General features: G+C 62.4%; 111 protein-coding genes and 1 tRNA gene. 59 read left to right on the forward strand and 53 right to left on the reverse strand.

The features are described 5' to 3' along the window. Positions 1-106: 106 nt before the first annotated feature. Positions 107-2,752, reverse strand: coding sequence for an aminopeptidase N (gene pepN, locus NKJ04_RS22615; protein WP_352677428.1), 2,646 nt, complete (start codon positions 2,750-2,752; stop codon positions 107-109). 156 nt (positions 2,753-2,908) lie between these two features. Here pepN and NKJ04_RS22620 point away from each other — a divergent pair, with 156 nt between their 5' ends. Further along, positions 2,909-5,215, forward strand: a complete 2,307-nt coding sequence (locus NKJ04_RS22620; RefSeq protein ID WP_352630798.1) for a xanthine dehydrogenase family protein molybdopterin-binding subunit — start codon at positions 2,909-2,911, stop codon at positions 5,213-5,215. After that, positions 5,212-6,189, forward strand: coding sequence for a DMT family transporter (locus NKJ04_RS22625; RefSeq protein WP_352677429.1), 978 nt, complete (start codon positions 5,212-5,214; stop codon positions 6,187-6,189). The genes NKJ04_RS22620 and NKJ04_RS22625 overlap by 4 nt, the downstream gene beginning before the upstream one ends. Here the strand turns inward: NKJ04_RS22625 and NKJ04_RS22630 are convergent, their stop codons facing one another. Both NKJ04_RS22630 and NKJ04_RS22635 read right to left on the reverse strand, forming a co-directional pair. Further along, positions 6,190-7,002: a helix-turn-helix domain-containing protein gene (locus tag NKJ04_RS22630; protein WP_352677430.1), complete on the reverse strand. Its 813-nt coding sequence runs from the start codon at positions 7,000-7,002 to the stop codon at positions 6,190-6,192. It abuts the gene before it with no gap. A gap of 54 nt (positions 7,003-7,056) precedes the next feature. After that, positions 7,057-7,926 carry a uracil-DNA glycosylase gene (locus NKJ04_RS22635; protein ID WP_128303011.1) on the reverse strand — a complete coding sequence of 290 codons (870 nt, stop codon included), beginning with the start codon at positions 7,924-7,926 and terminating at the stop codon, positions 7,057-7,059. A gap of 352 nt (positions 7,927-8,278) precedes the next feature. On the opposite strand from NKJ04_RS22635, the gene NKJ04_RS22640 reads away from it, so the two are divergent. Then, on the forward strand, positions 8,279-8,656 hold the full coding sequence (locus NKJ04_RS22640) for a hypothetical protein (protein ID WP_023812829.1): 378 nt from the start codon (positions 8,279-8,281) through the stop codon (positions 8,654-8,656). Between the two features lie 35 nt (positions 8,657-8,691). Next, positions 8,692-8,853 (forward strand): hypothetical protein, encoded by a 162-nt coding sequence (locus NKJ04_RS22645; RefSeq protein ID WP_155930594.1) that lies wholly within the window; start codon positions 8,692-8,694, stop codon positions 8,851-8,853. Between the two features lie 187 nt (positions 8,854-9,040). On the opposite strand, the gene NKJ04_RS22650 is transcribed toward NKJ04_RS22645, so the two are convergent. Then, positions 9,041-9,685 (reverse strand): hypothetical protein, encoded by a 645-nt coding sequence (locus tag NKJ04_RS22650; RefSeq protein WP_023812832.1) that lies wholly within the window; start codon positions 9,683-9,685, stop codon positions 9,041-9,043. Between the two features lie 10 nt (positions 9,686-9,695). On the opposite strand from NKJ04_RS22650, the gene NKJ04_RS22655 reads away from it, so the two are divergent. The 3 genes from NKJ04_RS22655 to NKJ04_RS22665 all read left to right on the forward strand — a co-directional run bounded on the left by NKJ04_RS22655 (position 9,696) and on the right by NKJ04_RS22665 (position 12,314). After that, positions 9,696-9,842, forward strand: a complete 147-nt coding sequence (locus NKJ04_RS22655) for a hypothetical protein (RefSeq protein ID WP_155930595.1) — start codon at positions 9,696-9,698, stop codon at positions 9,840-9,842. A gap of 63 nt (positions 9,843-9,905) precedes the next feature. After that, entirely contained in the window at positions 9,906-11,585 is a 1,680-nt protein-coding gene (locus tag NKJ04_RS22660) for an electron transfer flavoprotein-ubiquinone oxidoreductase (RefSeq protein WP_023812833.1), read from the forward strand. A gap of 129 nt (positions 11,586-11,714) precedes the next feature. Continuing rightward, positions 11,715-12,314 (forward strand): DUF922 domain-containing protein, encoded by a 600-nt coding sequence (locus NKJ04_RS22665; protein WP_352677431.1) that lies wholly within the window; start codon positions 11,715-11,717, stop codon positions 12,312-12,314. Between the two features lie 4 nt (positions 12,315-12,318). On the opposite strand, the gene NKJ04_RS22670 is transcribed toward NKJ04_RS22665, so the two are convergent. The 5 genes from NKJ04_RS22670 to NKJ04_RS22690 form a co-directional block, all read right to left on the reverse strand. Continuing rightward, positions 12,319-13,365 (reverse strand): endonuclease/exonuclease/phosphatase family protein, encoded by a 1,047-nt coding sequence (locus NKJ04_RS22670; RefSeq protein WP_352550640.1) that lies wholly within the window; start codon positions 13,363-13,365, stop codon positions 12,319-12,321. Between the two features lie 70 nt (positions 13,366-13,435). After that, a complete protein-coding gene (locus tag NKJ04_RS22675) occupies positions 13,436-14,899 on the reverse strand; it encodes an AMP nucleosidase (RefSeq protein WP_245486076.1) in 1,464 nt (487 codons plus the stop codon). A gap of 116 nt (positions 14,900-15,015) precedes the next feature. Then, a complete protein-coding gene (locus NKJ04_RS22680) occupies positions 15,016-15,210 on the reverse strand; it encodes a hypothetical protein (protein ID WP_127292634.1) in 195 nt (64 codons plus the stop codon). Next, complete coding sequence (locus tag NKJ04_RS22685; RefSeq protein WP_352677432.1) at positions 15,207-15,407, reverse strand: hypothetical protein; 201 nt, start codon at positions 15,405-15,407, stop codon at positions 15,207-15,209. Before NKJ04_RS22685 ends, NKJ04_RS22680 begins: the two co-directional genes overlap by 4 nt. A gap of 225 nt (positions 15,408-15,632) precedes the next feature. After that, the gene (locus NKJ04_RS22690) at positions 15,633-15,974 is read right to left on the reverse strand and encodes a DUF2147 domain-containing protein (protein WP_352550637.1); all 342 of its coding nucleotides are present in this window, start codon (positions 15,972-15,974) and stop codon (positions 15,633-15,635) included. 449 nt (positions 15,975-16,423) lie between these two features. Between NKJ04_RS22690 and NKJ04_RS22695 the strand changes: the two genes are divergently transcribed. Together NKJ04_RS22695 and NKJ04_RS22700 are read left to right on the forward strand one after the other, a co-directional pair. Continuing rightward, on the forward strand, positions 16,424-16,690 hold the full coding sequence (locus tag NKJ04_RS22695) for an SEL1-like repeat protein (RefSeq protein WP_352550635.1): 267 nt from the start codon (positions 16,424-16,426) through the stop codon (positions 16,688-16,690). 390 nt (positions 16,691-17,080) lie between these two features. Continuing rightward, on the forward strand, positions 17,081-18,202 hold the full coding sequence (locus NKJ04_RS22700; RefSeq protein WP_352677433.1) for an ABC transporter substrate-binding protein: 1,122 nt from the start codon (positions 17,081-17,083) through the stop codon (positions 18,200-18,202). A 90-nt stretch (positions 18,203-18,292) separates the two neighbouring features. On the opposite strand, the gene NKJ04_RS22705 is transcribed toward NKJ04_RS22700, so the two are convergent. From NKJ04_RS22705 to NKJ04_RS22730, 6 genes are all read right to left on the reverse strand, one after another. Beyond that, a complete protein-coding gene (locus NKJ04_RS22705; protein WP_352677434.1) occupies positions 18,293-20,275 on the reverse strand; it encodes an acetyl/propionyl/methylcrotonyl-CoA carboxylase subunit alpha in 1,983 nt (660 codons plus the stop codon). 280 nt (positions 20,276-20,555) lie between these two features. Beyond that, positions 20,556-20,924 carry a hypothetical protein gene (locus tag NKJ04_RS22710; RefSeq protein ID WP_128303017.1) on the reverse strand — a complete coding sequence of 123 codons (369 nt, stop codon included), beginning with the start codon at positions 20,922-20,924 and terminating at the stop codon, positions 20,556-20,558. Between the two features lie 195 nt (positions 20,925-21,119). Beyond that, the gene (locus NKJ04_RS22715) at positions 21,120-22,727 is read right to left on the reverse strand and encodes a carboxyl transferase domain-containing protein (protein ID WP_352677435.1); all 1,608 of its coding nucleotides are present in this window, start codon (positions 22,725-22,727) and stop codon (positions 21,120-21,122) included. A 1-nt stretch (position 22,728) separates the two neighbouring features. Further along, complete coding sequence (locus tag NKJ04_RS22720) at positions 22,729-23,892, reverse strand: isovaleryl-CoA dehydrogenase (RefSeq protein ID WP_352677436.1); 1,164 nt, start codon at positions 23,890-23,892, stop codon at positions 22,729-22,731. Between the two features lie 61 nt (positions 23,893-23,953). Continuing rightward, positions 23,954-24,604, reverse strand: coding sequence for a TetR/AcrR family transcriptional regulator (locus NKJ04_RS22725; protein WP_352677437.1), 651 nt, complete (start codon positions 24,602-24,604; stop codon positions 23,954-23,956). 71 nt (positions 24,605-24,675) lie between these two features. Beyond that, positions 24,676-24,960, reverse strand: coding sequence for an acylphosphatase (locus NKJ04_RS22730; RefSeq protein WP_352677438.1), 285 nt, complete (start codon positions 24,958-24,960; stop codon positions 24,676-24,678). A 166-nt stretch (positions 24,961-25,126) separates the two neighbouring features. On the opposite strand from NKJ04_RS22730, the gene NKJ04_RS22735 reads away from it, so the two are divergent. Continuing rightward, on the forward strand, positions 25,127-26,119 hold the full coding sequence (locus NKJ04_RS22735; RefSeq protein ID WP_352677439.1) for a bifunctional helix-turn-helix transcriptional regulator/GNAT family N-acetyltransferase: 993 nt from the start codon (positions 25,127-25,129) through the stop codon (positions 26,117-26,119). A 36-nt stretch (positions 26,120-26,155) separates the two neighbouring features. Here NKJ04_RS22735 and NKJ04_RS22740 read toward each other — a convergent pair whose 3' ends face one another. After that, positions 26,156-27,268, reverse strand: a complete 1,113-nt coding sequence (locus NKJ04_RS22740; protein ID WP_352677440.1) for a pyridoxal phosphate-dependent aminotransferase — start codon at positions 27,266-27,268, stop codon at positions 26,156-26,158. A gap of 117 nt (positions 27,269-27,385) precedes the next feature. On the opposite strand from NKJ04_RS22740, the gene NKJ04_RS22745 reads away from it, so the two are divergent. After that, entirely contained in the window at positions 27,386-29,053 is a 1,668-nt protein-coding gene (locus tag NKJ04_RS22745; protein WP_352677441.1) for a tetratricopeptide repeat-containing sulfotransferase family protein, read from the forward strand. A gap of 159 nt (positions 29,054-29,212) precedes the next feature. Here NKJ04_RS22745 and NKJ04_RS22750 read toward each other — a convergent pair whose 3' ends face one another. The 3 genes from NKJ04_RS22750 to NKJ04_RS22760 form a co-directional block, all read right to left on the reverse strand. After that, positions 29,213-30,400, reverse strand: a complete 1,188-nt coding sequence (locus tag NKJ04_RS22750) for a porin (protein ID WP_023812850.1) — start codon at positions 30,398-30,400, stop codon at positions 29,213-29,215. A gap of 123 nt (positions 30,401-30,523) precedes the next feature. Next, positions 30,524-30,766: a GIY-YIG nuclease family protein gene (locus NKJ04_RS22755; protein ID WP_023812851.1), complete on the reverse strand. Its 243-nt coding sequence runs from the start codon at positions 30,764-30,766 to the stop codon at positions 30,524-30,526. 232 nt (positions 30,767-30,998) lie between these two features. Next, positions 30,999-31,089, reverse strand: a tRNA-Ser gene (locus NKJ04_RS22760). Positions 31,090-31,560: 471 nt separating this feature from the next. Between NKJ04_RS22760 and NKJ04_RS22765 the strand changes: the two genes are divergently transcribed. Beyond that, positions 31,561-32,736 carry a porin gene (locus tag NKJ04_RS22765; protein ID WP_352550625.1) on the forward strand — a complete coding sequence of 392 codons (1,176 nt, stop codon included), beginning with the start codon at positions 31,561-31,563 and terminating at the stop codon, positions 32,734-32,736. A gap of 236 nt (positions 32,737-32,972) precedes the next feature. Beyond that, the gene (locus NKJ04_RS22770) at positions 32,973-34,067 is read left to right on the forward strand and encodes a tyrosine-type recombinase/integrase (RefSeq protein ID WP_352677442.1); all 1,095 of its coding nucleotides are present in this window, start codon (positions 32,973-32,975) and stop codon (positions 34,065-34,067) included. A gap of 59 nt (positions 34,068-34,126) precedes the next feature. Here the strand turns inward: NKJ04_RS22770 and NKJ04_RS22775 are convergent, their stop codons facing one another. Further along, on the reverse strand, positions 34,127-35,026 hold the full coding sequence (locus NKJ04_RS22775) for an alpha/beta fold hydrolase (protein ID WP_352677443.1): 900 nt from the start codon (positions 35,024-35,026) through the stop codon (positions 34,127-34,129). 110 nt (positions 35,027-35,136) lie between these two features. Then, positions 35,137-37,188, reverse strand: a complete 2,052-nt coding sequence (locus NKJ04_RS22780) for a lytic transglycosylase domain-containing protein (protein ID WP_352677444.1) — start codon at positions 37,186-37,188, stop codon at positions 35,137-35,139. 348 nt (positions 37,189-37,536) lie between these two features. Here NKJ04_RS22780 and dapA point away from each other — a divergent pair, with 348 nt between their 5' ends. The 3 genes from dapA to NKJ04_RS22795 are packed head-to-tail and all read left to right on the forward strand — an operon-like array spanning position 37,537 to position 39,646. Continuing rightward, complete coding sequence (dapA, locus tag NKJ04_RS22785; protein WP_352441273.1) at positions 37,537-38,418, forward strand: 4-hydroxy-tetrahydrodipicolinate synthase; 882 nt, start codon at positions 37,537-37,539, stop codon at positions 38,416-38,418. Between the two features lie 25 nt (positions 38,419-38,443). After that, positions 38,444-38,923, forward strand: a complete 480-nt coding sequence (gene smpB, locus NKJ04_RS22790) for an SsrA-binding protein SmpB (RefSeq protein WP_013532594.1) — start codon at positions 38,444-38,446, stop codon at positions 38,921-38,923. Between the two features lie 15 nt (positions 38,924-38,938). Further along, the gene (locus NKJ04_RS22795) at positions 38,939-39,646 is read left to right on the forward strand and encodes a glycoside hydrolase family 25 protein (protein WP_352677445.1); all 708 of its coding nucleotides are present in this window, start codon (positions 38,939-38,941) and stop codon (positions 39,644-39,646) included. Between the two features lie 55 nt (positions 39,647-39,701). Here NKJ04_RS22795 and NKJ04_RS22800 read toward each other — a convergent pair whose 3' ends face one another. The 4 genes from NKJ04_RS22800 to NKJ04_RS22815 are packed head-to-tail and all read right to left on the reverse strand — an operon-like array spanning position 39,702 to position 41,616. Next, positions 39,702-40,007 (reverse strand): addiction module antidote protein, encoded by a 306-nt coding sequence (locus NKJ04_RS22800; RefSeq protein ID WP_023812859.1) that lies wholly within the window; start codon positions 40,005-40,007, stop codon positions 39,702-39,704. Continuing rightward, positions 39,998-40,324 carry a type II toxin-antitoxin system RelE/ParE family toxin gene (locus NKJ04_RS22805; protein ID WP_352441272.1) on the reverse strand — a complete coding sequence of 109 codons (327 nt, stop codon included), beginning with the start codon at positions 40,322-40,324 and terminating at the stop codon, positions 39,998-40,000. Before NKJ04_RS22805 ends, NKJ04_RS22800 begins: the two co-directional genes overlap by 10 nt. Before the next feature lie 42 nt (positions 40,325-40,366). Continuing rightward, on the reverse strand, positions 40,367-41,023 hold the full coding sequence (locus tag NKJ04_RS22810; RefSeq protein ID WP_128303033.1) for a uracil-DNA glycosylase: 657 nt from the start codon (positions 41,021-41,023) through the stop codon (positions 40,367-40,369). An 11-nt stretch (positions 41,024-41,034) separates the two neighbouring features. Next, complete coding sequence (locus tag NKJ04_RS22815) at positions 41,035-41,616, reverse strand: LabA-like NYN domain-containing protein (protein WP_023812862.1); 582 nt, start codon at positions 41,614-41,616, stop codon at positions 41,035-41,037. 324 nt (positions 41,617-41,940) lie between these two features. On the opposite strand from NKJ04_RS22815, the gene rpoZ reads away from it, so the two are divergent. The 15 genes from rpoZ to NKJ04_RS22890 all read left to right on the forward strand — a co-directional run bounded on the left by rpoZ (position 41,941) and on the right by NKJ04_RS22890 (position 56,614). Continuing rightward, positions 41,941-42,342, forward strand: a complete 402-nt coding sequence (gene rpoZ, locus NKJ04_RS22820) for a DNA-directed RNA polymerase subunit omega (protein ID WP_023812863.1) — start codon at positions 41,941-41,943, stop codon at positions 42,340-42,342. 131 nt (positions 42,343-42,473) lie between these two features. Continuing rightward, positions 42,474-44,702 (forward strand): RelA/SpoT family protein, encoded by a 2,229-nt coding sequence (locus NKJ04_RS22825; protein WP_023812864.1) that lies wholly within the window; start codon positions 42,474-42,476, stop codon positions 44,700-44,702. Positions 44,703-44,752: 50 nt separating this feature from the next. Next, positions 44,753-45,331 (forward strand): orotate phosphoribosyltransferase, encoded by a 579-nt coding sequence (gene pyrE / locus NKJ04_RS22830; RefSeq protein WP_127267157.1) that lies wholly within the window; start codon positions 44,753-44,755, stop codon positions 45,329-45,331. 70 nt (positions 45,332-45,401) lie between these two features. Beyond that, a complete protein-coding gene (locus NKJ04_RS22835) occupies positions 45,402-45,782 on the forward strand; it encodes a VOC family protein (protein WP_352677480.1) in 381 nt (126 codons plus the stop codon). 255 nt (positions 45,783-46,037) lie between these two features. Next, on the forward strand, positions 46,038-46,637 hold the full coding sequence (locus tag NKJ04_RS22840) for a DUF2062 domain-containing protein (protein ID WP_128303036.1): 600 nt from the start codon (positions 46,038-46,040) through the stop codon (positions 46,635-46,637). Next, entirely contained in the window at positions 46,634-47,047 is a 414-nt protein-coding gene (gene acpS, locus NKJ04_RS22845) for a holo-ACP synthase (protein WP_128303037.1), read from the forward strand. Before NKJ04_RS22840 ends, acpS begins: the two co-directional genes overlap by 4 nt. Before the next feature lie 78 nt (positions 47,048-47,125). Continuing rightward, entirely contained in the window at positions 47,126-47,875 is a 750-nt protein-coding gene (lepB, locus tag NKJ04_RS22850; RefSeq protein WP_352677446.1) for a signal peptidase I, read from the forward strand. Next, a complete protein-coding gene (gene rnc, locus NKJ04_RS22855; RefSeq protein ID WP_128303083.1) occupies positions 47,875-48,627 on the forward strand; it encodes a ribonuclease III in 753 nt (250 codons plus the stop codon). The genes lepB and rnc overlap by 1 nt, the downstream gene beginning before the upstream one ends. Further along, positions 48,624-49,550 carry a GTPase Era gene (era, locus tag NKJ04_RS22860; protein ID WP_128303038.1) on the forward strand — a complete coding sequence of 309 codons (927 nt, stop codon included), beginning with the start codon at positions 48,624-48,626 and terminating at the stop codon, positions 49,548-49,550. The genes rnc and era overlap by 4 nt, the downstream gene beginning before the upstream one ends. Before the next feature lie 5 nt (positions 49,551-49,555). After that, entirely contained in the window at positions 49,556-50,449 is an 894-nt protein-coding gene (locus tag NKJ04_RS22865) for an aminoglycoside phosphotransferase family protein (protein WP_352677447.1), read from the forward strand. A 45-nt stretch (positions 50,450-50,494) separates the two neighbouring features. Further along, positions 50,495-50,626 (forward strand): hypothetical protein, encoded by a 132-nt coding sequence (locus NKJ04_RS22870; RefSeq protein ID WP_352677448.1) that lies wholly within the window; start codon positions 50,495-50,497, stop codon positions 50,624-50,626. 550 nt (positions 50,627-51,176) lie between these two features. Beyond that, complete coding sequence (locus NKJ04_RS22875) at positions 51,177-52,334, forward strand: porin (protein WP_352677449.1); 1,158 nt, start codon at positions 51,177-51,179, stop codon at positions 52,332-52,334. A 131-nt stretch (positions 52,335-52,465) separates the two neighbouring features. Further along, the gene (gene recO, locus NKJ04_RS22880) at positions 52,466-53,242 is read left to right on the forward strand and encodes a DNA repair protein RecO (protein WP_352677450.1); all 777 of its coding nucleotides are present in this window, start codon (positions 52,466-52,468) and stop codon (positions 53,240-53,242) included. Continuing rightward, positions 53,239-53,757 carry a PaaI family thioesterase gene (locus NKJ04_RS22885; protein WP_023812876.1) on the forward strand — a complete coding sequence of 173 codons (519 nt, stop codon included), beginning with the start codon at positions 53,239-53,241 and terminating at the stop codon, positions 53,755-53,757. Before recO ends, NKJ04_RS22885 begins: the two co-directional genes overlap by 4 nt. 112 nt (positions 53,758-53,869) lie before the next feature. Beyond that, positions 53,870-56,614 carry a DUF2339 domain-containing protein gene (locus NKJ04_RS22890; RefSeq protein ID WP_352677451.1) on the forward strand — a complete coding sequence of 915 codons (2,745 nt, stop codon included), beginning with the start codon at positions 53,870-53,872 and terminating at the stop codon, positions 56,612-56,614. A gap of 50 nt (positions 56,615-56,664) precedes the next feature. Here NKJ04_RS22890 and NKJ04_RS22895 read toward each other — a convergent pair whose 3' ends face one another. Together NKJ04_RS22895 and NKJ04_RS22900 are read right to left on the reverse strand one after the other, a co-directional pair. Further along, positions 56,665-56,874, reverse strand: coding sequence for a hypothetical protein (locus tag NKJ04_RS22895; protein ID WP_352677452.1), 210 nt, complete (start codon positions 56,872-56,874; stop codon positions 56,665-56,667). A 178-nt stretch (positions 56,875-57,052) separates the two neighbouring features. Further along, a complete protein-coding gene (locus tag NKJ04_RS22900) occupies positions 57,053-57,304 on the reverse strand; it encodes a type II toxin-antitoxin system Phd/YefM family antitoxin (RefSeq protein ID WP_023812878.1) in 252 nt (83 codons plus the stop codon). Positions 57,305-57,523: 219 nt separating this feature from the next. On the opposite strand from NKJ04_RS22900, the gene NKJ04_RS22905 reads away from it, so the two are divergent. The 5 genes from NKJ04_RS22905 (at position 57,524) to NKJ04_RS22925 (ending at position 61,998) form a co-directional block, all read left to right on the forward strand. After that, positions 57,524-58,042 (forward strand): RNA polymerase sigma factor, encoded by a 519-nt coding sequence (locus NKJ04_RS22905; RefSeq protein WP_023812879.1) that lies wholly within the window; start codon positions 57,524-57,526, stop codon positions 58,040-58,042. After that, positions 58,039-58,830 carry an anti-sigma factor family protein gene (locus NKJ04_RS22910; protein ID WP_352677453.1) on the forward strand — a complete coding sequence of 264 codons (792 nt, stop codon included), beginning with the start codon at positions 58,039-58,041 and terminating at the stop codon, positions 58,828-58,830. Before NKJ04_RS22905 ends, NKJ04_RS22910 begins: the two co-directional genes overlap by 4 nt. A 310-nt stretch (positions 58,831-59,140) precedes the next feature. Next, positions 59,141-60,244, forward strand: coding sequence for a peptidase C39 family protein (locus NKJ04_RS22915; RefSeq protein ID WP_127257394.1), 1,104 nt, complete (start codon positions 59,141-59,143; stop codon positions 60,242-60,244). Continuing rightward, positions 60,244-61,707 (forward strand): RimK family ATP-grasp domain-containing protein, encoded by a 1,464-nt coding sequence (locus tag NKJ04_RS22920; protein WP_023812882.1) that lies wholly within the window; start codon positions 60,244-60,246, stop codon positions 61,705-61,707. The genes NKJ04_RS22915 and NKJ04_RS22920 overlap by 1 nt, the downstream gene beginning before the upstream one ends. Positions 61,708-61,725: 18 nt before the next feature. Continuing rightward, a complete protein-coding gene (locus NKJ04_RS22925; RefSeq protein WP_127268533.1) occupies positions 61,726-61,998 on the forward strand; it encodes a DUF3303 domain-containing protein in 273 nt (90 codons plus the stop codon). Positions 61,999-62,016: 18 nt separating this feature from the next. Here NKJ04_RS22925 and NKJ04_RS22930 read toward each other — a convergent pair whose 3' ends face one another. Then, the gene (locus tag NKJ04_RS22930; RefSeq protein ID WP_128303041.1) at positions 62,017-62,928 is read right to left on the reverse strand and encodes a LysR substrate-binding domain-containing protein; all 912 of its coding nucleotides are present in this window, start codon (positions 62,926-62,928) and stop codon (positions 62,017-62,019) included. A gap of 111 nt (positions 62,929-63,039) precedes the next feature. Here NKJ04_RS22930 and NKJ04_RS22935 point away from each other — a divergent pair, with 111 nt between their 5' ends. Continuing rightward, entirely contained in the window at positions 63,040-63,930 is an 891-nt protein-coding gene (locus NKJ04_RS22935) for a fatty acid desaturase family protein (RefSeq protein WP_352443175.1), read from the forward strand. Between the two features lie 12 nt (positions 63,931-63,942). Here NKJ04_RS22935 and NKJ04_RS22940 read toward each other — a convergent pair whose 3' ends face one another. From NKJ04_RS22940 to ygfZ, 3 genes are all read right to left on the reverse strand, one after another. Next, positions 63,943-66,084 carry a putative bifunctional diguanylate cyclase/phosphodiesterase gene (locus NKJ04_RS22940; RefSeq protein ID WP_352677454.1) on the reverse strand — a complete coding sequence of 714 codons (2,142 nt, stop codon included), beginning with the start codon at positions 66,082-66,084 and terminating at the stop codon, positions 63,943-63,945. A 63-nt stretch (positions 66,085-66,147) separates the two neighbouring features. Next, a complete protein-coding gene (locus NKJ04_RS22945; RefSeq protein WP_352550600.1) occupies positions 66,148-66,780 on the reverse strand; it encodes an HD domain-containing protein in 633 nt (210 codons plus the stop codon). After that, positions 66,780-67,640: a CAF17-like 4Fe-4S cluster assembly/insertion protein YgfZ gene (gene ygfZ, locus NKJ04_RS22950; RefSeq protein ID WP_352550598.1), complete on the reverse strand. Its 861-nt coding sequence runs from the start codon at positions 67,638-67,640 to the stop codon at positions 66,780-66,782. Before ygfZ ends, NKJ04_RS22945 begins: the two co-directional genes overlap by 1 nt. A gap of 75 nt (positions 67,641-67,715) precedes the next feature. On the opposite strand from ygfZ, the gene NKJ04_RS22955 reads away from it, so the two are divergent. Next, the gene (locus tag NKJ04_RS22955) at positions 67,716-69,047 is read left to right on the forward strand and encodes a dihydroorotase (protein ID WP_352677455.1); all 1,332 of its coding nucleotides are present in this window, start codon (positions 67,716-67,718) and stop codon (positions 69,045-69,047) included. Between the two features lie 35 nt (positions 69,048-69,082). Here the strand turns inward: NKJ04_RS22955 and NKJ04_RS22960 are convergent, their stop codons facing one another. The 4 genes from NKJ04_RS22960 to NKJ04_RS22975 form a co-directional block, all read right to left on the reverse strand. After that, entirely contained in the window at positions 69,083-69,871 is a 789-nt protein-coding gene (locus tag NKJ04_RS22960) for a hypothetical protein (protein WP_023812890.1), read from the reverse strand. Positions 69,872-69,941: 70 nt separating this feature from the next. Continuing rightward, positions 69,942-70,199 carry a hypothetical protein gene (locus NKJ04_RS22965; protein ID WP_008874920.1) on the reverse strand — a complete coding sequence of 86 codons (258 nt, stop codon included), beginning with the start codon at positions 70,197-70,199 and terminating at the stop codon, positions 69,942-69,944. A gap of 354 nt (positions 70,200-70,553) precedes the next feature. Further along, entirely contained in the window at positions 70,554-70,931 is a 378-nt protein-coding gene (locus NKJ04_RS22970) for a TIGR02301 family protein (protein ID WP_013532565.1), read from the reverse strand. Positions 70,932-71,013: 82 nt separating this feature from the next. Beyond that, positions 71,014-71,448 (reverse strand): NUDIX hydrolase, encoded by a 435-nt coding sequence (locus NKJ04_RS22975; protein ID WP_352677456.1) that lies wholly within the window; start codon positions 71,446-71,448, stop codon positions 71,014-71,016. Between the two features lie 127 nt (positions 71,449-71,575). Here NKJ04_RS22975 and NKJ04_RS22980 point away from each other — a divergent pair, with 127 nt between their 5' ends. Next, a complete protein-coding gene (locus tag NKJ04_RS22980; RefSeq protein WP_352677457.1) occupies positions 71,576-72,337 on the forward strand; it encodes an SOS response-associated peptidase in 762 nt (253 codons plus the stop codon). 71 nt (positions 72,338-72,408) lie between these two features. Here NKJ04_RS22980 and NKJ04_RS22985 read toward each other — a convergent pair whose 3' ends face one another. Next, positions 72,409-72,564, reverse strand: coding sequence for a hypothetical protein (locus tag NKJ04_RS22985; protein WP_081738801.1), 156 nt, complete (start codon positions 72,562-72,564; stop codon positions 72,409-72,411). Positions 72,565-72,955: 391 nt separating this feature from the next. Here NKJ04_RS22985 and cysS point away from each other — a divergent pair, with 391 nt between their 5' ends. From cysS to NKJ04_RS23030, 9 genes are all read left to right on the forward strand, one after another. Continuing rightward, entirely contained in the window at positions 72,956-74,392 is a 1,437-nt protein-coding gene (cysS, locus tag NKJ04_RS22990; RefSeq protein WP_352677458.1) for a cysteine--tRNA ligase, read from the forward strand. Positions 74,393-74,672: 280 nt separating this feature from the next. Continuing rightward, a complete protein-coding gene (locus tag NKJ04_RS22995) occupies positions 74,673-75,080 on the forward strand; it encodes an endonuclease domain-containing protein (protein ID WP_352677459.1) in 408 nt (135 codons plus the stop codon). Further along, the gene (locus NKJ04_RS23000; RefSeq protein ID WP_352677460.1) at positions 75,077-75,463 is read left to right on the forward strand and encodes a VOC family protein; all 387 of its coding nucleotides are present in this window, start codon (positions 75,077-75,079) and stop codon (positions 75,461-75,463) included. The genes NKJ04_RS22995 and NKJ04_RS23000 overlap by 4 nt, the downstream gene beginning before the upstream one ends. A 6-nt stretch (positions 75,464-75,469) precedes the next feature. Next, positions 75,470-75,961: a GFA family protein gene (locus tag NKJ04_RS23005; protein WP_352677461.1), complete on the forward strand. Its 492-nt coding sequence runs from the start codon at positions 75,470-75,472 to the stop codon at positions 75,959-75,961. Beyond that, positions 75,958-76,434 (forward strand): GFA family protein, encoded by a 477-nt coding sequence (locus NKJ04_RS23010; protein ID WP_109662751.1) that lies wholly within the window; start codon positions 75,958-75,960, stop codon positions 76,432-76,434. Before NKJ04_RS23005 ends, NKJ04_RS23010 begins: the two co-directional genes overlap by 4 nt. Then, positions 76,431-77,390 carry a prolyl aminopeptidase gene (pip, locus tag NKJ04_RS23015; RefSeq protein WP_352677462.1) on the forward strand — a complete coding sequence of 320 codons (960 nt, stop codon included), beginning with the start codon at positions 76,431-76,433 and terminating at the stop codon, positions 77,388-77,390. Before NKJ04_RS23010 ends, pip begins: the two co-directional genes overlap by 4 nt. A gap of 197 nt (positions 77,391-77,587) precedes the next feature. After that, complete coding sequence (gene cimA, locus NKJ04_RS23020) at positions 77,588-79,204, forward strand: citramalate synthase (RefSeq protein WP_352677463.1); 1,617 nt, start codon at positions 77,588-77,590, stop codon at positions 79,202-79,204. Between the two features lie 83 nt (positions 79,205-79,287). Beyond that, positions 79,288-80,205, forward strand: a complete 918-nt coding sequence (gene rarD, locus NKJ04_RS23025; protein WP_352677464.1) for an EamA family transporter RarD — start codon at positions 79,288-79,290, stop codon at positions 80,203-80,205. A gap of 21 nt (positions 80,206-80,226) precedes the next feature. Next, positions 80,227-80,913 carry a glutathione S-transferase family protein gene (locus tag NKJ04_RS23030; protein WP_352677465.1) on the forward strand — a complete coding sequence of 229 codons (687 nt, stop codon included), beginning with the start codon at positions 80,227-80,229 and terminating at the stop codon, positions 80,911-80,913. 16 nt (positions 80,914-80,929) lie between these two features. Here the strand turns inward: NKJ04_RS23030 and NKJ04_RS23035 are convergent, their stop codons facing one another. Together NKJ04_RS23035 and NKJ04_RS23040 are read right to left on the reverse strand one after the other, a co-directional pair. Next, positions 80,930-81,928 (reverse strand): transporter, encoded by a 999-nt coding sequence (locus NKJ04_RS23035; RefSeq protein WP_352677466.1) that lies wholly within the window; start codon positions 81,926-81,928, stop codon positions 80,930-80,932. A gap of 179 nt (positions 81,929-82,107) precedes the next feature. After that, a complete protein-coding gene (locus NKJ04_RS23040) occupies positions 82,108-82,398 on the reverse strand; it encodes a muconolactone Delta-isomerase family protein (protein WP_352677467.1) in 291 nt (96 codons plus the stop codon). A gap of 108 nt (positions 82,399-82,506) precedes the next feature. Here NKJ04_RS23040 and NKJ04_RS23045 point away from each other — a divergent pair, with 108 nt between their 5' ends. Continuing rightward, positions 82,507-83,433, forward strand: a complete 927-nt coding sequence (locus NKJ04_RS23045; protein ID WP_352677468.1) for a LysR substrate-binding domain-containing protein — start codon at positions 82,507-82,509, stop codon at positions 83,431-83,433. 56 nt (positions 83,434-83,489) lie between these two features. Here NKJ04_RS23045 and NKJ04_RS23050 read toward each other — a convergent pair whose 3' ends face one another. Next, positions 83,490-84,101 carry an LOG family protein gene (locus NKJ04_RS23050; RefSeq protein WP_127289311.1) on the reverse strand — a complete coding sequence of 204 codons (612 nt, stop codon included), beginning with the start codon at positions 84,099-84,101 and terminating at the stop codon, positions 83,490-83,492. Between the two features lie 143 nt (positions 84,102-84,244). On the opposite strand from NKJ04_RS23050, the gene NKJ04_RS23055 reads away from it, so the two are divergent. Continuing rightward, entirely contained in the window at positions 84,245-85,702 is a 1,458-nt protein-coding gene (locus tag NKJ04_RS23055) for a LysM peptidoglycan-binding domain-containing protein (protein ID WP_352677469.1), read from the forward strand. A gap of 27 nt (positions 85,703-85,729) precedes the next feature. Here NKJ04_RS23055 and NKJ04_RS23060 read toward each other — a convergent pair whose 3' ends face one another. After that, positions 85,730-86,521 (reverse strand): NAD(P)H-dependent oxidoreductase, encoded by a 792-nt coding sequence (locus NKJ04_RS23060; protein ID WP_352677470.1) that lies wholly within the window; start codon positions 86,519-86,521, stop codon positions 85,730-85,732. Between the two features lie 124 nt (positions 86,522-86,645). On the opposite strand from NKJ04_RS23060, the gene NKJ04_RS23065 reads away from it, so the two are divergent. From NKJ04_RS23065 to NKJ04_RS23090, 6 genes are all read left to right on the forward strand, one after another. Continuing rightward, the gene (locus NKJ04_RS23065) at positions 86,646-87,548 is read left to right on the forward strand and encodes a LysR family transcriptional regulator (protein ID WP_352677471.1); all 903 of its coding nucleotides are present in this window, start codon (positions 86,646-86,648) and stop codon (positions 87,546-87,548) included. 67 nt (positions 87,549-87,615) lie between these two features. Further along, positions 87,616-87,948: an ArsR/SmtB family transcription factor gene (locus NKJ04_RS23070; protein ID WP_031213736.1), complete on the forward strand. Its 333-nt coding sequence runs from the start codon at positions 87,616-87,618 to the stop codon at positions 87,946-87,948. A gap of 77 nt (positions 87,949-88,025) precedes the next feature. After that, on the forward strand, positions 88,026-89,906 hold the full coding sequence (locus NKJ04_RS23075) for an ABCB family ABC transporter ATP-binding protein/permease (RefSeq protein WP_352677472.1): 1,881 nt from the start codon (positions 88,026-88,028) through the stop codon (positions 89,904-89,906). A gap of 121 nt (positions 89,907-90,027) precedes the next feature. Next, positions 90,028-90,375 carry an antibiotic biosynthesis monooxygenase family protein gene (locus tag NKJ04_RS23080; protein ID WP_023813733.1) on the forward strand — a complete coding sequence of 116 codons (348 nt, stop codon included), beginning with the start codon at positions 90,028-90,030 and terminating at the stop codon, positions 90,373-90,375. A 283-nt stretch (positions 90,376-90,658) separates the two neighbouring features. Continuing rightward, positions 90,659-91,357, forward strand: coding sequence for a phosphatidylserine decarboxylase (locus NKJ04_RS23085; protein WP_023813734.1), 699 nt, complete (start codon positions 90,659-90,661; stop codon positions 91,355-91,357). 3 nt (positions 91,358-91,360) lie between these two features. Then, the gene (locus NKJ04_RS23090) at positions 91,361-92,179 is read left to right on the forward strand and encodes a CDP-alcohol phosphatidyltransferase family protein (RefSeq protein WP_013532542.1); all 819 of its coding nucleotides are present in this window, start codon (positions 91,361-91,363) and stop codon (positions 92,177-92,179) included. A 27-nt stretch (positions 92,180-92,206) separates the two neighbouring features. Here the strand turns inward: NKJ04_RS23090 and NKJ04_RS23095 are convergent, their stop codons facing one another. Both NKJ04_RS23095 and NKJ04_RS23100 read right to left on the reverse strand, forming a co-directional pair. Then, positions 92,207-94,429, reverse strand: coding sequence for an AMP-binding protein (locus tag NKJ04_RS23095; RefSeq protein WP_352677473.1), 2,223 nt, complete (start codon positions 94,427-94,429; stop codon positions 92,207-92,209). A 123-nt stretch (positions 94,430-94,552) separates the two neighbouring features. Next, on the reverse strand, positions 94,553-94,960 hold the full coding sequence (locus NKJ04_RS23100) for a tautomerase family protein (protein WP_352609784.1): 408 nt from the start codon (positions 94,958-94,960) through the stop codon (positions 94,553-94,555). Positions 94,961-95,073: 113 nt separating this feature from the next. On the opposite strand from NKJ04_RS23100, the gene NKJ04_RS23105 reads away from it, so the two are divergent. Continuing rightward, positions 95,074-95,931 carry a LysR substrate-binding domain-containing protein gene (locus tag NKJ04_RS23105; RefSeq protein ID WP_352677474.1) on the forward strand — a complete coding sequence of 286 codons (858 nt, stop codon included), beginning with the start codon at positions 95,074-95,076 and terminating at the stop codon, positions 95,929-95,931. A 133-nt stretch (positions 95,932-96,064) separates the two neighbouring features. Here NKJ04_RS23105 and NKJ04_RS23110 read toward each other — a convergent pair whose 3' ends face one another. The 3 genes from NKJ04_RS23110 to NKJ04_RS23120 all read right to left on the reverse strand — a co-directional run bounded on the left by NKJ04_RS23110 (position 96,065) and on the right by NKJ04_RS23120 (position 99,635). Continuing rightward, the gene (locus NKJ04_RS23110) at positions 96,065-96,991 is read right to left on the reverse strand and encodes a DMT family transporter (protein WP_352677475.1); all 927 of its coding nucleotides are present in this window, start codon (positions 96,989-96,991) and stop codon (positions 96,065-96,067) included. A 60-nt stretch (positions 96,992-97,051) separates the two neighbouring features. Further along, the gene (locus NKJ04_RS23115; protein WP_128303058.1) at positions 97,052-97,939 is read right to left on the reverse strand and encodes a DMT family transporter; all 888 of its coding nucleotides are present in this window, start codon (positions 97,937-97,939) and stop codon (positions 97,052-97,054) included. Between the two features lie 178 nt (positions 97,940-98,117). After that, positions 98,118-99,635 carry a S10 family peptidase gene (locus tag NKJ04_RS23120; RefSeq protein WP_352677476.1) on the reverse strand — a complete coding sequence of 506 codons (1,518 nt, stop codon included), beginning with the start codon at positions 99,633-99,635 and terminating at the stop codon, positions 98,118-98,120. 153 nt (positions 99,636-99,788) lie between these two features. Here NKJ04_RS23120 and NKJ04_RS23125 point away from each other — a divergent pair, with 153 nt between their 5' ends. Next, the gene (locus NKJ04_RS23125) at positions 99,789-100,490 is read left to right on the forward strand and encodes a helix-turn-helix transcriptional regulator (protein WP_352550562.1); all 702 of its coding nucleotides are present in this window, start codon (positions 99,789-99,791) and stop codon (positions 100,488-100,490) included. Positions 100,491-100,511: 21 nt separating this feature from the next. On the opposite strand, the gene NKJ04_RS23130 is transcribed toward NKJ04_RS23125, so the two are convergent. After that, positions 100,512-101,606 (reverse strand): polyamine ABC transporter substrate-binding protein, encoded by a 1,095-nt coding sequence (locus NKJ04_RS23130; RefSeq protein ID WP_352677477.1) that lies wholly within the window; start codon positions 101,604-101,606, stop codon positions 100,512-100,514. Between the two features lie 44 nt (positions 101,607-101,650). Continuing rightward, the gene (gene aguA, locus NKJ04_RS23135; RefSeq protein ID WP_352677478.1) at positions 101,651-102,757 is read right to left on the reverse strand and encodes an agmatine deiminase; all 1,107 of its coding nucleotides are present in this window, start codon (positions 102,755-102,757) and stop codon (positions 101,651-101,653) included. 202 nt (positions 102,758-102,959) lie between these two features. Here aguA and NKJ04_RS23140 point away from each other — a divergent pair, with 202 nt between their 5' ends. Beyond that, on the forward strand, positions 102,960-103,466 hold the full coding sequence (locus NKJ04_RS23140; RefSeq protein ID WP_183453887.1) for an OsmC family protein: 507 nt from the start codon (positions 102,960-102,962) through the stop codon (positions 103,464-103,466). A 3-nt stretch (positions 103,467-103,469) separates the two neighbouring features. Here the strand turns inward: NKJ04_RS23140 and NKJ04_RS23145 are convergent, their stop codons facing one another. The 6 genes from NKJ04_RS23145 to radA all read right to left on the reverse strand — a co-directional run bounded on the left by NKJ04_RS23145 (position 103,470) and on the right by radA (position 109,064). Then, positions 103,470-103,691 (reverse strand): hypothetical protein, encoded by a 222-nt coding sequence (locus tag NKJ04_RS23145; RefSeq protein WP_013532531.1) that lies wholly within the window; start codon positions 103,689-103,691, stop codon positions 103,470-103,472. A gap of 167 nt (positions 103,692-103,858) precedes the next feature. Further along, a complete protein-coding gene (locus tag NKJ04_RS23150) occupies positions 103,859-104,500 on the reverse strand; it encodes a hypothetical protein (RefSeq protein WP_352550556.1) in 642 nt (213 codons plus the stop codon). A gap of 77 nt (positions 104,501-104,577) precedes the next feature. Then, the gene (locus NKJ04_RS23155) at positions 104,578-105,318 is read right to left on the reverse strand and encodes an SDR family NAD(P)-dependent oxidoreductase (protein ID WP_352550555.1); all 741 of its coding nucleotides are present in this window, start codon (positions 105,316-105,318) and stop codon (positions 104,578-104,580) included. Positions 105,319-105,362: 44 nt separating this feature from the next. Then, positions 105,363-106,832: an amidophosphoribosyltransferase gene (gene purF, locus NKJ04_RS23160; protein WP_013532528.1), complete on the reverse strand. Its 1,470-nt coding sequence runs from the start codon at positions 106,830-106,832 to the stop codon at positions 105,363-105,365. Positions 106,833-106,937: 105 nt separating this feature from the next. Continuing rightward, on the reverse strand, positions 106,938-107,597 hold the full coding sequence (locus NKJ04_RS23165) for a CvpA family protein (RefSeq protein WP_127289277.1): 660 nt from the start codon (positions 107,595-107,597) through the stop codon (positions 106,938-106,940). Between the two features lie 63 nt (positions 107,598-107,660). Next, positions 107,661-109,064 (reverse strand): DNA repair protein RadA, encoded by a 1,404-nt coding sequence (radA, locus tag NKJ04_RS23170; protein WP_352677479.1) that lies wholly within the window; start codon positions 109,062-109,064, stop codon positions 107,661-107,663. Positions 109,065-109,217: the final 153 nt, after the last annotated feature.

Raw genomic sequence — 109,217 nt, forward strand, 5'->3', positions numbered from 1 at the left:
GAACTGACCGCTCGGCTTCGTCGTCATCGCAAGATCCCCGTTTCAAAAACAGGGAATCACATCCACACAATTTTGCAACAGGCCCACAAGGGGGAGATCGCTCTCCCTACGCCAGCGTTCGCTCGACAATATCCCGCAGATCCGCCGACAGGTTTTCGGCGCCGGCGATCGACAGCAGCGCTTCCCTGGCCTTGGCTTGCCGCAAAGGTTCGAGCGAACGCCACGATCTGAGCGCCGTCGCCAGCCTTGCCGCCACTTGCGGGTTGCGCTTTTCAACCTCGAGCACAGTCTGAGCAAAGAACCAGTAGCCTTCGCCGTCAGCACGATGGAAGCCGGTCTGGTTGGCGCTGGAGAAGGTGCCGATCAGCGAGCGAACTCGATTCGGATTGCCCATCGAGAAGGCCGGGTGGTTGGTCAGGGCCTTCACGGTGTCGACGGTTTGCGGCCCCGGAACGCTGGCCTGGATCTGGAACCATTTGTCCATGACCAGCGGGTCGGACCCATAGGTCGTCTCGAAAGCCGCCAGCGCCTCGACCCCCTCGGGCGAACCGTGGTGACGATGCGCGAGCACGGCAAGTGCTGCCGCGCGGTCGGTCATGTTGGTCGCCGACTGGAAATGCCCGGCGGCGAGTGCTGCTCCACCAGGTTGCAGCGACAGACAATCCAGCAAGGTGTTGCGCAAGGCGCGTCGTCCGGCGCTCGCCGCGTCGGGGCTGAACGCTTCTCTGTCGGCAAGGCTGCGGTAGAGGCCCGAAAAAACGTCCCGGTTCGCAGTGCCGATCGCCAACGCCAATGCCTCGCGAGCCGCATAGATGGCATCGGGGTCGATGTTCCTGCCGATGTCGCGGGCGATGTCGGCTTCGCCGGGCAATGCCAGCGCCAGTGCTCGATAGGCCGGCTCCAGCGTCTCGTCACCGGCGATGCTGCCGGCGAGTTCGATCAGCCGCGGTGCAAAGGCCGGCTGCTTGCCGCCGAGGACCTCGCGGAAGGCTGATATCAGTGCATCGGTCAGCAATGTGTTGAAGGCCTGCCAGCGCGAGAAGGCGTCGCTGTCATGGCGGGCGAGAAAGAACTGGTCGTCGGCTTTCTGCTCGACGGACAATGTCACCGGCGCCGAAAAGCCGCGGTTGAGCGACACGGCCGGGCGCTCGGTGACGCCTGAAAACCGCACCATGTGGCGGCGCTTGCGGATATGGATGACGCCGTCCTCGACGCTGGCGCCTTCGACGCCGCTATACGGCACAGGCTTGCCGCCGGCGCCGATCAGGCCGAAAGCCAGCGGGATGTGCATCAGCCGCTTGCGGCTTTCGGACGGTGTCGGCGGCACCGACTGCTCGATTTCGAGCGTGAATTCTTGCGCGGCCGGATTGTGCGTCGAACTGATCGTCAGGTTCGGCGTGCCTGCCTGATGATACCAGAGCGCGAACTGCGACAGGTCGCGGCCGGACGCATCCTCGAACACCTTGATGAAATCCTCGATCGTCGCCGCGTCACCGTCGTGTCGCTCGAAATAGAGGTCCATGCCGGCGCGAAAGACGTCGGCACCGAGAATTGTGCGGATCATGCGCACCACTTCGGAGCCCTTCTCGTAGACCGTCGCCGTGTAGAAATTGTTGATTTCGCGGTAGCGGCGCGGCCGCACCGGATGCGCCAGCGGACCTTGGTCCTCGGGAAACTGGTGGGCGCGCAAGGTGCGCACTTCGGCGATGCGCTTGACCGCGCGCGAACGCTGGTCGGCAGAGAATTCGTGATCGCGGAAAACCGTCAGGCCTTCCTTCAGGCAGAGCTGGAACCAGTCGCGGCAAGTGATTCTGTTGCCTGTCCAATTGTGGAAATACTCATGCGCGATGATCGCCTCGATATTGGCGAAATCGGCGTCCGTCGCGGTCTCCCGGTCGGCCAGCACATATTTGTCGTTGAAGATGTTAAGGCCCTTGTTCTCCATCGCGCCCATGTTGAAGTCGGACACGGCGACGATGTTGAAGACGTCGAGATCGTATTCGCGGCCGAACGCCTCCTCGTCCCATTTCATCGACCGCTTCAGAGCATCCATCGCGTAGCCGGCCAGGTTCTCCTTGCCGGGCTCGACATAGATGCCGAGTTCGATCGTGCGGCCCGATTGCGTGACGAAACTGTCCGCAAGCTGGCCGAGATTGCCGGCCACCAGCGCGAACAAATAGGACGGCTTGGGGAAAGGGTCGTGCCACACTGCATAGTGCCAGCCGTCGCCGAGGTCGCCCCTGTCGACCGGGTTGCCGTTGGACAGGAGCAGCGGCGCTTCGTCACGTATTGCCTCTATGCGCACCGTGTAGACGGACAGGATGTCGGGACGATCGAGGAAATAGGTGATGCGGCGAAAGCCCTCGGCTTCGCATTGCGTGCAGTAGACATGGCTCGAGCGGTAGAGGCCCATCAGGGCTTCGTTGCCGGCCGGCGCCACCTCGGTCTCTATGAGCAACTGGAAGCGACGCGCCGCCGGCGGCTTGAGGATGGTCAGTTGATCGGGCGTCGCCAGCAGATCCGCCGGCTTTACCTTGTTGCCGTCGATCTCTATGCGCTTGAGGGTCAGCCCGTCGCCGTCGAGCACCAGCGGTGCCGACACGGAGACGTCGTCACGACGCTCTATCGTGAGCACGGCGGTGACACGCGTTGCGTCTGGCGAAAGGCGGAAGGTAAGGTCGGTTTTCGGAATGAGGTAGTCGTTGGGGCGATAGTCTTCGAGTTTGAAGACCTGGCCGGTGTCCGTGCGCATTCCGTGGGTTTTCCTGTCGATTGCGTTGGCGGCGGATTGTGTCCGCTGGTCCAAGAAATTTGAAGTCCGCGCTCTTTACACGAAACCGCCCCTCGACAAAACTGAGGCAATGCCTATTTCAGGCGTTCCTTCTCCTGTCATCATCACGAGGCATCCATGACCGTCGTCACACCGAAATTCGGCATGGGCGCATCCGTGCTGCGGCGCGAGGATGCCGCCTTCATCCAGGGCCAGGGCCGCTATACCGACGACATCCAGCCGGCTGGCGTCCTGCATGGCTATGTCCTGCGCTCGCCGGTCGCCAAGGCCAGCTTCACCATCGGTTCGACCGAGGCGGCGAAGGCGGCACCTGGCGTCCATCTGGTGCTGACCGGCAAGGATCTTGCCCATCTCGGCGATCTGAAATCCGGCGTCATGCAGGAACAGCCGGACGGCACCAAGGCTCCGACGCGCGACATCCCGATCCTGTGCCGCGACCGCGTCAACTATGTCGGCGATGCCGTTGCCTTCGTCGTCGCCGACAGCCGAGCCTTGGCGCAGGATGCCGCCGAACTGATCGATGTCGACTATGACGGCGAAGACGCGGCCTCGGGGACGGCAAATGCACTTGCCGAAGGCACGCCGCTGGTCTGGCCGGAGCTTGGTTCCAACCGCGCCTTCAGCTACCACATGGGCGACAAGAAAAAGACCGAAGCGGCTTTCGCCAAGGCCGCCCATGTCACCCGCATCGAGTTCGTCAACAACCGGCTGGTGTGCAACTACATGGAGCCGCGCTCCGCGATCGGCGAATGGAACGTCGAGGAGAAGCGCTTCGTGCTGACCACCGGGTCGCAAGGCGTGCACTCCATGCAGTATATCCTGGCCAGCGTGTTCAAGATCAAGAAAGACCAGCTGCGCGTCATCACGCCTGATGTCGGCGGTGGTTTCGGGCCGAAGAGCTTCGTCTACCGCGAATATCCGCTGGTGCTGGAAGCGGCAAAGCGGCTTGGCCGCCCGGTGAAATGGGCCGGCGACCGCACGGAACACTTCCTGACCGACGCGCAAGGGCGCGACAATTTCGTCACGGCCGAAATGGCGCTGGACAAGGACGGCCGCTTTCTCGGCATGAAGGTGGACCTGCTCGCCAACATCGGCGCCTATATCTCGCAATACGGTCCGTTCATCCCCTATATCGGCGTCACCATGTCGACCGGTGTCTATGATATCCAGGCGCTCGACGTCTCGGTGACCGGCCTCTACACCAACACCTGCCCGGTCGATGCCTATCGCGGTGCCGGCCGACCGGAAGCAGCCTTCCTGCTGGAAAAGCTGGTCGATGCCTGCGCCCACGATCTCGGCCTGCCTGTCGAGGAGATCCGCCGCCGCAACTTCATCCGGCCGGAGCAATTTCCCTACCGGACGCAAACCGGCCGCCTCTACGACACCGGTGAATTCGAAGGCCATATGGAGCGCGCCATCGAGCAATCCGAATGGAAAGCGTTTCCGGAGCGGCTGGCGCAATCGAAGGCCGGCGGAAAAATCCGCGGCCTCGGCATGGCGACCTATATCGAGGCCTGTGCCTTTCCGGGCTCCGAACCAGCCTTCGTTGAACTCAATGGCGATGGCACGGTGACGCTGAAGATCGGCACCCAGACCAACGGGCAGGGACACGCCACCGCCTATGCGCAGTTCCTGTCGGAAAAGCTCAATCTCGACATCGACAAGATTCATGTCCGCCAGGGCGATACCGATGAGCTGAAGGCCGGCGGCGGCACCGGCGGCTCGCGCTCCATTCCGCTGGGAGGTGTATCGGCTTCCCGCGCGGGCGAGGATCTGGCCAACAAGATCAAGCGCATCGCAGCCGACGAACTGGAGGCTTCTGCCGGCGACATCGAATTGTCCGACGGTGTCGCCCGCATCGTCGGCACCGATCGCTCGCTCGATTTTTCCGCTATCGCCAAGGCCGCCAAGACGCCGGACGATCTCAAGGGCTTTGGCGAGTTCGTGCAGGACGAATGCACCTATCCCAACGGCACCCATATCTGCGAGATCGAGATCGATCCCGACACCGGCGCGACCGAGATCGTCCGCTACACCATCGTCGACGATTTCGGCGTCACCGTGAACCCGATCCTGCTCGCCGGCCAGGTGCATGGCGGCGTCGTGCAAGGTATCGGCCAGGCACTGACCGAAGACACTATCTATGGCGAGGATGGACAGCTTTTGACGGCGAGCTTCATGGATTACGCCATGCCGCGCGCCGACAATTTCCCGTTCTTCCATTTCGAGACCCGCAACGTGCCTTCGACCACCAATGCACTCGGCATCAAAGGCGCGGGCGAGGCCGGCACCATCGGCTCGACCCCGGCGGCACTCAATGCGGTGACCGACGCGCTCTGGCGCGCTTATGGCGTCAAGCACATCGACATGCCGGCAACGCCCGCGCGTATCTGGGCGACGATCCGAGAAGCGTCGGGAGCGTGACAGCAGGCCCCGGCAGCCCCCCGGCCACAGCCAGCGATGATGCCGGCGGGCACGACACGCTTACCGGCATCATGCTCAAGATCGTGTCGGTGGCGGTCTTCGTCGGCATGCAGACCTGCATCAAAGCCGCAGGCACGGTTCCGGCCGGCCAGATTGTCTTCTTCCGCTCTTTCTTCGCCATCTTCCCGATCATCGCCTTCCTGGCTTTCAGGAAAGAACTCGGCACTGCCTTCACCACCAGGCGTCCGTTCAACCACATCGCCCGCGGCCTGGTCGGCGTCTGCGCCATGGGGCTCGGCTTTTTTGCGTTGACCCGACTGCCGCTGCCGGAAGCGATCACGCTGAACTACGCGCAGCCGCTGCTGGTGGTGGTGTTCAGCTCCATCTTCCTCGGCGAGGCCATCCGTGTCTATCGCTGGAGTGCGGTCGCGGTCGGCCTGGTCGGCGTGCTGATCATCTCCTGGCCGGAACTGACGCTGCTGAGTTCAGACGAGGCGCTCGACGACCAGGAAGTGCTCGGCGTCATGGCCGCTCTTGTCGCGGCGGCGATCTCGGCCGTCGCCATGCTCTTGGTGCGCAATCTCGTGCAAAGCGAGCGCACAGCGACCATCGTGCTGTGGTTTTCGGTGACGGCGAGCGTCATGTCGCTGCTGTCGCTGCCATTCGGCTGGCAGGCGCTGACGCCGCTCCAGGCAGCTCTCCTTGTTGCCGCCGGCTTCTGCGGCGGCCTCGGCCAGATCCTGATGACGGCGGCCTATCGCCATGCCGAGGCCTCGGTGGTGGCGCCGTTCGAATACACCTCGATGATCCTCGGCGTCGTCGTCGGCTATCTCGTCTTCGGCGACGTCGCCACGCTCCATATGCTTGTCGGCGGCCTGATCGTCGTCGCCGCCGGCATCTTCATCATCTGGCGCGAACGCCAGCTTGGCCTGGAGCGCACCCGCATGCGCAAGGCATCTTTGCCTGAGGGGTGATTACGACAGCTCGGCCCGCTCCTTCGCCAACCGAACCAGCACCGTCCTTGTCTGCTCGTCGGCGGGGAAAAACGATTCGATCGCCAGTTCCGAAAGCGTCACGTCGAGCGGCGTGCCGAACACCGTAATGGTGCTGATGAATGATAGCACTTGATCGCCATGCGCCAGCCTGAGCGGATGCACGATGGCATTCGGCTCGACCGGCGACGGCCGGCTGCCTCTCAGGCCGGACGGATAAGTCCTCAGCTCACGCTCGAGTTCGATCAGCACCGCATCGCCGCTCGCGTCATTCTGGTGTTTCAGGCGCTCGAGCAGATGCGTTCGCCATTCCTGAAGGTTGACGATGCGCGGTGCGATGCCGCCGGGATGCAGGCTGAGGCGAAGCACGTTGACCGGCGGCGTCAGCAGCGAAGCCTCGCTGACATCGGCAAGGAAGGGGGCAATGGCGGCATTGGCCGAGACCAGGTTCCAATGGCGGTCGACGGCGAGTGCCGGGAACGGCTCGTGGCCTTTGAGGACGATCTCGACGGCCGCCATCGCCGGCGCCAGCGTCGTGTCGGTCAGCGAGCGTTCGCCGAAGCTCGGCGCAAAACCGGCGGCGAGCAGCAATTGATTGCGTTGCCTCAGCGGTATCGACAATTGCTCGGCCAGATGCAGCACCATGTCGCGCGAGGGCGCGGCGCGGCCGCTTTCGACGAAGCTCAGATGTCGCTGCGAGATCTCGGCCTCCATCGCGAGGTCGAGCTGCGACATGCGGCGGCGCGTGCGCCACTCGCGAATGAGGCTGCCGGCGGAGGTTTGGGCTGTTGTCATGAGTGAATGACTAGGCCGGAGAGGCGTGCATTTCAATTACCTGCGAGGTTATCGCTAGGTGAGCGCGCGCAGCTTCGCCTTGACTTCGAGGAAATCCCGCCACGCCAGCTTCTTGTGCGACGGGGTTCGCAGGAGATAGGCCGGATGCAGCGTCGGCATGGCCGGGATGGCGATGCCGGACGCCGTCGTGTGGGCGCGCCAGTTGCCGCGCAGCCGCAATATGCCTTCCGAGGTGTTGAGCAAGGTCTTGGCTGACGGGCCGCCAAGGTTGATCAGCACCTTCGGATTGACCAGTTCGATCTGCCGCTCGATGAAGGGCCGGCAGATCTCGGTTTCGTGCGGCGTCGGCGTGCGATTGCCCGGCGGCCGCCAGGGAATGACATTGGCGATATAGACTGAAGTACGGTCGAGCCCGATCGCCGCCAGCATGCGGTCGAGCAGCCGGCCCGATCGGCCGACGAAGGGCAGGCCCTCGATGTCCTCGTCGCGGCCGGGTGCCTCGCCGACCAGCATGACGGCGGCTTCCGGGTTGCCGTCGGCGAACACCAGGTTCTTGGCGGTGGCCTTGAGATTGCAGCCGTCGAACGCCGCCATGTGCTGGCGAAGCTCGTCAAGCGTTGTTGCCGTCGTTGCCAATTGGCGGGCAAGTGCTGCCTGATTTTCGTCGGGAACCGTGGCCGACGGTGCGCGCAAAACAGGTGGCGCATTTGGCCTGTCGCCCCCTTCGGGGCGATTTGTCGAACGCGGCTGTGCGGCGGTGCCGCCCGCAGGCGCCGCGGTCGGCGCGCGCTCCGCCGGCTTTGGCGCAACCTCGGCAAACCGGTTCACCGGCTGGTCTTCAAGCGCCTCGTCGACGCCCGCGCTGGCATAAAAGGCCAGCAGGTCGGCAATATCAGGTCTGTTGTTTGGGGAAGCAGCAGTCATGGATTCACATTCGTCCGCGTGGCGGCAATTTGCAAGGCTGGCCTCTTGCTCCACCCCGTCGGTATGCGCGGATCCTGCACCAGATAGAAGGTCCATCTGGGCGTATAGTCGGTCATCAGGAAGGCGTGCACTTTTATCCCACGTGTCCATGCATCAAGAGTGGACCCGGAATGCGCACCTTCACCGAATGTATGCGTTCCAAACATGAGTCGAACAACGGAATTGTTGGACAGCGGTCAAAGGAAATAGTGCACTCTCACCGCATACTTGGGCGGCGCGCTGGTGGCAGGCTGAGATTCGGAGTAAAAGACAAGTGTGCGGGTGTCTGCACTTACACAGATCGGATATTGTAATGGCAACGGAGAAAATCGACAAACCAGAGGATTTCATAAATTCCTTTTCATTCCACGATGTTAGTTTGGACCGAATAAATATCGATTTCGATAGTCAGACTGCGAAGCTGGTTACACCGGATATGAATTGGAATTACGAAGGCAGCTGTGGATATGTTAAGAGACCGTGCAGCTTAATATTTGGAGGGGCAACCGCGTATTTCATAGACGTTATTGATTTGGAAGGAGTAAGAATAGGAGACATGAGCACAAATCTCATAGGCGAATTGATTTTGGCAAATATTAATCTTAATCTTGGGGGCGGCAGCTCTGGCCGGGGGCGAGGTCGTGGCAGTATTAGTTTTATGTTTAAAACTCTTGAAATAGCCGACATGTAATACCCGCCCCTACCGCCACGGGCGTCTCTCAGCGAATGGATCGGAATCACACCCTCCGGCCCGCGCCTTCCAATGTGCTGGCCACGCGTCTGTCGAGCGGTAGCGCCGAGATCGAGGTGCAGCCGAATTTCGAAGCGGTGTCCTACGTGATCAGCGATCTGACCGTCGTCACGCGGCTGCAGGGGATTCGGGGCTGATCGACCTCAACGCCGCTGACCAACCTGCTTGCCCAGCGTTTCGCCTCGCTTGGCGTTGATCCGGAGACGGCCAACTAGTTGGCGATCACAGTCGAATATTCCCGCAGCGGCGCCCGCATCTTTGCCGCAGCCGGGAGCGCAGGGAGCCACCGTTCGCGTGCCGGCATCGCTTAGATATCGGCATATTTCACCCCGTCGGTATGCGCGGATCCTGCACCAGATAGAAGGTCCAGCGCGGCGTGTAGTCGGTCATCAGGAATTCGAACCTGGCGGTTTTCAACGGGTCGACCTTGCCATTCCGGAACAGCAGCCGGTCATAGGGTTCGAAATCGCGATCGAAATCGGCGAAATTGCTCGACAAAATATTGTCCGGCGTCTTGTTGCGCTGGTCGAAGGAAAGCCCGTCGCCGAACACGCTCGGCCGATTCAGGATCTCCTGCAATTCGAACTGGAATTCGACCCAGGCCTGGCCGCTGTTGTTGAGCACCTCGATGCGCATATACATCATGCCGTTGGCGAATTCGCCGGCCTTGCCGAAGGCCTGGATCGGCTTTGTCGTGCGGATCGTCAGCGTCACCGGCGTTGACGAATTCAGCTCTTCGGTGATGACGAACGGATCGTCCTTCGTCCCGATGCCCGAGGCGCCGGTGATGCGAAAGCCGCCAAGCTCGTCGGAGAAGGAGTAGGCGCCTGCCGCCCAGACCTTCACTTCGTCGGCGGCAGCGTGATGCGGCGCCAGCATCAGAAGGGCCAAAAGGAGCGCCCGGCGGATCCGGCCGGGCGGGAAAAGAAAGCGCGTCGATGAAAAGCCGGCTGGCCCAGGAATGCGCATGGCGTGAAGTATGGCCGATAAGCAAGCCGTCGAACAATTAAAAACGCGCGCTTCGCAGGCAATGCCGGGCGAAAAGCAGTCTTCCAGCCTCGCAATGCGCGACTTTTTGGCCAAAACGGCTTTGTCACGTATGCGCCGGTTTCCTGTCGTCAATTGATGCGCTATGCAGCGCGGGAGCCAGCAAGATACCCGAATGGGATAAGCCAGTGCGGAGGGGTTGATGAGCGACATCGAACGCGAAAGCATGGAATTCGACGTGGTTATCGTCGGCGCCGGACCGGCGGGCCTCGCCGCTGCCATCCGCCTCAAGCAGGTCAATCCCGAGCTTTCGGTCGTCGTCCTGGAGAAGGGCGGTGAGGTCGGCGCCCATATCCTCTCCGGCGCCGTTGTCGATCCGATCGGCATCGACCGGCTCTTGCCGGGCTGGCGCGATGAGGACGGCCATCCCTTCAAGACGCCGGTCACATCAGACCATTTCCTGGTCCTTGGTCCTGCCGGCTCGTTTCGCCTGCCCAACATGCTGATGCCGCCGCTGATGAACAATCACGGCAACTACATCGTCTCGCTCGGCAATGTCTGCCGCTGGCTGGCGACCAAGGCCGAGGCGCTCGGCGTCGAGATCTATCCGGGCTTTGCCGCTGTCGGCCTGCTCTACAATGAGCAAGGCGCCGTCACCGGCGTCGTCACCGGCGACATGGGCATCGAGAAGGACGGAACGCACGGTCCGGGTTTCGCACCCGGCATGGCGCTGATGGGCAAATATGTGCTGATCGGGGAGGGCGCTCGCGGCTCGCTCGCCAAGCAGCTGATCGCCAGATACAAGCTTTCCGATGGCCGCGAACCGGGCAAATATGGCATCGGCCTGAAGGAACTCTGGCAGGTCAAGCCGGAGAACCACCGGCCGGGCTTGGTCCAGCATTCCTTCGGCTGGCCGCTTGACTTGAAGACCGGCGGCGGCTCGTTCCTCTACCACCTCGAGGACAATCAGGTGGCGGTCGGCTTCGTCCTCCACCTCAATTACAAGAACCCCTATCTGTCGCCGTTCGAGGAATTCCAGCGCTTCAAGACCCATCCGGCGATCAGCGGGACTTTCGACGGCGCCAAGCGCCTCGGCTATGGCGCGCGCGCCATCACCGAGGGCGGCTGGCAGTCGGTGCCGAAACTCTCCTTCCCCGGTGGTGCGCTGATGGGATGTGCGGCGGGCTTCGTCAACGTGCCGCGCATCAAGGGTTCGCACAATGCCGTGCTGTCCGGCATGCTGGCGGCCGAGCATGTCGCAGAGGCGATCGGTGCCGGGCGCGCCAACGACGAACTCGCTTCCTACGAGGAAGCCTGGCGCGCGACCGACATCGGCAAGGATTTGAAGAAGGTGCGCAACGTCAAGCCGCTGTGGTCGCGCTTCGGCACCATCGTCGGTGTCGGCCTCGGCGGCCTCGACATGTGGCTGAACACGCTGTTCGGTGTCTCGCCCTTCGGCACGCTGAAGCATGGTAAGGCCGACTATGCGACGCTCGAGCCTGCCGCCCAGCACAAGAAGATCGCCTATCCGAAGCCCGATGGCGTGCTGACCTTCGACAGGCTGTCCTCGGTGTTCCTGTCCAACACCAATCACGAGGAAAACGAGCCGGTCCACCTGCTTGTAGGCGACATGGAACTGCAGAAGCGGTCCGAGCACGATGTCTTTGCGGGCCCCTCGACGCGCTACTGTCCGGCCGGGGTTTACGAGTGGGTCGACAAGGATGGCAATGCCGCCGCCGATCCCACGGCCAAGGATGTGCGCTTCGTCATCAACGCGCAGAACTGCGTCCACTGCAAGACATGCGACATCAAGGACCCGAACCAGAACATCAACTGGGTGCCGCCGCAAGGCGGAGAAGGCCCGGTCTACCAGGGCATGTAGGCCCGCGCCGGCCACAGCGTGCAAAGACCCCGACGACGGCTCGGGGTCTCCCGTGGCATGTGAAACATTAGGACTGTTGAAACTGCCGCACGCTTATGGTTCCATTCCTTGACGATAAGGAGATGGCCAATGCGCCTGGCGGTTCTGGCATGCCTTGTGGCGATCGGTGCGCTGTTCGGTTTGGCTTCGGCGGCCCCGGCCGGCACCAGGGTGGTGGTCAAGACGCGGACCTACGACATCACCGGGAACACGGGGCTGGCGCTGATGCAGGCTATGGACCGCAAGGGGCCGAAGCACGGCTTCATGACGCATGCCATCGCGCTGACCGGCTACGCAGTGGACTGGGACCTTGACACCAGCCAGGACAATGGCGTTTGCCGCTTGCGGCGTGCCAACGGCACGCTCAATCTCTTCTATACGTTTCCGCGTGTCGCCTCGGCCACCACTCCGACGCTCCGGAAGCGCTGGACGCGGTTCTTCGCCGGCGTCCGCGCCCATGAGGAAACCCATGGCCGCATCGCCAGGGAGATGATGCGGGCCACGGAAAGATCGATCTCCGGCCTCAGGATTGCCGACGACCGGTTCTGCTACAAGACACGTCGCGAGGCACAGCGACGTATCAAGGCCACCAATGCCGCATATGAGGCCAAGCAGCTCGCTTTCGATGCGCGCGAGCATCGCGATGGCGGCCATGTCCAGCATCTCGTCATCGCTTTGGTCAGGCCCTGATCCTTCAGCCTGGCGTCTTGCCGGTCTGGCTTATGGCCGCGGTCGCGGTTTCATGTTCGTCGAGCGGCTTTTGCTGGTTCAGCCTGAGTGAGAACTCCACCATGACCGGGAGGTGATCCGACCCCGTGTCCTCCAGCCGTGTCGCGGAATGGATGGTCACGCCGCCCTTGCTGAAAACCTGGTCGATCGGCAGGCCGGCGAAGCGCCGCAGCAAGTCCGGCAGCTTGATGTGGATCCAGGTCGGGCCGGCGGACGGCATCACGGTCAGCCCGCCAAGCGCCGCGACCCGCCGCACGGCGGCACTCCACGGCGCGGCATTGCAGTCGCCCGCCATGATGGCCGTCTCGCCGAGCGCGGAAAGCGGCTCCGTCAACTCGCCGATCTGCCAGTACTGCTCGCGTGGCCACGGCCAACTGAGATGGATCGCGGCGACATCGACGTCGATGCCGCCGAAGTCGACGGTCGCTGTCGCCATGGCGCCGCGCCTTTCGCAACGCGCCTCGGTGTCGGCGGCAAAGGGCCGCCGCGAGAGCAGCGCGACGCCGAATATGCCGTTGGGATAAGGACAGAGGATCCGGTATGGATAGGCGCTGCTGATATAGCCAAGCTCGGTCGCCCACATCGCCGATACCTCGTCCAGGGTGATCACGTCGGGATTGGTCCGGCCGATCAGCGACAGCACCTTCTTCGGCGTCGGATTGTCGTAGCGCAGGTTCATCTGCAGCAGCTTGTAGATCGCGCGGTCTTCGTTCTTGGCTTCATAGGCGGCCTGAACCGGCCACAGGCGGGAGAAGGACAGCGACCCGGAAGTGGTGGCGAAGGCCGCCACGGCAAAAAGCAGTGCCACGGCCGCCTGCAGGCGAAATGTCGTGGCCAGCAGCGGCAGTGCGCAAAGCGCCATCAGCACGGCAAGGTGGACGCGGAAATGCGAGAAGGAATCGAAGGCGGGATGCAGCGTTCCGAAAAACCCGGCCACCAGCGCGATCGAACAGGCCAGCATTGCCAGGAATGCAACCGAAATCAGCAATGTCCCGAAGCTCGCTCTCTCCATGCCGCCTGCTTATCGGCAGAAATGCGGCCCAATCAAGATGAGAAATGCCTACGCGATGCGTGGTATCGGCCTACTGGAACGCCGTTTCCGAAAAACTTCTGAGCTTGCGCGAATGCAACCGCTCCATCGGCATTTCCGCGAGCTTCTCCATCGCCCTGATGCCGATGGTCAGGTGCTGCGCCACCTGGCGCTTGTAGAATTCGGTCGCCATGCCGGGCAGCTTCAACTCGCCATGCAGCGGTTTGTCCGAAACGCACAGCAGCGTGCCGTAGGGAACGCGGAAGCGGAAGCCATTGGCGGCAATCGTCGCCGATTCCATGTCGAGTGCGATGGCGCGAGATTGCGACAGACGCTGGACCGGGCCACGCTGGTCGCGCAGTTCCCAGTTGCGATTGTCGATGGTGGCGACGGTGCCCGTGCGCATGATGCGCTTCAGGTCGTAGCCGGTAAGGCCGGTGACTTCGGCGACGGCTTCCTGCAACGCCACCTGGATCTCGGCCAGCGGGGGGATCGGCACCCAGACCGGAAGATCGTCGTCCAGCACATGGTCCTCGCGCACATAGGCATGCGCCAGCACATAGTCGCCCAGCGCTTGGGTGTTGCGCAGACCGGCACAGTGGCCGAGCATCACCCAGGCATGCGGCCTTAGCACCGCAATATGGTCGGTGATGGTCTTGGCGTTGGAAGGCCCGACGCCGATATTCACCATGGTGATGCCGCCATGTCCCGATTTCTTCAGGTGATAGGCCGGCATCTGCGGCAGGCGCGGCGGTGCAACGCCTTCGCTGGGCGCGCTTTGCCCGCTCTTGGTGATGACATTGCCCGGCTCGACGAACTCCGTGTATCCGCCGCCGCCATTGGCCATCAGGTCGCGGGCGCGGGCGACGAACTCGTCGATATAGAACTGATAATTGGTGAACAGTACGAAGTTCTGGAACTGCTGCGGCGTGGTCGCCGTATAGTGCGACAGCCGGTGCAGCGAATAATCGATGCGCTGCGCCGTGAAGGGCGCCAGAGGCCTCGGCTCGCCAAAGGCGACTTCGAAGGTGCCGTTGGCGATCTGGTCGTCGGTGCCATCGAGATCCGGCACGTCGAACAGGTCGCGGATCGGCCGCTTGATGCGCTCTGCCGTCGCGCCGTCGACATGGGTGCCTTCAAGGAAGGCGAAATGCAGCGGGATGGGTGTGGTCGATTCCGACACCGTGACCGCAACCCCATGATTGCGCATGATCAGGCGCAACTGCTCGACGAGGTAGCTTTCGAACAGGCCCGGCTGGGTGATGGTGGTGGAAAAATGCCCAGGCGTCGGCATATGGCCATAGGCCTGGCGCGAGTCGATCTGGGTGAATGAGTTGGTGGTGACGCCGATCTCCGGATAGAAGGCCCGGTAGCGCTTGCCATTGTCGCCACCTGCTGCCGCCAGCTCTGCGAAGGAGTCGCGCAGGAACTTGGTGTTGCGGTCGTAAAGCGCCTGCAGTGCCTTGACGGCTTTTTCGGCGCTATCAAAGCTTTGCCGGCCAAAAGGCTCCGGCATGACGACAGATTCGATGGCTTGTGGGTAGATTCGCTTTTCCATGGCTCAATATAGAGACTTGGATCGGCACTTGGGAGGGGTGTCGCGACCGAAGGCGGCCAAAGCGCCGTTTTTCTTCAACCGCGCTGCAGGCTGACTAGGAGCACAAAGCCGACGCCGGACTTCTTCAGGGCAGGTGCGTCGATCGTCGAGCCGGCATCGGAGCGCATCATCGGCACGGCCAGAACCGGAGCGGCCAGAACCGCCAGGATAAGCGCCGCCCGCGGCAGAAGCCGAAGGGTCTTGAGAGCGTTGGCGGCGATGCGGTTCATGGTGTTTCAGCTTTTCTTTTCGAGGTCTTGTTTCTTTGTTCAGTTGCGAAGATGGGTGGGCAGGCGAGGCGGCAGGTTCTGGAACTGGCTTCGTCCCAGGCGCGGGCCGGACGGCCCGCTTCGGCGACGAGGATGGCGAAGAACATTCCAAACAGGCTCACCAGCAGGCAGACGATGGTGAAGCGGCGAGCAAGCATTGGGTCGGTCTCCTTCAACACGCCGGAGAATGCCCTGATGCAACTGAACCGGCTCTGATGCCGGCGTTCATCTGCGGTTCAAGATGGTTGACGGGGCTTCGACGGCGCCGGCGTCGGTTTGGATAGCCGCCGGCGGGTATCGAGCATCACCGGCGCAGGATGTGTCGACAAAACGAAAACGGGGCCCGTCGGGGCCCCGTCATCATGTCGTAAGGGTGCGGTCGATCAGAGCTTATGCCAGGTCTGGCTCTTGCAGATCAGTCCGCCCAGCACGCAGCCGCTCATCTTGAGAGAGCTGCCCGACAATGTCGCCTTGCCCGAATAGGTCCTGTCGTTTGCCGGATCGGTGATGTTGCCGGCATATTTGTTGTCGCCCGTCGCCTTGAGCGAGCCGATGGTCTTGCCGGCATATTTCCCGGACCTGAGGGTGATGGAAAACGAGCCGCCGCCGGCGATGGCCGCGGTTTCGCCGGCCTGCGTCTTCCAATTGCCTTCGATCGGATCGGCCCATGCCGCACCCGCCACGATCAATGTGGCCGCAAGGGCCAGGCTCAGTTTTCGAAACATGTCTTCCTCCCTGTGGATGTCCGGCCGGATGCTCCGCCTCGCCGGTCTGCCGCTTACGCAAACGTAAGCTAATCCAGCTCCCGGCAAAACAAAAGCGGTGCCGTAGCGGAAGACTTTGGGATTTTGAAGCCGCCTGAAAGCGCCTCCTCGACGACGAAATGAAACGTTCGGCGCATCGCCTTTGTCTGCCGTGGTTAGCGAAGTCTTGCCTCCGCGTGAGAAAACTCTCGTCAAATTTGACGCAAGCAGGCTGAATTGCTGGGTTTGTATCCTTAACGATTTTCGGCGTTTACCTCTTGTTTTAGCTTTGTTTTCCTCAAATTAAGCACGCCATTTAACGACGGATTCAAGCCTGCACGGCATTCTCGAAAGCATCGGAAGAGCAGCCGGCAAGACGAAAGAAGGCAGCTCTCGGGAGCCTGACAGGGGCCGGAAAACAGGGGATTGAAATGGCACGTTTTGAAATGCTTGAAGCAGGTTTCGGCGCCATGGGAGCAACTGCCCAGGCCGACATCCTTTTCGAACTGGGCATGATGTATGCGACCGGCCGCGATTGCGAGACCGATGTCGTTGCCGCCCACAAATGGTTCAACATCGCCGCAATCAAGGGCTCGGCCCGCGCTGCCGAACTGCGCTCGGAAATGTCGGCCGCCATGTCGAAGGTCGAGATCGCCACGGCGCTGCGCGAAGCCCGCGAATGGATGACCATGCACTGAAATCTGCCGATCGCAGACAGGCTATCAACGACAGGGAAGCTCCGGGATCAAGACCGCACAGACGGCCAGACCCGGCGGAACGAAGGCCGCGCAAGACGGTCACGGTGTCAAGAAAGAGAACGCGGCAGGCCGCAAGGCCCAGTCGTGCGCGACACAGGGAAGCTGAGCGGGATTTTTAGGCGGGGGGCGCCTGGAGATTGCTCGACGGGCAAAAAAGCCACGACCAGCCGGAACAAGGCTGGCGTGGCTTTTTGCGTGGATGACGTCTCGCAGGCCCAATCGAGCGGCGCCAATGCGCCTAGACAGGCCGAATGAAGGATGAAATTGTCCGGCCTCTCTGGAAGAAGCGCGGCCGGGGCGGCCGCGCGTGAGTGGAGGAGTTCTACCATCATGAAAAAATTGAGTATTTTGAACGCAGCCATATTCGGCCTGATGATGAGCACGCCGGTCGCATTCGCCGACGACATCACCTTTGCGGTGATCGGCCCGATGACCGGACAGCTCGCCACAATCGGCGATCAGTTCAAGCAGGGCGCACAGGCCGCTGCCGACGCGATCAACGCCGCTGGCGGCATCAACGGGTCGATGATCAAGCTCGATATCGAAGACGACCAGTGCGACCCCAAACAGGCCGTTTCGGTTGCCAACCGCGTCGTCGCCGATGGCGTCAAGTTCATCGACGGCCATGCCTGCTCGGGTTCGAGCATTCCGGCCTCGGCCGTCTATGCCGAAGCCGGCGCGCTGATGATGAGCCCGGCTTCTTCCAACCCGGTGCTGACCGACGCGGCCGCCAAGGCCGGCTGGCCGACGATCATGCGCCTTTACACGCGTGACGATGCGCAGGGCGCCTTCATCGGCCCATGGATCGCCAAGAAGTTCGCCGGCAAGAATGTCGTCGTCCTGCACGACAAGAGCGCCTACGGACAGGGCGTGGCTGATGCCGTCAGGGCGACGATGAATGCCGGCGGCCTCAAGGAGGTCTACTATGACGGCATCAACGCTGGCGAGAAGGACTATTCGGCTCTCGTCACCAAGCTCAAGGACTTGAAAGCCGACGTCGTCTATTTCGGCGGCTACCATCCTGAAGCTGGCCTGATCCTGCGTCAATCGGCGGAACAGAACCTGAAGTTCCAGCTGATCATGCCGGACTCCATCGCCTCGCCGGAATTCTGGCAGGTTGCTGGCCCGGCTGGCGAGGGCACCATGTTCGTCTTCCCGTCGGATCCACAGGCAAAGCCGGAAGCCAAGGCAGCCGTCGAGAAGATCAAGGCCGGCGGCTTCGTGCCCGAGGGCTTCACGCTGTTCTCTTACGCCACCATCCAGGCTTTCGCCGAAGGCATCAAGCGTGCCGGCAGCGACGACCCGGCCAAGGTTGCCGAAGCGTTGAAGAACGGCACGCCGATCAGCACCGTTGTCGGTGATGTCACCTTCGACGAGAAGGGCGACCTCAAGAATGCCAGCTACGACATCAACCAGTGGCATGACGGCAAATACGCGCCGATCACGCAGTAATCGCCGACTTGGCGACCGAGTAGCGTAGAGAAATAGCCGGGTTCGTCCCGGCCATTTTCTTGTTTGCCCTGTCGTTGGCCTTCCGAACCGTCAGCTCACTGCTGTGGTCGCGGCGTTGTGCTCCTCGACGAACCGCACCAGCACCGTCCCGTCGGTCACCTGCGCGCCCTCGGTGGCGATCTCGGCGATCACGCCGTCATGCGGCGCGGCGATGGTGTGCTCCATCTTCATCGCCTCGAGGATCAGCAGCGGCTGGCCCTTGATCACCGTATCGCCCTTTCCCACGCGCACCAGCTTGACCAGTCCAGGCATCGGCGCACGCAGGCTGCCGGTGCTTGCCGCCGCCTCATCGGCCCGTGCCAACGGGTCCGGCACGGCGAAGGTGTAGCCAACGGCGCCTTCGAACACGGTGATGTGGCCTGGCCAGCGGGCGAGGCGTGGCGCGGCGCGAAAATCATGCGAATTGGTATCGTCATAGGGCTTGTCCAGCGCGACCTGGAAGCGCCCATCCGGCCGCACCGAAACCTTCGCCGCGATATCGTCTTCACCGAACTTCAGCCATGTGCGTCGCGCCACGCTGTGGAAATGGGCATAACCGGCAAGCGCCGCCCACGGGTCGTCGGATAGCGGCGTTGCCCCGGCGCCGGAGGCCGCGACTGCGGCCGCGGCTATGGTTTCTCCGCTTGGCGGCGCGACCTCGGTCAGCGCCGTCTGGTACCTGGCGATCAGGCTGGTGTCGACGTCGCCTGCGGCGAAATCCGGATCGGCGGCGAGAGCGGCAAGAAAGGCGGTGTTGACGGTCGAGCCGGCGATCTCGGTCCGGGATAGCGCCGCGCCAAGCGCTTCCAGAGCCGCCTGGCGGTCCGTGGCGTGGACGACCAGCTTGGCGATCATCGGATCGTAGTACGGCGAGATGGCGTCACCCGCCCGCACGCCGGTCTCGATGCGCATCGTGGCGCCTTGCGGGGCCGCGTCTGGAAATCTCAGATGATGCAGCGTGCCCGTTGCCGGCAGAAAACCTTTTGCCGCGTCCTCGGCATAGATGCGCGCCTCGAAGGCATGGCCGGTAAGCGCGATCTCGCTTTGCGTCTTGGGCAGCTTTTCGCCGCTGGCGACCCGCAACTGCCACTCGACCAGATCGGTGCCGGTCACCATTTCGGTGACCGGATGTTCGACCTGCAGGCGGGTGTTCATCTCCATGAACCAGAAGCGGTCGGCTTTCAGGCCCTGCGAGGCATCGACGATGAACTCGATGGTGCCGGCGCCTGAATAATTGATCTCCTTGGCGGCCTTCACCGCCGCATCCGTCATCGCCTTGCGCAAAGCCTCGGTCATGCCGGGCGCGGGCGATTCCTCGATCACCTTCTGGTGGCGGCGCTGCGCCGAGCAGTCGCGCTCGTAGAGGTGCACGGCGTTGCCGAAATTGTCGCCGAACACCTGCACTTCGATATGGCGCGGCTTGTCGACATATTTTTCGACCAGCACACGGTCGTCGCCGAACGCAGCTTTCGCCTCGCGCCGCGCGCTGGACAACGCCTCGGAAAACTCATCGGGATGCTCGACCCGGCGCATACCCTTGCCGCCGCCGCCAGCGCGTGCCTTGATCAGCACGGGATAGCCGATCTCGCGTGCCTTGGAGGCAAGTAGCACGATCTCCTGCGCCTCGCCATGGTAGCCCGGAACGACCGGAACGCCGGCTTTTTCCATCAGACGCTTGGCCGCGTCCTTCAGCCCCATGGCACGGATCGAGGCCGCCGACGGGCCGATGAAAATGAGCCCCGCCGCCGTCACCTGGTCGACGAAATCGGGATTTTCCGACAGGAAGCCGTAGCCGGGATGAATGGCTTGTGCGCCGGTAGCCAAGGCCGCGGCGATGATCTTGTCACCGCGCAGATAGCTTTCGCCGACGGGCGAGGGGCCGATATGCACCGCCTCGTCGGCCATCTCGACATGCAGGGATCTCGCGTCGGCATCCGAATAGACGGCGACAGTGCGCACACCCAGTTCCCGAGCCGTGCGGATGACACGACAGGCGATCTCGCCGCGATTGGCAATCAGGATCTTGGCAAACATGGAGCCTCCGCATGTAAGGCTCGGAGTCCATGGGAAGCAGGGCGCTTGAACACCCCTCTCTGTCCTGCCGGCCCCCGCAAGGAGGGAGATTGGCAGCTTTGCCCTCGCTGCGAACTTTCAATGTTGGAATTTGGCGAAAGCGATAGCGACAGTCGATCTCCCCCCATGCGGGGGAGATGTCCGGCAGGACAGAGGGGGGTACTGTCCAGCGAGCCATTCCAGCCCTCGGCGTAGACCTCTCCCTTACCAAGGGAGTGCTCTACCTTGCGGTCGGTAGTATCTATTTCGATGACGAAATTGCGCAGCCGCCACTCGCGGTCTTGAGCTTCCACCGTGTCAAGCCGGCCTGGCAATTGCGCAGCGCCGTCTCTTCCGCCGCCTTCTGGGACGGCGCGTTGAGCTTCGTCCCGCAGACAATGTAGAGGTCGACGACACGCGAATAAAAGGTTGTGGCGTAGGCCGAATGGCCGCTCGCCGCGACGTAGCCCTTGTAGGCAACGTTGCATTCGCCCGAACCCAAGGTCGGCGGAAAACGCACGTCTCCCTTGCGTCCCGCGAGCGATTCCGCCGAGCCGATGCCGGTCGATGTTAATATTAGAAATACAGAAAGTATCGAAGCAGCCGTTCCCTGGCAATATTTCAGTTTCATTTCCAGCCCGTCCCCATTGCCCCATGCTGGATAAGCAGTATCGAATATTTTGCCTCGCCGCCAGTTCACTGTTTGAGATTCGAAGCCGCCTATGCTGATGAATCGGTTGGTCCATACAGTTCAGCCTTTTCGCACGGCAGCAACGGCCTGCTGGTATAGTTCCGCCGTTTGTCCGTCGAAGTTGACCGTCCATTCTCACATCCGAAACACGCCGAAGCGCGTGTCCTCGATTTCGGCGTTGAGCGCAGCGGACAGGCTGAGCGCCAGCACGTCGCGGGTCTTCGCAGGGTCGATGATGCCGTCGTCCCAGAGGCGTGCGGACGAATAGAGCGGATGGCCCTCATGCTCGTATTTCATCAGGATCGGCTTCTTGAATTTCGCCTCTTCCTCGGCGCTCCATTCCCCGCCCTTGCGCTCGATGCCTTCGCGCTTGACCATGGCAAGCACCGTTGCTGCTTGCTCGCCGCCCATCACCGAGATGCGGGCGTTCGGCCACATCCACAGGAAGCGCGGCGAATAGGCGCGGCCGCACATGCCGTAATTGCCGGCGCCGAACGAACCGCCGATGATGATCGTCACCTTTGGCACGCGGGCGGTGGCAACGGCCATCACCAGCTTGGCGCCGTCCTTGGCGATGCCGCCTGCTTCATATTTTCGACCGACCATGAAGCCGGTGATGTTTTGCAGGAAGACCAATGGGATCTTGCGCTGGCAGCACAGTTCGATGAAGTGCGCCCCCTTCAGCGCGCTTTCGGAAAACAGCACGCCGTTGTTGGCGATGATGCCGACCGGCATGCCATGGAGATGGGCAAAGCCGGTGATCAGCGTGGTGCCGTAATTCTGCTTGAACTCGTCGAATTCGGAACCGTCGACGATGCGCGCAATCACCTCGCGTGCGTCATAGGGCTGGCGCAGGTCGGTCGGCACGATGCCGTAGAGTTCATCCGCCGGATGAAGCGGCGGAATCGATCTCTGTAAGTTTAGGCTTACAGTCTTGTTCCGATTCAGGTTTTTGACGATGCGGCGGCAGATGGCGAGCGCATGGTCGTCGTCCAGCGCATAGTGGTCGGCAACACCGGAGAGCCTGGTGTGCACATCGGCGCCGCCGAGATCCTCGGCGCTGACATCCTCGCCGGTCGCTGCTTTCACCAGCGGCGGACCGCCGAGGAAGATGGTCGCCTGGTTGCCCACCATGATCGTCTCGTCGGACATCGCCGGCACATAGGCGCCGCCCGCCGTGCAGGAACCCATGACGCAGGCGATCTGCGGAATGCCGGCTGCCGACATGTTGGCCTGGTTGTAGAAGATGCGGCCGAAATGCTCCCGGTCGGGAAACACCTCGTCCTGATTGGGCAGGTTGGCACCGCCGCTGTCGACGAGGTAGATGCAGGGCAGATTGTTTTGCAGTGCGATCTCCTGCACGCGCAGATGCTTCTTTACCGTCAGCGGATAATAGGTGCCGCCCTTCACCGTGGCATCGTTGACGACGACCATCACCTCGGTGCCTTCGACGCGGCCGATGCCGGCGATCATGCCGGCCGAAGAGATCTCCTCGCCATACATCGACCATGCCGCGAACTGGCCGATCTCGAGGAACGGCGAGCCGGTGTCGAGCAATTGCGCCAGGCGCTCCCGCGGCAACAGCTTGCCGCGCGAAACATGCCGCTCACGCGCTTCCTCCGAGCCGCCGCGCTCGACGGTGGCCGCCTTCTCCGCAATGTCGGCGACCAGCGCCCGCATGCGCTCGGCATTGGCATGGAATGCTTCGGAGGAGGGGGATATCTGGGTTTGCAGCGTAGCCATGCTATACCCCTTCCGCCATGATCTCGCGGCCGATCAGCCAGCGGCGGATTTCGCTGGTGCCGGCGCCGATCTCGTAGAGCTTGGCGTCGCGCAGCAGGCGGCCGGTCGGATAGTCGTTGATGTAGCCATTGCCGCCAAGCAGCTGGATGGCGTCGAGCGCCATCAGCGTCGCCTTCTCGGCGGCAAACAGCACGCAGCCGGCGGCATCCTTGCGCGTCGTCTGGCCGCGATCGCAGGCGGCGGCAACGGCATAGACATAGGCGCGCGCGGCATTCATCACCGTGTACATGTCGGCCAGCTTGCCTTGCACCAGCTGGAACTCGCCGATCGCCTGGCCGAACTGCTTGCGCTCGTGCACATAAGGGACTGCCACGTCGAGGCACGCCGCCATCAGGCCGATCGGGCCGCCGGCAAGCACGGTACGTTCATAGTCGAGGCCCGACATCAGCACTTCGACGCCGCGCCCTTCCTCGTGCAGCACATTGTCGAAGGGCACCTCGACATCCCTGAACACCAGTTCGCCGGTGTTGGAGCCGCGCATGCCGAGCTTGTCGAGCTTTTGCGCCACGGAAAACCCGGCAAAAGCCTTCTCGACGATGAAGGCGGTGATGCCGCGCGATTTCAGGTCCGGGTCGGTCTTGGCGTAGACGACCAGGGTCCCGGCGTCAGGCCCGTTGGTGATCCACATCTTGGTGCCGTTGAGCACGTAGCGGTCATTGCGCTTTTCGGCACGCAGCTTGAGCGAGACGACGTCCGAGCCGGCGCCGGGTTCCGACATCGCCAGCGCGCCGACCCGCTCGCCCGAGCACAGTGGCGGCAGGAATTTTTCCTTCTGCGCCGTCGTCGCCCAGCGGTTGATCTGGTTGACGCAGAGATTGGAATGGGCACCGTAGGAGAGGCCGACCGAGGCCGAAGCGCGCGAGATTTCCTCGACGGCGATCACATGCGCAAGATAGCCCATGCCGCTGCCGCCGAAATCGGGATCGGCCGTGATCCCAAGCAGGCCGAGCGCACCGAGTTCACCCCACAGATGCGCCGGGAATTCGTTCGAGCGATCGATGTCGGCGGCGATCGGCGCAATGCGATCCTGGGCGAAGCGCCGCACCATGTCGCGCAGCGCCTCGATCTCCTCGTCATGCCCGAAGCTGAGCGTGTTCGTGTACATGCTTTTCCTCCTGCCGCATGACCCCGAAAATCGACTTCGATTTTCGGGGTCATGCGAGAAATCAAAATGCTACAGCGTCCTTTGCGCGTCCGAAGGGACGCGCGGCGCTGTAGGCGTCGATCTTCGCGCCGACGAGCCGCATTGTCATTGAAAGATATGTCGCCGTGACTTCAGCGATTGATAGCCGCTCGCCCGGCCGAAACCAGACGATGACGCCGGTCATCATCTGGATCAGCGCCATGGCCGTCAGCCCGGTGTCGTCGATGTTGAAGGCGCCCGTCTCGTCGCCGTCGCGCAGGATGGCGCGCAGTTCCTTCTCGTAGGCTGTGCGCATGCGCAGGATCTGTGTCAGCCGTTCGGGCGACAGGCTGCGCAATTCCATGTTCGACACATGCGTGGCGTGCCGTCGCTCGATGTGAAAGGCGATGTGATTGCGCACATAGGCGGAGAGCAGTTGCGCCGAATCTGCGTTCGCCGGGCGGGCTGCCTCCCATGCTGTGGCCAGATCTTCCATGTGCTCGCGCATCAGCGTGAACAGAAGCTCTTCCTTGGTTGGAAAGTAGCGGTAGAGCGCAGCCGCCTGGACGCCGACCTCGGCGGCAAGCTGGCGCATCGACATCGCCTCGTAACCAAGGCGCGCGATGAGGTTGACCGCCGCCCCACGGATGGTCGCTTCGGTCTTTTCGCCATCGGACCCCGTGGTGCGTGCCATGTCAGCTCCTCTGCGGAGCAATAATAAAACGAACGTTCAATTAATTCAAGGCGCCCGATCCAAATTCACCTTCATGCAACGATCCTGAACCCAACAGAGGCGTTTTCTGCCACCAGCTCCTCGATGTCGACCTTGGAAACCGAAGCTCCGGCCGGCCCTTCCCAGAGGCACTTGATCATTGTCGAGACCGCTTCATCGAGGCCTGCAACTTGCGTCGTTACGGACCCATCCGCTTCATTGCAAACCCAGCCCGCAAGACCAAGGCCTGTGGCCTCATCCCGGGCCCATGCTCTGAAGCCGACGCCTTGCACATTGCCGTAGATGCGCGCCTGCACTTTCCTGCGATGACCAGTCATGAATCTCTCCAAGCCTGTCTCGTTAAAATCTGGTGCATGGCTCAGGGAATGCAACATGAGAATTGCGCGCACGACGCAATAGCTGGGCCCTCTGGCTTTGAAATTTAATTGACTTAGTCCATTAAATTTGGAAAATGGAGCTGCCCTATTGGGGAGTTGGCCGCAGATGCTGGACGAGCGCAACGCATTGGTGGCCGATGTCAGGCGCTTCAATCGCTTCTACACGCGCACCGTTGGCCTTCTCGACGAGACGCTGACACAAAGTGCATTCACTTTGACCGAGGCGCGCGTGCTGTTCGAATTGGGTCACCGCAGCAACCCGGCTTCCGCCGAAATCGCCGGCGAGCGAGGTTTCCTGGCTGATGCTTTTCGGCTGGAGAATGGCCCGGCGGCCTCCGAAATATCAAGACAGTTGCGTGTCGATGCCGCCTATCTGACGCGGATCCTGCGCAAGTTCGCGGGCCAGGGGCTGACCGAGGCCAGAACGGACCCGGCTGACCGGCGCCGAAGGGTCCTCTCGCTGACCTCACGAGGCGAGGCAGCGCTTGCCAGACTGCAAGCGGCGGCCGATCGGGACACGGCGCGGCTGATCGAAAGCGTCCCCGACGACAGGTTGCATGAACTGCGCAGCGCCTTGCGCAAGGCGGGGGAATTGCTGGGCGACCCCACCCGTGAAAGCAGCGAGGTGACGTTGCGGCCGCATCGCGTCGGCGATGTCGGCTGGGTCGTGCAGCGCCAGGCCCAACTCTATGCCGAGGAATATGGCTGGACGATCGAGTTCGAGGCCATGCTCGCCGAGATCGGCGCCGATTTCATTCGCAATTTCGTGCCCGGCCGCGATTTCTGCTGGATCGCCGAGCGCGGTGGTCAGCCGGTCGGCGCGGTGTTCCTTGTTCATCAGGACGACAAGGTGGCCAAGCTGAGAATGCTGCATGTCGAGGCGTCGGCGCGCGGCCTCGGCATCGGCAAACGACTGGTCGCGGAATGCGTGAACCGGGCTCGAGCTTGCGGCTACACCAAGCTGGTGCTGTGGACCAACGACATCCTCGTTGCGGCGCGTGCAATCTACGAACGTGCCGGCTTCACGCTGGTCTCGCAGGAGCACCACCACAGCTTCGGCAAGGATCTGACCGGCCAGACCTGGGAAATGGATTTGTAGGCAGCTTTTGCTGCTGGGCTGCTTGCAGACGCGATTCTAGTTCCCCCGCGCCGTTGCCAGCGCGCCAGGCAACTCCTCGGCAAGAATATCGAGCTCGTGATCGAGGCCGACGCTGACGCGGATGCAGCGGTCGAGCCGTGGCACCATAGGCTTGCGGATGAAGACGTCGCGTGACAGCAGACCTTGCAGAACTTTCAGCGCGAAAGCGCCATCGCCGCAGCAATCGATGGTGACGAAATTGGTCGCCGATGCCAGTGGCTTCAACCCGTTCGCTTCGGCAATGCCGGCGATGCGTCGGCGGCCGGCCGCGACCCGCGTGACCACGCTTTGCAGATAGTCCTGATCGGCGAGCGCCTCGACGCCGGCGATCTGCGCCATGCGGCTGACGCCATAATGGTTGCGGATCTTCTCGAAGTCGCGGATCACCTGGGCCTCGGCGATCGCATAGCCGCAACGTATGCCCGCCAGCCCGTAAGCCTTCGAGAAGGTGCGCATGCGGATGACGTTTGGCCTGGAGATATCGATCGGCGGCATCGCCGAGGCCGGCCCGAGTTCGCCATAGGCCTCGTCGAGCACCAGCATGGTGGTTTCCGGCAGCGCCTCGATGAAGCGGATGATCTCGCTCGCCTCCCACCAGCTGCCCATTGGATTGTCGGGGTTGGAGAGATAGACCAGCGGGGCCTTGTCCTTGCGCACCGCCGCCAGCAGGCCATCCAGGCTTTCTTTGTCGTTCTCGTAAGGGACTGTCACCAGCCGCCCGCCGACACCGGCAATGTGGAAGTTGAAGGTCGGATAAGCGCCGAGCGAGGTAACCACCGCGTCACCAGGCGCGACATACATGCGTGCCACCAGGCTGAGCAGGCCATCTATGCCTTCGCCGACAACGACGTTCTCGGCCTTCACGCCGTGATGCGCGGCGACCGCCACCTTCAGATCGTGATTGTCGGGATCGCAATACATCCACATGTCGCCGGCGATCTCGGCCATCCGGGCGGTGACGCGCGGCGAGGGACCAAAGCTGCTCTCATTGGCGCCGATGCGGGCGCGAAAAGCGCGGCCACGCTCGCGCTCCTGCGCTTCGGGGCCGACAAACGGCACCGTCGAGGGAAGCGCTGCGATGAGCGGCATGAGGGGAGGGCGCTGGTGCATGGCGGAAGCTCGCTTGAAAGGGCCTTCTTGCTAGCGCGCCGGATGGGTCGGTGCAAGTTGCCGCTGGGCAGATCAGTAATGCTGGATTCTTTCGGCCGTTTTTGCTAGCGACACGCAATGAACAATCGTCTGCCGCCTGCCTGGTCCAAGCACATCAAGCCCGGTCCCGCGCCGAAACTCAAATTGCCGCAAGCCAATTTGCCGGTGGCAAATTCACCTTCACATGCGCAGGTCGATGAAGCGTTACTGCAACAGGCATACACTTTCCAGCAGGCAAAACGGCTCAACGAGGCTCAAGACCTGTGCCTTCGAGTTCTGTCGCGCACGCCAAATCATCCGCTCGCTCTATATATCCTGGGGACCATTTGCCTCGGCTACGACGATGAGGCGGCTTTGCGATATTTCGCCAGAGCCGTCGGGGAGGAACCGAAAAACCCTTACTACCACCTCAGCCTGGGCGAGGCCTATGTGAAGGTCGGGGAATATTCGTCGGCAATCAAGCATATGCTGCACGCGCTGCAACTGAAGCCGGATCTGGTCGATGCGCTTTGCGCATTGGGGCGCGCTTACAATGAATTTGGCAAACCCGACATGGCTTTGCCGGTCTACGAGAAGGCGCTGAAGATCAACCGCCATCACCCTAAGGTGCTGGTCGGACTGGCCAGCGCGCTAACCAGCCTGGGGCGCATGGACAGCGCCTCCGCCCACTTGAAGGAAACAATCAAGCGTCGCATCGCGGTTCCCGCTGCTTACAACGATCTTGTACAGACACAGAAGTTCACCGAAGAGCCGGTGGAACTCCAATCCATCCTTCTTGAACTCCGCAATCCCAAGCTTGATTCAGATGGCGCTCAGAAGCTTCATTTCGCTGCCGGCAAGGTGCTGAATGACCTCAAGCGCTATGAAGAAGCTTTCGATCATTTCAATGAGGCGAAAAAGGCTTCCGGCTACAAGTTCCACATCGAACTGTACCGTCGCTGGGTCGATTCGATGATTGAGACCTTCACGTCGGATATGTTGGTCGCCAGGGCAGGGTATGGAAACTCTTCGGACGCGCCGGTGTTCGTGGTTGGCATGCCGCGCTCGGGGACAACGCTCACGGAACAGATCTGCGGCAGCCATCCCGATGTTCATGGGGCAGGGGAACTCAGCAAACTTAGGCGGGTTGCAAATGCGATTGGCCTCAAAACGTCATCGGCTGGAGATCTGAGCCGGCCGATCATGTCGATCACGGCGGATATGTCCAGAACACTGGCCGAAGAGCATCTGTCCTATCTGACGGAACGAGCGCCTGCCGCACTTCGGGTGGTGGACAAGACGCCGCATAATTTTGAGCTGATCGGACTTATTGGTCTTCTTTTTCCTGGCGCGCGCATCATTCATTGCCGCCGTGACGCCATCGACAATTGCGTGTCTTGTTTTGTCCAGAACTTCAGCGAGGGACACAGCTACAATAGCGATCTGAGAACACTGGGCCTCTATTATCGCGAATATGACCGCCTGATGCGGCATTGGGATAAGATTTTTCCAGGCAGGATTTTCGAAAACCGCTACGAAACGCTGGTCGAGGATCAGGAGGCGCAGTCACGCCGCCTCATAGAGTACCTTGGGCTGCCCTGGGATGACGCCTGCCTGCGTTTTTTCGACAGGGATGGTTCGGTCAACACGCCCAGCCGCTGGCAGGTTCGCCAACCGATCTACAAATCGTCCGTCAAGCGCTGGAAGAATTATGAAAACGAAATTCAGACGCTGATTGATGCGTTGGGCGATCTAGCGGACAAATAGTCCAATCCGTAATTTGCCGACGAGCTTTGCGGGTGCATGCAATGCGTCCGAGACTTTCGCTGTTAATACCGAATCAGCACCGCATCCGATGGTCGTACAACGTCCTGAAAAAACCCGGCGGTTGCCCGCCAGGTTTCGATTTCGACAAGTCGAAATGTATTAGAACGAGCGCTGGAAGCGGAGCAGGCCGCCGACGCTGTTCTTCTTGTCGGCCGGAGTCCAGGCGACGTTATCCGTGCTGCCCTCATCGAACTTGCCGGCGTGAAGATAGTCAACTTCGGCCGTGACGGTGAAGCCGGGGACGATGTCATAGGCAACGTTCGCTGCGACGCCGACGTTCTTCCAGTCATCAGCAGACGCCTGAAGGTTGAACGAGGTCTTCTCGTTGAACTTGTAGGTGCCACCGCCCCAAACTGCCCAGTTGCCGCCCCACTGCTTGTAGAAGCCTCGACCGCCCGCGGGCTGATCGTAGGTCGGGTCGTTGAGGTTATCGTCGGTGCCATAGCCACCAATGATGAACAACGACAACTCGTTGGAAACGTTCACATCCAAGCGAACCTTGCCAGCGACTTCTTCGTAGTTGCTGTCATACGCAACGACACCGGTGATCGCGCCCCAGCCCTGGGTCCACTTCACGCCGCCGACGACATGGGGAACATAGCTGTCGATCGTGCCAACGCCATACTTGCCGTTGCCGAGATCGTCGACAGAGCCAGCGCCCGAGCCTTCTTCGAGCGAGAGCACGGCCGAGAAACCATTGCCTGCGTCGAAATAGTACTGGACGACGTTGGTGTCGAAGTCGCCGTAGGGAACCAGCGTATCCTGGATGACGTTGCCGGCGTAGCCGATGAACGTATCGAAGGCCGATTCGTCTTTACCGACGCGCAGACCGCCGAGTTGGATCCAGGCGAAGTTCAGCGATACGTCCTTGTTGTGCGCATCGTTCGGGCCAAAGTCGGGATCACCGTTGCTGTTGCCGAAATTGAAGCGGGTCTCGGTGTAGGTCTTCAAGGTACCGAGCTCGGTCTCCTGGCCGGTCCAGGTTTTGAGCGTGAAGCGGGTGTTCTTGTACCAGGCTCCCTGGTTCTTGCCGTCCTGCACGTCGTTGCTGCGAGCACCATCGAACGAGCCGACGTCGCCGGCGCCGATGTCATAACGGACATAGCCGCCGATGCGCAGGCAGGTTTCGGTGCCGGGGATGTAGAAGTAGCCAGCGCCGTAGACGTCGCAGATCTTGACGTATTCAGCGGGTTCCGGCTCGGCGACGACGACGGCGTCGGCGGCGCGCGCACCGGAAACTGCGATCAGGGCCGCAGCGGAGCCGAGGAGAAGGCTCTTGATGTTCATTTTCTGACCTCCAGTCAGAATCGAACGAAACAGCGGAACCGGCAAACCGCTTTTATGCGTTAAGTGATTGAGGCTCCAGGGTTTTTCGAAAATATACTGGATTTTCCGCCGTCGCGCGAACAATCACCAAAGACGTTTGCTGGCGAAAGCGTGTCCGGAGCCGGATTTGAGATAACGTTCGAACGAGGTCGCCTTGGCTCGATTCGAGAAGGCGATATAGGTGACGATCCGCCATGGCATGAACTTGGATGTATGGCTGGATTTTCCGGCGTTATGTTCGGCAAGTCGGCGCTTCAGGTCTGAAGTCACGCCGATGTAGCGCTCACCTTCCGTAGCCTTGCTTTCCAGCAGGTATACGTACCACACGAGCCACCCCCTTAACCAAGCGAGTATCCTGGCTCGGGGAAGGCGGCCCGCCAACCCCTGCTTTTGCTGGGATCGCACAGAGGTCTGGACTTGTCCTGCGAAGCGCACAGTGCAAGCAGAAAACCTTGTTTTTGCTAAGGTTTTAGGCCCTCCTTCGCCGAGGCTTCGGAGGGCATCCTGCTTCGCGCAGAGGTCTGGACTTGTCCTGCGAAGCTCGAAGAGCGAAGCAGGATGGCGGAGAGGATGGGATTCGAACCCACGAGAAGCTTTTGACCTCTACTCCCTTAGCAGGGGAGCGCCTTCGACCACTCGGCCACCTCTCCGTTGCGCCGGTGGATAAAGAAAAGCGCCGGCACAATCAACAAGCCCCAGCCATTATCTCGGAAAAGAAGTCATTATGTGGAAAAATAACAACGCAGCGAACCGCGGCTTTCCACGGATGCGGCGGTTCTGCGGCAGTTTCCTGGCTAGCGACTCGGGGGTTGGCCTTGATTCCGTCGGGCGGTCGCCGGATTCGCCCGCAAACAAAGGGTTGCGGAGGGGCAGATGGTTAACGAGAGCTTTCCGAGTGAGGCCAAATCGTGTCATTTGTGCAACAACGCCAGGGGATAGCATCCGAACAGCCCTTTCGCCGGTACGATCGTGGTTGAACGCCGCCGGCTCATGGGTAATGTCGATTTCGAAGGAGCGGCGCGGTGCGCATCTTTTTCGGTAGTGGGGATGGGGCAGGGAACGCTGTCCTTCAGCAAAGAATACCCAGACCCGTTTTTTAACTTTTGACTGGAGGTCAGAAAATGAACATCAAGAGCCTTCTCCTCGGCTCCGCTGCGGCCCTGATCGCAGTTTCCGGTGCGCGCGCCGCCGACGCCGTCGTCGTCGCCGAGCCGGAACCCGCTGAATACGTCAAGATTTGCGACGTCTATGGCGCTGGCTACTTCTACATCCCCGGCACCGAAACCTGCCTGCGCATCGGCGGCTATGTGCGTTACGACATCAGCGGTGGCGATGTCGGCTCGTTCGATGGTGCGAGGACCCTCGACGTGCAGGATGGCTCCGAGAACGATACCTGGCGCAAGAAGGCCCGCTTCACGCTGAAGACCTGGACCGGCCAGGAGACCGAGCTCGGTACCTTGAAGACCTACACCGAGACCCGCTGGAATTTCGGCAACCGCAACGACTATGCCACCAATGCCACCGACACTGACAATACTGCTGGCAACTCGGGCGTCTCGCTGAACTTCGCCTGGATTCAGCTCGGTGGCCTGCGCGTCGGTAAGGACGAATCGGCCTTCAACACGTTCATCGGCTACGCCGGCAACGTCATCCAGGATACGCTGGTTCCCTACGGCGATTTCGACACCAACGTCGTCCAGTACTACTTCGACGCGGGCAACGGCTTCTCCGCCGTTCTCTCGCTCGAAGAAGGCGCGGGCGGCGGCACAGATGGCTTCTACGGCAAGGGCACGATCGACAGCTACGTTCCGCACGTCGTCGGTGGTGTGAAGTGGACACAGGGCTGGGGCGCGATCACCGGTGTCGTTGCGTATGACAGCAACTACGAAGAAGTCGCTGGCAAAGTTCGCTTGGATGTGAACGTTTCCAATGAGTTGTCGTTGTTCATCATTGGTGGCTATGGTACCGACGACAACCTCAACGACCCGACCTATACCCTTGCGGCTGGCGGTCGCGGCTTCTACAAGCAGTGGGGCGGCAACTGGGCAGTTTGGGGCGGTGGCACCTACAAGTTCAACGAGAAGACCTCGTTCAACGCCCAGATTTCGTATGATGACTGGAAGAATCTCGGCATCGCTGCGAATATCGCCTATGACGTTGTCCCGGGCTTCACCGTGACGGCCGAAGTTGACTACCTCAACGCAGGCAATTTCGATGAGGCCGACTTCTCCAACTGGACCAATGCCGACAAGAAGAGCAACATTGGCGGCATGCTCCGCTTCCAGCGCTCGTTCTAAGGGCTGGTTCCTTACAAATAAAATCCAGCCCGGGCGCACAACGCCCGGGCTGTTTTGTTTCGTGACTGGATCAAGGCAAACGGAAGGATGGGGGTAACGGTAGCTGAATAAATCCGTGGGGTGATTTCGTGGGATCTGCTGATGGGCGGATGAAATCACAACTGCGTGATTAAAATCTCTTGAAAGGACGCTTCCAAGCGGGTAGGGCTGACCTATCCCACTCGGGGGTGTGGCAAATGATGACGAACGAAGCGATTCAAGAGGGCGAGTCCTCCGATCATTTTTCGATGTTTTCTTCTCAAAGTCCGAAGATTCGATATACCTACAACAAGATTAGAGAAGTAAAGTCGCATCGGGTCGGAGATCTTTTTTCAGCGTATCGGGACATATTATGGGATGATGGGCGGCATAAGTATAATGTCAGCTCGTTCATCGGCGAAATAGACGAGATTCTCCTTGGGGAGCGTTTCAGCGCCTTTGACCAAAGTACCCTGGACAACCTTATCGGCACCTTGCGCCAGCGCGGCAACAGCAACGCAACCATCAATCGAAAGATGGCTGCCCTGAGCAAACTGCTGCGCAAGGCTCACAAGATGGGAGATATCCACAGCCTGCCCGAGTTCCGCCGCCAGAAGGAGCGGGCGGGTCGGATTCGCTTCCTCGAAAGGGACGAAGAGGCGCGGCTGTTCGCCGCCATCAAGAGCCGCAGCGAGGATGCCTACAGACTGTCCGTTTTCCTGGTCGACACCGGATGCCGTCTCGGCGAGGCGCTTGGGCTGATCTGGAACGATATCCAGGAGCATCGCGTCAGTTTCTGGATCACCAAATCCGGCCGCAGCCGCACCATTCCAATGACCGAGCGAGTCAAGGAAGTCATCAAGCTGCCTCCCACTGAGGGTCGCCGGCCCAAAGGACCGTTCACCAAGCTCAGCCAGGCACAGTTTCGTGCCATCTGGAACGACGCGAAGGCCGAAGTCGGCCTCGGCGCCGACGATCAGGTGGTGCCGCACATACTGCGCCATACCTGCGCCTCGCGTCTTGTCCAGGGCGGCATCGACATCCGGCGCGTGCAGATGTGGCTCGGCCATCAGACGTTGTCGATGACCATGCGCTACGCGCATCTGGCCACCAACGATCTCGATGGCTGTGTCATCGTGCTGGAAACGCCTCGATCGACTCAGCCGGGCGGCAATCGCGCTGAAGGCTCCATGTTTTCTTCGCCCGTGACGACGCCTTCGTCGCCGACGGCAGGGCGGAAAAAGAGGGACGAGGCAGCCGCCGACGCAAAGGAGTCGCCGAAAGCGGCTCGGAAAAATTCAAAAGCCAAGTAGGCTGAAGAATTCTGCTTATAGTATTGTAGCTATCCCGTGACCTTGTTTGGTCATGGGATTTACGTGGGGATATTCTTCCGCTCGGCTTGGTCGAGAAAAGCGGCTATGTCGCTCGGCAGGCTGCCGGTATCGAGGAATGGCGCATGGCCCTGGCCCTCGACAGTGATCGTCTTCATCATGGAATGGCGCTCTCTCATCTGCTTGAGCGTGTCCATGGACAGCAATCTCGAATTGGCACCACGTATGGCGAGCAACGGGATGGCGGCCAACGCCTCGAATTGAGGCCATAGATCAGGCAGCTTCTGCGTCAGATCGAGGCTCGCCACGGTATCCACCAACTTCGGATCGAAATCCGGCACCAGCTCACCATCCGTTTCGCGGTAGAGAGCCCATGCCATCCGATCCCAATCGGGGCCGGCAAGGGCGGGGAAGTCTTCGCCATGCACGCTGCGCTGGGCGGCGGCCGCCTGTGTGCGGGTTTTCGGTGCCGGGTCGCGCTCGAGATAAGACTGGATATGAGCAAGTCCGGCCGTCTCGATCACCGGTCCGATGTCGTTGAAAACAATGGCTTTCAGGACGGATGGCCGCATCATCCCGAGCACATGGATGATCAGCCCGCCGCGCGAGGTGCCGATGAAGGCCGCTTCTCCGATGTTCAGCGCCGTCAGCCCGGCCAGGAGGTCGCCGGCCTCCACGCCGACATTGTAATTTTTGACGTCGGGATCATAGGCTGACTGCCCGCGCCCACGGTAGTCGAAGGCGATGACCTTTCGCGGAGTTGCCGCATCCGTCGACAGATAGAGCGCCAGCTCGTGAAAATCCCTGGCATTGCGGGTCAGGCCAGGCAGGCAGACAACCGGCCAGGATCCGGTATTGGCCTCACCATAGATGCGCGCATGAAGGCGAAGCCCATCGGGTGCGCTGAAGAAGAAGTCGGAGAAACTTTGCTCGCTTGCCATCGGAATGTTCGATCTCGCTGTACCGATCTGGACAGCTACAGGCGAGGGCAGGGATGGTCAAATGAAAGGCTCTTTTGCCTTCTCCCACAAGGGGAGAAGGACAGAAAGCCTCAACCCCGCCCGTTCACCAGATCCCCGACAATGTCGTATTTACCCGAAATACGCATCTTGTAGACTTCGTAATTCTCCATCACGCGCTGCACGTAACTTCTTGTTTCCGTGTAGGGAATCCGCTCGATCCAGTCGACGACCGCGTCGATGTCCTTGCCGCGCGGGTCGCCATATCTGGCCACCCACTGGCTGGCGCGGTTGGGGCCGGCATTGTAGCCGGCGAAGGTCAGCACGTAGGAGCCGTTGAAGCGGTCGAGCTGTTCGCCGAGGAAGGCCGAACCAAGCGTCGCGTTATAGCCGGCATCAGTGGTCAGCCGTGTTTGCGAAAACTGCAGCCCGGCCTTCTTCGCCAGTTGCCTTGCGGTTCCCGGCATCAGCTGCAGCAGCCCGCGCGCGCCGGCGCTCGATACGGCGCCGATGTTGAATTCGCTTTCCTGGCGGGCGATCGCATAGGCCAGCGCCTTGCCCGAGCCGGAAATGTCGGCCGAATCGGGAATGACGCCGAGCGGATGCGACAATGCGCCGACATCGATGCCGCGCGCCCCGGCGATCTTGCCGACTTTCAGCGCCATGAAATGGTTCCCTTGCTTTTCCGCAAGGACAGCCAGCAGCGCCAGTTCTCCCGGACTGGTCAACTGCCCGGCAAGGTCGCGATAGAGCGTCTCGGCATAGCGGTCGTAGCCCGCCTCCTGCAGCCGCTTGATGGCGCTGACGGCCTCGCGGCCGGCAAAATTCTGCCGGTCGGCTGCAGTTGGCGAGGGATAGACGATGTTCAGCGCCTGCCGGCCCACGCGTTCGGCGGCAAGCTGGCCGTAGAATGTCGTGCCATAGGCAGCGGCGCGCGCAAAATAGTCCTTGGCATTGCCCGGGCCGCCGACTTCCGCGGCACGGCCGAGCCAGTAATAGGCGCGCGACAGCGTCATCGGCCCCTGGGCGAGGTCGGCAATGCGGGCGAAATGCGTTGCCGCGGTTCTTGGGTCGTTGAGGCCGCGCAGCGCATACCAGCCGGCGTGGAATTCGGCGTCTGCCGCATTGGCGGCACTTTCGGCGGCGTGCGTCGCGACGATCCGGTAGGCTGTCTTCATATCGCCCTGGTCGACCAGTTCGCGCGACAGCACCCGGCGCTCGACCCACCAGGCATCCGGATCGACGAGAGCGTCGCGATCGGTCGGCGCCTGCATCACAATGGCGGCGGCCCCGGCAAAATTCTCTTGCTTGCGCAGATATTCGGCCTGCGCGAAGAAGTAGCCGGCCGAACGCTGCGCCGCCGGCACGGCCTTCAGCAGTTTGGCGGCGTTCTTGTCGCCTTTGTCGGCCGCCACCCAGGCCTCGGCGAGCTGCTGGCCACCGGCCAGGCCGGCGACGCGCAAGGCGGAATTCGCGCGGTCGGCATAGAACATGCGCTCCATACGAAAGCGGTGGTCGGTGGCCGGGATCAAGCTGCCGAATTCCTTGATCAGCGCCGCCTCGTCCCTGGCCTCCAGGATCGCGGTGCGCCAGAAGGGCGACAGCACCGAACGTGCCGCCTTGATATTGCCTGACGCCACATAGGCGCGGGCAAGAACCATCACGCCTTCGAACGTCTGCGGCTGGCTGCCATCGAACGCCCTGATAACGATGTCGGGGGCGGGATTTTCGCGATAGAGTGCGCGTTCGCTGTTTTTGCGTAGGACGACGGTGCCCGGCCAATTGGGCAGCATCTTGGCCGCAGCAGTGATATCGCCGCTCGGAATCTTGTCGCCGCCATAAAGCGCAATCGCCCAGGCAAGGATATGCTGGTCGAGCGACTGAGCGGGAAGGCCATCGCGCACACCACGAGCGCGGGGACTATCGCCCGCCGCCAACGCATCCAGCCCGCTTTTCAAGGGGGCGACGTCGGGCAAGGGCGGCTGTGGGGTCCTGCCCTGCAGGTCAGGCAGCGCAATTGCCGCGCCTGGCATCGGAATGGCTGAGGTGACCCGTACGTCCACGCTACCACTGATCGCCATGCCCGGCATCAGCGCGAGCGTGGCGCCAAGCAGCGCGAGAATGTGAGGCCGACCGCCCGGCATGATTCTTAAGTCTTTCCTTGTCTGGCATTCCACAAGCAGGCGAAGATGCCTCGAAGCCTAAACTTAGGTCGTGAAGAGCTCGTAAACAAAGAGTTAGCGAGGCCGTTCGAATTGCGTTTGCTGGCACCATGGCAATGCTTGCCGCGCAACCATGTCGAGACTATGGTGCGCCGCTTCGCTTTCGGCTAGAAGGCGCGCACGATAAACACCGATGCATGTCGCCCAAAAGTGGACACCGGTTTTGGGGCAACGGCATGCATGAACTAAAGATGCATGTCGCCCAAAAGTGGACACCAGTTTTGGGGCAACGGCATGCATGAACAAACAAGTCCCAAGGAGTTGGACGATATGCTGAGAGGCTCGCTTACTGCGCTCGTGACGCCGTTCGAAAAGAGCGGGCGTTTCGACGAGAAAGCCTTTCGCGCGTTCGTCGAATGGCAACTCGCGGAGGGCACGACGGGCCTGGTGCCGGTCGGCACCACCGGCGAGTCGCCGACGCTGTCGCATGACGAGCACCGCCAGGTCGTCAAGGTGTGTATCGAGGTGGCCAAGGGCCGCGTTCCGGTCGTCGCCGGCGCCGGCTCCAACAACACCGAGGAAGCGGTCGGCCTCGTGCAGTATGCCGAGAAGGCCGGTGCGGATGCTGCACTCGTTGTCACGCCCTATTACAACAGGCCGACACAACGCGGCCTGTACGAGCACTTCGCGGCGGTCGCCAGGGCGACCAAGCTGCCGATCATCATCTACAACATCCCGCCGCGCTCGGTGATCGACATGATGCCGGAGACGATGGGGCGGCTTGCGCACGACTTCAAGAACATTGTCGGCGTCAAGGATGCCACCGGCAAGGTCGAACGGGTCTCCGAGCAGCGCGCCACGTGCGGCATGGATTTTATCCAGCTTTCGGGCGAGGATGCTTCGGCGCTTGGATTCAACGCGCATGGCGGCGTCGGCTGCATCTCGGTGACCTCGAATGTCGCGCCGCGGCTGTGCGCGGAATTTCAGGAGGCGACGCTGTCCGGCGACAGCGCCAAGGCACTGGAATTGCAAGATCGTCTGCTGCCGCTGCACAAGGCGATCTTTATCGAACCTGGCGTTTCCGGGGCGAAATATGCGCTGTCGAAGCTGGGCAAGGTCGAAAATGTGCTGCGTTCGCCGCTAATGACGGTCGAACAGTCGACCGCCGACAAGATCGATGCGGCGATGAAGCACGCCGGCTTGATTAATTAGGGATGAGGCGCCACCTCTCCGCATCATGAATCAAGTCAGAAAAGCCGATCCCAACAACAAGACCGTTTCGGAAAACCGCAAGGCGCGGTTTTCCTATGAGGTGCTCGACACGGTCGAGGCCGGTCTGGTGCTGACCGGCACCGAGGTCAAGTCGCTGCGCCAGGGCCAAGCCAACATCCAGGACAGCTATGCCTCGGTCGAAGGCGGCGAGATCTGGCTGATCAACTCTTATCTGCCGGAATATCTGCAGGCCAACCGCTTCAACCATGAGCCGCGCCGGCGCCGCAAGCTGCTGCTCAACAAGCGCGAGATGGCGAAACTGTCGCAGAGTGTCGACCGCGAAGGCATGACGCTGGTGCCGCTGAAAATCTATTTCAACGACCAGGGTCGCGCCAAGCTGTTGCTCGCCGTCGGCCGCGGCAAGAAACTGCACGACAAGCGCGAATCCGAGAAGCAGCGCGACTGGTCGCGCGAGAAGGGCCGGCTCTTAAAAGAGCGTGGGTAGGCTGGGGCCATTCGCTTGACGAACCGGATTGTTCTTTTCGGTCTAGCGAGCCTGGTCTCGGTGTGCCTCATCACGGCAGGCGGCTATCTCTACTTCCGCACATTCTCGCCGGATCGCGATAAATATCCGGTCAGGGGCATCGACGTCTCCCATCATCAGGGCCAGATCGATTGGCGGCGCGTAGCCGCCGACGATGTCGCCTTTGCCGTCATCAAGGCGACCGAAGGCGGCGATCATGTCGATGATGCTTTCGCACGGAATTTGGAAGAGGCCCGGGCCGCCGGTCTCGCCGTCGGCGCCTATCACTTTTTCACCTTTTGCCGGCCGGGTGCGGACCAGGCGAAGAATTTCATCTCGGTGGTGCCGCACGATCAGCCCCTGCTGCCGCCCGTGGTCGATATCGAATTCGGCGGCAACTGCCCGCAGCGGCCGACGCCCGAACAATTGAACGCCGAACTGGCCGCGTTCCTCGCTCCAGTCGAGGCGGCGTTCGGCAAGCCGGCGGTGGTCTATCTGACCGACGACGCAGCGGAAGCGTATGCAGGGCGCATTGCTGCCCGTCCGCTCTGGCTCCGCTCATTGCTCCTGGAGCCGGATCGCGACGACTGGGTCTACTGGCAGTACCACAACAGGGGTCGCGTCGACGGCATCAACGGCGATGTCGACCTGAATGTGCTGCAGGGTGGGCCGAAGAAATTGGCCGAGCTGTTCGCTGCACCTTGATCAGACGAATTCCGCTGGCGAGATAGAGAACCAAATGTCGGCGCGCTGATCCGTGTTACGCAGCGTTCCGTCCTGCCTGCGCGCTCACGAAGGTCAGTTTCAGACCAAGCGCCTCGGCCACTTTCATGATCGTTGCGAATTCGGGATTCCCTTCGCCGCTCAGGGCCTTGTAGAGAGCCTGTCGCGTCATACCGGCTTTCTCGGCAAGTCTCGTCATGTTCTGCGCACGCGCAATGACGCCAAGCGCATGAGCAATCTCCGCTGCGGTGCCATCTTCGCACGTCGCTGCCAGATATGCTTCGATTGCCTCTGGAGTGTCGAGATATTCGGCCCCGTCAAAGGCTGTGACTTTCATTGCCATATTGCCTTGTCCTTCCATTCCTTGGCGAGTTTTTTTGCGGCTGCGATGTCTCTGCTTTGCGTTCCTTTGTCGCCACCGCAAAGGAGCAGCACGCACAAGTTGCCTGCTTGGAGGAAATAGATGCGATAGCCAGGACCATCGTCGATCCGCATTTCGCTTATGCCCTCGCCAACGGGCTTGACGTCTCCCGGATTGCCTACAGTCAGTCGGTCGATGCGCCGAACAATGCGGGCTTTTGCTTGCGCGTCGCGGAGGTCTTCGAGCCAGCGTTTGAATGTATCGGTTTCGAAACCTGCATCATGGTAACTGTAAACCATGGTTGACTATTGTCAAGGGGAGAAGCTGATTGCTTATCGTGCCTACTTGCCCAAGAACGCTGCTATCTGGCTGAAAACGCTGACGAACATTGCCTCGGTCAGCACGCCGGTATTGGTGTTGTAGCGTGAGCAGTGATAGCTCGAAAACAGCGTGACGCCACCGGCCGGCAGCTGCCCGCCATGCTTGAACGGGTAGGCGGCGACGCGCCCACCCAGTGCCCGCACGGTCGACTGGTGCGCGATCGATCCCAGTGCCAGCACGGCGCGCAAATTGGGGAACCGCGCGATCGTCGGCACCAGGAATGTCCGACAGGTGGCAATCTCTGCGCCCACCGGCTTGTTCTCCGGCGGCACGCAGCGCACCGCGTTGGTGATCGCGGTGCCGACAAGCTCCAATCCGTCGTCGGGTCTGGCCTTGAATTCGCCGCGTGCAAAACCGTGCGAAATCAGCGTCGAGTAGAGCAGGTCGCCGGCATAGTCGCCGGTGAACGGGCGGCCCGTTCGGTTTGCACCGCGAAGGCCGGGCGCCAGCCCGACGATCAGCAGTTGGACCGTCGCGTCACCTTCGGGAGGCAAAAAAGTCGGCACCGGCGCATTGAACCAGGACGGCTCGCGCTGCCGCCATTCGGCGATGAAGTCATGCAGCCGCGGGCAGAGCGGGCAATCGCGGCCGGGTTCGGAGGCGGAAAGGGCGGTCAAGGCGACTGGCCTCAGTAATCGTCCTCGTCGACTTCGGCCGGCTCGGGCCGCCGCACCGACCGCTCGGAGGGATCACGGCCGACCTCGTTCTTCAATGTCATCAGGTCGATGAAATGGTCGGCCTGGCGGCGCAGGTCGTCGGAGATCATCGGCGGCTGCGAGGCCATGGTCGAGACGATCGACACCTTGCGGCCACGCCGCTGCAACGCCTCGACCAGCGTGCGGAAGTCGCCGTCGCCGGAAAAGATGACGTAGTGGTCGACGACATCGGCGAGCTGCAGCGCATCGACCGCAAGCTCGATGTCCATATTGCCCTTGATCTTGCGGCGACCGGTCGAGTCGGTGAACTCCTTGGCCGGCTTGGTGACCACCTTGAAGCCATTATAGTCGAGCCAGTCGATCAACGGACGGATCGAGGAGTATTCCTGATCCTCGACCAGCGCCGTGTAATAATAGGCGCGCAACAGATAGCCGCGCTTCTGAAAGCTCGACAGGAGCTTGCGATAGTCGATGTCGAAGCCGAGTGCACGCGACGTCGCGTAAAGATTGGCGCCGTCGATGAATAGGGCGATTTTTTCACGAGGGTCGAACATGGAAAATATTCCTTCTCGAAATAAACGGCCGTCTAAACGAAATGCGATAGCGTTCGGTCAGGCTCATAATAAACCGGCTGACCTCCATGCCATCCGAGATAGCGCCAGTTTCGCGGCAATCCAAGGGTGCGTGCTGTACTGCAAGCAATTGTGATCGGGACACCGAACACATAACCACAGACAGGTTTTGCCAAATCGGGTGTTTGAACCAAGGTTTGGGCGCCATGCAGCCCGGCCATTGCCATGATGCTTGTATTTTGGCGGCGTTCGGGTTATGGACCGCGCCTGTTTTCCATCAAATCCATCGCATGAAAGGGGCAATCCATGGCCCGCGTAACCGTTGAAGATTGCATCGACAAGGTCGACAACCGCTTCGAGCTGGTGCTCTTGGCCGGCCACCGCGCCCGCCAGATCAGCCAGGGCGCGCCGATCACCGTGCCGCGTGACAACGACAAGAACCCGGTCGTGGCGCTGCGCGAGATCGCCGATGAGACGCTTTCGCCCGACGACCTCAAGGAAGATCTGATCCATTCGCTGCAGAAGCATGTCGAGGTCGACGAGCCCGAAGCCGACGGCGAGGCGATTGCCGATCAGACCGGCGCCGCCGTTGCGGCCACCGACGCCGATGACACCGAGGAGAACGTCACCTTCGACCGGATGACCGAGGAAGACCTCCTGGCCGGCATCGAGGGCCTGGTGCCGCCGGAAAAGAGCGACGACTACTAAGCCAGCCACGGTTGCGAAGGTCGCTGGAACAATCTTCCGCACTTCCGCATCGGCAGTTTCGTGGCTATCTATGACATGCGCCGTACAGCCGTGCGGCGCATGATTCATTTCACCGCTGCGAGATCCCGCCCATGATGCGTCAGTATGAGCTTGTCGAGCGCGTCCAGCGCTACAAGCCTGACGTCAACGAGGCGTTGCTCAACAAGGCCTATGTCTATGCCATGCAGAAGCATGGCCACCAGAAGCGCGCTTCCGGCGACCCGTATTTCTCGCACCCGCTCGAAGTCGCCGCCATCCTCACCGAGATGCATATGGACGAGGCGACGATCGCGGTCGCCCTGCTGCACGACACGATCGAGGACACGACCGCCACACGGGCCGAGATCGACGATCTGTTCGGCCCCGAAATGGGCAAGCTGGTCGAGGGCCTGACCAAGCTGAAGAAGCTCGATCTCGTCTCGAAGAAGGCCGAGCAGGCGGAAAACCTGAGAAAGCTTCTGCTGGCGATTTCGGAAGATGTCCGCGTGCTGCTGGTCAAGCTCGCCGACCGTTTGCACAATATGCGCACCCTCGACCATATGCCGGAGGCCAAGCGCCTGCGCATCGCCGAGGAGACGATGGATATCTACGCGCCGCTGGCCGGGCGCATGGGCATGCAAGGCATGCGCGAGGAACTGGAGGAGATCGCCTTCCGCTTCATCAATCCGGAAGCCTATCGCGCCGTCACCGCACGGCTTGCCGAAATCTTCGAGCGCAACAAGGGCGTGCTGACGGACATCGAAAAAGCGCTGTCCACGCTGTTCGAGAAGCATGCGATCAACGCCGGCGTGAAGAGCCGGCAGAAGAAGCCGTGGTCGGTGTTCCGCAAGATGGAGGCCAAGGCGCTGTCCTTCGAGCAGCTGTCCGACATCTTCGGCTTCCGCGTCGTCGTCGACACGGTCGAGGATTGCTATCGCGCGCTTGGCGCCATCCACACCGCGTGGTCGATGGTGCCGGGCCGCTTCAAGGATTACATCTCGACGCCGAAGCAGAACGATTATCGGTCGATCCACACCACCATCGTCGGCCCGTCGCGCCAGCGTGTCGAACTGCAGATCCGCACCCGAGAGATGAACAAGATCGCCGAATACGGCGTCGCTGCCCATTCGATCTACAAGGACACCGGCGGCAAGACGAATGGCGCCGCCCACGCGATTTCGAAGGAAACCAACGCCTATGCCTGGCTGCGGCGCACCATTGAGCAGCTTGCCGAAGGCGACAATCCCGAGGATTTCCTCGAAAATACCAAGCTAGAACTGTTTCAGGACCAGGTGTTCTGCTTCACCCCGAAAGGCATGTTGATTGCGCTGCCGCGCGGCGCGACACCGATCGACTTCGCCTACGCGGTGCACACCGATGTCGGTGACACCTGCGTCGGTGCCAAGGTCAACGGCCGCATCATGCCGCTGATGACGGAGCTGAAGAACGGCGATGAGGTCGAGATCATCCGCTCCAAGGCACAGGTTCCGCCGGCGGCGTGGGAATCGGTCGTCGTCACCGGCAAGGCGCGCTCGGCCATCCGCCGTGCCACCAAGAATGCCATCCGCAAGCAATATTCGGGTCTCGGCATCCGCATCCTGGAACGCGCCTTCGAGCGTGCCGGCAAGACCTTCACCAAGGAGAGCCTGAAGCAGGTGCTGCACAGGCTGGCGCGCAAGGACATCGAGGATGTGCTGGCCTCCGTCGGGCGCGGCGAGCTCGCCTCCACCGACGTCATGAAGGCGGTATTCCCCGACTACAAGGATGAGCGCGTCACCACGGCCGTCCCCAAGCCGCGCGAGGAGGGCTGGTCGAAGATCCGCAATGCCGCCGGCATGCTGTTCCAGATTCCGGGTCGTGCCGCGCGCAAGGACAAGGACCAGCCACGCGATGGCGCCGTGCCGATCCGCGGCGTGCGCGGCGATCTGCCGGTGCGCTTCGCGCCGGAAGGGGCGGTGCCTGGCGATCGCATCGTCGGCATCGTCCAGCCGGGCACCGGCATCACCATCTATCCGATCCAGTCGCCGGCGCTGCAGGCGTTCGACGATCAGCCCGAACGCTGGATCGACGTGCGCTGGGACATCGACGAGCGCACCAAGGAACGCTTTCCGGCGCGCGTATCGGTCACCGCCATCAACGCGCCGGGGTCACTCGCCGATATAGCGCAGGTGGTTGCCTCGAACGACGCCAACATCCATACACTGTCGATGGTGCGCACTGCTCCCGACTTCACCGAAATGCTGATCGATCTCGAAGTCTGGGATCTCAAGCACCTCAACCGGCTGCTGTCGCAGCTCAAGGACAATTCGAGCGTCAGCGACGCAAGACGCGTCAATGGCTAGACCATGCTCCGGTTTCGGACAAAGTCATGGTCAATCAAAAAGAGGCAGACATGAACACCGATGAAGTGCTGGGCATTTTCCGCGAGGCGGGTGCTGTTCTGGAAGGGCATTTCATTTTGACCTCGGGCCTGCGCAGTCCGGTCTTCCTGCAGAAGGCGCGCGTGTTCATGCATGCCGACAAGACCGAGCTTCTGTGCAAGGCGTTGGCCGAGAAGATACGCGCTGGCGTGCCAGGCAAGATTGATTATGTCGTCGGCCCGGCGATCGGAGGGCTGATCCCAGCCTACGAGACCTCGCGTCATCTCCGCGTGCCGGCGATCTGGGTCGAGCGGGAAGGGGGCGAGTTCCGCTTGCGCCGCTTCGAGATCGCCAGGGGCTCGCGTGTCGTCATCGTCGAGGACATCGTCACCACTGGCCTGTCGATCCGTGAGACCATCGAGTGCCTGCGCGATCTTGGCGCCGAGGTGGTGGCCGCAGCCTGCATCATTGATCGTTCGGCTGGCAAGACCGATGTCGGTGTGCCGCTCATCGCGCTTGCCGAGTATGAGGTCCCGGCCTATCCGGCCGACCGGCTGCCGCCGGAGCTTGCCGCCATCCCGGCGATCAAGCCCGGCAGCCGCAACATCTGACGGGGCATTTTTTTCGCCCAACAATGTGCGGCGGTTTTGGGGAAAGCGACATGCGTGAGACAGATTGGAAATGATCGCCGGCATCGATCATTTCGTGCTGACGGTCGCTTCGCTGGAAGTGACCTGTGAGTTTTACCAGCGCGTGCTGGGTTTTGAGCGCATCGACGCGGCGGATCGGCCGACGGCGCTGGCTTTCGGTACCCATAAGATCAATGTGCATGAGGTCGGCCGCACCTTCGAGCCCAAGGCGAAGTCGCTGACATCAGGATCAGGTGATTTCTGCCTGATCACCGACCGGCCACTGGATGAGGTCCGTGCCCGGCTCGCGGCCAATGGTGTGGCGGTGGAACTCGGCCCGGTCGAACGTGTCGGGGCTAGAGGTCCTATGATGTCGGTCTATTTCCGTGACCCAGACGGCAATCTGGTCGAGGTCAGCGAATACCTGCGGTAGCCGCCGGCGACGAAGCGCCTTTCGGCGATGCGACTGCCGGTTCCCTAAATTCGCCGCGATTATCCAATGTTCGAAGCAAGACCTGCCGCCCCGAAGGGCGGCGACAAGCGCGGCGCACAGAAGGTGTTTGGTTGTTCTTGCGCCAGCGCGTCGTTATATAAGGTGGCGATTGCCATAGGGTGATCGTCAAGCGCAAGATGTGGCTGCCACGCCCGGCTGAAGGTGCCGTTGCGGGCGCTGTGGAACGGGAACAGAGTGCTTTTTCGACGCCGCAAGCCTGATGGCCTTTATGAGCGGGTGCGTACCTACCTTTGGCCGCGCCGCTCGTTTTCGCGCTCGCTTCAGTATTTTTCCAAGCGCATCCTGCGGCTGAAGGCCACACCGCATGCGGTTGCGGCCGGTGTTGCGGCCGGTGTCTTCGCTTCATTCTTTCCCGTCGGTTTCCATTTCATCATCGCTGCCCTCCTGTGCTGGGTGATCGCCGGCAATCTGGTGGCGGCCGCTCTCGGCGCGGTTTTTTTCGGCAACCCGCTGACCTTCCCGTTGCTATGGGGCGCGTCGTGGGAAACGGGCAAGCTCATCCTGCATGACCGCCTGCCGACGCATGGGCCGCCGGCACATCTGGGCGAGATGCTGCATAATCTCTCCTTCGCGCAATTGTGGAAACCGGTCCTCGAACCGATGCTGATCGGCGCGGTTCCGCTCGGGCTCGCCTTCGGGCTGCTGTTCTACGCCATCACGCGCTGGGGCATGAACGCTTTCCGCGAACAGCGGCGCAAGCGTCTGGCCGAGCGTGCAAGCCGGCATGCGCAATCGTCCCATCCAGGCGCAAGCATCGGTTCCACTGCGCGATGATCATCGGCATCGGCAGCGACCTGATCGACATCAGACGCATCGAAAAGTCGCTGGAGCGTCACGGCCAGCGCTTCATCCAGAGAATCTACACCGAGATCGAACAGGCCCGCTCCGAAAACCGGCAGGCGCGTGCTGCCTCCTATGCCAAGCGTTTCGCTGCCAAGGAGGCCTGCGCCAAGGCGCTGGGCACCGGTCTGGCGCAGGGCGTGTTCTGGCGCGACATGGGTGTCGTCAACCTGCCCAGTGGCGCGCCGACCATGGCGCTGACCGGAGGAGCGCAGGCCAGGCTGGACAAAATCCTGCCAAAAGACCATCGCGCGGCAATCCACCTCACCATCACGGATGATTTCCCGCTCGCTCAAGCCTTTGTGATCATCGAGGCGCTGCCCGTCGAAGAAGCGCCACATTGATTGCCTCTGACGACCGGCATTGACGTTGCCCAGCGCGCGCCGAGACTCTATACCATCCAACGCACAATCGAGGACGACATGAGCGTGGCTGAAAAATCCGAGAAGAAATCCGGCGGGCTTGGCGAGACCGTCAGCGTCATCGTCCAGGCGCTTTTGCTCGCCCTGGTCATCCGCACGCTGCTGTTCCAGCCTTTTTCGATCCCGTCGGGATCGATGCGGCCGACGCTTTTGGAAGGCGACTATCTGTTCGTCACCAAATGGTCCTATGGCTATTCGCGCTACTCGCTGCCTTTCGGACCCGATATTTTTTCAGGCCGCATCTGGGGCTCCGAGCCGAAGCGCGGCGACGTAGCGGTTTTCAAGTTCCCGCCTGATCCGTCCGTCGACTACATCAAGCGCGTTGTCGGCCTGCCGGGTGACAAGATCCAGGTCAAGGAGGGCCAGCTGTTCATCAACGGCGTCGGCGTGCCCCGCGTGAAAACAGGCCAGATCGACAATCCCGACATCACCGAAGAATCGCGACCGATCGATGTGTATCGTGAGACCTTGCCCAACGGCGTCAGCTACGACACGCTCGACCTGAATTCGAACTCGATCGGCGACAACACCCGCGAATTCGACGTGCCGCCCGGCCACTATTTCATGATGGGCGACAACCGGGACAATTCCGCCGACAGCCGTTTCACCGTCGGCTACGTTCCCGCGGAAAATCTGGTTGGCCGCGCCAATCTTGTTTTCTTCTCGATCGCCGGCAAGGCGAGCCCTCTCGAAATCTGGAAATGGCCGTCGCTGATGCGCGCTTCGCGCCTGTTCCACTTCGTCAATTGATGGCTTTGAAGCGTCCGACAGGCGAAACTCTGGCCGGTTTGGTGAAGGCCAAGACCGGCCACGTCTTCAAGGATGTCCGTTTGCTCGAGACCGCCCTGACGCATTCCAGCGCGGTCAAGGCGGCCACCAACAACCAACGTCTTGAATTTCTTGGCGACCGCGTGCTCGGGCTTGTCGTCGCCGATATGCTTTTCGAGAAATTTCCCGATGCGCCGGAAGGTGAAATCGCGCCGCGCTTCAATGCGCTGGTCGATGCGCGGACATGCTCGGAAATCGGCATCGAAATGCAGCTCGAAGATCTGGTCCGCGCCGATTCTGCCTTGAAGATGCGGTCGCGTGGCTCGGGCGGAAACTATCTGGCGGATGCGGTAGAAGCCCTGATCGCGGCGGTTTACGTCGACGGTGGCATCGAGGCCGCGCGGCGGTTCGTCCTGCGCTACTGGGAACCGCGCTCGCATACGGTGATCGCAAAACCGCTCAATCCGAAATCCGATCTGCAGGAATGGATTGCCAAGGCCAGCGATGCGCGTCCCGAATATGTGATCGAGAAACGCGAAGGCCCGGACCACCAGCCCGTCTTCACCGTGTCCTTGCAGGTCCGCGGCTTTGCGCCGATAAGCGGTACTGGCGGCTCCCGCAGGGTTGCCGAAGAAGCGGCGGCTTCGGCATTTCTTTTGCGCGAAGGCGTCTGGGCCACCACGTCGGCCCAAAAATCGGAGCGCGCGCGCTCAAGTGAAGGGAGTGCGGCATGACCGCCACCGAAGAACCGGCAACGGAAGCTGCCCCCACGCATTCCGGTTTCGTTGCCCTGATCGGCGCGCCCAATGCGGGCAAGTCGACGCTGGTCAACCAATTGGTCGGCGCCAAGGTGTCGATCGTCACCCACAAGGTGCAGACGACCCGCGCCATCGTGCGCGGCATCGCCACGCATGACAATGCGCAGATCGTTTTCGTCGACACGCCCGGCATCTTCAAGCCGAAGCGGAGGCTCGACACGGCGATGGTGACCACCGCCTGGGGCGGGGCCAAGGACGCCGATATCGTGCTGCTTTTGATCGACGCCGAGCGCGGCATCAGGGGCGACGCCGACGCCATCCTCGAACGGCTGAAGGATGTGCGCCAGCCGATGGTGCTGATCCTCAACAAGGTCGACCGCGTCAAGCACGAAGCGCTGCTGGCTCTGTCGGCGGCAGCGAACGAAAGGGTGCCGTTCAAGCGCACCTTCATGGTTTCGGCGCTGACTGGTTCCGGCTGCAAGGACGTGCTCGATTACCTGGCCGAGGCTCTGCCGGTCGGTCCCTGGTACTATCCGGAAGACCAGATCTCGGACCTGCCGATGCGCCAGCTCGCGGCCGAGATCACCCGCGAAAAACTTTATCTCAGGCTGCATCAGGAACTGCCCTATTCCTCGCATATCGAGACCGAGAAATGGGAAGAGAAGCCGGACGGCTCGGTGCGCATCGACCAGACCATCTATGTCGAGCGGGACAGCCAGAAGAAGATCGTTCTCGGCCACAAGGGCGAGACCATCCGCGCCATCGGCCAGGCGGCGCGGATGGAGATAGCAGGCATTCTCGAACAGAAGGTGCATCTGTTCCTGTTCGTCAAGGTGCGCGAGAACTGGGGCGACGACCCCGAGCGCTATCGCGAGATGGGGCTCGAGTTTCCGCGCTAGGCTCGATGGTCAGCAAGCCGAATATCGACATAGCACTTGTCAGCCGATTGATCGCCACGCAATTTCCCAAGTGGAAGGATTTTGCGATCAGGCCGGTTGCATCAGGCGGCTGGGACAACAGGCCCTTTCATCTCGGTGACGAGATGACCGTGCGGCTGCCGAGTGCCGGGGCCTATTCCCTGCAGGTGGAAAAGGAGCATCGTTGGCTGCCGAGACTGGCGCCTCTGTTGCCGCTGCCGATTCCGGTGCCGCTGGCGATGGGAGTTGCGGCCGAAGACTACCCGTGGCACTGGTCCGTCTACCGCTGGATCGAAGGCGAGACGGCAGAGCGCGAGCGGATTGCCAGCCTGCCGCAATTTGCGACCGATCTGGCCGCGTTCCTGGTCACCCTTCAGCGTATCGATGCCACCGGCGGACCGGCGCCGGGACAGCACAATTTCTTTCGCGGCGGAGCACTCAGCGTCTACGATGGCGAGGCCCGGCAAGCGATTGCCGCCCTCGACGGCAAGATCGATACGGACGCCGCCAGTGCGGTGTGGGAGGCAGCACTTGCCGCACAATGGCACGGTGCACCGGTCTGGTTCCACGGTGACGTCAGTTGGGGAAACCTGCTGGTCAGGCAAGGCCGGTTGAGCGCGGTGATCGACTTCGGAACCTCCGGCGTCGGCGATCCCGCCTGCGATCTGGCGATTGCGTGGACGCTGTTGGAAGGCAAAAGCCGGGAGGCGTTTCGTGCCGGCCTTCCGGCCGACGGGGCGATGTGGGCGCGCGGTCGTGGCTGGACGCTTTGGAAGGCGCTGATCACGGTTGCCGGGCAGATCGACGTCAACCCTGTCGAGGTTGAAAGATCCCGTCCTGTGATCGATGAAGTGCTTGCCGATCACGCGCACGGGGCGTGAGGCGCCAAACGTTCAAGCCGCTCTCGCCCACCAGATCCTGATCCTGTGGCCGAATCATCCTCGCATGGCGCGACCAGGGACATTCTGACCGAAACGACGCTTTCCCGGACTTATGGAGTGCCGATCCGCCTGATCGAGGCGGGCGACCACGTCGCCTGCGTCGCCAAGGTCGACTGAGAGGCGTCGCGAAGGAATCGCCTTCAACGGTTGACTGCTGTCACAATCAGCGACGCGACAGCGCTCCAGGGGGTTTCGATCGCTTTGGAAGAGGCAGACAGGCTTGGAGGCGTCATCCCGCTTTTCGCCTCGGTATCAAAGTGGGTTTGGCGGATCGGCGGCATCTGACGATAAAGGGGGCGGCAAGATTCAGGCGATTTCGGCGTAAATCAGGTAGATATTCCGCATTATACGGTCATTTTGGAAATATAGCACGTCAGAATTGTATTTAGCCGCGAAAGTATCGGTATATATATTTAATAAATGACATTGTGCCAGTTGTGCCACTCGTCGGATTCGCAAGTGTTATTTGTGCAACACAGTATTAATCTGTTCAAGGAATTGGCATTATTCGAGAAATCGTCATTGAAGACAGATGATCGATGGGTATGTTCGCCGCTGAAAAGGGCGAGCGATGCGAGCCTTTTTCGCTGTGGGGGTGAGGCGGGAAAACATTGCCGCCAGCCACAAATCCGAAGCCATTTATAACTATGACTGGAGAGGTCAGAAAATGAACATCAAGAGCCTCCTTCTCGGCTCAGCCGCGGCCCTCATCGCGGTCAGCGGCGCGCGCGCCGCCGACGCTGTCGTCGTCGCCGAACCGGAACCAGCCGAATACGTCAAGATCTGCGACGTCTACGGTGCCGGCTACTTCTACATTCCGGGCACCGAGACCTGCCTGCGCATCGGCGGCTACCTCCGCTACGACATGGGCGTCGGCGATTCCGGCACGCTGGATGGTGTCAACAACGTTCCCGATCACATGGACGGCGATAGCCACGACACCTATTACAAGAACATGCGCTTCACGCTGAGGACTTATACCGGTCAGGAAACCGAACTCGGCACGTTGAAAACCTTTACCGAGACCCGCTTTCAATTCGGCAACAGCAGCGGGGACTATGATGGAAGCTCCTCCACTGGCTGGCAGGCCGGCAATAACAAGGCAGATGGAACTAGCAAGACTTCGCTGAATTTCGCCTGGATTCAGCTCGGTGGCCTGCGGGTCGGCAAGGATGAAACGGTATACGACCAGTTCATCGGCTATGCCGGCAATGTCATCCAGGACACGCTCATCCCGTACGGTATCAAGGATACCAACCTCATCAGCTACTACTTCGACGCTGGCAGCGGCTTCACGGGCGTGGTCTCGCTCGAAGAAGGCACAGCCGTCAACACCATCGACAGCTACGTTCCGCATGTTGTCGGCGGTTTGAAGTACAAGGGCGACTGGGGTGCGATCACCGGCGTCGTGGCCTATGACAGCAACTATGAGGAAGTGTCCGGCAAGGTCCGTCTGGACGTCAACGTCAGCAAGGAACTGACGCTGTTCGTCATGGGCGGCTATGGCACCAACGATAACATCAACGACTTCGGCACAGGCCGTACCCAATACAAGCCATGGGGCGGAAACTGGGCGATCTGGGGCGGCGGCACCTACAAGTTCAACGACAAGACCTCGTTCAACGCCCAGGTCTCCTATGACGACTGGAAGAACCTCGGCGTCGCGGCCAACGTTGCCTACACCATCGTCCCCGGTTACACGATCACGGCCGAAGTCGATTACCTCAATGCAGGAAAATTCGACGACTTCGACTTCAACAACTGGACCAAGGCCGACAAGAAGAGCAGCGTCGGCGGCATCGTTCGCTTCCAGCGCAATTTCTAACAGATCGACTGACCTCACCAGCCCGCCCGCAGCACATCGCTGCGGGCGGTTTTTATGCCATTGGCATGAGAGTTACCCAGGGCCAAGCCGATACCTTGATTTCGCCACCCGATCGGTGAAAAGCTCCTGAAATGGAATGGCGCGACGAGGGAATCATTCTCGGCACCCGCAAGCATGGCGAAACCAGCGCCATTCTCGAGGTGTTGACGCGAGCGCATGGCCGTCATCTCGGCCTTGTTCGCGGCGGCCGTTCGCGCAAGCAGCAGCCTGTTCTCCAGCCCGGCAACCGTGTCGACCTGTTGTGGCGAGCGCGCCTTGACGAGCACCTCGGCACGTTCCAGGCCGAAGCGATCGAGATGAACGCGGCCCGGCTGATGGACAGCGCCGTCGCCGTCTACGGCTTGCAGACCATGGCCGCGCATCTGCGCCTGCTGCCCGAGCGCGATGCGCACGAAGGTCTTTACGAAACGCTTGCCGTAATGATCGTCCATCTCGACGATGCCGAAATTGCCGGCGAACTGGTGGCGCGCTTCGAGCTTCTGGTGCTGGACGAACTCGGCTTCGGCCTCGATCTCAGTCAATGTGCCGCCACCGGCACGCGACAGGATCTGGCCTATGTCTCGCCGAAGTCGGGACGCGCGGTATCGCGCGAAGCCGGTTTGCCTTGGCGCGACAAGATGCTGGCTCTGCCGGCTTTCCTGCAGCGCGGCTCCGGCCTGCGCGCCGATGCGGCAGCGGTCGAGGACGCCTTCCGGCTCACCGGCTTCTTCTTCAACCGCCATGTCTATGAGCCGCGCGGCTTCGAGCCGCCAGACGCTCGTACCGGCTTCCTCGCCGCCTTGCGCAAACATCACGCGCGCGGCAAGGCCATAGCTGGCGAGGACGCAGCCAGAGAAATCATCACATGAGCGAGGTCGAACTTTATCCTGGCCGGGTCTCACCGCTCGGCCTCGGCACCATTCCGCACGCCGACATCCTGAAATACACCGGTTTGGAATTGCTGCAGCGCATCGTCGACGGCAAGTATCCGGCGCCGCCGATTTCCTTTCAGCTGAATTTCACTCTCACCGAAGTCTCGGAAGGGCGCGCTGTCTTTCGTGGCATGCCGAGCGAGCGCCATCTCAATCCGCTGGGCAGCGTACATGGCGGCTGGGCGGCGACGCTGCTCGATTCGGCACTGGCCTGTGCCGTGCAGACGCTGCTCGAAAAGGGCGAGGCCTATACGACGGCGGAGTTCAAGGTGAATTTGACGCGTCCCATCACGCCGAGGACCGGCGAGGTGGTGTGCGAGGGCAGGGTTGTTCACAAGGGCCGCACGTTGGCGGTGTCGGAAGCGACGTTGAAGGATGCCGGCGGCAAGCTGCTGGCTTTCGGCACCGAAACATGCTCGATCTTTCCGGCCGCCAATCTGGCGGCGCGTTGACTGGCGGCGCATTGAGTTTTCCGAGCTTGGATTTTCTGGCCGCTTGGCCGCCGCATTTGAATGTCAGTACGACGAATGTCAGTGAAAACTGGCCTGGTTTGGGGGAACCGCCATGTTTGAAAGCCTGATCGGCCTTGTCGCCATCATCGCTTTGTTCGTCATCATTTCGCGCCAGCAGAGCCGCATCGGCCTTGTCGAGCGCGAGCTTGGCGCGCTGCGCAGCCTGGTCCTTTCCGGTGCCGTGCCGCCTGCGGCCCAGTCGTCCGAACAGGTGGACGACAACGCGCCCGCCGACATGGCTCCGGACGCAGCGGCTGCGACCGATATCGTTCCGCCGGAGGTAAGCGCATCAGTCACCGCCCCGGCGCCAGCCACGGACACGGAAGACTCGACCGGCGAGATCGTCTCCGGGCCGTGGACCGCTCCAGAACCTGCACCGAAGGCGGTGGATACCGCGGAGCTTCCCGGAGCGGCGAAAGCCGCCCGCCAATCCGATGTCGAAACCGCGCTCGCCACCCGCTGGGCGGTCTGGGTTGGCGGCATCGCACTGGCGCTGGGCGGCCTGTTCCTGATCCGCTACACCATTGAAGCCGGCATTTTCGGTCCCGGCGTGCGGCTGGCCATGGCCGGCGTGCTCGGCCTGGTGCTGGTCGCCGGCGGCGAGTTCATCCGGCGCACCGGCTTCAAGGTGCCGGTGCAAGGGGCCGCCGGCGCTTATATTCCAGCAATCCTGACTGCTGCCGGTGCCTTCATCCTGTTCGGCACCGTCTATGCCGCGCATGGCATTTACGGCTTCATAGGCCCGGCACTCGCTTTCACGCTGCTCGGCGTCATCGGCGTGGCGACGATCGCGGCAGCCCTCGTCCATGGCCAGGCGCTGGCCGGCATCGGTCTCGTCGGTGCCATGGTGACGCCGGTGCTGGTCGCCTCGCAGGCGCCCAATCCCTGGGCGCTGTTCGGCTATCTCGCGATCGTGCTCGCCGCCACCGGCGTCATCGCCCGCATGCGCGCCTGGACGTCGCTGATGCCGGCGGCCTTTTTCGGCACCGGTGTCTGGACCATCCTTTACATGACCGATGCGCGGGGGGCGAACCTCTCCGCCATCCTGTTCATCGACGCCGTCACGCTGGCTGTGCTGGCCCTTGTCTGGCTCGCTCGCCGTGGCGATGAAACCGGGCCGGCCAGGGTTTTCGACTGGCCGTCTATCGTGCCTGGCTTGTTCATCGCATTCTCGGCGCTTGGCCTGTCGGTCGACCCGGTCTTTGCAGCCGCCGGCGATGCCTTGCCGGGCGCGGTGGTGATCGCCGCAATGGTGGCTGTCGCGCTTTATAGTCCGCTGGCGCTGCCGCTCCTCTATGCCGCGGGACTGGTCATGGTGCTGATCTATCTCGGCATCATCCCGCCAACCTCGATCGCTTCCGATTTTTCGGGCGGTGCCCTGGGCGTAGACGGACTGCCGGTGGCCACGTCCAACGCGCTGACCTTGCGCATCGGCATCGTACTTGGCCTGGTTTTCATCGGCGCCGGCTTCTGGGCCGCACGCCGGTTCGCCGCCGGCACGCAGATCCGCGCGGCCTCATGGGCAGCGTGGGGCGTCATCGTCCCGCTGGTCGTCCTGCTGGCGCTCTGGTTCACTTTCGGCAATCTCGACCGTGACTTTGTCTACGCTGCCGCGGCGGCACTGCTGGTCGTCATTTTCGCCGCCGGTGGCGAGTGGATCGCGCGGGCCGAGGAGCCGCCGCTCAAGGGCGGTGTCGCGGTGTCGTTTGCCCTGGGCGGCGCGGCCATCGCCGGGCTCCTGCTCATGCATATGGCTTTCGATTCCGGCTGGACCACCATCCTGCTCGGTGCGGCGGCCATCGTGCCGGCGCTGGCCACGCGCCGGCGCGCCTATCCGGTGCTCGGCTGGATTTCGGTCGGCGCTGTGATCGCGGTGCTTGGCCGCGTCGCTTTCGACCCGACCATTGTCGGCGCCGGGTTCCTGTCGAGGACACCGGTCTTCAACTGGCTGTTGCCCGGCTACGGCGTGCCGGCGCTGGCCTTCGGCTTCGCCGCCTGGCAGCTCGCCCGCACCACGAATGGCCGGCCGCGCCTTGCCATGGAGGCGGCTGCGGCGCTGTTTGCGCTGCTCACGCTCGCCATGCTGGTGCGCCACGCCATGCACGGCGGCGTCATCGACACGGGTGCCATGACGCTCGCCGAACAGTCGATCTACACGCTGATCGCCATCGGTGCCGGCGCCATCCTGGTCGCCATCGACATGCGCTCGCCAAGCTCGGTGCTGCGCTATGGTTCGATGGCCGCCGGTGTGGCCTCGGTCGCCTTCATCGTTGTCAGGCATTTCGTCTTGCTGAACCCATTGTTCACCGACGAATCGACCGGCCGCATCCCGGTGTTCAACCTGTTGTTCCTCGCCTATCTCCTGCCGGCGATCGCCGCCGGGGGACTGGCGCTCTACACCAGGGACAAGCGGCCGAAATGGTATGCCCAGATGCTGGCTGTGGTGGCTGCCGCGCTTGCCTTCGCCTATGCCACGCTCTCGGTGAGGCGTCTTTTCAAGGGCGAGTTCATCGGCTTGTGGAGCGGCCTCGGCCAGCTGGAAACCTACACCTACTCGGCGCTTTGGCTGGTCATCGGTGTGGCGCTGCTCACCGCCGGCGTCTGGCTGAAGTCGCAGGTGCTGCGAATTGCCTCGGCCGCGCTGATCGCGATCGCCGTGCTGAAAGTCTTCATCTTCGACATGTCGGAGTTGGAGGGCGTGCTCAGGGCGCTGTCCTTCATCGGCCTCGGCGCGGTGCTGATCGGCATCGGACTGTTTTATCAGCGGCTGCTGACGCGGGCGGCGAAGGAGGGATGACACGCTTGCTTCCGTGAACAGTTCTTACCGGTTCATGGACCGCCTATTCGCTATTTTCGGATGGTGCCACGCACGCGGCGTTGTACGACTGCCTCTTTGATGAGGCCCGCGATCTTGCGGACAAACGCCGGGCTGAAGGAGCCTATTGGCTTCGTCGTGACCAGATCATAAGCTTCGTCGACTTGTACGCGGTTGTACTCGTCTAGAATCAGCCACGACGGAAAATCGAGCCCACCTCTGCGGCACTCGATTTCGCTCACGGCAACATGCGTGTGGGACTGGTCGGGCTTTTGCGAAGTGAGCGGAAACAAGAAGAGTGCGGCAGGCGTTGCCGGCGTTCTAACCACAATGCAGACGGGCCGCGCCTTGCGGCCGGACTCCTCGCCGACATCAGCCTACCGCGCCCATAGATAGTAGTATCGAAGCAAATCGCCGGGCTTAAGCATCCGGCTTGTCGCCGGTTGTGATGGCCTCCAATCCGGACATGAGTTCATCGTGGATCTCGTCCGGCGCGTCCTCAAGCGTGTAGGCTACGGCATGAGGCGAACTGACGAGCTGCCGGTATTGGGTGGCTGACAGGATGATCAGCTTCTCCTTGCCACGTTTCGTGAGAGCGACAGGCTCGATCATTGCCGTTTCGAGAATTTCGCCGGACGCCCGGTTCATGTCTGAAAAGGTGAACTGCTTCATCGGGTGGTCCTCATACGTATTTCACCTATTGTGCATATTTTACGTATCTAAGCAATCGATTTGCCGCTGCCTTCCGGTCGGGAATAAATCGGCACCAGCCAGCGTTATCTCATTGCTTGGGTGACCGGAGCGGCGGACCGCTTCGCGCTGGCCGCTTGCGCCGCGCCCGGAAGGCGCGTTCAATCGGATCAACAAGGGCGACCTCGAAAACCAGCGGTCATGGACGAAAAGAAGGCAGCAATCCTTGGCGAAATACCGCGCCTGCGCCGATACGCACGCTCGCTTTTGCGCGACCGCGACGCAGCCGACGACCTTGTTCAGGATTGCCTCGAGCGGGCGCTTGTGCGGCTCGACAATTGGCAGACAGGAGAAAGCCCCAGGAGGTGGCTGTTTACGATCATGCATCATTTGTTCATCGATCAGATGCGCAAGGTGAACCGCCGCGGCGAGGCGGCGATGCTGCCGCTGGAGGCGGGCGAGGCCGTTGCCCAGCCGGCCGAGCAGATGGAGAGCATTGCCTCGCGCGAGATCATCGACGCATTGCAGGCGATCAGCCCCGACCGTCGCGCAGCCCTTGTCATGGTTGCCATCGAAGGTTTTTCCTATGCCGAAGCCGCCAACATTCTGGGCGTGCCTGCGGGCACGCTGATGTCGCGCATTGCGCGCGGGCGTGAGGAATTGCGCGGGTTGCTGGACGACACGGCGCGCCGCCGGGCGATAAGGATCGTCGAGAAATGATCCGCCGCGACTTTTCCGAACGTGACATCCACATGGCGCTCGATGGCGAGCTGCCCGGCGATGAGCGCTCGGCCTACGATGCCTGGCTCGACGCCAATCCCGAGATGAAGGCCAAGAGCGCCCGTTTCACCGCCGACCGAGCGGCGCTGCGTGCCGCCTTCGCCGACGTGCTGGACGAAGCCGTGCCTGCGCGGTTGCGCAAGGTCGTGCTTGGCGAGACGCCGGTCAAGGCATCTGTGCCACGCTCACGCTGGTGGCTTGCCGCTGCTGCCGCCGTGCTTCTGGTCACTGGCGGACTTGGTGGCTACTTTGCCGGCATCGATGGCATCGGCCAGGAGGACCCGGCGGAAGATCGGCTGGCCGAGCAGGCAATCGCGGCCCATGTCATCTATGCCGCCGAAAAGCGGCATGCCGTCGAGGTGCCGGCCAGCGACAAGGACCATCTGCAGACCTGGCTGTCCAACCGGATAGGGCTGAAGCTGGTGGCGCCGGACCTGACCGCCGACGGATTCCAGCTGGTCGGCGGCCGGCTGTTGCCGGCAGGCGAGAGCAAGGCCGCCATGCTGCTTTACGAGGACGGGAATGGGCAGCGTATATCGCTGTTCGTCACCACGGAATCGACGGAGAATGCCAGGGGCACCTACGCGGCCACGCAAGACGGACCCGAGGCCGTCTATTGGCTGGACAAGGGCTATGGCTGCGCCGTGGTCGGCTCTTTGCCACGCGAGCGGCTGGCCGAGGTCGCGAGGAGCGCCTACACGCAACTTGTAAACGGGCTGGCAAGCTGAACGGCATCGCTTTTGCCGGTGCCGTCGATCCAAGAATGCTGATCCGGCCGAAGGACCTTTTGCGCCCGTCGGGCCGGCGTCGGATTTGTCACAATTCGGCCCTAATCGAGGTGCGATAGCGCTTGATGAATGCCGTCGCATCGCCCCGAAAATCGGAAACGGTTTTTGGAAATACGAGGCGAAGATTCAAGGTGGTGGAGCGGACTTCGTGCGCCCAGGTGGACGCCGGTTTTCCCAACGCCCTGGTTGGCGTCAAGGACGTGTTCGAGTAGGGCCATTTCCACCACCAATCGAGGTTTTCTGAAGCCGCATGCCTGCCGAGATCCGCACGGCCCGCGCGTCTGACGTCGATGATCTCGCCGCCATCGAGAAAGCTGTTTTCTCAAGCGACCGTATTTCCCGCCGCTCCTTCCGCCTGTTCATCGAGCGTGAAACCGCCGAGACGCTGGTCGCCGAAGTCGATGGCCGCGTGGCCGGCTATGCGATCGTGCTGTTTCGCAAGGGCAGCGGCGTGGCGCGCCTCTACTCGATTGCGACCAGTCCGTTTTTCGGCGGACTGGGTGTCGGCCGCATGCTGCTCGGATCCGCCGAAGATGCCGCCTTCGAGCACGACCGCATGATGCTGCGCCTCGAAGTTCGCGAGGACAACAGCCGCGCGATCCGCATCTACGAACGGGCCGGTTATCGCAAGATCGGCCGTGAGCCCGGCTACTATGAGGATGGCGAAACGGCACTTCGCTACGAAAAGACCTTGCGTGGCGACATTCCGATCGCCACCAAGGTTCCGTTCTACCCGCAGACCTGCGAATTCACCTGCGGCCCGTGCTGCCTGATGATGGCGATGGCCAATTTCGATCGCGGCTTCGTGCCGGATCCGGTCATGGAAATCCGCCTGTGGCGTGAAGCGACGACCGTCTTCATGATGTCGGGTCCCGGTGGTTGCGAGCCATTCGGCCTTGCTGTCTCGGGCTACGAAAGCGGGCTCGCGGTGGAGATCTACGTTTCCTTCTATGGCGCGCTGTTCCTGCAATCGGTGCGCAGTGAGGACAAGCGCAGGGTGATGGAACTGGCCCAGGTCGACTTTCGCCGACGCGCGGAACTTTACGGTATCCCGGTGAATTACCGTGCATTCACAATCGACGATATCCGCGCTGCGATCGCTGGGGGAAAGCTGGTGCTGGTGCTGATCAGCGGCTTCCTGATGTTCGGCAAGAAGGTGCCGCACTGGGTGCTGGCGATCGGCGATGACGGCGACCATATCCTGATCCACGACCCTTGGGTCGAGGATGAAAGGCAGGAGACCATTCTTGATGCAGCCAACATTCCCGTGCCTTACGGCATCTTCATGAACATGGCGCAGTTCGGTCGCGATGGACTGCGTGCCGCCATCACTCTGGGAAAGCGTGACAGATAATGACCTGGGTCATCCTTACCGGCAGGCAGAGCGATCTCGACCAGGTGGCGACACCGCACAAGATCATCACCAATCGCGACTATCTCGCGCATCCGTCACTGTTTCGCGGCCAGCGGCCGAAGGTCATCAACCTGTCGAACAATTACGCCTACCAGAGCCGCGGCTACTATGCGTCGCTGCTGGCAAGCTCGCGCGGCCACAAGGTGATCCCGACGGTCGAAACGATGATCGACCTTTCGGAGCGCAAGCTCTATGAACACGCGCTGCCGGAACTGGAGCTGGCGCTCAACAAATGCCGCAAGGACCTCGGCGACGTTTTTCCGCAAAAGGTCTGCATCTTCTTCGGCATCGGCCCGTCGAAAATCTGGGACCGCTTCGCCAAACTTCTGTTCGACTGGTTCCGCGCGCCGGCGCTCGAAGTCCACATCAAGGACAGCGCCGAATGGGCCTCGATCCGCAAGATCGGTTTCCATCCGCTGGCGCGGATGACCGAGGACGAGGAAAAAAGCTTCATCCAGTGCCTGGAGACCTACACCAACCGCGAATGGCGCGACACCAAGGGCCGCACGCCGGCGCGCTACACCTTCGCCACGCTGGTCGACCCGCATGAGGAATTGCCGCCCTCGGAGATATCGTCGCTGCGCTATTGGGCCAAGATCGCCGAGAAGATGGGCGTCGAAATCGAGCCGATCACCAAACGGGACCTCGCCAAGCTCGCCAATTACGACGCGCTGTTCATCCGCGAGACCACCTCGATCTCCAACCACACCTATCGTTTCGCCCGCCGCGCCCAGCAGGAAGGAATGCCGGTGATCGACGATCCGCTGTCGATGATCCGCTGCACCAACAAGGTCTATCTCAACGAGCTGATGGCCTACAACAAGGTGCCGGTGCCGCCGACGGTGATGATCGCCGGCACCTCGGATCTCGAACTGGCGGCGCAGACCCTGGGCTTTCCGCTGGTGCTGAAGATCCCGGATTCGTCGTTCTCGCGCGGCGTCAAGAAATGCGCCAATTTCGAGGAACTGAAGACGCTGGCCACCGAATGGCTGGAGGATTCCGACCTTCTGATCGCGCAGAAATTCATTCCGACCGAGTATGACTGGCGCGTCGGCGTGCTCGGCGGCCAGCCATTGTTTGCCGTGCACTATCTGATGGCCAAGAAGCACTGGCAGATCGTCAACCACAAGGCCAACGGCAAGCCCGACCAGGGCGGCATCAAGACCTTCACGCTAAAGGAAACGCCGGCGCATGTCGTCGAGACGGCAGTGAAGGCGGCGCGCTGCATCGGTGACGGGCTCTATGGAGTCGATCTCAAGGAGACCAAGGACGGCGTCTTCGTCATAGAGGTCAACGACAATCCCAACCTCGACCATGGCTGGGAGGATTCCGGCGAGAAGGACGAGGTCTGGGTGCGGCTGACGCAGTGGTTCCTGGAGCGGCTGGACCGGCCGGGGCGGTAATTTGATCGGGGGTAGAACATGCAGTTCATCGTCATCGAGGATTTCACCGGCTGCGATCGCAAGGAGATCTACCGCCGCTTTCGCGACCGCGGCCGCCTGAAACCTGACGAGCTTCTCGTGCACCACAGTTGGATCGCGGCGGACATGAGCCGCTGCTTCCTGCTGGTGGAGACCGATGACGTCACACTGCTGCAGCGTTGGGTCATCGAATGGGCGGATCTGGTGGAGTTCGAGATCATCCCCGTGGCGACAAACAAGGACATGGCTGAGGCATTGAGCGGGCACCTCTGATCATCGCCGCACACTACGTCAACGCAGTGCCGGCGAGCCGACTGCGCGCCGACACTCGTCGATCAGCCACAGGCGAAACGCCGCCACGACATCGCGCCTGGCGCTGCGCTCCGGGATCGTCAGGCAATAGGGCTGGCGCAGCTCCAGTGCCTGGGCGAGGGGCCTGACAAGTCGGCCGTCTGCCAGCGCCGCGGCACAGTAGATCCCTTGCGCCAGCGCCACGCCCAATCCCGAAATGGCAAGGTCGAGTGCCGCGCGCGATGAGTTGGCCGAGAGGCCGCGCTGCGCTGCCCGGCCGGGCTCGATGCCGGCCGCCTCGAACCAGTTGTGCCAGGACGGAAAGGACGCACCAGTCGGTCCCCAGCCCGTGTGGATAAGCGGCAGGCTGGCCAGGCCCTCGGGTTTGATTGTGTCCGCCAGCCCGGGGGCACACACGGGATAGACTGCGTCCTGGACGATGTCCTCGGTCGGGTGCTCGCGATAATGCGGCCCATAGGAGAGCCTGATGTCGATCAGTTCACGGTCGAACGGCACCGGGTCGTCGTCGCCTCTGAGCGATATGTCGACGACGCCATGGCTTGAGGCAAAACCAGCGAGACGCTGCGAAAGCCAACCCATGGCCATGGATGGCGGCACCGACACCACAAGGCGTGGGCGGAACGTATCGCCGCCCAGCTGGCGCGCGACGCTGCCGATCTCCTGGAAGGCCATGGTCAGCCTGGGCAGCATCTCGACGCCGGCCTCGGTGAGGACGACGCGCCGGTTGACGCGGTGGAACAGCTTGCGGCCCATCTGCTCCTCGACCGTGCGGATGAGCTGACTGACGGCAGCGGCCGACACCGAAAGCTCTTCCGCCGCCGCGGCAAAGCTGCCTATACGGGCCGCAGCCTCGAAAGCTTGAAGCCCTTTGAGAGAGGGAGGTACGGCCATAATCACCGAATAGATAAGTTCAGCTTATCTAGATTGCAGAAATCGTCGTTTTTGGAAAGGTTGTTCATTGGCTACAGTGGGTTCATCAAGCTCCAGTCTGGATCGAAGCACGTGGATCATCGTGACGTAATTTCATCGCTGACGCAGGAGGAGCGCAATCGGCTGACCGCCAAGTCTGATGTTGCGGGCCTCGTTCAGCTTGCTGCTCATTGGGGCGCGATCGTGGTCGTCGGATCGCTGATCGCCGTCAAGGTGCCGTTCTGGCCACTGCTGATGCTGCCGCAAGGTATCCTCATCGTCTTCCTGTTCACGCTGCTGCACGAAACGGTCCATCGCACGGCCTTTGAGTCGCAATGGCTGAACGATGCCGTGGCGCGGGTGTGCAGCCTGGCGATCGCGCTGCCGGCGGACTGGTTTCGCTATTTCCATTTCGCCCATCATCGATACACGCAGGACCCGCAGAACGACCCGGAACTGGCCTTCCCCAAACCGGAGACATGGCGGCAATATCTCGTCCACATATCCGGCATCCCTTTGTGGTGGGGCCACCTCAAGACGCTTTATGCCAATGCGATGGACCGCGGCCGGGAAAGCTACGTTCCGCCAAAGGGCTATGACAAGGTGCGCATCGAGGCACGCGCCATGATTGCCTTTTACGCCGTGGTCCTTCTGCTGGCCGTCTATTTCCGGCTCTCGGTGCTTCTCTATGTCTGGATCTTGCCCGCTCTGTTGGGGCAGCCGTTTCTGCGCCTCTATCTCTTAGCCGAGCACGGCCGTTGTCCGTTCGTCGCCAACATGCTGGAGAACACCAGGACCACGCTGACCAACTGGCTGGTCCGCAGGCTGGCGTGGAACATGCCGTTCCATGCCGAGCATCATGCCTATCCAGGCGTGCCGTTTCATCAACTGCCGCGGTTTCATGCGCTGATCGAGCGGCATCTCAAGGTGGTCGAGCCCGGCTATGTCAGCTTCCACGGCAAATACATCGACACGCTGCGTTGACGATGGCCGGCCTCAGCCGGTCTGGCTGTGGAGCGCTCGGGATTTCAACAGACGCTGGATCTCGGCGGCCGTTGACGGCACGCCGATCAGATAGCCCTGCGCCTCTGTACAGCCATTGCCGCGCAGGATGTCGAGTTGCGCCTCGGTCTCGACCCCCTCGGCGGTGACAGTGATGCCAAGCTCGGCGCCCAGCCCGATGACGGTGCGAACGATCGCCGCGGCGTCACGATTGCCCAGGTCGTGGATGAACGAACGATCGATCTTGATCTTGTCGACGGGAAAACGCCTGAGATAGCCGAGCGAAGAATAGCCGATGCCGAAATCGTCCAGCGCGATACGGATGCCGAGTTCGCGCAACTGCCGCAGCGTCCTTAGCACCGCCTCGCTTTCGTCCATCAGCACGGTTTCGGTGATTTCAAGCTCCAACCGACCGGCTGGCACGCCGGAGAAAGCCAGCGCCGAGATGACGCTGCGGGCGAAGCTGCCGCTTTTAAGTTGCACGGCCGAGGCATTGACCGCGACGCGCAGGCCGGCTGGCCAGTCGGCCGCCGCCGTGCAGGCTTTCCTCAGCGCCCATTCGCCAAGCGGCACGATCAATCCGGTGTCTTCGGCGACCGGAATGAAGCTGTCCGGCGCCACCGTGCCGCGTGTCGGCGAATGCCAGCGCATCAAGGCTTCCGCGCCGACGATCTCCCCGGATGCGATGTTCATGATGGGCTGGAAATCGAGGTCGAACTCCTGGCGCGGCAGCGCGGTCTCAAGGTCGACCTCCAGCGCACGCCGTGCCTGTACCATTGCGTCCATTCCGGGTTCGAAGAACCGATACAGATTGCGCCCTTCGCTCTTCGCCCGGTAAAGCGCTGTATCGGCGTTCCTCAGCAGCGTGTCGGCATCTCGGCCGTCGTCGGGGAAAACCGCGATACCCAGGCTGATTCCGATATGCATCTCGCGGCTCTTGTCGCGGAACGGTTTTCCGATTGTCTCGACGATGCGCTTCGCGAGTTTTTCAGCACTGGCAATGCCCTTGAAATTGAACTGGATGATGACGAATTCATCGCCGCCGAAGCGGGCGACGACGTCGTTTTCATTATGCAGGCAGCGCTGTAGTCGCTCGGCCACGCTCTTCAGAAGCCAGTCGCCGGCCGGATGTCCCCAGGTGTCGTTGACCGCCTTGAAGCGATCGAGATCGAGCGAGAAGATCGCCAGCGGCGTGGCTGCCGTGTCCTCCAGCGCAAGGTCGAGCCGTTCGCGGAACATCGAGCGGTTGGGCAGGCCGGTCAGCATATCGTGATGCGCAAGATGGGTCATGCGCTCTTCGGTACGGCGGCGCTCCGTAACATCGTCGAAGGTCGCCACCCAACCGCCGCCGCTCATCGGCTGGCGGGTGACCAGAACCGTCCTGCCGTCGGTAAGATGCCGATAGGCCGAGTGCATTTTTCTCGCCACCAGGCAGGCCTCGGTCTTGGCGACTTCGCTGTCGACATCGATCTTCGTATAGATGCCGAGCTCCAGCAATCGTTCGAGCGCGTCGCGGTGCGTTGTTCCAAGCGGGAAGTCCGCCGCGGTGACGTTGTAGAGTTCTAGAAAACGCCCGTTGCGCACGATCATCTTGCCGTCGGCGTCATACATCAGCAGGCCTTGCGACATGTTGGCGAGCGCTGCGTCGAAGCGGCGGTGCTGCTCCTTGAGATCCTCTTGCGCGCGGCGCTGCTCGGTGATGTCTTCATAGATCGAGACCCAGCCGCCCAGAGCCAGAGGGCGGTGCGAGATGCTGACGATGCGGCCGTCCGACAGTGTTTCTTCGTAGGTCGACGGCTTTGCCTGATCGATATAGGGCTTGCGGATGGCGTAGAGTTCGTCGGCGGTTTGCGAGGCGATGCCGATATCGGCGCTGTGGCGCAGAATGTCGAGGAACCGGATGCCGGGCCTTATCACGCTGGCTTCGAGGCAAAAGATGTTCAGGTAGTTGCCGTTGCAGATGATCATCCGCTCGTCGGCGTCGAACATGCACAGGCCGTGCGACATGTTCTCGACCGCAGCCGAAAAGCGTTGGTTCTGCTCGCGCAGTTCGTCTTCCATGTGGCGGGAGTGGTCCATGCCTTCGGCCTCCCGTTTCGGGATGGTCGGACCATCCTTGGCATCAGCGACGGGCATGAGCGCGCCTGCGGACCGTGATCGAACGCGCTATTGTGGCCGCCGCCGGTTAATTTAGCGTTTTTAGCCGATTGCGGTCGCCGAAACCTGGTGCCGCGACGTCTCGATCGCGGAAAACCGCTTCAGGAACGCATTTTGCGCCCAGCTCACCGAGCGTGGCGTGAAATCGAAGCGGTCGGCATTGAAGCCGCGCGGCCGGCCGAAGAACTCGGTCGCCTCGGCGGTCGAAAAGCCGGCGAGCAGCGTTGCCTCGAAATAGGCGGCGATCTGGTCGGCGCGCTTGATCTCCTTGCGCAGCGCAGCACCCGGTTCCGGCAGCGAGAAGCGCAGATGGATGGCGCGCTGCAGCCGCAACTCACAATCCTTGTAGCTGCCGCCCATTACCGATTTGAACGGTGAGATCATGTCGCCGATGACATATTCGGGGGCGTCGTGCAGAAGAGCCGCCAGCCGGGCGTCGGCCGAAGCCTCGGGTACCAGGTCGCGGAACAGCGCTTCGACCAGCAGCGAGTGCTGGGCAACCGAAAAAGCATGCTCGCCGCTGGTCTGGCCGTTCCAGCGGGCAACGCGGGCGAGCCCATGCGCAATGTCTGAAATCTCGATGTCGAGCGGCGAGGGGTCGAGCAGGTCGAGCCGGCGGCCCGACAGCATGCGCTGCCAGGCGCGTGCCGGTGCGCCGACGCGGTCGGCCGCCATCAGACCCCCTCCGCGCTGGCGGCTTCCTGCGGGAAGGTGAATTTTGCCCAACCGGGAATGGCCAGCGTAACTGGAACGTCCGCCGCCATGATCGGCAGATCGGCCTCGAGCGCCGCCTTGATCCGGTCGATACGGACAATCGCCAGACCAGCCGTGCCGGCAGTCGAGCCAAGCGTGCCAACCGGCCTGCCTTCGACGGTCAGCTCAGAGCCGGGCGCGGGCAGGGGCCGGTCGGCTGACACAATCAGCACGCGCCGCCTGGCGGTGCCGCGATGCTGCATGCGCGAGACGACCTCCTGGCCGACATAGCAGCCCTTCTTGAAGCCGACGCCACCGGTTTCGTCCAGCAGCACGTCGTGGGGGAAGGCGTCTCCGAGTTGGTAGTCGCTGCCGCTTTCGGCAATGCCGCCGGCAATGCGGAAGGCTTGCCACGCGGCAAGATCGCTGCGCTCATCTGTTTCGCCATAGGAACGCGTGACGGCACCCTTCGGAAAGCGTGTGTCGGCGGCTGCCGTTGAATCAGATTGTGAGGGTGTTGATTCATGTCCCCATGCGACGGTGACAAATGCCTGATCGGATTTGGCAATCTCGACCTTGGCGCGCAGTTTGTAGAGCGTCAGCCGGCGTATGAAATCGTCCGCTATGTCGGCACGGCATTCGAGCCGGAATGCATTCTCGCCGGTGCGCGAGATCAGGAAATCGAACAGGATCTTGCCTTGCGGCGTCAGCAGCGCACCGGGCTTGGCTTCGCCGGGAGCCAGGATGTCGAGATCGGTGGTCACGATGTTTTGCAAAAAATGCTCGGCATCCGGACCTGATACGGAAATGAGGGCGCGGTCTTTGAGCTGGGCAAAGGGCATGGGCGGAAAAGCAACCTGATCTTGCAAAACGGTCGGCCTTTACGTAAGCCGCTGGCACTCCCCCCGCAAGAGAGCATGGCCATGATCTACGACCTCATCCTGACAGGCGGCACCGTGGTCAACCACGACGGCGAAGGGGCTCGCGACATCGGCGTGAAGGGCGGGCGCATCGCCGCCATCGGCGATCTCCGCCAGGCCTCGGCGGGCGAGACGATCGATTGCCGCGGCCTGCATATCCTGCCGGGCGTCATCGACAGCCAGGTGCACTTTCGTGAGCCGGGATTGGAGCACAAGGAAGATTTGGAAACGGGTTCGCGCGCGGCCGTGCTTGGCGGCGTCACCACCGTGTTCGAGATGCCCAACACCAATCCTTTGACCACCAGCGAGGCAGCGCTTGCCGACAAGGTTCGGCGCGGCACGGATCGCATGCATTGCGATTTTGCCTTCTGGGTCGGCGGCACCCGCGAAAACGCCGAGGAGGTCGGCGAGCTTGAGCGATTGCCGGGCGCGGCCGGGATCAAGGTTTTCATGGGCTCGTCCACCGGCGATCTGCTGGTCGAGGACGACGAAGGTGTCGCCTCGATCCTGAGAAACACGCGCCGCCGTGCAGCCTTTCATTCGGAAGACGAATTCCGGCTGCGCGAGCGTCTTGGCGAGCGCATCGAGGGCGACCCGGCATCGCACCCTGTCTGGCGCGACGAGATCGCCGCCTTACGCTGTACCGAACGGCTTGTACGCATCGCGCGCAGCGTTCGCGCCCGCATTCATGTCCTGCACATCTCGACGGCCGAGGAGATTGTGTTTCTCGAACAACACAAGGATGTCGCGACCTGCGAGGCAACGCCGCATCATTTGACGCTAAGCGCCGACGACTACGCACGCCTTGGCACGCTGATCCAGATGAACCCGCCGGTGCGCGCCGCCCGCCATCGCGACGGCGTCTGGCACGGCATTGCCCAAGGCGTCGTCGACGTGCTCGGCTCCGACCATGCGCCGCACACGCTGGCCGAGAAGGCCAAGCCGTATCCGGCCTCACCGTCGGGAATGACCGGCGTGCAGACGCTGGTGCCGATCATGCTCGACCACGTCAATGCCGGCCGGCTGACCTTGCAGCGCTTTGTCGACCTGTCCAGTCATGGCCCGCAGCGGATCTTCGGCATGGCCAGGAAAGGCCGCATCGCCGCCGGCTATGACGCCGACTTCACCATCGTAGACATGATGCGGCGCGAGATGATCACCAATGCGCAGGCCGGCTCGAAAGCCGGCTGGACGCCTTATGATGGCAGGGAAGTGACGGGTTGGCCGGTCGGCACCGTCATTCGAGGCCGACGTGTCATGTGGGAGGGCGAAATCGTCACGCCAGGCCAGGGCAAAGCGGTGGAGTTTTCCGAGGCATTGCCCGTCTAGGCTCCCGGATCTCCGCAAGGGCAGAGGCAGAAAGCTCAATCCCCGGCGACGAAGAACGACCACTGTCCGGCAGGCGTGATGCCGACACGGTAGAAGATATAGGCGCCGAACTGCTTCATGTCATTGAAATCGCCGGCGGTGACGATCTTGAAGAGCTCGACCCGCTGCTTGGCGTCCAGCTTGTCCAGCGGCAGGGCGAAGAAATACGGCCACACATAGAGTTCTTGTGGCGTGCCGGCATCGAGGTGGACGTAGCCGGCATTAAGCACCTCCTCCAGGATGGCCAGAATCTCCTGGCCGTCTGGGTCGCCGGAGAGGCCCTTGAGGAAGGCGATGGCGTCGCCGTCTATGTCGGTCAGCGATATCTGTGTCATGCTCTCGCCCGTGCCGATCAACGGTCGCAGCTTTTCGATATCGCCGCCCTTGCAGGCTTCGACGATCAGATCGTGCATGCGCCGCACCGGTTCCGGCAGCTTGCCGAGATCGTAGACGACCTCAGGCACCGGCGTTTCCGGATCGACGCGCGGTCTGGTCACGCCGCCATCCGCCGGGCTGTCCGGCTCGGCTTCGGCAGGAGCAGTCGGCTGGCTGGCCGGCGGCGGCGTTCCGACCGGGTTGGGCATTGGCACGGCGCTTCCGGGGGGCGACATGTCGTCGTCGGCCGGCGGCGTGACTGTCGGGGGGAGCTCTTCGCGCTTGATTTCGCTCAGCGCATACACGGGGCTGCTCGCGAGACACACAAGCAGGGGAATCGCGGCACAGCAAGCGGCGAAGGAGATGCGAAGGATCAAGCCACACGGCTTGCCTGACATCGAAAAACTCACTGCCCGTTTCTCCCTGCTTCCGGGCATGACGCCCGAGCGGCATGTTCCCGTCAAAGAACCGGACGTCGGTTCAGTGCCGCAGCCGTTCAGGTTCGAAGGCGCCAGCAATCACCTTTTCACGCATACGGTCGAGCAGGGCAAGGGCCGAGGTCTCGCCATTGGCACGCAACATCTCGCCGAAGGCTGTTTCGAGCGCTGCTTCGGCGATGATCTCGGGCTCTATCCCGGCGGAGAGACCTTCCGCCCAGGCCTCGCTGTGGCTTTCCACGGCGGTCAGGCGTTTTTCTTCCCTGACCAGCGCGTCGATGTCGTTGACACCATGTTCCATAAGCGAATGTCCACCCTTTCAAGCTGCGATCCATCGATGTGGATCAGGCCTGATCTGTTCATTTCACACGCAGGGGCGATTAAGTATTTGTAAATACGACATTTTTTTGATCGTCTTTTACAAAGCCCAATTGCCTTGTGCGAAGCTGCGTTCAGCTCGAGTCAAACTAGCCGATTGGGGCGGCCTGCGGGGCGAAAACCTTCAGTTTGAGTTAATTCCGCTTTCGCGCGGTAAGGTTTCGTTAATACTGTTGCAGAAGTGCAACATGAGGATTGCACCAAGATATCGCCTGGCACAAGCCGATATATCCGCTGTGCCCAGCAATGATCCGGATAGTTGTTGATGAGCGAGTGCCTAGTTGCCGTAACGCGAGGCGATATCGCGAGACAGCGTCTCGCCTTCCTTCATGTAGCGGCTGATGGCTTCGGTCGCCGAGGGCGTGCACCTCGTATAGGTGCCGCCGAAGGAGCGGTAGCCGCGATTGAAGCTGGCAATGAAGCGGGCGCGCCGCTCGGCGTCCGGATTTTCCGAATCGAGCAGTTTTGTCATCTCGACACGCCACTGGTCGCCCTTCTCGCCGCACAGATTGCGCAGGAAATGCAGCGAACCCAGAACCTCCGCCAGCCGCATCAACCCAGGCTCGAACGGCGATTCGGCGCTGAGCGCGGGCCGTATCGAAACGGTCGCACCGACCGCAAGACACACGGCGAGGAGCATGGACGGACGGTTCATAAGCCTTCTCTACCCAACGGCGTGGCTCTGCCAAACAGGATAAGTCTTTGTGGCGAAACAATTTGTCGCCTGCAAGGCGGTTTCAGGGCTTCGGCCCGTCGTCTCCGTCCGGGTCCAACAAGTCCTCGGCCACGGCGAACACCGAGCCGGCGAGCGGCAATGCCGCCATCTCACTGAGCGTATAGAAGGCCGCCGTCTCTGCATCGTCGCTGGCTACGGCCTCGCCGCCAGCATAGGCGGCGCCGAAGACCGTGAGGAGATAATCGACCGGGTGGCTGTCATCCCTGCCGTCGATGTGGATTTCCCGCAGCGGGCGGTAATCGGTGGCCCGCAAGCCGGTCTCTTCCAACAGTTCGCGGACCGCGGCCTGTTCCAGCGTCTCACCGGCTTCGACCTTGCCACCCGGAAAGGCATAGAGCCCTTGCGATGGTTGCCGGGCGCGCTTGACCAGAAGCACGGCATCCGCGCGTATGACGGCGACCGAAACTGCCGGAACTATCTTGCGCGCTTCGTTCACGGGTTCCCGATCAGGCGTGTAGGCAGGTCTGTTGTGGATCGCCCAGCATGGGCAAGCTTTAGCGGTTGCGCAACGCCGGTTGCATCGCCACTTTCAAGCTGAACCATTCGAAGGACGCCAATCGACCATGTGCGGACGTTTTGCCTTGACCGCGACGCCGGACCAGACTGCCGCGTTGCTAGGCTTGGCGGAACTGGAGGATTTCCCGGCGCGCTACAACATCGCCCCGACGCAGCCGATCCTGATGGCGGTCGCCGGCCCCCCGCGGGCGCCGGGCTCCAATCTGCCGGACCGGCAGCCAATGCTGGTGCGCTGGGGGCTGATCCCGACCTGGGTGAAGGACACACGCGAGTTTCCGCTGCTGTTCAACGCGCGCTCCGAAGGGGCTGCCGAAAAGGCGTCGTTCAAGGCCGCCATGCGCCATCGCCGCGCCTTGGTGCCGGCGTCCGGCTTTTATGAATGGCGGCAAACCGGCGGCAAGAAAGGCCAGCCTTACTGGATACGCCCAAGGCATGGCGGGCTGGTCGCCTTCGCCGGACTGATCGAGACCTATGCCGAGCCGGGCGGTTCGGAAATGGACACCGGCGCCATCCTGACCATCAACGCCAATGCCGAAATCGCGCATATCCACGACCGCATGCCTGTGGTGATCGACCCCAGGGATTTCGCCCGTTGGCTGGATTGCCGCACGCTCGAACCGCGTGATGTCGCCGATCTGTTGCGGCCGGCTCAACTCGATTTCTTCGAGGCCATTCCCGTCTCCGACCTGGTCAACAAGGTCGCCAACACCGGACCGGAGATTCAGGAGCGGGGCGAGATCGGGCCGGAGCCCGAAAAGGTCAAGCGCCAGAAGCCCAGCGCGGACGACAATCAGATGACGTTGTTCTAGTTGAACTGTTCTTCAGCGGCGTATGTCTGCGCCATTTGCCAGGCGCCCTTGGCGCAGGGCCGCACACCACTTCAGGCGGCGCGGGGCGACACGATTTTCTGTACCGGCTTTTTCTTCTTCGCGGTGTGAAGGAGGGCGGCGACGATCGCGGCCGGGCCGATCGCGCGATAGTGGTTGGCCAGTGCCGGCTGCTTGGCTCGGTTGGCTTCCTGCTTGGTTCGGGGCATGTTTCTCTTCCCAGGTAACATTTTCGTGTCTGCGTTTGATGGCTGATTCTGACCAAATCGTGACGCCTGCTGATCTAGCCGGCGAATGTTTCATGACTGTGCCGACATGTTTAATAAAATGTTTCAGTGCATCATTACCTGTGATCCAGCGACGTTTTTGCCGAAACTTGCGACTTGACGGCAACACATGCCAAGGCGATAAAGCCGCCCATGAAAACGTCTTTCGCCATTTGTGGCATTTGCATTATTGGCTAGCCTCGCGCTGGTCCGGACGTTTTCGCCTCATCTTTCCCCAGATTGGACAAACGCCCCGGCCAGCAGGCTGGAGCCTGATTTGCGTTTCGCGCAGGGCTGGCTTCGTCAAATTGAGTTCTGAACCGGGAAGGCACGAATGTTCGACGCATCTCAGAGCCTGCGCCTCTACAACACGCTGACGCGGACGAAAGAGGATTTCGTCCCGATCGATCCAGACAATGTGCGCATGTATGTCTGCGGCCCGACCGTCTACGACTTTGCCCATATCGGCAATGCCAGGCCGGTGATCGTCTTCGACGTGCTTTTCCGCTTGCTGCGTCACGTCTATGGGCAGGCGCACGTCACCTATGTGCGCAACATCACCGACGTCGACGACAAGATCAACGCGCGCGCTCTGCGCGACTTCGGCGGCGAGATCGCTTCCGGAACACTTTCGCTCAACGAGGCGATCAGGCGGGTCACCGAAAAGACCGCCGATCAGTTCCATCGGGACGTGGCGGTTCTCGGCTGCCTGGAGCCGACGGTCGAGCCGCGCGCCACCGAATTCGTCGAGCCCCGCGCCGACGGCAAAGTCGACATGATCACCTTGATTCAAAGCCTGATCGAACGCGGCCATGCCTATGTTGCCGCGGGCGAAGTCCTGTTCGATACGGCGTCGATGCCGGACTACGGCCAACTGTCGAAGCGCAATCTCGACGAGCAGCAGGCCGGTGCTCGCGTCGCCGTCGACGCGCACAAGAAAAATCCCGGCGATTTTGTCCTGTGGAAGTTGTCGTCGCCGGAGGAGCCTGGCTGGAATTCGCCATGGGGCAGGGGTCGGCCGGGCTGGCACATCGAATGCTCGGCAATGTCGGCCGCCTATCTCGGCGAGGTGTTCGACATCCATGGCGGCGGCCTCGACCTGATCTTCCCGCACCATGAGAACGAGATCGCTCAGTCGCGCTGCGCCCATGGCACGGACGTGATGGCCAACATCTGGATGCACAACGGCTTCCTGCAGGTCGAAGGTCAGAAAATGTCGAAAAGCGTCGGCAATTTCTATTCGATCAACGAACTGCTCGAGACCGAGACGTTTGGCGGCCGCAAATGGCCGGGCGAGGTCCTGCGGCTGGCGATGCTGATGACGCACTATCGCGAACCAATCGACTTTTCCGTGCGCAAGCTGGAAGAGGCCGAGAACACGCTGCGCAAATGGAAGCGGGCGGCCGACCTTGCGCCGGCCGCCGCAGGACTGCTGCCCGTGCAGGTCGTCGATGCCTTGTCGGACGATCTCGCAACCTATGCCGCCTTCCAGGTCTTGACGCAGTTGGCTGGCGAGGCAGCGGACGGCAACGATGCGGCGGCTGCGCTGAAGGCGTCGCTGCTGTTCCTCGGCTTCGATGTCGCGTCGGCGACGGTTGATGAAGACCACGTCGCCAAGGCCATCGCCAAGCGTATCGCATTCATCGCCGCCAAGAACTGGGCCGAGGCCGACCGCATCCGCGACGAACTGCTGGCGCAAGGTGTACAGTTGAAGGACGGCAAGGATCCGGTCAACGGCGAGCGAGTGACGACGTGGGAGGTCAAGCGGTGAGGGTGGCGCGAAACACCTTTACAAGTTTGGCGGAGGCGCTGGTGACAGCCGATCTCCCCCCTTGCGGGGGAGATGTCCGGCAGGACAGAGGGGGGGGTGAAGGAACGCCATCGTTTCTGTTTGCCTACCCTCGTTTCGACCGTTTCCTGAGAAGGCAGCGGTCTCCAATTGATAAGCGGGCGGGACAGCACCCCCCTCTGCCCTGCCGGGCATCTCCCCCGCAAGGGGGGAGATCAGCCCTCGTCGCCGATTTCGCTAATCACCGGCGAAGGGGTGTTTGATGGGACACGATCTCGTTCCGCAACGACACCGCCGGAATGCAAAATCCATGCGTCGGGTCATGACCGATGCGGAGTTGGAACTTTGGAATGAGTTGCGTGCTCACCGGCTTATGGGGATGAGCTTTCGACGGCAGGTGCCGATCGGACCTTATATCGTTGACTTTGCTTGCTCGGCCTATCGTCTCATCGTCGAGGTAGACGGCAGCCAGCATGCGGATAGCGAAAATCTACAACAAGACGAGACACGCAGCGCATATTTTAAGAGCAGTGGCTGGACCATCCTGCGCTTCTGGAACGACGACGTCATTCGCGATATCGACAATGTCTGCCAGCACATCGTCATCGAGGCCGGCCTGGCCGCTGCCGAAGTGCCGGGGATCGAACCAGCAAAGGAGTCCGTTCCATGATCGACCATCTTGGCATTACCGTTGTCGATTTCGATGCTTCGAAGGCGTTCTATGACAAGGCGATGGCGCCGCTTGGTGCAGCGCTCCTCTACATGGTGCCGCTGGAATACACCGGCGGCGCCAAGGTCGGCGGCTATGGGCGTGACCGGCCGGTGTTCTGGCTGAGTTCGGCCAAGGACAAGCCCAGGGATCACCAGCACGTCGCCTTCACGGCGCGCAGCCGCGCCGAGGTCGATGCCTTCCACGCAGCGGCACTTGCTGCCGGTGGCAAGGACAATGGCGGGCCGGGCCTGCGCCGGCATTATCACCCGAACTACTATGGCGCCTTCGTCTTCGATCCCGACGGCAACAATGTCGAAGCCGTCTGCCATGCGCCGGAGTGAGCGGTGATGAGCCTCGACAACCGGCCGATCTACACCGGCGGCTGCCAGTGCGGCGCGGTGCGCTTTCGCGTTGAAGGCGCGCTCGGCGACGCTTCGGTCTGCCATTGCCGCATGTGCCAGAAGGCGTTCGGCTCGTTCTATGCGCCGCTGGTTTCGGTGCGTGGCGCCCGGCTCGACTGGACGCGCGGCGAGCCGAAATATTTCCGCTCGTCCAACCATGTCGATCGCGGCTTCTGCCCTGATTGTGGCACGCCACTGACCTTCACCGCGCCGGATGGTGTTGGCCTCGCCATCGGCGCGTTCGACAATCCGGCGGAGATCGTGCCGCTGATCCAATGGGGTGTCGAGGCAAAGCTGCCTTATGTCGATACGATCCCGCGATTGCCGGGCGAGGAGACGATGGCCGACGTGTCGTCGGCCTCTTATCTGGCGGATCTCGTCTCCTATCAGCATCCGGACCACGACACCGAACAATGGCCGCCAAAGGAAAGATCATGACCGAGACAGTAAGAACCGGCGGCTGCCAGTGTGGCGCCGTGCGTTTCCGCATTCATGGAGCGCTCGGCCGTCCGTCGATCTGCCATTGCCGGATGTGCCAGAAGCAGTTCGGCTCGTTCTTCGGTGCACTGGTCACGGTGCCCAGGGACGGCGTCGAATGGACCCATGAAGAGCCGAGCTATTTCCAGTCGTCGGTCAATATCGATCGTGGTTTCTGCGCGCGCTGCGGCACGCCGCTGACATATCGGCAGCCCGGCGGACTGGAAATCGCCATCGGTGCCTTCGACGACCGTTCGGATCTGGCACCGCAGATCCAGGTCAACTATGCCGCGCGGCTGCCATGGGTGGAGACGATCTTCGATCAGCCCGTCCACCAGGATCCTGATTATTACAACAGGCAGGAATCCATCATCTCCTTCCAGCACCCAGACCATGAAACAGCGGACTGGCCGACCAAAGGTTTGCAGCTATGAGCAGTCAATTGCGTACGCTTTATCCCGAGATCGAGGCCTTCGAGTCCGGCATGCTCGATGTCAGCGACGGCCATCAGGTCTACTGGGAGCGTTCCGGCACCAAAGGCGCCAAGCCGGCGGTGTTCCTGCATGGCGGACCGGGCGGCACCATTTCACCAAAACACCGGCGGCTGTTCGACCCGAAGCTTTACGATGTCATTCTGTTCGACCAGCGCGGCTGCGGAAAATCGACGCCCAACGCCTCGCTCGAAGCCAATACGACCTGGCACCTGGTCGCCGACATCGAACGCCTGCGCGAAATGGCCGGCTTCGACAAATGGCTGGTGTTCGGCGGCTCCTGGGGGTCGACGCTGGCGCTCGCCTATGCCGAAACGCACCCCGAACGCGTCAGTGAGTTGGTGGTACGCGGCATCTACACGCTGACACGTGCGGAACTCGAATGGTACTATCAGTTCGGCGTCTCGGAAATGTTCCCGGACAAATGGGAGCGCTTTCTGGCGCCGATCCCGGAGGCCGAGCGCGGCGACATGATGGCTGCCTACCGCAAGCGGCTGGTCGGCACGGATCGCAAGGCGCAGATCGAAGCCGCCCGCGCCTGGAGTCTGTGGGAGGGCGAAACGATCACGCTGTTGCCGGAGCCGGAAACCAGTGGACCGTTCGGGCAGGACGACTATGCTGTCGCCTTCGCCCGCATCGAAAACCACTATTTCGTCCATGCCGGTTGGCTGGAAGAAGGACAATTGCTGCGCGATGCGCACAAGCTTGCCGATATTCCCGGCACCATCGTCCACGGCCGCTACGACATGCCGTGCCCGGCGCGCTATGCCTGGTCGCTGCACAAGGCGTGGCCGAAGGCGGATTGCCATCTGATCGAGGGCGCCGGTCATGCTTATTCGGAGCCGGGGATTTTGGATCAACTGATCCGGGCGACGGATCGGTTTGCAGGGAAGATATAGTCGATGCACGGCGATCCTTCACACCCCCCTCTGTCCTACCGGACATCTCCCCCGCAAGGGGGGAGATTGGATGTCGCCTTCGCTTTCGCCAATCGCCGACATTGCAGGACCAGCGCTATCGTCAAAGCTGCCGATCTCCCCCTTTGCGGGGGAGATGGCCGGCAGGCCAGAGGGGGGTGCTCAAGCACCTTGCTGTCATGAAAAAGGAAAGACTGTTCCTCTTCGACACCACCCTCCGCGATGGCCAGCAGACGCCGGGCATCGACTTCTCTATCGAAGACAAGATCGCTATCGCGAAACTGCTCGACGCTTTCGGCCTCGATTATGTCGAAGGTGGCTATCCCGGCGCCAATCCGACCGACACAGCCTTCTTCCAGGAGAAGCGCACGGCGCACGCCAAATTTGTCGCCTTCGGCATGACCAAGCGGGCAGGGGTGTCGGCGTCCAACGATCCCGGCCTTGCGTCACTCGTGCAATCCAAGTCGGATGCCATCTGCTTCGTCGCCAAGAGTTGGGACTACCATGTCCGTGTCGCGCTCGGCTGCACCAATGAGGAGAACCTCGACGCCATCAAGGCCTCCGTCGAGGCGGCGATCGCCGCCGGCAAGGAGGCGTTGGTCGATTGCGAGCATTTTTTCGACGGCTTCAAGGCCAATCCCGATTATGCGCTGGCCTGCGCCAGGACCGCCTGTGATGCCGGCGCGCGCTGGGTGGTGCTGTGCGACACCAATGGTGGCACGCAACCCTCGGAAGTCCGCGCCATCGTCGAGAAGGTTATTTCATCAGGTATTTCAGGCGATCATCTCGGCATCCATGCCCATCACGACACCGGCCAGGCAGTGGCGAATTCCCTCGCCGCTGTCGAGGCCGGCGTGCGCCAGATCCAGGGCACGCTCAACGGCATCGGCGAGCGCTGCGGCAACGCCAATTTGATCTCGATCGTGCCGACGCTGGCGTTGAAACCGGCCTTCGCCGATCGTTTCGAGACGGGCATTTCGGCTGAGGCGCTGACCGGCATTTCGCGCCTGTCCCGCGCCTTCGACGAACTCCTGAACCGCGCCCCGGAAGCGCAAGCGCCCTATGTCGGGGCCTCTGCTTTCGCCACCAAGGCGGGCATCCATGCCTCCGCGCTGGCCAAGGAGCCGGCGACCTATGAGCATGTGCCCCCGGAAACGGTCGGCAACCGCCGCCGCGTCATGGTTTCGGACCAGGGCGGCAAGGCCAATTTCCTCGCCGAGTTGAGGCGGCGCGGCATCGACGTGCCGAAAGACGATCACCGGCTCGACGCGCTGATATCAGTGGTCAAGGAGCGCGAGGCCGAGGGCTATGCCTATGAGGGCGCCGATGCCAGCTTCGAGCTCCTGGCACGCAAGATGCTGCACGGCCTGCCGGAGTTCTTCAACGTCACCTCGTTCCGCTGCATGGTCGAGCGCCGCTTCGACGCCAACGGCCAATTGAAAACGGTCTCCGAAGCGATCGTCAAGGTGGTGGTCGACGGCGAGGAGAAGATGTCGGTGGCCGAGGGGCATGGCCCGGTCAACGCACTCGACATCGCGCTGCGCAAGGACCTTGGCAAGTTCCAGAGCGAGATCGCCGACATGGAACTGGCCGACTTCAAGGTGCGTATCCTCAATGGCGGCACCGAGGCGATCACCCGCGTTCTGATCGAATCGCATGACGGCACCGGCGCGCGCTGGTGGACGGTCGGCGTTTCCGAAAACATCATCGACGCCTCGTTCCAAGCGCTGATGGATTCCATCGTCTACAAGCTGATGAAGAACCGCGAGATGGCCGGACTGGTGGCCGCCGAATAGGGTTGAACCATCAGCGAAAGTCCATTGATCCATCAGAACTTTGCGATGGTCTTGCCAAGGTGGCTGGGCCATAGCGTTGGCCCATGGCCACTGAAACAATCACCCTGGATGCGGATTCCAAGGCCCGTCGCGGCTTCCTGTTGGCACTGGGGGCCTATCTGCTATGGGGGCTGCTGCCTTTTTACATGAAGGCGGTCGCTCATCTGCCGCTCGCCGAGGTCATTGCCCATCGCATCGTCTGGTCGGTGCCGATTGCCGCCGCCGTTCTGGTTTGGGCCGGCCGTACGGCGGATTTCAAGGCGGCGCTGCGTTCGCCGCGCACCATCGCCATGGCCGCGCTGACGGCGGCGCTGATCTCGGTCAACTGGGGCATCTATGTCTGGGCGATCGCCGTCGACCGCACCGTCGAAACCGCGCTCGGCTACTACATCAACCCGCTGGTCAGCGTCGTCGTCGGCGCGCTGCTGCTTGGCGAGCGGCTCGACCGGCTGCGGATCGCGGCGGTGGTGCTGGCGGCCGTCGCCGTCGCCGTGCTGACCATAGAGGGCGGCAAGCTGCCCTGGGTATCGCTGGCGTTGGCCTTTTCCTTCGCCGCCTACGGTTTCTTCCGCAAGACGCTGCCGATCGGCCCGAGCCAGGGGTTTCTGCTCGAAGTGCTTTTGCTGTCGGTGCCGGCGCTCGGCTATATCGTCTATCTCATCGCGACCGGACAGGACCACATCATATCCAGCAGTGGCACCGATACGGCATTGCTGATCGGCTGCGGTCCGGTCACATCGGTGCCGTTGTTGCTGTTCGCCTTCGGCGCCAAGCTGCTGCGGCTGTCAACCATCGGCATCATGCAATATATCGCGCCGACCATGGTGTTCCTGATCGCCGTTCTGATCTTCGGCGAGCCTTTCGGCACCACCCAGGCGGTTGCGTTCGCGCTGATCTGGGCGGCTTTGGCGGTCTATTCCTGGTCGATGTTCCGTGGCCGCGAAGTTCGGCCGGTGGGCTGACTACAAGGTAAGGGCTCTCCAATGTATGTGCTGCATATCGCCAACAAGAACTATTCCTCGTGGTCGCTGCGGCCATGGGTGCTTATGCGGACGCTGGACATCCCATTCGAGGAGCGGCTGACGCCATTCCCGACCGGACCGAGCTGGGATCTGTACCGGCCATTCTCGCCGAGCGGCCGCGTGCCATGCCTGATCGACGATGGCTGGGCGGTCTGGGATTCGCTGGCCATCGTCGAATATCTGGCCGAACGCCACCATGGCGTGTGGCCCGTCGAAGCCAAGGCGCGCGCCTGGGCACGCTCGGCCGCCGCCGAGATGCATTCGAGCTTCACCGCATTGCGCGGGGCATGCCCGATGAGTTGCGGCGTGCGGGTAAAGCCGTTCCCGATGTCCGATGGGCTGAAGAAGGACCTTTTCCGCCTCGGTGACCTCTGGAATGATGGTCTTGCCCGTTTCGGCGGGCCGTTTCTGGCCGGCGCTCATTTCACCGCCGTCGACGCTTTCTTTGCTCCGGTGGCGTTCCGCGCCCAGTCCCATGGGCTCCCCTTCGAGGGCGCGGCTGCGGCTTATCCGGCGCAATTGCTTGCTCTACCGGCGATGCGCGAATGGTATGCGGCTGGCCTTGCCGAAATCTGGCGCGAGTCCGATCACGAAGCGGAAGTGGCCGCCGCCGGCACCGTCATCGAGGATCTTCGCGCCACGGCGTGATAGCCGCCGGCGGGTGCTACATCTGTCCGAGCCGCCTGACAAAGAGATAGGTCGCTCCCGCGACTACCATCGCTACCGCCGTCACCACCCAGAAGCCCATTGGCGTGTCGACCAGCGGCAGGCCGCCGACATTCATGCCGAACAGGCCGGAGATGATGGTCATCGGCAACAGCACCGCCGTCATCACCGACAGTACGTACAGCAGCCGGTTCGACTGCGTCGTCAGCTTGGCCATAAGCTCGTCCTGCAACAGCCGGGCGCGTGCCTGCAATTGTTCGCCATCATAATGCAGCGTCTGCGCCCTGTGTGAAAGACGCGCGGCCATGTCGTTGATGCTGTCGGGCAGGTCGTTACGGTGCGAGTGGTCGAGATGGCGAAACAGATTGGTCAGCGTCGCCATCTGCCTGTGGATCACCACCAGATGCCGGCGCGCGTCGACGAGGGATTGCCGTTCATTGTGCCATGCGTCGCACACTATGCGATCCTCGATCCCGTCGAGACTGTCGCCGAGTGCGGCGAGTTCGGCCACCATGCCGTCGAACGATTGGCCGACGACCGCCTCGATCAACTCGGCCGGCGAGCGGAACTTGCGCGATCCATTCTCGATCGCCTTGCGGATGTTGTCGACCGACTGCAACGGCTGCTTGCGGGCGCCGACCAGCATCGTGTCATTGAGCGCGAAGCGGAAATGGCCAAGCCCGCCCGCTTCCGCCGAATAGTCATGGCGCAGGTCCGGCAGGTCGCCATAGAGCCAGTCGTCCTCGAGGTCGATGTGGCAGCCATGGCTGGCGGACAGGAAAGCTTCACGCACCGGTGCCGGCAAAGCGTGATCGGTGCCGATCTCATGGCGAGCGCGCATGTCGGAAAGCTGGTAGCTGCGCCATGTCCAGTGCGCGGCGGCGGCGTCCCTGGTTCGCACGCCCTCAGCGGTGAAGTGATAGATGAAGAACAATCCGTGCTCGTCGGGCAGGTAGGGCGACAGGTCGGTGCCTTCCGGGGCGAGAGTGATATCCATGGGGGCGGTGCCAGATGCATGTTCCGAAGATGGCACCGCACGGCGGCTGCCTGGCCTTGATTTCTAGCACGAGCGAACCCGGTTCCGTGTGACGGTTTCTTGACAGCCGATCACGGTCTGTCGATCACCTACGTCAATCCGGTGGTGACGGCCTTCGCCACCCCCGGATTGTGTCCCTGTCAGTGCTTCGGGCCGAAGCCGGGGTAGGGCTTTAGGGATACGATTGCGGCAATGTCCATCATGCCGGCCTTGACCAACGGCAAGGTGGCGAGGTGGGCGCGAACCTCTGCATCATCGGCTGCCTCGAACATCATGCCGCTGCCCGGGATGTCGCCTCGGTTCCACACCTGGCGTACCGCGCCTTCGGCATAGAGCGTGCGCCGCTGTTCGGCTTCGCCGGGTAGAAGCGGAGCGAAATCGGCATCGGCAAATTTTTCGGTGTTGCGGGTGAGAAGGGCAAAGAACTGCATGGCGGTCTCCTTTGGTTGGAATGGCCGAATTATCGCTCCCGCCGGTCAGACTGTCCAAGACTGGTTAGGCTAAAGTTGAGACCTGGGGGGACTGGAGCCCGGAGAAAAATGTTCGATCTGCGTCAGCTCCGCTATTTCGTCACCGTCGCCGAAACCGGCAATGTCGGGCGCGCCGCCGAAATGCTGCATATTTCTCAGTCGCCACTCAGCCGGCAGATCATCCAGCTCGAGGAGCAACTCGGCGTCGCTTTGTTCGAACGGGCAAAGCAGCGGGTCCACCTCAACGCCGAGGGCCGCGCCTTCCTCGTCGAAGCCCGCGCGCTGCTGTCCAATGCGCGACGTTTGGAGCAGTTCGGCCGCAACCTGGCCAGCGGCGCCGTCGGCCGGCTCGCCATCGGCTATGTCGAAGGCGCCGTTCATGCCGGGCTTGTCGCTGGGATGCTGCGCCAGTTCCGTCGCGACCGGCCGGATTTCCACCTGCAGCTGAGAAGCCTGCGTTCGGCGGCGCAGTTGGAAGGGCTACGGCAGCGGTCGCTGGATCTGGGCTTTGTCTACTCGCCGCCAGCCGATGATGACCCGGATGTCGCCGCGATAGCGCTGCGGCATGAGCCGCTGGTGCTGGCGATCCCCGAAGATGATCCGCTTGCTGAAGTGCCAGAGATTGGGCCCGACCACCTTGACGGTCGCACCTGGATCACCGTCGTGCGCCAGCCGGACGACACCAATCGCGGCCAGTTCCTTGCCGCCTGCGCCAAGGCCGGCTTTCTGCCCGACATCGCCTATGAGACGGCGGACCCGCTGACCTCGCTCGGCCTTGTCAGCGCCGGTCTCGGCCTTGCGACGGTGCAAGCCAGCCTGCGTGTCGCTGCGCCGCCGCGGATCGTATTTCGCGACCTGCCGTGGTTCGACCGCACGGTCTCCATCTATCTCGCCTGGCGGCGTTCCTTCGCGGGAATCGGTGACGTTGAACATCACCAGCCTGCCATGACCGCCCTCTCTCAGCGAATTTGCAGAACTCTCAGCACACTACCATAGGGGGCGCCGTTCCCAGGCACTTCACATATTCCCCTACTGCCTTACTCCCGTATTCCCTACATCTTGTCTATCACCGACTGCACGCCTTCGGTCGGGGCGTCGACGGACGATCCTGCCACCATGATGGCGGCGACGATCGCTTCGGGGTCGTCAATGACCAGCGGCTTGACCCGCTGTGCGGTGTGGATGAAGCCTTCGGCGGCCATGTGATCGAGCAGCGCCAGCATCGGATCCCAAAATCCTTTGACATTGCCGAAGACGATCGGCTTGCGATGATGGCCAAGTTGTCCCCAGGTCATGATCTCGATGATCTCCTCGACCGTGCCGATGCCACCTGGCAGTGCCACAAAGGCGTCGGATTTCTCGAACATCTTGTGTTTGCGCTCGTGCATGTTGTCGGTGATCAAGAGTTCATCGAGCCGGTCAAGCGCTGTTTCGCTCGCCTCCTTGTTGATCAGGAAGCGCGGAATGATGCCCGTCACCTTGCCGCCGGCCTTGAGCGCGCCTTCGGCGACAGCGCCCATAATGCCTTTGGTGCCGCCGCCATAGACCAGCCGCAGTCCCGCTTTGGCAATCGAGCGCCCGAGCAGGTGCCCGGCCTTGATATAGGTTTCATCGCGGCCCGGAGACGAGCCGCAATAGACGCAGACGGATCGAATCGTGTTCATGCCGATGATTGGTGATTGGGTCTGAAAGCGTGGTCAAGCCCCAAGGGTCAACAAGCCCGGGCTTTTTCTTGTCGGCCCGTTTTTCTTGTCGGCATTGGCAAAACAGGCTAGACCGGCGTTAGGTGGCTAAGGGGTAGGGAAATATGGCAATTAATCCACTGAAGGCGTTCCTGTTCGCGGCGGGTGGGACCGTTGCGGCCGCGGGAACCGCCTATGTATCGGGCGCACTCGACCCGTATCTCAATCCCACGCCGCCGGCGCAAGTGGCGGCGCAGACGCCGCCCGCAGCGCCAAAATCGGCCGATCCCGGCACCGAAGCGCGGCTGCCCGCCGCGGAAGTCCCTGCGGCTCCCGCCGCGGTGCCCCAGGCAACGGCACCGGCCGCGGCTGCGCCGGCTGCGGCCGGTCCGGTCGCACCGTCCTTCGATGTCGTGCGCGTCGAAAGCAATGGCTCGATTGTCGTCGCCGGCAATGCGGCGCCCAACGCCAAGGTCGAGATCCTCAACGGCTCGACGGTGCTTGGCTCGACGGTCGCTGGTCCCGATGGCGCCTTCGTTATCGTTCTCGATGATCCGCTGAAGCCCGGCGATTATACCATCGCGCTGCGCGCGACCACGGGCGATGTCGTAACGCCCTCGGTGCAGACCGCCGTCGTTTCGGTTCCCAAGGATGCGGCCGGCCAGGTGCTGGCCATGGTCGAGGAGCCGGGCAAGCCGGCCGAATTGCTGACCGTTCCCGGGCCCGAGGCAAAGCCGGCTGCTCCGGCCGCCGCGCCGGCTGCTCCCGCAGCCGAAGCGCCCGCAGCTGCTCCGGCACCAGCCGCCCCGGCACCTGCCGTGGTCGACGCAGCACCGGCTCCTGCAGCGCCGGCGACGCCGCCCGCTGCAGGCGTGACCGAGCCCAAGATCGTCGTCGAGGCGGTCGAGATCGACGGCAGCAAGATCTTTGTCGCCGGTCTCGCCGATGCCGGCCGCAAGGTGCGCGCCTATGCCAACGATATCCTGCTCGGTGATGCGCAAACTTCGACGGACGGTCATTTCCTGGTCGAGGCGACGCGCGACATTCCGGTCGGCAGCTACACAATTCGTGTCGACGGCCTCGATACCGACGGTGTGACAGTTGTGGCCCGCGCAGCCGTGCCGTTCGAGCGCGAGCCCGGCGAAGCGGTCGCCGCCGTGGCACCCTCGGCGCCGAAGCCCGTTCAGCCCAAGCCGGCCGCACCTGCCGCCGCCGAGGCGCCGGCCGCGGCCGAGACGGCTCCGGCCACGACGCCTGCTCCCGCCACCGAGGCTCCGGCCGTTGTGGCGGAGGCGACGCCGCCGAGCGATGTGCCCGAGACCGTGGCGCCCAAGCTCGAACATGCCGACGGCGCCGTCATCATCCGCCGCAACGACACGCTGTGGCGGATCTCGCGGCGCGTCTATGGCCATGGCGTGCGCTTCTCGACCATCTACCTCGCCAACCAGGACCAGATCAGCGATCCCGACCGCATCTGGCCGGGTCAGGTGTTCAAGGTCCCGGAAAAGTCGAAGGAAGGCGAAGCCGCCGACCTCAAGGCGATGGGCGAGCAGGCAACGACAGCGCCGGCCAAGACCAACTAGTCCAGGCCATCCAAAGGCCGACGTCAGCTAGTTTGTTGAACCGCTCAGGTGCAGTTTGAATCCGATTATGTTCGGATCTCCCAGGTCGGGGCGTAGCTTCATGCTCGGAATCAAATAGTCGCCGCCATTCTGCCGGCGATAGGGGATGGGTTGCGTGGTCGCGAGCGCTCTCATCCTCTCGCGCAGGCGCTCGGCGGTGGGTTCGAAGTCGGCTTCACCGAAGCGGTCGACGCTGTAGACGACGAATGGCGGAAGGACGTCGTAGCCCGGGTAGTAGAGGATCCCGTGGTTGATCGGGAACAGCAGATCATCAATTGGTCCGTTGACGCCGCGAGGGGCATAGTGCTCCTCCCAGCCGCCGGCGGTCACGATCAACATTGCGCGCTTGCCCATCAAGGTTCCCTCGCCGTAGCGGTCGCCCCATCGTTTGTCGCTATGTTCGCCCACGCCGTAAGCGAAGCCGTAGGCAAAGACCCTGTCGACCCAGCCCTTGAGGATCGCCGGCATGGCAAACCACCAGAGCGGAAATTGGAGAATCAGGGCATCCGCCCATAGCAGCTTTGCGATCTCGGCCTTGACGTCCTCTGTCAGCGCGTCGGCCTCGAAAGACTTTTTTGACGCTGCGGCAGGCATCAGCCGCGCGCCCGGCGCCAAAACCGGAAAGTCGGCCCGATCAACCGCTGATTTCCAACCCTGGGCGTAGAGGTCCGTCACCCGCACTTCGTGGCCTTGTGCCTCGAGTTCTCTGATGGCGACGTCGCGGAGCGCGCCGTTGAGCGAGCGGGATTCGGGATGTGCGAAGACAAGTAGGATTTTCATGCGGGGGACTCCGGGGATTGAAAAACTGGTCCCTTAGCTAGGCAATATCGACGCAATCCGCTATATATTCGTAATGCATAAGATTGTGCCGAATAGTGGATAAATCGGACTCACCCTCGAACGCATGCGCACCTTCGTTCGCGTCGCGGAACGGGGCAATCTGTCGTTGGTTGCCGGTGAACTGGGTATCGGACAATCGACGGTCACGCGGCATCTGCAGGAACTCGAAGAGGCAGTGGGTGCGCCTTTGCTCAGCAGGACCACCCGGCGGGTCACGCTGACCGACGAGGGCAGCCGGTACTATGCCAACAGCGTCCAGATCCTGCGCCTTGTCGAGCAGGCCGGCGACGAAGCGCGGGGCGCACGTGGCGCGCCGCCCGGCACCGTCCGGATATCCTGTACTGCCGCTTTCGGGGTCTTGCACACCAGCCGACTCATCTTCGACTTTCAGGACCGATATCCCGACATCGGCGTTGACCTCAGCCTCAGCGATGAGCGTGTCGACCTCGTCAGGGAAGGTGTCGACATCGCGCTTCGGTTGGGGCCGCTCACCGACAGCTCATTGAGGCTGCGGGCCCTCGGCCTGTCACGGCGCCTGCTCGTGGCATCGCCGGATTATCTGGCGCAGCGAGGCAGACCGGCTATCCCGTCGGATCTGTCTGGACATGAGGGTATCCGGATGTCGAACGTGGCGGGGAGTGAAACTCTTGCCTTGCAGGGCGCCGGAGGCGAGCGCCATATGGTGCCTTTCGCGGGGCGCCTGCGTGTCGACCATGGGCTTGCCGCGCGCGAGGCTTTGCTCGCGGGTCGAGGGGTCGCACCGGCTCACCGATGGCTTGTCGACGATCTTTTGGCGGCGGGCCTGCTCGAGACGATACTGGATGATTATTCACTGCCGTCCGCCCCTTTGAACATGCTGATCGTCCCGGAGCGCGCGGGCGTTGCAAGGGTCCGCCTGATGGTCGACTTCCTGGCTGAGCGGATTGCCGGCATCCCGGGGATCGAGAAGTCCAGTTCACAGCGTTAGCCGCTATCTGCTCTGCCCAGAAGAGTAGCTTGCGGCAGCGTCGACCATCGTTTATCGCCGATGGACGATGAGTGAATCCCTAGCTGAAATAGGTATGCCTGGTTGCGCCCCGGACAGCCGAGCCGTTGCCACCCGGCTGGCAGCACTTTCGCACCCGGCTCGGATCGAAATCCTAAAATACTTGTCCGCAAGCAACTCCTGCTGCTGCCGCGAGGTCGTCGACCGTTTCGATCTGGCGCAGTCCACTGTGTCACAACATTTGAAGATACTGGTCGAAGCCGGGCTGGTCCGGTTCGAACCTGACCGTCAGCGCTCGCGCTACGAGGTCGATCGTGCCGCACTTGCCGATGTTTCCGCGTCGGTGGCCGCGCTCGTCAATTCCTGCTGCTCCGGCCGCTAGACCATGATCCCGAAAAGTGGAGCCCGGTTTTCGGACGAGATCATGGTCAAAAAGACATAAGAAGAAGGCACCAAGAAATGGCCGAAAAAACCGTCTCCGACTCCTCGACCTTCAAGACGCTGCTCAATTTGTGGCCCTATATGTGGCCGGCGGATCGCGCCGATCTGAGAGCCCGGGTCACATGGGCGACGCTTCTGTTGGTGGTCGCCAAGCTGACGCTGGTCGCCGGTCCCTATTTCTTCAAATGGGCGACCGACGCGCTGGCCGGCGACGCCAAATCGGTGCCGCCGCTGCCGAGTTTTCTGCTGGCGCCGGTCATGCTGGTCGTCGCCTACAATGTCGTGCGCCTGGTGCAACTTGGCTTCAATCAATTGCGCGACGCCTTGTTTGCCCGTGTCGGCCAATACGCGGTGCGCCAGCTCGCCTTCCGCACCTTCGTCCACATGCACCAACTGTCGCTGCGCTTCCATCTCGAGCGCCGCACCGGCGGCCTGTCGCGCATCATCGAGCGCGGCACCAAGGGTATCGAGACGATCGTGCGCTTCATCATGCTCAACACGGCGCCGACCATTCTCGAATTCGCGCTGACAACCGGCATCTTCGCCTACACCTATGGCTGGAAATATGTGGTCGTCGTCGCGGTCACCGTCTGGGTCTATGTCTGGTTCACGGTCCGCGCCAGCGACTGGCGCATCTCGATCCGCCGCGACATGAACGACAGCGACACCGACGCCAACACCAAGGCAATCGACTCGCTGCTTAATTATGAGACGGTGAAATATTTCAACAATGAGGGCATGGAAGCCGAGCGCTTCGACCGCTCGATGGCGCGCTACGAGGTCGCCGCGACGCGGATCTGGACTTCGCTCGGCTGGCTGAACTTCGGCCAGGGCATCATCTTCGGCCTCGGCACCGTCATCGTCATGTGCATGTCTGCGCTCGAAGTGCAGGCCGGCACGCAGACGGTCGGCGACTTCGTCTTCATCAACGCCATGCTGATGCAGCTGTCGGTGCCGCTCAATTTCATTGGCTTCATCTATCGCGAAATCCGCCAGGGGCTGACCGATATCGAGCAGATGTTTGACCTTTTGGATGTGCCGCAGGAGATCGTCGACAAGCCGGACGCGAAGCCACTTACTGTCAGCGCCGGCGCGGTCGAGTTCCGCGACGTGCATTTCTCCTATGACCCGAACCGCAAGATCCTGAAGGGCGTCAGCTTCGAGGTGCCGGCGGGCAAGACCATCGCCATTGTCGGGCCCTCGGGCGCCGGCAAGTCGACCATCTCGCGGCTGCTGTTCCGCTTCTACGACGTGCAGGGCGGCCAAGTGCTGATCGACGGCCAGGATATCAGGGACGTGACGCAGGAGAGCCTGCGCGGCGCGATCGGCATGGTGCCGCAGGACACCGTACTGTTCAACGACACCATCGCCTACAACATCCGCTATGGCCGCATCGGCGCCAGCGAGGAGGATATGCGCAAGGCCGCCGAACTCGCCCAGATCGGCCCGTTCATCGAGCGATTGCCTGACGGTTACAAGTCGATGGTCGGCGAACGCGGGCTAAAACTTTCGGGCGGCGAGAAGCAGCGCGTGGCGATCGCCCGCACCATCCTGAAGGCGCCGCCGATCCTGATGCTCGACGAAGCGACCTCGGCGCTCGACAGCCACACCGAACAGGAAATCCAGGCCGCGCTCGATCTGGTCAGCCGTGGCCGCACCACCATCGTCATCGCCCACCGCCTGTCGACGGTGATTACCGCTGATGAGATCATCGTGCTGCAGGACGGCCAGATCGCCGAGCGCGGCACCCATGCCGATCTGATGCGCAAGCATGGCCTCTACGCCTCGATGTGGGACCGCCAGCGCGAGGCGACCGAGGCCGAGGAGCGCCTGCGCATCGCCCGCGAGGGCGACGAGCTTGGCGTTGTCGTTCGTCGACGAACGTCGGAGGTGAATTGACACCGTTTCCTTCTCCAACGAGGGGAAAAGAGAAAATTTCCGCTTGACCTCAACTTAAGTTGAGATCGTAGGCCGTTCTTGGAGCCCGCCAACTAGCGTGTTTAAAAAACGGAGCAATCGAATGAGCGAGACAAATCAGACTGTTGACGGGGGCAGCGTGTTCAGGGTGGACAAATTCGTCGTCCCGGCCGCCGCTCGCAAGGAGATACTCGCCAAGGTCCGGACGACGCATGAATTGCTGCGCCTGCAACAAGGCTTTGTGCAGGATTTCCTGCTCGAGCAATTCTCAGGCCCAGGCGAATTCAACCTCGTCACCATCGTCGAATGGGAGAGCCAGGCGGCCGTCGACAACGTCGTGCCGATCGTCAAAGCCGCGCACGAGCGCATCGCCTTCAACCCGCAGGAGACGATCGCCCGGCTCGGCGTTCGCGCCGACATCGCCAACTATCAGAGGGTTCCCGGGCTGTAGCAAGGCTGCTACCGCCAGCCGATGCCAGGTGCCGGCGCTTCGACGCTGAGCACCTGGCCGGTGCGGGCTTCAGAAGCCTTCGGATTTGGGATCATGGACGGGCAACCTTTTCCGGCGCCTTGAACCGTCGGTGTCCCGAATTCTGCCGACAACGACACCGACCTAGCAAGCGGATCGCGACCCCTGCCGGCGCACCCAATACGGCCTTCCCTATTGTTGCGTTGCGGCGAAGGGGGCTTTCGGCTATTGAGGCCGGACTTGAAACGGAGCCTGTTTATAACCGATGAGCCTTGTCGATACGGTCAAGAACGCGTTCGTACCGATCCATCGCGAGGGCTATCCCTTCATCGCAGCCTTTGGCGCGGCGACGCTTTTCCTCGGTTATTTCTCCTCGATCCTGTTCTGGATCGGTCTGATACTGACGGCCTGGTGCGTCTATTTCTTTCGCGATCCCGAGCGCGTCACGCCGGTCGACGACCGCCTGGTGGTCAGCCCGGCCGACGGCATCATCTCGGCGGTCGGACCCGCCGTGCCACCGCGCGAACTCGGCCTCGGCAATGCCGAGATGACCCGCATCTCGGTGTTCATGAACGTCTTTTCCTGCCATGTGAATCGCGCCCCGGTGCGCGGCCGTATTGCGAAAATCGAGCACCGGCCGGGCAAATTCCTCAATGCCGAACTCGACAAGGCCAGCACCGAGAACGAGCGCAACGGCCTGGTCATCGAGAGCCCCAATGGCACGGTCGCGGCCGTCCAGATCGCCGGCCTGGTGGCGCGCCGCATCGTCTGCTGGGCCCAGGCCGGCGGCTCGATCGGCACTGGCGAGCGTTTCGGCCTGATCCGCTTCGGCTCGCGTGTCGATGTGTTCCTGCCCCTGACCGCGACGCCGCGCGTTGCCGTCGGCCAGACGGCGGTTGGCGGCGAAACCGTGCTGGCCGAATTCGGCGGTGTTGCCGGCACGCCTCTTGTTCGGGTTTCCTGACCGGTGGGCACGCAATACAAAAAGTTCGAGGCTCATGCCAGCGGCGGTCCGCGCATCCGCGAAATCCCGATGCGCATGGTGCTGCCCAATCTGGTCACCGTGCTCGCCATTTGCGCCGGCCTGTCCGGCATCCGCTTCGGCTTCGAAGGCCGCTTCGAGCCGGCGGTGGTGATGGTGCTGCTTGCAGCCTTCCTCGACGGCATCGACGGCCGCTTGGCGCGGATGTTGAAGGCGACCTCCAAATTCGGCGCGCAGATGGATTCGCTGGCCGACATCGTCAATTTCGGCGTGGCGCCGGCTCTGGTGCTCTATGCCTTCCTGCTCGACCGCGCCGGTTCGCCGGGCTGGATCGCGGCACTGCTGTTCGCCATCGCCTGCGGGCTACGCCTCGCCCGTTTCAACGTGCTCGATGACGAGAAGGCGGATCGCCCCATATGGCAGTCCGAATATTTCGTCGGCGTGCCGGCGCCGGCTGGCGCCGTGCTGGTGATGCTGCCGCTTTATCTCTATTTCCTGCGCACAGGTCTGGAGCCCAGTCGTCCAGCAGCCTTCGTCGCCACCGGCTTCACCATCCTGGTCGCTTTCCTGCTGGTCAGCCGGCTGCCTGTCTATTCCGGCAAGAGCCTGAAAATCCCGGGCGACAGGGTGTTGCCGATCATCCTGGGTGTCGTGCTCTACGTACTCCTGCTGATGACCTACCCCTGGTACACGCTGACCGCTTCGGTTGCCGGCTACCTGATCTTCCTACCGTTCAGCGTGCGCGCCTATTCGAAGCGCGCCAAGCTGGAGGGCGAGAAGGTGCCGCCTTCGGATATAGGTTAGAAGGTCGGCGGAAGTGCTTGATCTGACTCAGGCCGCGACGCCGAGCCCCAGCCTGTCGATCGCCAGTTTCCTCGTCGACACATAATCAGTCTTGCCGGAACCCAGCACCGGGATTTCCTCCACCTTGACGATGTCGTTGGGCACCATCAGTTCGGCGGCACCGGCCTGTTTGCCGAACCTGCGCAAGTCGTCGGGGTTGGCGTCGTCGGCGGTGGTGACCAGCACGATGCGCTCGCCGCGCCTCTTGTCAGGCACGGCCACAGCCGCGTGGTGCTCTTCCGGCCACAGCGACTGCACCAGCATCTCCACCGCACCCAGCGACACCATCTCGCCGGCGATCTTGGCGAAGCGCTTGGCGCGTCCGCGAATGGTGATGAAGCCTTCGCGGTCGACGGCAACGATGTCGCCGGTGTCGTGCCAGCCGGTCAGCGGCTGCAGCTCGCCGGGGCGGTCCGACGTCATGTAGCCCATCATCAGATTCGGTCCGTCGAGCCACAATTGGCCGGCGTCGGAGATGCCCTCGACCGGCTCCAGCTTCATGCGCATGGCCGGCAGCAGCCGGCCGACCGTGCCATCGCGGCCATGGATTGCCGTGTTGACGGCAACCACCGGTGCCGCCTCGGTCAGCCCGAACCCTTCGATGATCTCGGCCTGGAAGCGCTCGCGATAGACGCGGCGGGTTTCCGGCTTCACCGCCTCGGCGCCGGCGACGACGAAGCGCAGGCTGGAAAAATCACCGTCCTTGGCGGTGCGCGCATAGTTGGCGAGGAATGTGTCAGTGCCGAACATGATGGTCGGTTTTACCTTGCGCGCAACCTCGGGAATGATCTTGTAGTGCAGCGGCGAGGGGTAGAGGAACAGCTTTACCCCGGTGACCAGCGGCAGGATGGTGCCGCCCGTCAGGCCGAACGAATGGAACACCGGCAGCACGTTGAGCAGGATGTCGGCGGGCGAGATGGTGATCCGCGCCTCGGCCTGCATGGCGTTGGCGTAAAGGTTCTTGTGCGACAGCACGACCGCTTTCGGCGTGCCTTCCGAACCGGAGGTGAACAGGATCACCGCCGGCTTGGCCGCATCCTGCCGCTGCAGCGGCCAGCGCCACAGCAAGGCGGCGGCAAGGTTGTCCAATGTGGTTACGCTTTCCCGCACATCCTCCAGCCAAAGCAGCCTGGCGCCGCCCTTTTCGACCGCCGCGACGATATCGGCAAGGTCGGCCTTCTCGACGAACGCGCGGGACGAAATCACGGTCCTTATCACCGCCGTGCGCACGGCCGCGGTGACGCTCGCCGGCCCGGCCGTATAGTTGATCATCGCCGCCACCCGGCCGGCCGACAGAAGGCCGGTGAGCGACAGCACGACGCCATTGGCGTTGGGCAGCATCACACCGACCGCTTCGCCCGGCGCCGTGACGGCCTCGAAGCGCCTGCCCAGGACGCGGGCGCCGATGAACATCTTGCGGTAGCTCAACGCACCCAAGATGACGTCTTCTATGATCGTGTGCGAAGCGCCGACGCGGTCGGCGGCATCGCGCATGGCCAGGAACAGGCCACGATCGAGGTTGGTGCCGAAGAGCCGCGCCTCGGCGACACGGTCGAACAGCGCGTTGGTGTTCGAGGCCTGCTCGGGATTGCGCGCCACCAGTTCGGCGATGGTCATCGGCTCCAGCACGCTGATCGACAGCTGCGGAAACCAGTGTCGTGGTGCCTTGTCCGCGGGCGTCAGCGACACCGGCAGGCTGCGCGCGCCGCCGACGAAGATCGGCACGATCTTGGCATCGGCCTGCATGGCGATGCGGGTGACGGCACGAAACAGCCGAAACGTCTTGACGTCGGGCTCGACCGCATCCGGCAAATAGACAGCGAGCCGGCCCTTGCCCTTCAGCACCCGCACCAACCGGCGGCTGACGAAGACATGTTCGGCGTTGAAGGCGATGGTGCGGCCAAGCTCGCGCCAAGGTTCGAGCCACGGCGAGCGCGCCGAGACCTCATCGAGAATATGCAGCGTGTCTTCCGGCAGCAGCGACAGCATCAGCGCCGGCTCGAAGCGCGATTGATGCGAGATGACGTAGATGACTGGGGCCTGCGCCTTGCGGGCGATCCTGATGCGGCTATCTCCGATCCGGTAGGCGAGCTTGAACGGCACATAGAGCAGCGCCTGGGTGAAGCGCAGGCCGAGGCGGAATTTTTCCGCCACGCCGATCAGCAGCCAGGCCAGAACAAGACCCGCAAGCAGCGCCAGTGTCAGGATCATGCCGCGTCTCTCCCAACGTTTTTAGCATCTCGGCTCTTTGCGGCCGTGTCGGCCAGAACCTAGACGATGTGGGAGCAAGGTCAATGCGGAGCTTTTGCTTCCCTTGGTGCGGGAAGCTGCTTCTCACGCCGCCTGCAGCCGTCCACTGATGAAACGAAATTCCTGCGTCTTGCCGCCATAGCCGTAAGCGGCTGCCGGCACTTCATGCACGAAGGCGTAGCTCTCCTCGTGCACTGCGCCCAGCAGACGGCCGAAGGCTGCGAAGATCGCCTTCAGATAGGCTTCCAGCTCGAGCTTGGTGTTGGTGCCGTCGACCACCTTGATATCAAGCCAGAACGTGTTGGTGCCGTGCTCGGCCAGCGACTTGCCGCCGGCGAACCAGTGCTGCGGATCGACATAGGACACGGCAACTGCCGTGATCGTCGGGTCCTTGCGCAGCTGCGTCGCGGTGATTTCCGTGGCCTCCTTTGCGATGCGAGCGGAAAGCGCCGCGTCAGGCTTGCCGGTGACGCTGACGTTGATGATGGGCATTTTTCTTCTCCTTGGCTTGAGCGGCGTCCGATCGCCGTTGAAACAACCATGCCATCATCTTTAGGTCAAAAAAATCGAATTGTTTTTAACTGAAGATTCGATAAGATCGAAGTATGGAAACACTGGATCCCGATCTGCTCCGAACCTTCCTTGCTTTCGTCGACAGCGGCTCGCTGGCCCAGGCGGCTGCAAGCGTTGGCCGCTCGCCCTCGGCGGTGACCGCCCAGATGCAGCGGCTGGAGGAAATCGTCGGTGAGCCGCTGCTGGCGCCGCAAGGGCGAGGACGCGGCTTGACCCCTGCAGGCGAAGACCTCGTCGGCCATGCCAGGCGGATCCTTGCCGCCCATCGCGAGGCTTGGCTGGCACTGAAGGGCGTGCGCGCTGCCGGGCGCGTCGCCATCGGCACGACGCAGGATTTTGCCGACAGCGGCCTGCCGGATCTGCTGCGAGCCTTCGCCGTCAGTCATCCACGCGTCAGGATCGAACTGCGGGTCGGCCGCTCGGCAGAGCTGGCGCAGGCGCTGCAGTCTGGCGGCCTCGATCTGGCGATCGTCATGCGCCAGGCGGCAGCGCCGGACGAAGTCGGCGTGCTGCGGGAGCCGATGATATGGCTATGCTCACAAAAAGGGCTGGCTTCGCGGCAGGAGGAATTGCCGCTGGCGCTGCTCGATCCGTATTGCGGTTTTCGCGAGGCAGCACTTGCCGCACTCGATGCTGCCGGCCGCCGCTACCGCATCGCTGCCGGCAGCGCCAGTCTGGCCGGCCTGCGCACGGCGGTGAACGCCGGTGTCGCGCTGACGCTGCGAACGGCTCGCTTTGCCCATTCCGGCATTGTCGAGGCGCCGCGCGAACTTGGCCTGCCGCATGTTCCAATGGCTGAGTTCGCCATCCGGTTGCGCGCTGGCTCCGATGGTCCGGCGGGCGATCTGGCGGCCCTTCTCAGTGGCAACCTTGCCCTGCCGGGCGGTTGAATGCCCAAAGAAAAAGCCGACCTTACGGTCGGCTTGGAGTAGGACGGGCCGAGGGGTTTGGGGGGACTTGGGGATGGCCCGTCGCAGCAATAATGCCTGACCCGGATGATGGTTCCGTGACCGCGTCACTTTTTTAAGAAATATTTGACGCCACGCGTTGCGGGCCGGCCAAGCGTTGCGAGCGGGCCATCAGCCAATCCCGCCCCGCATGGGCGAACACCGCGCACAACACGATGACGCCGCCGATCATGCTGGCGGCTGGTGCAATCTCGCCCAGGAACAGGAAGGCAAACAGGATCGCGAACGGCACTTCGGCCGAGCCGAGCAGCCCGGATTCGGCCGGCGGGATGAGCCGCGCGCCTTCCGTCCACAGGATCGAGGACAGCGCGAAGGACGCGCCGAAAGTGACGAGCAGAACCGCATCCCTTGGCGAAACCGCCAGCGGATCGGTGACGAACCAGCCGAGCACGAACAACAGGAAGGCCGACACCGCACCGGCCCACACCACGGGCGTGTCGCGGAAGGCGCGTACCATGATCATGTAGAGGCCGCTGCCGATGGTCATCAGCAGTGCCAGTCCGTCGCCGAACAGATTGCCGCTGCCGAAGCCGGACCAGACCATGATCGCCACGCCGCACAGCGACACGGCGGCGGCGACCATCGTCTGCAACCGGAACGGTTCGCGCGTCAGAACCCAGGCCAGCAGTGCGGTGACGAAAGGTGCTGTGGCATAGATGACGGCGACATTGGCGACGAAGGTGAACTTGAACGCCGATATGAAGGCGATGCTGGCCAGCGCACCTTCCACCGCCAGCAGCCAGCCGCGCCAGCCAAGCCGCAGCGTTTCGCGGTTGCCGGAACGGTGACGCCGCCACAGCACATAGAAGCTGATCAGGATCGCGCCGACAAAGCCGCGCCAGCAGATGATGGTCAACGGGTCGGCATGGATCGACTTTGTCAGAACACCGGTCAGGCCGAAAACGGCAGCTGAGGACGACACCAGGATGATGCCGAGTGTGCGCTCCGCGGCGGTGTCGGTGGCGGCTGCAAAGTCAGTCATGCAACCAGCCTACGCCGCTTGGTCCTGACATCGTAGTGTCAGCAATCATGGCCATGCACATCATAGCCGTTTGCGGAAATGCTCGGTGCCGACGATCAACAGGCCGGCGGCGACGATCAGGGCGGCACCCAGGAAGACTTCGCGGCGCGGCACGTCGCCCCAGATCGCAAAGCCGAGCGCGAACGCCCACAACAGCGAGGTGTATTCCAGCGGTGCCAGCACCGAGGCCGGTGTGCGCTTCATGCCCTCGAAGAGAAGATACTGCGCCAGGCCGCCGAGTGCGCCGACGCTGGCAAGGAGCAGCAACTGAGCCCCGTCCGGTGTCCGCCACCACAACAACGCCGGTACCGCCGAAAACAGCAGGAAATAGAAATTGTTGAGCAGGAGTTGGATCATCGAGCGCTCGGCAAGGGCGGTTTTGCGCAAGAGTACGATGGCGATGCCCCACAAGAAGGCGGCCGCCAGCACCAGCAGCACCGGCACGGACAGGCCGAGATGAGTCGGATCGCAAGCGATGAACACGCCGGCAAAGCCGATCAGCACCGCCAGCCAGCGCAGCATCGGCACTTTTTCGCCGAGCAGGAACACCGAAAGCACGGTGACAATGATTGGGGCCGCGTAATAGACGGTGGTCAGTTCGGCGAGCTGCAGGCTGCGCGCCGCGTTGTAGTAGCAGAGCCACGCAGCAAGCGTGAAGGCACTGCGCACCAGCATCGGCCGCACGATCGGCGAGCGCATCGTGTCGGCAAACAACTGTCGTCCGCCGATCGCCGCGCACGCACCCAGAATGGTGATGCTGCGGAAGAACATGATCTGCCAGACGCTCATGCCGACGACCAACAGCTTGATCGAAGCATCCTGTGTCGAAAACAGCAGATAGGCCGCACCGGTCAGCAGGATGCCTGCAAGAACCCGCTCGCGTGTTTCGAGAATGGCGATATCGGCCATAAGGCGCGTGGGACCAAAATTGCCGGAGCGGCAGAAATGCTGTGAGGAGCGACACAAGGGAACTGTGAATTCAGCTCCCTTGGCGCCAAGCTATACGGGCGAAAACCGCTGCGGCGCTGCGCCAGCCCGGTGCTTATGTTGGGGCAGGGGTCCATGGCGAGTTGCACTGTCGCCAAGCCTATTGCGTCGCCTGGTAAAGCTCCGAAGCGGCCTCTTTCAGCGCGCGCCGACCATCGGATCTGAAATACATCATGTGTCCGCCCTCGACGACGTCGAGACGGATGGGCTTGGCATTGGCGAGCGACGGGATCTGGTTCACCAGGTAGCGCGAGGCGAGGTAAGGTGTCACCAGGTCGGTGTAGCCGTTGACGATCACGACGCCCAGCGAAGGGTTCAGTGAGCGTGCCCGTTGCAGATCATCCATTACCCCGGCATAGCCTTGCCGTGACGCGCTGGTCCCGTAGTCCCAATTATGACTGATTTCGCCATTGAGCAGCCGATAGCTGACATCGGTGCGAAAATGCAGTTCGTCGCTGATATAGCCGACGAACGCCGACGTCAGCGCCGGCACGCTGCGGTCGAGCACCGGATCCGGGCCGGCGATGCGGGCGCTCTCGGGCGCGATGTCGGCCGTGCCGATCGTGGCGTCATAGGGGCTGAGCACCTTGCCGCTGGCGCGGGCGAACTCCCTTGCGAACAGGCCGGTGGGAATGCGGGCGGAGTTCCGCTGCACCAGGTCGAGCGGCAGGCCGGTGATGTCAGCCACGCGTTGGCTGGCCAGCCGCCTGCCTTGCTCCAGTCCGCTGGCGATTGCCGTGAGGTAATCGCCCATCGCATAATGTTCGACGTCTGCCAGCTTCTCCCGCAATGCATCGCCGCTGACGCCTTCGGCGCGTAGCCGCACCGCCGCCAGTGAAGGCAGTTCGAGCGCCCAATGCAGCGGCTCGAATTCGTCGGGCTGCACCAGCGTGAACTCCAGCGCCGGGGAGATCAGCACGATGCCGTTCGGACTGATGCCGATATCTTCCTGCAATGTCCTGGCGAGCAGCGCCGCGCGGAACCCGCCATAGCTTTCGCCGGCGAGGAACAGCGGCGACCCGGTGCGGCCGTTCTGCGCGAGATAGAGCCGGATGAAGGCGCCAATCGAGCTGGCATCCTGGTTGACGCCCCAGAAATCGCGCGTGTCCTGCCCCGGTGCCTCGCGGCTATAGCCGGTTCCCACCGGATCGACGAAGACGAGATCGGTCATGTCGAGCCAGCTGTCGGGATTGTCGATCAGTCTTTGCGGTGACGGCAGGAATTCGCCGTCGGCTCCCATTGCGATTATACGCGGGCCGAGCGCGCCGATGTGCAGATAGGCGGACGCTGCTCCAGGGCCGCCGTTGAACACGAAGGTGATCGGCCGCTGCGGGTCTTTGGCCCCGCTTGCCGGCGGCTCCAGCGTGTAGGCGACATAGAAGATCTCCGCCGTGACGTCGCCCTTGCCGGAAAGCAGCGACAGGGTGGCGGCTTTTGCCTGGTAATCCAGCTTTCTTCCGGCCAGCGTGATCGAATGGTTAGTTGTCTGCGGCGGCGGCAGCAGGGACAGAACGCCGCCCGAGGGCGCCGGCCGCTCCGCTGTTTCAGCCAGGACGGGCTGCGCCAGGACGGCAAGCATCGGCAGGATAAGGCAGATCAGTTTCAGCTTGACCGGCATGATGGCTCCGCGACAACGACTCCCGCATAGGTATGGCCGAGAGGTTCGAAGTCAAAGGAAATGGCTGTTTTGAACTTGTAACGGCTTGCGCTAGTGTGAGCCGGAATGCAGTCGAACGTTTCCCTCGATCAGTTTGGACGCTGGAGCGGCGGTGTGGCCGCTGCGGCCGTTGCCGCGACTCCCGAAGAATTGTCGGCTCGCTTCACGGCAGCGGCGAGCGAGTTGCTTGGCTCCGACCGCGCCTATGTCGGCTTTTACCGTCGCGATATCACGTCCCTGACCATCGACGATGCCGGCCCCGATCGCTGGAACCGCGACTACGATGCACGACTGTATCGCCAGGATCCCTTCTTCCAGAGGTTCGCCAGCACAAGGCAGGATTTCCTGTTGCCGCTGTCGGCACTCCGCAATGGCGACTTCCAGCGCACCCCCTACTATCGCGAATTCTTCGGCCCTTCCGACAGTTTCGACGAGATCACCGGCGTGTTCAATCTCGACGGGCTGACCGCTGGCTATGTCACTTTTCTCAGGCGAAACGGGGCAGAACCGTTTGGCGAGCAGGATCTGGCAACGGCTTGCGCGGCAAGCAGCGCGACAAGGCTCATTTTGGAAAGATTGCTTCATCTGTGCCGCTTCCGGCACAAGGGCGCCGCAATCGGTGACGCTCGCTCGCGGCTGAGCAGGCGCGAGGCCGAGATTGCGCGGCACCTGGTCGATGGTGGCAACGCCAAGACCATTTCGCGAAGTCTCGCCGTCTCGCCCGGCACCGTCCGCAACCACATCAAACAGATCTACCGCAAGCTCGGCGTGCACTCCCAGGTCGAGTTGCTGGCGACCCTCCGCGACGTCGCTTGAGCCTGACGGCTTCCGCCGGCTCTATTGCCCCGTCACGATGCGCGTCCACATGCGGTTTTGTGATCGCAGCAGCTTTGGGTCGTTGTTGTCGACCACAAACAGCTTGGCCTTCACGGCATCAGGCGGAAAGACGCCGGGATCGCTGGCTATCGCCTTGTCCATCAGCGGCAGGGATTCCGGTATCGCATTGGCGTAGGAGACATAGCTGGAATTGGCCGCGGCGATATCGGGCCGCAGATTGAAGTCGATCCAGGCCTGGGCGTTGTCGGGATGCGGCGCATCTTTCGGCACCGCCATCGTATCGAAGTTGATGAGCGTGCCTTCCCTGGGAATGGAATAGGCGATCTCCAGCTTCTTCACGGATTCCGCCGCACGGGTCCTTGCCTGGAGGATGTCCCCCGACCAGCCCAGCACCACGCAGATGTCGCCGTTGGCGAGGTCGTTGATGTATTTGGACGAATGGAAATAGCGGATGTAGGGCCGCACCTTGCCCATCAGGTCCTCGACCTTGGCGAGGTCGTCGGGACTGGTCGATTTGGGGTCGATGTGAAGATAGTTCATCGCCATCGGGATGACTTCCGCCGGCGCATCGATCATGGCCACGCCGCAATCGGAGAGCTTCTTGACCATTTCGACGTCGAACACCATGGCGAAGGAATCCGTCGGCGCGTCCGGTAGCCTCTGCTTCACCGCGGCGACGTTGTAGCCAATACCGTCGGTGACGGCCATATAGGGCACGGCATGCAGGTTCTGTGGGTCGGCGCCCGCGATCAGCGCCAGGGCCTGCGGATCGATCTTCGAATGGTTCGCAAGCTTCGCTTTGTCGAGTTCCAGGAAAGCCCCTGCTTTCACCTGGTTCTTCAGGAACGGATAGGCTGAAGGGTAGACCACATCATACCCGGAGCCACCGGTGAGCAGCTTGGTTTCAAGCACCTCGTTGCCGTCATAGACGTCGTAACGAACCTTGATTCCCGTCTCCTTCTCGAATTTCTCGGCCGTGTCCGGCGCGATGTAGTCGGACCAGTTGTAGACGTTGACGATCTTTTCCTCGTCAGCCGAAGCCGCATTTGCGCAGATGCCGCAGGCAAGCAGGGTTGAGAAGATCAGAGCGCGCATAAATGTCCTCCGTTTTCGCTATCTGTTTTTGGCATGCCCGTCCCTCAACGCCGTTGCGGGGCATAGACCGGCAAGGTGATGCAGGCGACATTGCCGCCGCCCAGCAGGATCTCGCGCGAGTTTTCGATGCCGACTATTCGGTGATCGGGAAACAACTCGGCCAACGTCTGCTTGGCCTTCACATCGAGATCGCAGCCGAATTGCGGTACCACCACGACGCTGTTGCCCGGATAGTAGTTGATATAGCTTGCCGCGATCCGGTTTCCGGCCGGTCGCGCCCAGGTCGAATCCAGCCGGTCCACGCTGTCGCTTTCTTCCGGCGTCATCTCGATCGGCAAGGGGTGGGGCAGCCGGTGAACTTCCAGCGCGCGGCCGCGCGCGTCGCGGGCCGAACGCAACACCTCTTCGGCTTCTCGCACAATCACGTATTGCGGATCCTCCCGATTGTCGGTCCAGCTCAGCACGACGACCCCGGGGCGCACGAAACAGCAGACGTCGTCGACATGACCGTCGGTCTCGTCGAAAGCGAGGCCACGTGGCAGCCAGATGACGGTGCCGACACTGAGATAGTCGCCAAGCTGGCGTTCCACCTCGGCCTTGCCGAGATGAGCGTTGCGATTTCGGTTGAGCAGGCATTGCTCCGTCGTGATGAGGGTGCCCTGGCCATCACATTGCAACCCGCCGCCCTCGGCGATCAGAGGTGCGCGGTAGCGATCCATGTTCTCGATTTCGAGCACTTTTTGCGCGGCCAGATCATCGAGGTCCCATGGCGCGTAGAGGCCGCCGTCAAAACCGCCATATGCGTTGAAGATCCAATCGACGCCACGCACGTCGCCTTGATCGTTGACGACGAAATTGGGGCCGCTGTCGCGCAGCCAGGAATCGTTGGTGGACATTTCCACGACGCGCACATGGCCGGGCAATCGCGCTCGGGCATTCTGCCACTGGCGAGCAGAGGCCGCCACCGTCACCGGCTCGCTTTGCGCGATCGCCGCGGCGACATCCGCGAACAGCTTTTGCGCGGGCTTGGCGCCGAGGCGCCAGGTGTCCGGTCGCTCCGGCCAGATCATCCAGCAGCCTGATTTGGGTTCGAATTCGCCGGGCGCGCGAAACCCATCCTGTTTCGGCCTTGTCGAGAGGGTACGGGGCATCTGGGGACCGCCGGGAAATGGAGTGATGACTTGCCCGGATCAGACGTTTTTGTGACCTTGTCCGTCAATGTCCCATTTGGGATATCGGTGTTGGCGGCTGTTTCCTGTTGCGGAACGGCATTGCCTTCCCACGGTGATCGGCGCAAATCTCGACCGGACGGCGTATGCCGGTGACGCAAGCAGTCGACGAAGGGGAAAGCGGATGGATGCGACCGAACTGAAGGCCATGCAGGCGCCGCTGAAGCAGGCCTATCGTGACGATGCTTCGCAGGCTCTGATCACGCTTCGCGCCAAGGGCTCGATCGATGACCAGTCGGTTGCCTGCAAGGTGGAGACGGGCAGGGCGCTCGCCATCGCCGGTTTGCATCCGGCAACAGGCGGCTCAGGCCTTGAACTCTGCTCGGGCGACATGCTGCTGGAGGCCTTGGTGGCTTGCGCCGGGGTGACGCTGAAGGCGGTGGCGACGGCGCTCGAGTTCAAGCTCGGCGCCGCCACGGTGGAAGCCGAAGGCGATCTCGATTTTCGCGGCACGCTCGGTGTCGCCAAGGATGCGCCGGTCGGCTTTCGCGCCATCCGGCTCAATTTCAAGCTCGACACCGATGAGCCGCAGGAGCGGATAGACTCGCTGCTGAAGCTGACCGAGCGCTATTGCGTGGTCTTCCAGACCATCAGCCAGAAGCCGGAGCTGACGGTGAGCGCACGGCGCTGACGCTTACTGTGCTGACGGTTCTTCGGCGTCGCCCTCGTCGGTGAAGGGCGAGGCGCTCGGCACGCATTGGACCGACCAGCCGGCTGGTGTCGGCTGCTTCTGATATTCGGTGATGGCGGCGGTGCACTGTTCGCGCTTGTCGAAGGTGCTGGGCAGCACGACCATGCCGCCTTGCGGACCGGCGATTACCAGATACCAGACCAACGCTGCTGCGGTCGTAGCCATGGGGATTTCCTCATTCTGCCAGTGGGCGCTTGTTGTGGGAGTCGCTGTGATCCTTACCAACTCCACGGAAATGACGAAAGCATGACGGCGGCGCAGCCTTCCATCGTCACATCACAGCCGCGTGATGTGACGATGGGTTCCAGCCCAAATTTCGAAGCCCAATCGGCTCAGTTGGTGGCAAAACAATAGAACAGGCCATCGCCCCCGGTGCCCTTCAGCGCCTCCTGGCTGCAGCCGCCGCGCGAGGCGTGCGAGGAATTCCAGGATTTGGCGGCTACCGAATCGTCGAGGCCCGTGCGGTCATGATGGCCCATCATAGCGGCGCCTTCCGCCCCGCTCATCGTCCAGTCGCCGCAGGTCTGGTCGGCGATCCTGGTGCCGTCGGGCTTGGAGCCGGTCAGCACGTCGTGGCGGTTCGGCGTGTCACCGCGGCCGTTGACCACTTCGCCTTTCTCGCTGAGCGCCGTCTGCTTGGTGATGCCGTTGGCATCGCTGTGCAACGAGGCGACGTCGTCAGCGATCTTGACGCCCTTGGCGTTCACCCACGGCCCCTTGCCGATGCGGTCGCGGGCGTCAGTATCGCTGGTCGACAGATAGGCGGCCCAACTCTTGCCGGTGACGCCGGCGGCTTCCGCCAGCGATGCGCAATGCGCGTCGGCGCCCTTGAGGCCGCCGAGGTCGGCACCCTTGCCGGAACCGACACTGGTGACGAAGAAGCTCATCTTGGCATCTTGCGAGAGGGCTGCGCCGACTGTGGCGGCGAGGGCGGCCGCGATGGCCGTGGTGGCAACGAGAACAAGTCTGCGCATGTCGATCCTCCAGTTCGAATGGTTACGTCAGAGGAAACGTTGCCGGAGGCCTATTTAATCCATGTCGCAGTCAAGTTTTATTCCGGCTGGCGATAGGCGACGAAGCGATTGTGCTTGGCCTGGAAGATCAATCCGGTCTCTTTCAGCTCCGGCCTGGCCAGCGGTACGATGCGTTTGGCGATCTCGGCGGGGTGCGGCAACGTCTCGGGATCTTCGCCCGGCACTGCCTGGGCACGCATGGCGGTACGGGTGGCGCCGGGGTCGGCGGCGTTGACCCGGAGCGGCAGGCTCTGCGTCTCATGCGCCCAGGAGCGCATCATCGTCTCCACCGCGGCCTTGGAGGCCGCGTAGGGCGCCCAGAAGGCACGCGCCGAGTGCGCTGCGTTGGAAGACAGGATGATCGCTCGTCCAGCATCGGAGAGCCGCAGCAGGGGGTCGACCGAGCGGATCAGCCGCCAGGTCGAGGTGACGTTGATGGTCATCACCTTCTCGAAGGTTTTTGCTTCGACATGACCGATCGGCGAAATGACGCCGAGCACGCCGGCATTGGCGACGAGAATGTCGAGCTTGCCCCAGCGTTCGTGGATGGCGCCGCCCAGGCGGTCGATACCGGCCATGTCGGCGAGGTCGAGCGGCACCAGTGTCGCCTGGCCGCCGGCCGCCTTGATCTGGTCGTCGAGCTCTTCCAGTCCTCCGACAGTGCGCGCCACCGCAATGACATGCGCGCCGGCGGCAGCCAATTCCTTGGCAATGAAATAGCCGATACCGCGCGAGGCGCCGGTGACGACCGCAACGCGGCCGGAAAGGTCGAGGGTCATGCGATGGATTCCGGGAGTTTGACTAACGCTGATGACGGTCCGGTCTACGTCCCGCTTGTCGCCAGCAGCGACAGCGTGCGCACATTGTCGTGGCCTTCGAAGTCGAGCAGGCGGGTTGGATACTGGCCGGTGAAGCAGGCATCGCAAAATTGCGGCTGGTCGTTGTCGCGGCTGGCCTCGCCGACCGCGCGGTAGAGCCCGTCAATGGTGAGGAAGCCGAGCGAATCGACGCGAATGAACTCGGCCATCTCTTCGATCGACATGCGCGATGCCAGGAGCTTCGATTTCTCCGGCGTGTCGACACCGTAGAAGCAGGAGGCGCGTGTCGGCGGTGAGGCGATGCGCATATGCACCTCCTTGGCACCGGCGTCGCGCACCATCTGCACGATCTTCTGACTGGTGGTGCCGCGCACGATACTGTCGTCGACCAGCACCACGCGCTTGCCCTCGATCATGCGGCGGTTGGCATTGTGCTTCAGCTTGACGCCCATGTGGCGGATCGAATCGCCCGGCTGGATGAAGGTGCGGCCGACATAATGATTGCGGATGATGCCAAGCTCGAAGGGAATGCCTGCGGCCTGGCTGAAGCCGATCGCCGCCGGCGTGCCCGAATCCGGAACTGGCACGACGATGTCGGCCTCGACCGGGCTTTCAACCGCCAGCTCGGCGCCGATGCGCTTGCGCACCTCATAGACGTTACGGCCTTCGACCGAGGAATCCGGCCGCGCGAAATAGACATATTCGAAGATGCAGAAGCGGGTCTTCTGCGGTTCGAAGGGGAACAGGCTTTCAATACCCTTGGACGTGACGACGACCATCTCGCCGGGCTTCAGGTCGCGGACGAAACGCGCGCCGATGATGTCGAGCGCGCAGGTTTCGGAGGCCAGGATCCAGGCGCCGTCGAGATCGCCGAGCACCAGCGGCCGGATGCCGAGCGGATCGCGGCAGCCGATCATCTTCTTGGCCGTCATCGCCACCAGCGAGAAGGCGCCCTCGACCTGCCGCACCGCATCGATGAAACGCGAGTTCAAGTCGCGTTCCTTGCTGGTGGCGACGAGGTGCAAAAGCGTCTCGGTATCGGAGGTGGAGGAGAAGATCGCGCCTTGCTTCTGCAGCGCGCGCTGCACGGTCATGGCGTTGGTCAGATTGCCGTTGTGGGCGACGGCGAAGCCGCCATCGGCCAATTCGGCGAAAAAGGGCTGGATGTTGCGCATGCCGGCGCCGCCCGTGGTGGCGTAGCGCGTATGGCCAATGGCGCGGTTGCCTTGCAGGCTGTCGATGACGCGCTGCTTGGTGAAGGTGTCGCCAATCAGGCCGACATGGCGTTCGACATGGAACTGGCTGCCGTCATAGGAAACGATGCCGGCCGCTTCCTGGCCGCGATGCTGCAGCGCATGCAGGCCCAGTGTAACGATGGCCGCAGCGTCCTGCCGGCCGAAAATGCCGAACACACCGCATTCGTCGTGGAAATGGTCGTCGGCCTCGGCGGAAAGCACGTCGTCTGCGTCTGCCATCTTAAGCTCCGCTAAAATCGCCATATAATGCGGGTTCGCGCCGAAAGCAACGCGGGCCGTGCGGTCGTTCACACCATCGTCAGATCCTGACGCCGTTTTCGGGCGTCAGTTTGCCGGTGCCGCCGGTGCCGGAGCGTTGTTGGCCGGTGGTGTTGCGTCATTGTCGTCAGGCGCCGGCGTGTTGGCATCGTCGCCGCCCGCCGGAGCATCCGCGGCCGGTGCGTCCGGAGCCGCTGGCGTCTCGGCGGCCGGCTGATTCGGATTGAGCTTCTTGAGGATCGCGTTTTCCGGATCCTCGGGCAGCAGGCTTTCGAGCTTGGCGCCGATCTGTTCGAGCAGCGGCCGCGACTTGGCCTCCGTGACCCAGGCTGGTGCCTTGGCACCGGCCAGCCAGTTGAAGAACAGCAGGGCGACGGCAACGACCAGGATGCCGCGCGCGGCGCCGTAAAGGAAACCGAGCGTACGATCGAGTGCGCCGATCCTGGAATCGATGATCCAGTCGGCTAGCTTCATGGTGATGACCGAGACGACGATCAACGCGATGATGAAAACCACGCCGGCGGCCGCCGCCATGGCGACCTTTTCATTCTCGATGTAGGGCGCGAGGTAAGGCACAACCGGCTTGTAGAAGAAGAACGCCGCCGCTGCCGCCGCTGCCCAGGAGACGACGGACAGGACTTCGCGCGAGAAGCCGCGAACCATGGCGAGCATCGCCGAGACCAGAGTGAAGCCGACGAGAATTCCGTCAAGCAGCGTAATCGGCATGTCTTTCGCCCCACTCCATGAGCCGCATTATAGCGCGGAGCATCGGGTTCTGGGTCCGATGCTCTAATCTTCTTCGTCCACGCGGCTTCGGCGTGAGCCGGCTATGCGTGCCACGAGGTCGGCAAGCTCGGTCGGCTGGAAAGAACCGGCCCCGATCCCCCCGGCCAGTTCCCCGCTGCCCGAGGGCAGAACCGCGCTTCCAAAACCCAGCTTTTCGGCTTCCTTGAGGCGCTGTTGCGCATGCGCAACCGGCCTCACGGCGCCCGAAAGGCTGATTTCGCCGAAATAGACGCAATCGGCGGGAAGGGCAAGACTGGTGAGCGAGGAAACCAGGGCGGCCGCCACTGCCAGATCGGCCGCGGGCTCCGAAATCCGGTAGCCTCCGGCGACATTGAGATAGACATCGTGAGTGCCGAAGCGCACGCCGCAATGGGCTTCGAGAACCGCCAGGATCATCGACAGCCGGGCGCCGTCCCAGCCGACGACGGCGCGGCGCGGCGTGCCGAGCGAGGAGGGTGCGACCAGTGCCTGGATCTCGACCAGCACCGGCCTTGTCCCCTCCATGCCGGCGAAAACCGCCGCCCCCGGCGATTTGGCATGGCGTTCGCCAAGGAAAAGCTCGGACGGATTGGCGACCTCGCGCAGGCCCTTGTCCGACATTTCGAAGACGCCGATCTCGTCGGTCGGTCCAAAACGGTTCTTCACCGTGCGCAGGATGCGATAGTGATGGCCGCCTTCGCCTTCGAAGTAGAGCACGGCGTCGACCATGTGCTCGACGACGCGCGGCCCGGCGATCTGGCCTTCCTTGGTGACATGGCCGACCAGCACGATCGCCGCCCCCGTGGATTTCGCATAACGGATCATCGCCTGGGCGGCGGCTCGCACCTGTGTGACGGTCCCAGGCGCCGAATCGGCAAGGTCGGTCCACAGCGTCTGGATCGAATCCAGGATGACGAGATCAGGCCGCTTGCCGTCGGCGATCGTCGCCAGGATGTCCTCGACATTGGTCTCGGCGGCAAGTTCCACCGGAGAAGAGGCGACGCCAAGCCGCTGCGCCCGCAGCCTGATCTGCGCGACCGCCTCTTCGCCGGAAACATAGACGATGCGATGGCCTTTTGATGCCAGCGCCGCGGCCGCCTGGGTGAGCAGCGTCGACTTGCCGATGCCGGGGTCGCCGCCGACCAGCAACGCCGAGCCGCGCACGAAACCGCCGCCGGTGGCGCGGTCGAGTTCGCCAATGCCCGAGATGATGCGCGGCGCGTCCTCGATATCGCCGGACAGCGTGGTCAGCACCACCGCGCGGCCCTTGCGGGCGTTGCGCGTGTTGGCTGGTCCCGAGCCGATGCCGCCGGACGTGCCTTCCTCGACCAGCGTGTTCCACTCGCCACAGGCATCGCATTTGCCGGCCCAGCGCTGATGCACCGATCCGCAACTCTGGCAGATGAATTGGACGCGTGACTTTGCCATTACGTCGCCGCAGGCTGAAAATTGGGAAAGCGGGGCGTTCCTTCACACCCCCCTCTGTCCTGCCGGACATCTCCCCCCTTGAGGGCCTGTTGCAAAATTGTGTGGATGTGATTCCCTGTTTTTGAAACGGGGATCTTGCGATGACGACGAAGC

The sequence above is a fragment of the Mesorhizobium sp. M0618 genome, from assembly GCF_040320765.1.
Classification (GTDB): domain Bacteria; phylum Pseudomonadota; class Alphaproteobacteria; order Rhizobiales; family Rhizobiaceae; genus Mesorhizobium.

Coding starts and splice junctions, on each gene's coding strand:
- pepN (WP_352677428.1), bottom strand. CDS start 2,752: ATGCGCACGGACACCGGCCAGGTCTTCAAACTCGAAGACTATCGCCCC.
- NKJ04_RS22620 (WP_352630798.1), top strand. CDS start 2,909: ATGACCGTCGTCACACCGAAATTCGGCATGGGCGCATCCGTGCTGCGG.
- NKJ04_RS22630 (WP_352677430.1), bottom strand. CDS start 7,002: ATGACAACAGCCCAAACCTCCGCCGGCAGCCTCATTCGCGAGTGGCGC.
- NKJ04_RS22635 (WP_128303011.1), bottom strand. CDS start 7,926: ATGACTGCTGCTTCCCCAAACAACAGACCTGATATTGCCGACCTGCTG.
- NKJ04_RS22640 (WP_023812829.1), top strand. CDS start 8,279: ATGGCAACGGAGAAAATCGACAAACCAGAGGATTTCATAAATTCCTTT.
- NKJ04_RS22645 (WP_155930594.1), top strand. CDS start 8,692: ATGGATCGGAATCACACCCTCCGGCCCGCGCCTTCCAATGTGCTGGCC.
- NKJ04_RS22650 (WP_023812832.1), bottom strand. CDS start 9,685: ATGCGCATTCCTGGGCCAGCCGGCTTTTCATCGACGCGCTTTCTTTTC.
- NKJ04_RS22655 (WP_155930595.1), top strand. CDS start 9,696: ATGGCCGATAAGCAAGCCGTCGAACAATTAAAAACGCGCGCTTCGCAG.
- NKJ04_RS22660 (WP_023812833.1), top strand. CDS start 9,906: ATGAGCGACATCGAACGCGAAAGCATGGAATTCGACGTGGTTATCGTC.
- NKJ04_RS22665 (WP_352677431.1), top strand. CDS start 11,715: ATGCGCCTGGCGGTTCTGGCATGCCTTGTGGCGATCGGTGCGCTGTTC.
- NKJ04_RS22670 (WP_352550640.1), bottom strand. CDS start 13,365: ATGGAGAGAGCGAGCTTCGGGACATTGCTGATTTCGGTTGCATTCCTG.
- NKJ04_RS22675 (WP_245486076.1), bottom strand. CDS start 14,899: ATGCCGGAGCCTTTTGGCCGGCAAAGCTTTGATAGCGCCGAAAAAGCC.
- NKJ04_RS22680 (WP_127292634.1), bottom strand. CDS start 15,210: ATGAACCGCATCGCCGCCAACGCTCTCAAGACCCTTCGGCTTCTGCCG.
- NKJ04_RS22685 (WP_352677432.1), bottom strand. CDS start 15,407: ATGCTTGCTCGCCGCTTCACCATCGTCTGCCTGCTGGTGAGCCTGTTT.
- NKJ04_RS22690 (WP_352550637.1), bottom strand. CDS start 15,974: ATGTTTCGAAAACTGAGCCTGGCCCTTGCGGCCACATTGATCGTGGCG.
- NKJ04_RS22695 (WP_352550635.1), top strand. CDS start 16,424: ATGGCACGTTTTGAAATGCTTGAAGCAGGTTTCGGCGCCATGGGAGCA.
- NKJ04_RS22700 (WP_352677433.1), top strand. CDS start 17,081: ATGAAAAAATTGAGTATTTTGAACGCAGCCATATTCGGCCTGATGATG.
- NKJ04_RS22705 (WP_352677434.1), bottom strand. CDS start 20,275: ATGTTTGCCAAGATCCTGATTGCCAATCGCGGCGAGATCGCCTGTCGT.
- NKJ04_RS22710 (WP_128303017.1), bottom strand. CDS start 20,924: ATGAAACTGAAATATTGCCAGGGAACGGCTGCTTCGATACTTTCTGTA.
- NKJ04_RS22715 (WP_352677435.1), bottom strand. CDS start 22,727: ATGGCTACGCTGCAAACCCAGATATCCCCCTCCTCCGAAGCATTCCAT.
- NKJ04_RS22720 (WP_352677436.1), bottom strand. CDS start 23,892: ATGTACACGAACACGCTCAGCTTCGGGCATGACGAGGAGATCGAGGCG.
- NKJ04_RS22725 (WP_352677437.1), bottom strand. CDS start 24,604: ATGGCACGCACCACGGGGTCCGATGGCGAAAAGACCGAAGCGACCATC.
- NKJ04_RS22730 (WP_352677438.1), bottom strand. CDS start 24,960: ATGACTGGTCATCGCAGGAAAGTGCAGGCGCGCATCTACGGCAATGTG.
- NKJ04_RS22735 (WP_352677439.1), top strand. CDS start 25,127: ATGCTGGACGAGCGCAACGCATTGGTGGCCGATGTCAGGCGCTTCAAT.
- NKJ04_RS22740 (WP_352677440.1), bottom strand. CDS start 27,268: ATGCACCAGCGCCCTCCCCTCATGCCGCTCATCGCAGCGCTTCCCTCG.
- NKJ04_RS22745 (WP_352677441.1), top strand. CDS start 27,386: ATGAACAATCGTCTGCCGCCTGCCTGGTCCAAGCACATCAAGCCCGGT.
- NKJ04_RS22750 (WP_023812850.1), bottom strand. CDS start 30,400: ATGAACATCAAGAGCCTTCTCCTCGGCTCCGCTGCGGCCCTGATCGCA.
- NKJ04_RS22765 (WP_352550625.1), top strand. CDS start 31,561: ATGAACATCAAGAGCCTTCTCCTCGGCTCCGCTGCGGCCCTGATCGCA.
- NKJ04_RS22770 (WP_352677442.1), top strand. CDS start 32,973: ATGATGACGAACGAAGCGATTCAAGAGGGCGAGTCCTCCGATCATTTT.
- NKJ04_RS22775 (WP_352677443.1), bottom strand. CDS start 35,026: ATGGCAAGCGAGCAAAGTTTCTCCGACTTCTTCTTCAGCGCACCCGAT.
- NKJ04_RS22780 (WP_352677444.1), bottom strand. CDS start 37,188: ATGCCGGGCGGTCGGCCTCACATTCTCGCGCTGCTTGGCGCCACGCTC.
- dapA (WP_352441273.1), top strand. CDS start 37,537: ATGCTGAGAGGCTCGCTTACTGCGCTCGTGACGCCGTTCGAAAAGAGC.
- smpB (WP_013532594.1), top strand. CDS start 38,444: ATGAATCAAGTCAGAAAAGCCGATCCCAACAACAAGACCGTTTCGGAA.
- NKJ04_RS22800 (WP_023812859.1), bottom strand. CDS start 40,007: ATGGCAATGAAAGTCACAGCCTTTGACGGGGCCGAATATCTCGACACT.
- NKJ04_RS22805 (WP_352441272.1), bottom strand. CDS start 40,324: ATGGTTTACAGTTACCATGATGCAGGTTTCGAAACCGATACATTCAAA.
- NKJ04_RS22815 (WP_023812862.1), bottom strand. CDS start 41,616: ATGTTCGACCCTCGTGAAAAAATCGCCCTATTCATCGACGGCGCCAAT.
- rpoZ (WP_023812863.1), top strand. CDS start 41,941: ATGGCCCGCGTAACCGTTGAAGATTGCATCGACAAGGTCGACAACCGC.
- NKJ04_RS22825 (WP_023812864.1), top strand. CDS start 42,474: ATGATGCGTCAGTATGAGCTTGTCGAGCGCGTCCAGCGCTACAAGCCT.
- pyrE (WP_127267157.1), top strand. CDS start 44,753: ATGAACACCGATGAAGTGCTGGGCATTTTCCGCGAGGCGGGTGCTGTT.
- NKJ04_RS22835 (WP_352677480.1), top strand. CDS start 45,402: ATGATCGCCGGCATCGATCATTTCGTGCTGACGGTCGCTTCGCTGGAA.
- acpS (WP_128303037.1), top strand. CDS start 46,634: ATGATCATCGGCATCGGCAGCGACCTGATCGACATCAGACGCATCGAA.
- lepB (WP_352677446.1), top strand. CDS start 47,126: ATGAGCGTGGCTGAAAAATCCGAGAAGAAATCCGGCGGGCTTGGCGAG.
- rnc (WP_128303083.1), top strand. CDS start 47,875: ATGGCTTTGAAGCGTCCGACAGGCGAAACTCTGGCCGGTTTGGTGAAG.
- era (WP_128303038.1), top strand. CDS start 48,624: ATGACCGCCACCGAAGAACCGGCAACGGAAGCTGCCCCCACGCATTCC.
- NKJ04_RS22865 (WP_352677447.1), top strand. CDS start 49,556: ATGGTCAGCAAGCCGAATATCGACATAGCACTTGTCAGCCGATTGATC.
- NKJ04_RS22875 (WP_352677449.1), top strand. CDS start 51,177: ATGAACATCAAGAGCCTCCTTCTCGGCTCAGCCGCGGCCCTCATCGCG.
- recO (WP_352677450.1), top strand. CDS start 52,466: ATGGAATGGCGCGACGAGGGAATCATTCTCGGCACCCGCAAGCATGGC.
- NKJ04_RS22885 (WP_023812876.1), top strand. CDS start 53,239: ATGAGCGAGGTCGAACTTTATCCTGGCCGGGTCTCACCGCTCGGCCTC.
- NKJ04_RS22890 (WP_352677451.1), top strand. CDS start 53,870: ATGTTTGAAAGCCTGATCGGCCTTGTCGCCATCATCGCTTTGTTCGTC.
- NKJ04_RS22900 (WP_023812878.1), bottom strand. CDS start 57,304: ATGAAGCAGTTCACCTTTTCAGACATGAACCGGGCGTCCGGCGAAATT.
- NKJ04_RS22905 (WP_023812879.1), top strand. CDS start 57,524: ATGGACGAAAAGAAGGCAGCAATCCTTGGCGAAATACCGCGCCTGCGC.
- NKJ04_RS22910 (WP_352677453.1), top strand. CDS start 58,039: ATGATCCGCCGCGACTTTTCCGAACGTGACATCCACATGGCGCTCGAT.
- NKJ04_RS22915 (WP_127257394.1), top strand. CDS start 59,141: ATGCCTGCCGAGATCCGCACGGCCCGCGCGTCTGACGTCGATGATCTC.
- NKJ04_RS22920 (WP_023812882.1), top strand. CDS start 60,244: ATGACCTGGGTCATCCTTACCGGCAGGCAGAGCGATCTCGACCAGGTG.
- NKJ04_RS22925 (WP_127268533.1), top strand. CDS start 61,726: ATGCAGTTCATCGTCATCGAGGATTTCACCGGCTGCGATCGCAAGGAG.
- NKJ04_RS22930 (WP_128303041.1), bottom strand. CDS start 62,928: ATGGCCGTACCTCCCTCTCTCAAAGGGCTTCAAGCTTTCGAGGCTGCG.
- NKJ04_RS22940 (WP_352677454.1), bottom strand. CDS start 66,084: ATGCCCGTCGCTGATGCCAAGGATGGTCCGACCATCCCGAAACGGGAG.
- NKJ04_RS22945 (WP_352550600.1), bottom strand. CDS start 66,780: ATGGCGGCCGACCGCGTCGGCGCACCGGCACGCGCCTGGCAGCGCATG.
- ygfZ (WP_352550598.1), bottom strand. CDS start 67,640: ATGCCCTTTGCCCAGCTCAAAGACCGCGCCCTCATTTCCGTATCAGGT.
- NKJ04_RS22955 (WP_352677455.1), top strand. CDS start 67,716: ATGGCCATGATCTACGACCTCATCCTGACAGGCGGCACCGTGGTCAAC.
- NKJ04_RS22965 (WP_008874920.1), bottom strand. CDS start 70,199: ATGGAACATGGTGTCAACGACATCGACGCGCTGGTCAGGGAAGAAAAA.
- NKJ04_RS22970 (WP_013532565.1), bottom strand. CDS start 70,931: ATGAACCGTCCGTCCATGCTCCTCGCCGTGTGTCTTGCGGTCGGTGCG.
- NKJ04_RS22980 (WP_352677457.1), top strand. CDS start 71,576: ATGTGCGGACGTTTTGCCTTGACCGCGACGCCGGACCAGACTGCCGCG.
- NKJ04_RS22985 (WP_081738801.1), bottom strand. CDS start 72,564: ATGCCCCGAACCAAGCAGGAAGCCAACCGAGCCAAGCAGCCGGCACTG.
- cysS (WP_352677458.1), top strand. CDS start 72,956: ATGTTCGACGCATCTCAGAGCCTGCGCCTCTACAACACGCTGACGCGG.
- NKJ04_RS22995 (WP_352677459.1), top strand. CDS start 74,673: ATGGGACACGATCTCGTTCCGCAACGACACCGCCGGAATGCAAAATCC.
- NKJ04_RS23000 (WP_352677460.1), top strand. CDS start 75,077: ATGATCGACCATCTTGGCATTACCGTTGTCGATTTCGATGCTTCGAAG.
- NKJ04_RS23005 (WP_352677461.1), top strand. CDS start 75,470: ATGAGCCTCGACAACCGGCCGATCTACACCGGCGGCTGCCAGTGCGGC.
- NKJ04_RS23010 (WP_109662751.1), top strand. CDS start 75,958: ATGACCGAGACAGTAAGAACCGGCGGCTGCCAGTGTGGCGCCGTGCGT.
- pip (WP_352677462.1), top strand. CDS start 76,431: ATGAGCAGTCAATTGCGTACGCTTTATCCCGAGATCGAGGCCTTCGAG.
- cimA (WP_352677463.1), top strand. CDS start 77,588: ATGAAAAAGGAAAGACTGTTCCTCTTCGACACCACCCTCCGCGATGGC.
- rarD (WP_352677464.1), top strand. CDS start 79,288: ATGGCCACTGAAACAATCACCCTGGATGCGGATTCCAAGGCCCGTCGC.
- NKJ04_RS23030 (WP_352677465.1), top strand. CDS start 80,227: ATGTATGTGCTGCATATCGCCAACAAGAACTATTCCTCGTGGTCGCTG.
- NKJ04_RS23035 (WP_352677466.1), bottom strand. CDS start 81,928: ATGGATATCACTCTCGCCCCGGAAGGCACCGACCTGTCGCCCTACCTG.
- NKJ04_RS23040 (WP_352677467.1), bottom strand. CDS start 82,398: ATGCAGTTCTTTGCCCTTCTCACCCGCAACACCGAAAAATTTGCCGAT.
- NKJ04_RS23045 (WP_352677468.1), top strand. CDS start 82,507: ATGTTCGATCTGCGTCAGCTCCGCTATTTCGTCACCGTCGCCGAAACC.
- NKJ04_RS23050 (WP_127289311.1), bottom strand. CDS start 84,101: ATGAACACGATTCGATCCGTCTGCGTCTATTGCGGCTCGTCTCCGGGC.
- NKJ04_RS23055 (WP_352677469.1), top strand. CDS start 84,245: ATGGCAATTAATCCACTGAAGGCGTTCCTGTTCGCGGCGGGTGGGACC.
- NKJ04_RS23060 (WP_352677470.1), bottom strand. CDS start 86,521: ATGAAAATCCTACTTGTCTTCGCACATCCCGAATCCCGCTCGCTCAAC.
- NKJ04_RS23065 (WP_352677471.1), top strand. CDS start 86,646: ATGCGCACCTTCGTTCGCGTCGCGGAACGGGGCAATCTGTCGTTGGTT.
- NKJ04_RS23070 (WP_031213736.1), top strand. CDS start 87,616: ATGAGTGAATCCCTAGCTGAAATAGGTATGCCTGGTTGCGCCCCGGAC.
- NKJ04_RS23075 (WP_352677472.1), top strand. CDS start 88,026: ATGGCCGAAAAAACCGTCTCCGACTCCTCGACCTTCAAGACGCTGCTC.
- NKJ04_RS23080 (WP_023813733.1), top strand. CDS start 90,028: ATGAGCGAGACAAATCAGACTGTTGACGGGGGCAGCGTGTTCAGGGTG.
- NKJ04_RS23085 (WP_023813734.1), top strand. CDS start 90,659: ATGAGCCTTGTCGATACGGTCAAGAACGCGTTCGTACCGATCCATCGC.
- NKJ04_RS23095 (WP_352677473.1), bottom strand. CDS start 94,429: ATGATCCTGACACTGGCGCTGCTTGCGGGTCTTGTTCTGGCCTGGCTG.
- NKJ04_RS23100 (WP_352609784.1), bottom strand. CDS start 94,960: ATGCCCATCATCAACGTCAGCGTCACCGGCAAGCCTGACGCGGCGCTT.
- NKJ04_RS23105 (WP_352677474.1), top strand. CDS start 95,074: ATGGAAACACTGGATCCCGATCTGCTCCGAACCTTCCTTGCTTTCGTC.
- NKJ04_RS23110 (WP_352677475.1), bottom strand. CDS start 96,991: ATGACTGACTTTGCAGCCGCCACCGACACCGCCGCGGAGCGCACACTC.
- NKJ04_RS23115 (WP_128303058.1), bottom strand. CDS start 97,939: ATGGCCGATATCGCCATTCTCGAAACACGCGAGCGGGTTCTTGCAGGC.
- NKJ04_RS23120 (WP_352677476.1), bottom strand. CDS start 99,635: ATGCCGGTCAAGCTGAAACTGATCTGCCTTATCCTGCCGATGCTTGCC.
- NKJ04_RS23130 (WP_352677477.1), bottom strand. CDS start 101,606: ATGCGCGCTCTGATCTTCTCAACCCTGCTTGCCTGCGGCATCTGCGCA.
- aguA (WP_352677478.1), bottom strand. CDS start 102,757: ATGCCCCGTACCCTCTCGACAAGGCCGAAACAGGATGGGTTTCGCGCG.
- NKJ04_RS23140 (WP_183453887.1), top strand. CDS start 102,960: ATGGATGCGACCGAACTGAAGGCCATGCAGGCGCCGCTGAAGCAGGCC.
- NKJ04_RS23145 (WP_013532531.1), bottom strand. CDS start 103,691: ATGGCTACGACCGCAGCAGCGTTGGTCTGGTATCTGGTAATCGCCGGT.
- NKJ04_RS23150 (WP_352550556.1), bottom strand. CDS start 104,500: ATGCGCAGACTTGTTCTCGTTGCCACCACGGCCATCGCGGCCGCCCTC.
- NKJ04_RS23155 (WP_352550555.1), bottom strand. CDS start 105,318: ATGACCCTCGACCTTTCCGGCCGCGTTGCGGTCGTCACCGGCGCCTCG.
- purF (WP_013532528.1), bottom strand. CDS start 106,832: ATGGCAGACGCAGACGACGTGCTTTCCGCCGAGGCCGACGACCATTTC.
- NKJ04_RS23165 (WP_127289277.1), bottom strand. CDS start 107,597: ATGCCGATTACGCTGCTTGACGGAATTCTCGTCGGCTTCACTCTGGTC.
- radA (WP_352677479.1), bottom strand. CDS start 109,064: ATGGCAAAGTCACGCGTCCAATTCATCTGCCAGAGTTGCGGATCGGTG.